The sequence below is a fragment of the Pseudoalteromonas sp. MM17-2 genome (genome assembly GCF_022347945.1).
Taxonomy (GTDB): Bacteria; Pseudomonadota; Gammaproteobacteria; order Enterobacterales; family Alteromonadaceae; genus Pseudoalteromonas; species Pseudoalteromonas ruthenica.
Window position 1 is genome coordinate 56,149 of the sequence record NZ_JAKRFV010000002.1, and the last position, 115,343, is coordinate 171,491.

114 protein-coding genes (1 of these 114 running past the window's edge) are annotated in these 115,343 nt (G+C 47.4%); 70 read left to right on the forward strand and 44 right to left on the reverse strand.

All coding sequences use genetic code 11. The annotated features are described in order from the left end of the window. Positions 1–182: 182 nt before the first annotated feature. From MHM93_RS01875 to MHM93_RS01890, 4 genes are all read left to right on the forward strand, one after another. Positions 183–2,450, forward strand: coding sequence for a TonB-dependent receptor (locus tag MHM93_RS01875; RefSeq protein ID WP_239447779.1), 2,268 nt, complete (start codon positions 183–185; stop codon positions 2,448–2,450). A 123-nt stretch (positions 2,451–2,573) separates the two neighbouring features. Next, positions 2,574–2,870 carry a hypothetical protein gene (locus MHM93_RS01880; protein ID WP_022945298.1) on the forward strand — a complete coding sequence of 99 codons (297 nt, stop codon included), beginning with the start codon at positions 2,574–2,576 and terminating at the stop codon, positions 2,868–2,870. Between the two features lie 98 nt (positions 2,871–2,968). After that, positions 2,969–3,625, forward strand: coding sequence for an HAD family phosphatase (locus MHM93_RS01885; RefSeq protein WP_239447781.1), 657 nt, complete (start codon positions 2,969–2,971; stop codon positions 3,623–3,625). Between the two features lie 42 nt (positions 3,626–3,667). Continuing rightward, the gene (locus MHM93_RS01890) at positions 3,668–4,492 is read left to right on the forward strand and encodes a DNA ligase (protein ID WP_239447783.1); all 825 of its coding nucleotides are present in this window, start codon (positions 3,668–3,670) and stop codon (positions 4,490–4,492) included. A 29-nt stretch (positions 4,493–4,521) separates the two neighbouring features. Here MHM93_RS01890 and MHM93_RS01895 read toward each other — a convergent pair whose 3' ends face one another. From MHM93_RS01895 to MHM93_RS01910, 4 genes are all read right to left on the reverse strand, one after another. Beyond that, positions 4,522–4,989, reverse strand: coding sequence for a methylglyoxal synthase (locus MHM93_RS01895; protein ID WP_045978231.1), 468 nt, complete (start codon positions 4,987–4,989; stop codon positions 4,522–4,524). 31 nt (positions 4,990–5,020) lie between these two features. Beyond that, the gene (locus MHM93_RS01900) at positions 5,021–5,653 is read right to left on the reverse strand and encodes a LysE family translocator (RefSeq protein ID WP_239447785.1); all 633 of its coding nucleotides are present in this window, start codon (positions 5,651–5,653) and stop codon (positions 5,021–5,023) included. A gap of 98 nt (positions 5,654–5,751) precedes the next feature. Then, on the reverse strand, positions 5,752–5,994 hold the full coding sequence (locus MHM93_RS01905; RefSeq protein WP_239447787.1) for a hypothetical protein: 243 nt from the start codon (positions 5,992–5,994) through the stop codon (positions 5,752–5,754). A 9-nt stretch (positions 5,995–6,003) separates the two neighbouring features. After that, complete coding sequence (locus MHM93_RS01910) at positions 6,004–7,188, reverse strand: multidrug effflux MFS transporter (protein WP_239447789.1); 1,185 nt, start codon at positions 7,186–7,188, stop codon at positions 6,004–6,006. A 149-nt stretch (positions 7,189–7,337) separates the two neighbouring features. On the opposite strand from MHM93_RS01910, the gene MHM93_RS01915 reads away from it, so the two are divergent. Beyond that, a complete protein-coding gene (locus MHM93_RS01915; protein ID WP_138508762.1) occupies positions 7,338–7,811 on the forward strand; it encodes a hotdog fold domain-containing protein in 474 nt (157 codons plus the stop codon). Positions 7,812–7,813: 2 nt separating this feature from the next. Here MHM93_RS01915 and MHM93_RS01920 read toward each other — a convergent pair whose 3' ends face one another. The 5 genes from MHM93_RS01920 to MHM93_RS01940 all read right to left on the reverse strand — a co-directional run bounded on the left by MHM93_RS01920 (position 7,814) and on the right by MHM93_RS01940 (position 13,714). Beyond that, positions 7,814–8,239, reverse strand: a complete 426-nt coding sequence (locus MHM93_RS01920; RefSeq protein WP_022945290.1) for a polymer-forming cytoskeletal protein — start codon at positions 8,237–8,239, stop codon at positions 7,814–7,816. Continuing rightward, positions 8,208–9,311, reverse strand: a complete 1,104-nt coding sequence (locus tag MHM93_RS01925) for a M23 family metallopeptidase (RefSeq protein WP_045978227.1) — start codon at positions 9,309–9,311, stop codon at positions 8,208–8,210. The genes MHM93_RS01920 and MHM93_RS01925 overlap by 32 nt, the downstream gene beginning before the upstream one ends. A 157-nt stretch (positions 9,312–9,468) precedes the next feature. Further along, the gene (gene fahA, locus MHM93_RS01930) at positions 9,469–10,776 is read right to left on the reverse strand and encodes a fumarylacetoacetase (protein WP_239447791.1); all 1,308 of its coding nucleotides are present in this window, start codon (positions 10,774–10,776) and stop codon (positions 9,469–9,471) included. Between the two features lie 129 nt (positions 10,777–10,905). Then, positions 10,906–11,952 (reverse strand): 4-hydroxyphenylpyruvate dioxygenase, encoded by a 1,047-nt coding sequence (hppD, locus tag MHM93_RS01935; protein ID WP_130147455.1) that lies wholly within the window; start codon positions 11,950–11,952, stop codon positions 10,906–10,908. 295 nt (positions 11,953–12,247) lie between these two features. Further along, on the reverse strand, positions 12,248–13,714 hold the full coding sequence (locus MHM93_RS01940; protein WP_239447792.1) for a peptide MFS transporter: 1,467 nt from the start codon (positions 13,712–13,714) through the stop codon (positions 12,248–12,250). A gap of 530 nt (positions 13,715–14,244) precedes the next feature. On the opposite strand from MHM93_RS01940, the gene tyrR reads away from it, so the two are divergent. After that, positions 14,245–15,801, forward strand: coding sequence for a transcriptional regulator TyrR (tyrR, locus tag MHM93_RS01945; protein WP_022945285.1), 1,557 nt, complete (start codon positions 14,245–14,247; stop codon positions 15,799–15,801). Between the two features lie 18 nt (positions 15,802–15,819). Here the strand turns inward: tyrR and MHM93_RS01950 are convergent, their stop codons facing one another. Then, positions 15,820–16,305 carry a hypothetical protein gene (locus tag MHM93_RS01950; protein ID WP_239447793.1) on the reverse strand — a complete coding sequence of 162 codons (486 nt, stop codon included), beginning with the start codon at positions 16,303–16,305 and terminating at the stop codon, positions 15,820–15,822. Between the two features lie 145 nt (positions 16,306–16,450). On the opposite strand from MHM93_RS01950, the gene MHM93_RS01955 reads away from it, so the two are divergent. Continuing rightward, positions 16,451–16,984: a thioesterase family protein gene (locus tag MHM93_RS01955; RefSeq protein WP_053910272.1), complete on the forward strand. Its 534-nt coding sequence runs from the start codon at positions 16,451–16,453 to the stop codon at positions 16,982–16,984. A 45-nt stretch (positions 16,985–17,029) separates the two neighbouring features. On the opposite strand, the gene MHM93_RS01960 is transcribed toward MHM93_RS01955, so the two are convergent. Then, positions 17,030–17,683 (reverse strand): OmpW family outer membrane protein, encoded by a 654-nt coding sequence (locus tag MHM93_RS01960; protein ID WP_239447795.1) that lies wholly within the window; start codon positions 17,681–17,683, stop codon positions 17,030–17,032. A 246-nt stretch (positions 17,684–17,929) separates the two neighbouring features. On the opposite strand from MHM93_RS01960, the gene dapE reads away from it, so the two are divergent. Next, positions 17,930–19,099, forward strand: a complete 1,170-nt coding sequence (gene dapE / locus MHM93_RS01965) for a succinyl-diaminopimelate desuccinylase (protein WP_239447797.1) — start codon at positions 17,930–17,932, stop codon at positions 19,097–19,099. Positions 19,100–19,155: 56 nt separating this feature from the next. Here the strand turns inward: dapE and MHM93_RS01970 are convergent, their stop codons facing one another. After that, on the reverse strand, positions 19,156–20,898 hold the full coding sequence (locus tag MHM93_RS01970) for a lysophospholipid acyltransferase family protein (protein ID WP_239447798.1): 1,743 nt from the start codon (positions 20,896–20,898) through the stop codon (positions 19,156–19,158). A gap of 136 nt (positions 20,899–21,034) precedes the next feature. Between MHM93_RS01970 and MHM93_RS01975 the strand changes: the two genes are divergently transcribed. Continuing rightward, complete coding sequence (locus tag MHM93_RS01975) at positions 21,035–21,958, forward strand: glyoxylate/hydroxypyruvate reductase A (protein WP_239447799.1); 924 nt, start codon at positions 21,035–21,037, stop codon at positions 21,956–21,958. Between the two features lie 319 nt (positions 21,959–22,277). On the opposite strand, the gene smrA is transcribed toward MHM93_RS01975, so the two are convergent. The 3 genes from smrA to MHM93_RS01990 all read right to left on the reverse strand — a co-directional run bounded on the left by smrA (position 22,278) and on the right by MHM93_RS01990 (position 23,750). Further along, a complete protein-coding gene (gene smrA / locus MHM93_RS01980) occupies positions 22,278–22,871 on the reverse strand; it encodes a DNA endonuclease SmrA (protein ID WP_053910275.1) in 594 nt (197 codons plus the stop codon). 113 nt (positions 22,872–22,984) lie between these two features. Then, entirely contained in the window at positions 22,985–23,209 is a 225-nt protein-coding gene (locus MHM93_RS01985; protein ID WP_231658063.1) for a hypothetical protein, read from the reverse strand. Between the two features lie 115 nt (positions 23,210–23,324). Beyond that, positions 23,325–23,750, reverse strand: coding sequence for a hypothetical protein (locus tag MHM93_RS01990; protein WP_239447800.1), 426 nt, complete (start codon positions 23,748–23,750; stop codon positions 23,325–23,327). A 165-nt stretch (positions 23,751–23,915) separates the two neighbouring features. On the opposite strand from MHM93_RS01990, the gene MHM93_RS01995 reads away from it, so the two are divergent. Then, the gene (locus MHM93_RS01995) at positions 23,916–24,299 is read left to right on the forward strand and encodes a response regulator (RefSeq protein ID WP_022945274.1); all 384 of its coding nucleotides are present in this window, start codon (positions 23,916–23,918) and stop codon (positions 24,297–24,299) included. A 65-nt stretch (positions 24,300–24,364) separates the two neighbouring features. Here MHM93_RS01995 and rpsT read toward each other — a convergent pair whose 3' ends face one another. Continuing rightward, entirely contained in the window at positions 24,365–24,625 is a 261-nt protein-coding gene (gene rpsT / locus MHM93_RS02000) for a 30S ribosomal protein S20 (protein WP_022945273.1), read from the reverse strand. Positions 24,626–24,950: 325 nt separating this feature from the next. Between rpsT and murJ the strand changes: the two genes are divergently transcribed. From murJ to MHM93_RS19350, 13 genes are all read left to right on the forward strand, one after another. Beyond that, on the forward strand, positions 24,951–26,531 hold the full coding sequence (murJ, locus tag MHM93_RS02005; protein ID WP_343224140.1) for a murein biosynthesis integral membrane protein MurJ: 1,581 nt from the start codon (positions 24,951–24,953) through the stop codon (positions 26,529–26,531). Between the two features lie 61 nt (positions 26,532–26,592). After that, a complete protein-coding gene (gene ribF, locus MHM93_RS02010; RefSeq protein WP_045978216.1) occupies positions 26,593–27,546 on the forward strand; it encodes a bifunctional riboflavin kinase/FAD synthetase in 954 nt (317 codons plus the stop codon). A 21-nt stretch (positions 27,547–27,567) separates the two neighbouring features. Continuing rightward, positions 27,568–30,390 carry an isoleucine--tRNA ligase gene (gene ileS, locus MHM93_RS02015; RefSeq protein WP_239447801.1) on the forward strand — a complete coding sequence of 941 codons (2,823 nt, stop codon included), beginning with the start codon at positions 27,568–27,570 and terminating at the stop codon, positions 30,388–30,390. Positions 30,391–30,410: 20 nt separating this feature from the next. Further along, positions 30,411–30,908 carry a signal peptidase II gene (lspA, locus tag MHM93_RS02020; RefSeq protein ID WP_239447802.1) on the forward strand — a complete coding sequence of 166 codons (498 nt, stop codon included), beginning with the start codon at positions 30,411–30,413 and terminating at the stop codon, positions 30,906–30,908. Then, the gene (gene fkpB / locus MHM93_RS02025; RefSeq protein WP_045978213.1) at positions 30,901–31,344 is read left to right on the forward strand and encodes an FKBP-type peptidyl-prolyl cis-trans isomerase; all 444 of its coding nucleotides are present in this window, start codon (positions 30,901–30,903) and stop codon (positions 31,342–31,344) included. Before lspA ends, fkpB begins: the two co-directional genes overlap by 8 nt. Next, entirely contained in the window at positions 31,341–32,270 is a 930-nt protein-coding gene (gene ispH, locus MHM93_RS02030; protein ID WP_138588775.1) for a 4-hydroxy-3-methylbut-2-enyl diphosphate reductase, read from the forward strand. Before fkpB ends, ispH begins: the two co-directional genes overlap by 4 nt. 14 nt (positions 32,271–32,284) lie before the next feature. After that, positions 32,285–33,322, forward strand: a complete 1,038-nt coding sequence (locus MHM93_RS19425) for a histidine kinase (protein WP_239447803.1) — start codon at positions 32,285–32,287, stop codon at positions 33,320–33,322. Continuing rightward, complete coding sequence (locus MHM93_RS02040; protein WP_239447804.1) at positions 33,300–34,013, forward strand: LytTR family DNA-binding domain-containing protein; 714 nt, start codon at positions 33,300–33,302, stop codon at positions 34,011–34,013. The genes MHM93_RS19425 and MHM93_RS02040 overlap by 23 nt, the downstream gene beginning before the upstream one ends. 119 nt (positions 34,014–34,132) lie before the next feature. After that, entirely contained in the window at positions 34,133–34,693 is a 561-nt protein-coding gene (gene pilV, locus MHM93_RS02045) for a type IV pilus modification protein PilV (RefSeq protein WP_138508779.1), read from the forward strand. Positions 34,694–34,705: 12 nt separating this feature from the next. Continuing rightward, positions 34,706–35,695, forward strand: coding sequence for a PilW family protein (locus MHM93_RS02050; protein WP_138508780.1), 990 nt, complete (start codon positions 34,706–34,708; stop codon positions 35,693–35,695). After that, on the forward strand, positions 35,683–36,165 hold the full coding sequence (locus tag MHM93_RS02055) for a pilus assembly protein PilX (RefSeq protein ID WP_138508781.1): 483 nt from the start codon (positions 35,683–35,685) through the stop codon (positions 36,163–36,165). The genes MHM93_RS02050 and MHM93_RS02055 overlap by 13 nt, the downstream gene beginning before the upstream one ends. 17 nt (positions 36,166–36,182) lie before the next feature. Continuing rightward, positions 36,183–39,197: a PilC/PilY family type IV pilus protein gene (locus MHM93_RS02060; protein WP_239447805.1), complete on the forward strand. Its 3,015-nt coding sequence runs from the start codon at positions 36,183–36,185 to the stop codon at positions 39,195–39,197. Further along, positions 39,197–39,664, forward strand: a complete 468-nt coding sequence (locus tag MHM93_RS19350) for a type IV pilin protein (RefSeq protein WP_275444082.1) — start codon at positions 39,197–39,199, stop codon at positions 39,662–39,664. Before MHM93_RS02060 ends, MHM93_RS19350 begins: the two co-directional genes overlap by 1 nt. Positions 39,665–39,673: 9 nt before the next feature. Here the strand turns inward: MHM93_RS19350 and MHM93_RS02075 are convergent, their stop codons facing one another. Continuing rightward, positions 39,674–40,198: a GspH/FimT family pseudopilin gene (locus tag MHM93_RS02075; protein WP_239447807.1), complete on the reverse strand. Its 525-nt coding sequence runs from the start codon at positions 40,196–40,198 to the stop codon at positions 39,674–39,676. 64 nt (positions 40,199–40,262) lie between these two features. After that, a complete protein-coding gene (locus MHM93_RS02080; protein WP_138508785.1) occupies positions 40,263–40,790 on the reverse strand; it encodes a GspH/FimT family pseudopilin in 528 nt (175 codons plus the stop codon). Between the two features lie 130 nt (positions 40,791–40,920). Here MHM93_RS02080 and MHM93_RS02085 point away from each other — a divergent pair, with 130 nt between their 5' ends. Then, positions 40,921–41,259: a P-II family nitrogen regulator gene (locus tag MHM93_RS02085; protein ID WP_022945250.1), complete on the forward strand. Its 339-nt coding sequence runs from the start codon at positions 40,921–40,923 to the stop codon at positions 41,257–41,259. Between the two features lie 74 nt (positions 41,260–41,333). On the opposite strand, the gene MHM93_RS02090 is transcribed toward MHM93_RS02085, so the two are convergent. Further along, positions 41,334–42,092 carry an outer membrane protein assembly factor BamD gene (locus MHM93_RS02090; protein WP_045978199.1) on the reverse strand — a complete coding sequence of 253 codons (759 nt, stop codon included), beginning with the start codon at positions 42,090–42,092 and terminating at the stop codon, positions 41,334–41,336. Between the two features lie 123 nt (positions 42,093–42,215). Between MHM93_RS02090 and rluD the strand changes: the two genes are divergently transcribed. The 6 genes from rluD (at position 42,216) to MHM93_RS02120 (ending at position 50,012) form a co-directional block, all read left to right on the forward strand. Then, positions 42,216–43,193, forward strand: coding sequence for a 23S rRNA pseudouridine(1911/1915/1917) synthase RluD (gene rluD, locus MHM93_RS02095; protein ID WP_053910294.1), 978 nt, complete (start codon positions 42,216–42,218; stop codon positions 43,191–43,193). Further along, on the forward strand, positions 43,183–43,923 hold the full coding sequence (gene pgeF, locus MHM93_RS02100; RefSeq protein WP_239447809.1) for a peptidoglycan editing factor PgeF: 741 nt from the start codon (positions 43,183–43,185) through the stop codon (positions 43,921–43,923). The genes rluD and pgeF overlap by 11 nt, the downstream gene beginning before the upstream one ends. A gap of 86 nt (positions 43,924–44,009) precedes the next feature. Then, positions 44,010–46,586: an ATP-dependent chaperone ClpB gene (gene clpB / locus MHM93_RS02105; protein ID WP_045978196.1), complete on the forward strand. Its 2,577-nt coding sequence runs from the start codon at positions 44,010–44,012 to the stop codon at positions 46,584–46,586. Positions 46,587–46,702: 116 nt separating this feature from the next. After that, complete coding sequence (locus MHM93_RS02110) at positions 46,703–47,644, forward strand: NADP-dependent oxidoreductase (protein ID WP_239447811.1); 942 nt, start codon at positions 46,703–46,705, stop codon at positions 47,642–47,644. 60 nt (positions 47,645–47,704) lie between these two features. After that, entirely contained in the window at positions 47,705–49,294 is a 1,590-nt protein-coding gene (gene gshA / locus MHM93_RS02115) for a glutamate--cysteine ligase (protein WP_239447813.1), read from the forward strand. Positions 49,295–49,403: 109 nt separating this feature from the next. Further along, positions 49,404–50,012 (forward strand): transglycosylase SLT domain-containing protein, encoded by a 609-nt coding sequence (locus tag MHM93_RS02120; protein WP_239447815.1) that lies wholly within the window; start codon positions 49,404–49,406, stop codon positions 50,010–50,012. On the opposite strand, the gene MHM93_RS02125 is transcribed toward MHM93_RS02120, so the two are convergent. The 6 genes from MHM93_RS02125 to ccsA all read right to left on the reverse strand — a co-directional run bounded on the left by MHM93_RS02125 (position 50,001) and on the right by ccsA (position 55,415). After that, entirely contained in the window at positions 50,001–50,414 is a 414-nt protein-coding gene (locus tag MHM93_RS02125; RefSeq protein WP_239447817.1) for a GFA family protein, read from the reverse strand. The two genes, MHM93_RS02120 and MHM93_RS02125, sit on opposite strands and share 12 nt — an antisense overlap. 59 nt (positions 50,415–50,473) lie before the next feature. Continuing rightward, on the reverse strand, positions 50,474–51,298 hold the full coding sequence (locus MHM93_RS02130; protein ID WP_239447819.1) for an alpha/beta hydrolase-fold protein: 825 nt from the start codon (positions 51,296–51,298) through the stop codon (positions 50,474–50,476). Positions 51,299–51,323: 25 nt separating this feature from the next. Continuing rightward, positions 51,324–52,361, reverse strand: coding sequence for an acyltransferase (locus MHM93_RS02135; RefSeq protein WP_239447821.1), 1,038 nt, complete (start codon positions 52,359–52,361; stop codon positions 51,324–51,326). 124 nt (positions 52,362–52,485) lie between these two features. Continuing rightward, positions 52,486–52,935, reverse strand: a complete 450-nt coding sequence (locus tag MHM93_RS02140; RefSeq protein WP_239447823.1) for a GyrI-like domain-containing protein — start codon at positions 52,933–52,935, stop codon at positions 52,486–52,488. 299 nt (positions 52,936–53,234) lie between these two features. Beyond that, complete coding sequence (locus MHM93_RS02145) at positions 53,235–54,518, reverse strand: HlyC/CorC family transporter (RefSeq protein WP_082079246.1); 1,284 nt, start codon at positions 54,516–54,518, stop codon at positions 53,235–53,237. Between the two features lie 90 nt (positions 54,519–54,608). After that, positions 54,609–55,415 carry a cytochrome c biogenesis protein CcsA gene (gene ccsA, locus MHM93_RS02150; protein ID WP_022945759.1) on the reverse strand — a complete coding sequence of 269 codons (807 nt, stop codon included), beginning with the start codon at positions 55,413–55,415 and terminating at the stop codon, positions 54,609–54,611. Positions 55,416–55,582: 167 nt separating this feature from the next. Here ccsA and ffh point away from each other — a divergent pair, with 167 nt between their 5' ends. The 8 genes from ffh (at position 55,583) to tyrA (ending at position 61,588) form a co-directional block, all read left to right on the forward strand. Beyond that, positions 55,583–56,965, forward strand: a complete 1,383-nt coding sequence (ffh, locus tag MHM93_RS02155; RefSeq protein ID WP_022945758.1) for a signal recognition particle protein — start codon at positions 55,583–55,585, stop codon at positions 56,963–56,965. A 113-nt stretch (positions 56,966–57,078) separates the two neighbouring features. Next, a complete protein-coding gene (locus MHM93_RS02160) occupies positions 57,079–57,603 on the forward strand; it encodes a DUF3750 domain-containing protein (RefSeq protein WP_053910303.1) in 525 nt (174 codons plus the stop codon). Further along, positions 57,593–58,096 (forward strand): GNAT family protein, encoded by a 504-nt coding sequence (locus MHM93_RS02165; protein WP_239447825.1) that lies wholly within the window; start codon positions 57,593–57,595, stop codon positions 58,094–58,096. The genes MHM93_RS02160 and MHM93_RS02165 overlap by 11 nt, the downstream gene beginning before the upstream one ends. A gap of 177 nt (positions 58,097–58,273) precedes the next feature. Next, positions 58,274–58,522 carry a 30S ribosomal protein S16 gene (gene rpsP / locus MHM93_RS02170; RefSeq protein WP_022945755.1) on the forward strand — a complete coding sequence of 83 codons (249 nt, stop codon included), beginning with the start codon at positions 58,274–58,276 and terminating at the stop codon, positions 58,520–58,522. Positions 58,523–58,539: 17 nt separating this feature from the next. Next, positions 58,540–59,076 carry a ribosome maturation factor RimM gene (gene rimM / locus MHM93_RS02175; protein WP_022945754.1) on the forward strand — a complete coding sequence of 179 codons (537 nt, stop codon included), beginning with the start codon at positions 58,540–58,542 and terminating at the stop codon, positions 59,074–59,076. After that, on the forward strand, positions 59,076–59,828 hold the full coding sequence (gene trmD / locus MHM93_RS02180; RefSeq protein ID WP_022945753.1) for a tRNA (guanosine(37)-N1)-methyltransferase TrmD: 753 nt from the start codon (positions 59,076–59,078) through the stop codon (positions 59,826–59,828). The genes rimM and trmD overlap by 1 nt, the downstream gene beginning before the upstream one ends. 44 nt (positions 59,829–59,872) lie before the next feature. Then, positions 59,873–60,232 carry a 50S ribosomal protein L19 gene (gene rplS, locus MHM93_RS02185; RefSeq protein WP_022945752.1) on the forward strand — a complete coding sequence of 120 codons (360 nt, stop codon included), beginning with the start codon at positions 59,873–59,875 and terminating at the stop codon, positions 60,230–60,232. A 216-nt stretch (positions 60,233–60,448) separates the two neighbouring features. Beyond that, positions 60,449–61,588, forward strand: coding sequence for a bifunctional chorismate mutase/prephenate dehydrogenase (gene tyrA, locus MHM93_RS02190; RefSeq protein WP_235419727.1), 1,140 nt, complete (start codon positions 60,449–60,451; stop codon positions 61,586–61,588). A 69-nt stretch (positions 61,589–61,657) separates the two neighbouring features. On the opposite strand, the gene MHM93_RS02195 is transcribed toward tyrA, so the two are convergent. Continuing rightward, a complete protein-coding gene (locus MHM93_RS02195; RefSeq protein ID WP_239447827.1) occupies positions 61,658–62,815 on the reverse strand; it encodes a chorismate mutase in 1,158 nt (385 codons plus the stop codon). Between the two features lie 435 nt (positions 62,816–63,250). Between MHM93_RS02195 and MHM93_RS02200 the strand changes: the two genes are divergently transcribed. Further along, positions 63,251–66,250: an EAL domain-containing protein gene (locus MHM93_RS02200; RefSeq protein WP_239447828.1), complete on the forward strand. Its 3,000-nt coding sequence runs from the start codon at positions 63,251–63,253 to the stop codon at positions 66,248–66,250. Then, positions 66,247–66,672 (forward strand): GNAT family N-acetyltransferase, encoded by a 426-nt coding sequence (locus MHM93_RS02205; protein WP_053910307.1) that lies wholly within the window; start codon positions 66,247–66,249, stop codon positions 66,670–66,672. The genes MHM93_RS02200 and MHM93_RS02205 overlap by 4 nt, the downstream gene beginning before the upstream one ends. Here the strand turns inward: MHM93_RS02205 and smrB are convergent. Next, a complete protein-coding gene (gene smrB / locus MHM93_RS02210) occupies positions 66,669–67,232 on the reverse strand; it encodes an endonuclease SmrB (protein WP_026111224.1) in 564 nt (187 codons plus the stop codon). The two genes, MHM93_RS02205 and smrB, sit on opposite strands and share 4 nt — an antisense overlap. 88 nt (positions 67,233–67,320) lie before the next feature. Between smrB and prmB the strand changes: the two genes are divergently transcribed. From prmB to MHM93_RS02240, 6 genes are all read left to right on the forward strand, one after another. Next, positions 67,321–68,256, forward strand: coding sequence for a 50S ribosomal protein L3 N(5)-glutamine methyltransferase (prmB, locus tag MHM93_RS02215; RefSeq protein WP_022945747.1), 936 nt, complete (start codon positions 67,321–67,323; stop codon positions 68,254–68,256). Between the two features lie 42 nt (positions 68,257–68,298). Further along, positions 68,299–69,396: a chorismate synthase gene (gene aroC, locus MHM93_RS02220; protein WP_022945746.1), complete on the forward strand. Its 1,098-nt coding sequence runs from the start codon at positions 68,299–68,301 to the stop codon at positions 69,394–69,396. A gap of 88 nt (positions 69,397–69,484) precedes the next feature. Then, positions 69,485–70,039, forward strand: a complete 555-nt coding sequence (locus MHM93_RS02225) for an elongation factor P hydroxylase (RefSeq protein ID WP_239447829.1) — start codon at positions 69,485–69,487, stop codon at positions 70,037–70,039. Further along, on the forward strand, positions 70,029–71,156 hold the full coding sequence (locus MHM93_RS02230) for an ATP-NAD kinase family protein (RefSeq protein ID WP_239447831.1): 1,128 nt from the start codon (positions 70,029–70,031) through the stop codon (positions 71,154–71,156). Before MHM93_RS02225 ends, MHM93_RS02230 begins: the two co-directional genes overlap by 11 nt. A 2-nt stretch (positions 71,157–71,158) precedes the next feature. After that, the gene (locus tag MHM93_RS02235) at positions 71,159–71,437 is read left to right on the forward strand and encodes a YfcL family protein (RefSeq protein WP_022945743.1); all 279 of its coding nucleotides are present in this window, start codon (positions 71,159–71,161) and stop codon (positions 71,435–71,437) included. A 143-nt stretch (positions 71,438–71,580) separates the two neighbouring features. Then, positions 71,581–73,137: an AbgT family transporter gene (locus MHM93_RS02240; protein WP_045978180.1), complete on the forward strand. Its 1,557-nt coding sequence runs from the start codon at positions 71,581–71,583 to the stop codon at positions 73,135–73,137. Between the two features lie 55 nt (positions 73,138–73,192). Here MHM93_RS02240 and MHM93_RS02245 read toward each other — a convergent pair whose 3' ends face one another. Both MHM93_RS02245 and smpB read right to left on the reverse strand, forming a co-directional pair. Beyond that, complete coding sequence (locus tag MHM93_RS02245) at positions 73,193–75,793, reverse strand: TonB-dependent receptor (RefSeq protein ID WP_239447833.1); 2,601 nt, start codon at positions 75,791–75,793, stop codon at positions 73,193–73,195. 400 nt (positions 75,794–76,193) lie between these two features. Continuing rightward, positions 76,194–76,676, reverse strand: a complete 483-nt coding sequence (gene smpB / locus MHM93_RS02250; protein ID WP_022945740.1) for an SsrA-binding protein SmpB — start codon at positions 76,674–76,676, stop codon at positions 76,194–76,196. A gap of 147 nt (positions 76,677–76,823) precedes the next feature. Between smpB and MHM93_RS02255 the strand changes: the two genes are divergently transcribed. From MHM93_RS02255 to MHM93_RS02265, 3 genes are read left to right on the forward strand one after another with little or no spacing between them, the layout of a single operon-like run. Then, entirely contained in the window at positions 76,824–77,267 is a 444-nt protein-coding gene (locus tag MHM93_RS02255; RefSeq protein ID WP_239447835.1) for a type II toxin-antitoxin system RatA family toxin, read from the forward strand. Continuing rightward, a complete protein-coding gene (locus MHM93_RS02260) occupies positions 77,264–77,584 on the forward strand; it encodes an RnfH family protein (protein ID WP_022945738.1) in 321 nt (106 codons plus the stop codon). The genes MHM93_RS02255 and MHM93_RS02260 overlap by 4 nt, the downstream gene beginning before the upstream one ends. Continuing rightward, positions 77,565–78,125: a YdcF family protein gene (locus MHM93_RS02265; RefSeq protein ID WP_239447837.1), complete on the forward strand. Its 561-nt coding sequence runs from the start codon at positions 77,565–77,567 to the stop codon at positions 78,123–78,125. Before MHM93_RS02260 ends, MHM93_RS02265 begins: the two co-directional genes overlap by 20 nt. Before the next feature lie 77 nt (positions 78,126–78,202). On the opposite strand, the gene bamE is transcribed toward MHM93_RS02265, so the two are convergent. Beyond that, on the reverse strand, positions 78,203–78,565 hold the full coding sequence (bamE, locus tag MHM93_RS02270; RefSeq protein ID WP_022945736.1) for an outer membrane protein assembly factor BamE: 363 nt from the start codon (positions 78,563–78,565) through the stop codon (positions 78,203–78,205). Between the two features lie 69 nt (positions 78,566–78,634). Here bamE and MHM93_RS02275 point away from each other — a divergent pair, with 69 nt between their 5' ends. Further along, on the forward strand, positions 78,635–78,982 hold the full coding sequence (locus tag MHM93_RS02275; protein WP_022945735.1) for a GIY-YIG nuclease family protein: 348 nt from the start codon (positions 78,635–78,637) through the stop codon (positions 78,980–78,982). Here the strand turns inward: MHM93_RS02275 and MHM93_RS02280 are convergent. From MHM93_RS02280 to ilvC, 4 genes are all read right to left on the reverse strand, one after another. Further along, the gene (locus MHM93_RS02280; protein WP_239447839.1) at positions 78,951–79,826 is read right to left on the reverse strand and encodes a M28 family peptidase; all 876 of its coding nucleotides are present in this window, start codon (positions 79,824–79,826) and stop codon (positions 78,951–78,953) included. The genes MHM93_RS02275 and MHM93_RS02280 overlap by 32 nt on opposite strands. Then, positions 79,823–80,992, reverse strand: a complete 1,170-nt coding sequence (locus MHM93_RS02285; protein WP_026111222.1) for a tetratricopeptide repeat protein — start codon at positions 80,990–80,992, stop codon at positions 79,823–79,825. Before MHM93_RS02285 ends, MHM93_RS02280 begins: the two co-directional genes overlap by 4 nt. A gap of 104 nt (positions 80,993–81,096) precedes the next feature. Then, complete coding sequence (locus tag MHM93_RS02290) at positions 81,097–83,010, reverse strand: methyl-accepting chemotaxis protein (protein ID WP_239447841.1); 1,914 nt, start codon at positions 83,008–83,010, stop codon at positions 81,097–81,099. Between the two features lie 103 nt (positions 83,011–83,113). Beyond that, positions 83,114–84,586 (reverse strand): ketol-acid reductoisomerase, encoded by a 1,473-nt coding sequence (ilvC, locus tag MHM93_RS02295; RefSeq protein ID WP_239447842.1) that lies wholly within the window; start codon positions 84,584–84,586, stop codon positions 83,114–83,116. 132 nt (positions 84,587–84,718) lie between these two features. Here ilvC and ilvY point away from each other — a divergent pair, with 132 nt between their 5' ends. The 5 genes from ilvY (at position 84,719) to MHM93_RS02320 (ending at position 88,920) form a co-directional block, all read left to right on the forward strand. Continuing rightward, positions 84,719–85,603 carry an HTH-type transcriptional activator IlvY gene (gene ilvY / locus MHM93_RS02300; RefSeq protein ID WP_239409178.1) on the forward strand — a complete coding sequence of 295 codons (885 nt, stop codon included), beginning with the start codon at positions 84,719–84,721 and terminating at the stop codon, positions 85,601–85,603. Between the two features lie 131 nt (positions 85,604–85,734). Continuing rightward, entirely contained in the window at positions 85,735–86,568 is an 834-nt protein-coding gene (locus MHM93_RS02305; protein ID WP_239447843.1) for a MipA/OmpV family protein, read from the forward strand. A gap of 1 nt (position 86,569) precedes the next feature. Then, on the forward strand, positions 86,570–86,950 hold the full coding sequence (locus MHM93_RS02310; RefSeq protein ID WP_022945729.1) for a DUF3019 domain-containing protein: 381 nt from the start codon (positions 86,570–86,572) through the stop codon (positions 86,948–86,950). A gap of 15 nt (positions 86,951–86,965) precedes the next feature. Continuing rightward, positions 86,966–87,658 (forward strand): response regulator, encoded by a 693-nt coding sequence (locus tag MHM93_RS02315; RefSeq protein ID WP_022945728.1) that lies wholly within the window; start codon positions 86,966–86,968, stop codon positions 87,656–87,658. Positions 87,659–87,663: 5 nt separating this feature from the next. Further along, complete coding sequence (locus MHM93_RS02320) at positions 87,664–88,920, forward strand: ATP-binding protein (protein ID WP_239447845.1); 1,257 nt, start codon at positions 87,664–87,666, stop codon at positions 88,918–88,920. Between the two features lie 66 nt (positions 88,921–88,986). Here the strand turns inward: MHM93_RS02320 and MHM93_RS02325 are convergent, their stop codons facing one another. Next, positions 88,987–90,159: an acyltransferase family protein gene (locus MHM93_RS02325; protein ID WP_239447846.1), complete on the reverse strand. Its 1,173-nt coding sequence runs from the start codon at positions 90,157–90,159 to the stop codon at positions 88,987–88,989. A gap of 183 nt (positions 90,160–90,342) precedes the next feature. On the opposite strand from MHM93_RS02325, the gene MHM93_RS02330 reads away from it, so the two are divergent. The 6 genes from MHM93_RS02330 to MHM93_RS02355 all read left to right on the forward strand — a co-directional run bounded on the left by MHM93_RS02330 (position 90,343) and on the right by MHM93_RS02355 (position 97,913). After that, positions 90,343–90,573 (forward strand): helix-turn-helix transcriptional regulator, encoded by a 231-nt coding sequence (locus MHM93_RS02330; RefSeq protein WP_045978285.1) that lies wholly within the window; start codon positions 90,343–90,345, stop codon positions 90,571–90,573. A 16-nt stretch (positions 90,574–90,589) separates the two neighbouring features. Next, entirely contained in the window at positions 90,590–91,204 is a 615-nt protein-coding gene (locus tag MHM93_RS02335; RefSeq protein WP_239447847.1) for a hypothetical protein, read from the forward strand. A 338-nt stretch (positions 91,205–91,542) separates the two neighbouring features. Continuing rightward, on the forward strand, positions 91,543–93,300 hold the full coding sequence (locus MHM93_RS02340) for a DUF4856 domain-containing protein (protein WP_239447848.1): 1,758 nt from the start codon (positions 91,543–91,545) through the stop codon (positions 93,298–93,300). Positions 93,301–93,426: 126 nt separating this feature from the next. After that, positions 93,427–94,707, forward strand: coding sequence for an imelysin family protein (locus tag MHM93_RS02345; RefSeq protein ID WP_239447849.1), 1,281 nt, complete (start codon positions 93,427–93,429; stop codon positions 94,705–94,707). Between the two features lie 8 nt (positions 94,708–94,715). Further along, a complete protein-coding gene (locus MHM93_RS02350; protein ID WP_239447850.1) occupies positions 94,716–96,920 on the forward strand; it encodes a TonB-dependent receptor in 2,205 nt (734 codons plus the stop codon). 12 nt (positions 96,921–96,932) lie between these two features. After that, the gene (locus tag MHM93_RS02355; RefSeq protein WP_239385317.1) at positions 96,933–97,913 is read left to right on the forward strand and encodes a sterol desaturase family protein; all 981 of its coding nucleotides are present in this window, start codon (positions 96,933–96,935) and stop codon (positions 97,911–97,913) included. Between the two features lie 76 nt (positions 97,914–97,989). Here MHM93_RS02355 and MHM93_RS02360 read toward each other — a convergent pair whose 3' ends face one another. Together MHM93_RS02360 and MHM93_RS02365 are read right to left on the reverse strand one after the other, a co-directional pair. Continuing rightward, positions 97,990–98,256, reverse strand: coding sequence for a hypothetical protein (locus MHM93_RS02360; protein ID WP_022945719.1), 267 nt, complete (start codon positions 98,254–98,256; stop codon positions 97,990–97,992). A gap of 270 nt (positions 98,257–98,526) precedes the next feature. Next, positions 98,527–100,101: a cation:proton antiporter family protein gene (locus tag MHM93_RS02365; protein ID WP_239447851.1), complete on the reverse strand. Its 1,575-nt coding sequence runs from the start codon at positions 100,099–100,101 to the stop codon at positions 98,527–98,529. A gap of 195 nt (positions 100,102–100,296) precedes the next feature. Here MHM93_RS02365 and MHM93_RS02370 point away from each other — a divergent pair, with 195 nt between their 5' ends. From MHM93_RS02370 to MHM93_RS02380, 3 genes are all read left to right on the forward strand, one after another. Next, on the forward strand, positions 100,297–101,040 hold the full coding sequence (locus MHM93_RS02370) for a sporulation protein (RefSeq protein WP_053910327.1): 744 nt from the start codon (positions 100,297–100,299) through the stop codon (positions 101,038–101,040). A 61-nt stretch (positions 101,041–101,101) separates the two neighbouring features. Continuing rightward, a complete protein-coding gene (locus MHM93_RS02375) occupies positions 101,102–101,551 on the forward strand; it encodes a GNAT family N-acetyltransferase (protein WP_275444083.1) in 450 nt (149 codons plus the stop codon). 134 nt (positions 101,552–101,685) lie between these two features. After that, positions 101,686–102,660 carry a diguanylate cyclase gene (locus MHM93_RS02380; protein WP_239447852.1) on the forward strand — a complete coding sequence of 325 codons (975 nt, stop codon included), beginning with the start codon at positions 101,686–101,688 and terminating at the stop codon, positions 102,658–102,660. A 26-nt stretch (positions 102,661–102,686) separates the two neighbouring features. Here the strand turns inward: MHM93_RS02380 and MHM93_RS02385 are convergent, their stop codons facing one another. From MHM93_RS02385 to MHM93_RS02410, 6 genes are all read right to left on the reverse strand, one after another. Next, a complete protein-coding gene (locus MHM93_RS02385; RefSeq protein WP_138588722.1) occupies positions 102,687–104,036 on the reverse strand; it encodes a sodium-dependent transporter in 1,350 nt (449 codons plus the stop codon). Between the two features lie 210 nt (positions 104,037–104,246). After that, on the reverse strand, positions 104,247–105,515 hold the full coding sequence (locus tag MHM93_RS02390; RefSeq protein ID WP_239447853.1) for an ATP-binding protein: 1,269 nt from the start codon (positions 105,513–105,515) through the stop codon (positions 104,247–104,249). A gap of 19 nt (positions 105,516–105,534) precedes the next feature. Next, positions 105,535–106,242, reverse strand: coding sequence for a response regulator transcription factor (locus MHM93_RS02395; protein WP_239447854.1), 708 nt, complete (start codon positions 106,240–106,242; stop codon positions 105,535–105,537). Further along, positions 106,243–106,638 carry a DUF3019 domain-containing protein gene (locus MHM93_RS02400; protein WP_239447855.1) on the reverse strand — a complete coding sequence of 132 codons (396 nt, stop codon included), beginning with the start codon at positions 106,636–106,638 and terminating at the stop codon, positions 106,243–106,245. Further along, positions 106,628–107,458: a MipA/OmpV family protein gene (locus MHM93_RS02405; protein WP_239447856.1), complete on the reverse strand. Its 831-nt coding sequence runs from the start codon at positions 107,456–107,458 to the stop codon at positions 106,628–106,630. The genes MHM93_RS02400 and MHM93_RS02405 overlap by 11 nt, the downstream gene beginning before the upstream one ends. A 101-nt stretch (positions 107,459–107,559) precedes the next feature. After that, positions 107,560–108,414 (reverse strand): hypothetical protein, encoded by an 855-nt coding sequence (locus MHM93_RS02410; RefSeq protein WP_239447858.1) that lies wholly within the window; start codon positions 108,412–108,414, stop codon positions 107,560–107,562. Positions 108,415–108,525: 111 nt separating this feature from the next. Between MHM93_RS02410 and MHM93_RS02415 the strand changes: the two genes are divergently transcribed. Beyond that, complete coding sequence (locus tag MHM93_RS02415) at positions 108,526–109,680, forward strand: serine hydrolase domain-containing protein (RefSeq protein ID WP_239447860.1); 1,155 nt, start codon at positions 108,526–108,528, stop codon at positions 109,678–109,680. Positions 109,681–109,740: 60 nt separating this feature from the next. Here MHM93_RS02415 and yhbY read toward each other — a convergent pair whose 3' ends face one another. Next, on the reverse strand, positions 109,741–110,037 hold the full coding sequence (gene yhbY / locus MHM93_RS02420; protein ID WP_239447862.1) for a ribosome assembly RNA-binding protein YhbY: 297 nt from the start codon (positions 110,035–110,037) through the stop codon (positions 109,741–109,743). 89 nt (positions 110,038–110,126) lie between these two features. On the opposite strand from yhbY, the gene rlmE reads away from it, so the two are divergent. The 5 genes from rlmE to tpiA all read left to right on the forward strand — a co-directional run. Further along, positions 110,127–110,756 carry a 23S rRNA (uridine(2552)-2'-O)-methyltransferase RlmE gene (gene rlmE / locus MHM93_RS02425; RefSeq protein ID WP_053910333.1) on the forward strand — a complete coding sequence of 210 codons (630 nt, stop codon included), beginning with the start codon at positions 110,127–110,129 and terminating at the stop codon, positions 110,754–110,756. Between the two features lie 64 nt (positions 110,757–110,820). Beyond that, positions 110,821–112,755: an ATP-dependent zinc metalloprotease FtsH gene (ftsH, locus tag MHM93_RS02430; protein ID WP_022945705.1), complete on the forward strand. Its 1,935-nt coding sequence runs from the start codon at positions 110,821–110,823 to the stop codon at positions 112,753–112,755. Between the two features lie 96 nt (positions 112,756–112,851). Continuing rightward, positions 112,852–113,700 (forward strand): dihydropteroate synthase, encoded by an 849-nt coding sequence (gene folP / locus MHM93_RS02435; protein WP_239447864.1) that lies wholly within the window; start codon positions 112,852–112,854, stop codon positions 113,698–113,700. An 8-nt stretch (positions 113,701–113,708) separates the two neighbouring features. After that, positions 113,709–115,052: a phosphoglucosamine mutase gene (glmM, locus tag MHM93_RS02440; RefSeq protein ID WP_053910335.1), complete on the forward strand. Its 1,344-nt coding sequence runs from the start codon at positions 113,709–113,711 to the stop codon at positions 115,050–115,052. Positions 115,053–115,132: 80 nt separating this feature from the next. Further along, positions 115,133–115,343, forward strand: partial view of a triose-phosphate isomerase gene (gene tpiA, locus MHM93_RS02445; protein ID WP_053910336.1) — the 5' end (the start) only. It continues 533 nt past the right edge of the window; 211 of the gene's 744 nt are visible here — the first part of the coding sequence; its start codon is at positions 115,133–115,135; its stop codon lies beyond the right edge, outside the window.

Sequence of the window (115,343 nt, forward strand, 5' to 3'; positions counted from 1 at the left end):
AACTAATTTCAGATTTCAGTGCTATAATTCTCGCCCGTAATGTTCAGCCTTATTTTTGCTCTTACACTCTCAAATTTAAGGTCCGCGCTCGAGGATGCGCGCAAAATTGAACATTGTGCCAGGTGAAACGGCGCTACATATCTACCGTTGAACAAAAGAGTGTACAAAAGGCTAAAACCAACATGAAAGCAATGAAACGTACCACGCTTGCAACATTAATTAACGCAGCGTTGTTCTCAGCCGCTGCCGGCTCTTCATTCTCTTCAATCGCTGCTGAACAACAAGGTCCTGCAGCAAAAGACAATTCTCTCGAAGTTATTCAAATTACCGCACGTAAGCGTGTAGAAAACGCTCAGGAAGTGCCTGTTGCGGTATCTGCACTGCAAGGTGATGGCTTAGAAGCCTATAGCTCTGCGGGCATGGACATTCGTTTTATGAATGCGAAAATCCCAAGTCTATCTATTGAATCTTCGTTTGGTCGTTCATTTCCACGCTTTTATGTTCGTGGTCTAGGTAATACAGACTTCGATTTGAATGCCTCACAACCGGTTTCGCTTGTTGTTGATGAAGTTGTTCAAGAAAACGCCATTTTAAAAGGCTTCCCGGTATTTGACGTTGCCCGCGTTGAAGTACTTCGCGGTCCACAAGGTACATTGTTTGGCCGTAACACCCCTGCAGGTTTGGTGAAGTTCGATACGGTTAAACCGAGTCAAGAATTTGAAGGCTATGGCTCAGTCTCATACGGTAGCCGTGGTGCCGTAGACTTTGAAGGCGCTGTCGGTGGTGGGTTAACCGACCGCCTGTCAACACGTGTCTCTTTGCTATGGCAAGAAAAAGACGACTACATTGATAACCGCGCGCCAGGTTTTGAACAAGAAGATGTACTTGGCGGCTACAGTGAAAAAGCAGCGCGTGTACAATTCTTGTACGAAGGTGACGACTTCACGGGGTTATTCAACTACCACTTACGCGACCTTGATGGTACGCCTATCGCCTTTCGCGCCAATGCTATTAAAGCCGGTAGCAACGATTTAGTTGACAACTTTGAGCATGACGTGGTTTACCACGATGCTGCATCGCGCGCGACGCAACAGGTTGAGTCGCAAGGTGCAAGCCTTAAGCTTGAGTGGGACGTTAATGATTTTTACACCCTGACTTCTATTTCTGCATGGGAAAGCGCAGAAATTTATTCGCGCGCCGACATTGACGGTGGTTACGGTGCTGCGTTCTTACCGGAAATGGGCCCGGGTGTTATTCCATTCCCATCTGAAAGTGCCGATGGCATCCCAGATCAAGACCAATACACGCAAGAGCTTCGTCTATCGAGTAACTTTGCCGGTGACTTCAATTACCAAGTGGGTGTTTTCTACTTTGATGAAGCATTAACCATTGAAAACTTTAGCTATGACACCTATGGTGCGCAGCCTGGTATATTGAATGGCTACGTGATTCAACAGCAAGATACCGAAGCATGGGCGGTATTCGGCTCAGCGGATTACACCTTGACTGATGATTTGAAAGTCACAGTGGGTCTGCGTTACTCAGATGATGAGAAAGAATTCTCAGCAAATCGTACCCAAAGCCCTGTTGGCGGCGGTGCATTGATCCTTACTGAGAACCCAAGTGATGACCATGTGAGCTGGGATATCTCAACCAATTATAAAGTGAGCGATGACATCAATTGGTACGCTCGGGTAGCCAACAGCTTCCGCGCTCCAAGTATCCAAGGTCGTATCTTATTTGGTAACGAAGTGACGATTGCAGAGTCTGAAACCGTAACCTCTTTCGAAACCGGTATTAAGTCGGATATTCTTGATGGCCGTGGTCGTGTCAATGCGGCGGTATTCTATTACACCATGGATGACCAGCAGCTTACTGCGGTTGGCGGTGGGGCTAACTTTAACCGTTTAGTGAATGCCGATGAAACCACAGGCTATGGCTTCGAAGTTGATACCCAGTGGGTGTTAACCGACAACCTTAATGCGACCTTTAACCTCAGTTACAACAACACTGAACTGAAAGATGACACCTTAGCGGTTGATGTCTGTGCACAGTGTATCGTTACCAACCCTGTTAACAACAGTGGCCAGGCAATTCTTGACGGTAACAGCCTACCGCATGCGCCTGAGTGGATCTCTAACCTAACGCTTAGCTATATGAGACCTATGGGCGAGGGTGATTTCTTCACTTACGCCGATGTTTCTTATCGTAGTGAAATCAATTACTTCCTATACGAGTCAGTTGAGTTTGAAGGCAAACCGCTAACGGAAGTAGGCCTACGTGCTGGTTATACTTGGTACCAGGGTGATAACGAGTATGAAGTATCAGCTTTCGTACGCAACATGTTTGATGAGCAGCAAGCTATCGGTGCTATCGACTTCAACAACAACACCGCAATGGTGAATGAAGAGCGCTACATCGGTGCTGAATTTAAAGTGAGCTTCTTCTAAGCGAGAATCACTTTAAGCTTTATTGAAACCCGCCAATTGGCGGGTTTTTTCGTTTATATTGGTGTCTTGAGCTGGTAAAGTTTGCGCTAAGCCCTAAGGGGAGTGTTTATAGAGAGAGTAACTATGTCTGGATTTTGGAACTACCGCGTTATTTTGGCTGAGGAAGCCGGAAAAGAGCCGCTTTATCAGATTCATGAAGTGGAATATACCAGCAATGGTAAAGTGACCAATTGGTCAGAGACCGGCGCTGCGCCCTTCGGACACGACATAGAAGAGCTAAAAGCGGATGCGGAGCGCTTAAAAAGTGCCTTTGCGAAACCGGCTTTGAAAGTCGTTCGTCAAGCCAGAGGTTATGAACTGGTAGAAATAGAAAGTGGCGAACCGGCTTCAGCAGAGCCACCTGCAGGAGTACAGCAATAAGCATCTAGCGGCCCATTCTACTCGCCCTTGCTGATACATTTCATAGCGGTCGGGGCGGTAACATGATAGCTGATGAAGTAACATAAGAGAGTACCCACATGATCACCACCGTATTATTTGATTTCGACGGCACTTTGGTTGATTCCGAATCGCTGCACTTTCAGTGTTGGAATGACATTTTAGTACCTTATGGTATTGCCTATGATGAGGTGGAGTTCTGCCAGCGTTACAGCGGTCGTCCAACCTTGGCATCCGCGAAAGAGGTGGTCACACAGCATAATTTGGCTATCAGTGCAGAGGCATTGGCGCAGCAAAAAAATGACCAATTTGCCAAAGTGGCCGCCACCTCTTTACCACGGCTAATGCCCTATGCGCTGGAAATCTTGCAACATTGTCGTGAGGATGGCTTCAAGATAGGGCTTGTGACCGGCAGTACGCGTGATGAGGTGATGCCAATATTGCACGGTTACGAATTGGCAGAGTACTTTGCCTGTGTGGTCACCAAGGACGATGTTAGTGAGCCAAAACCCGCGCCGCAGCCCTACCTTTTAGGCCTGTATTTATTAGGTGCGAATGCGCAGCAAAGCCTCGCCATTGAAGACACCCATACCGGCTCTATGTCGGCTAAAAGTGCTGGTCTGCGCGTTGCGGTGGTGCCCAATACACACACTCTTACCCAAGATTTTAGCCACGCAGATGGGCGCTTTGCAAACCTGGCGGATTTATATCAACAGTTGCTACAAATCCGTAAATAGCCACTACACTAAAGAGTAAGCGAACAACATAAGGATATGGTCATGCGCTTACTTTTCACTTTCATCCTTTTAGCCAGCCCCGTATTGTGGGCGACGACACCGCCGTTGGAGTTGGCGAAACAGCTCACTGACAAACACCAAGTAGAGCGCTACCTTGCGTCGGAAAAGTACGACGGGATCCGTGCGACTTGGATTAACGGCGAGTTGCGCAGTCGTGGTGGTTTATTTATCAATACACCCGCTAATTTTACCGCAAACTGGCCATCGATGCGCCTTGATGGTGAGCTTTGGGCGGGACGAGGGCGCTTCAATCATGTCAGTAACACCGTATTAGACAATCAACCCAATGCCCAGCATTGGCAGGACATTCGCTTTATGGTGTTTGATGCACCGAGCGATAAACCTTTTTTCAAGCGCTACAGTGACTACACACATGCGATAGCTCAGTGCGACTGCGATAACTTAGAGGCGATTAAACAACACCGCTTTAGCACCCGTGCACAATTATCGCAGTGGTTTAATGAGTTAGTTAGCCAAGGCGCGGAAGGGGTGATATTGCACCGCCGTGATGCGCGTTTTAATCCCGGGCGCAGTGATAATGTTTTAAAACTGAAACCCTACATGGATAGCGAAGCTAGAGTTATTGGTTATCAGCAGGGACGGGGTAAGTATCAAGGTATGCTCGGTGCCCTGATAGTCGTTGATGAGCGCGGTAAGCAGTTCAAAATTGGCACTGGGTTTAGCGACGCCGAGCGGGCAAATCCTCCCGCTATTGGCAGCACTATTACGTTTAAATACCATGGCTATACAAAAAATGGCGTGCCACGTTTTGCCAGCTATTTGAGACAAAGAAAACCGCTTAATTAACGCGCTCTATCAGCGCCGTGGGCAGTGATTTACTCGTTGTCGAGGCTTCTGTCAGCGAGGTAATTGTCATAATCTGGTAAGCTACGTGGCATAATGCTTTGCATGTATGTGCTTGCTAGCAACATATCGGCTGTGGCTTCATTACAAGCCACGGGGATATTCCAAACCGCAGCTAAGCGCAGTAGCGCTTTAACATCGGGATCATGGGGCTGAGATGAAAGCGGATCCCAAAAAAATATGAGCATATGGATGTGATGCTCAGCGATTTTTGCTCCAAGCTGCTGATCGCCACCCATAGGCCCACTTAGCAGTTTAGTAACACCTAACCCCGTTTCTTTTTCTATGCGCAGCCCCGTGGTTCCTGTGCCGTACAGATTATGCACTTCGAGTACGCTTTTATGACGCTGACACCAATCTACCAATGCTTGCTTTTTGCCATCGTGAGCCACTAAAGCAATGGTTTTAATTGGCGGAAGGGGTTGTTGTTTTTGTTTCACTGCAGGGCCTCAATAAATCGTATTTATAATTTTATAACAGCAGGTTGATAGCCAATGCAATGAAAATTAAGCCAGTCAAACGGTCTATCCAGCACTGTGCACTCGGGTGAGTCTTAAAGTACTGGGCAATTTTATCGCCGAAATAAATATAGGTGCAGTCAATAGGCAGCGCCAGTACGGGATAAAGTAGTCCAAAGATAGCCAGTTGAGCAGTGGTCGAAGTAGCCAATGAAGGGTCAACAAACTGCGGAATAAAGGCGATAAAAAACAGAGCCACTTTGGGGTTTAGCACTTCCGTCATCATTGCTTGAAAAAGTGGGCTTTGCTTTTTGACACTGACATGCGGTTTATCCTCTTGCCCTATGGCCGTTGCTTGCCAGCTTTGCCACAGCGTCATGATCCCTAAATAGGCTAAATAACATGCCCCTAAATACTGCACGGCTGTATAGGCTGTCGCTGATGCTTTCAGTAATGCAGATAAGCCAATAACTGCAAAAAGGGTATGAATAACACCACCGAGTGCGAAGCCAATAGCACATTGAATCCCTGCCTGGCGACCGTTGGCAAAGGTTTGCGCCATTAGAAATGCATTAGAGGGGCCGGGGCCCACGGCAATAAGGAAACTGGCACCAAGAAATGAAAGTAATAGTTCAGGGTTGAGCATGATGGTGTGCTTAAAGCTAAAGTGGTAAATCTATCAGCTTAGCTATGAAGAATAAAGCGGGCATGAAGCCCGTTTTATATAGTGTTTGCTGTCACTGCTTATAAGCTAACCGTAACAGTAGTAGAACATACCGTAGAGTCTTGCTCACATACTTGATAGCCAAAGCTGCCCCGCACTTTACCTAAACTATCGGTGTTAGCGGTGGTAGTGAGCAAGTCACCATTGCGATAAATATCCACACTGGCCGTTGCTACGCCGCCGTAGCTCAAGTGTATATTTTGACCAATAGCCCTGTAGATGTGCTCATTTTTTTTAAGTGTGACCAGCTTTCTTTGTGACAAGCTGAGCACTTATTTGTGCAACAAACGTCCCCGTTTACTTAATAGCACTAACCAAAATGGTAATAACGCGGCGATGTGCAATGCAATAGCAACGGGGGCTGCTAGTTGTAATTGTTGACTTAAAAGCACGAGTACGCCAGCGCCACTCATTTGCATAACGCCAACAAGCGCCGAAGCAGTACCGGCTTGTTTGGCAAAAGGCGCGAGTGCTGCGCCAGCTGCACTGCCCAAAATCAGTGCATACCCCATTGCACATACAAACATGGGGAACATTAACGCAGCGATAGCGCTAGAGTGACGCAACAACACCAAGCTCCCGGCACTGACTAATAGTAAAGATAGTCCCCACAGTAAGGCTTTACGGCTAGATCGCTTTATAAATTGAGGAGCGATAAAGCAGGCGAGGACACTCAAGGCACCGTTAACGGTGAACCAAAAGGTGAAGGTGCCAATATCATGGCCTAGGTGCTGCATGATCCACCCTGGGGCTACGGTCACGAACATCAAGATGGAACTCATAGTGATCATCGCTATGGCCGCATTGAAAGTAAAAATGGGCGAGCGGATAATGGGCACAAAGCGTCGTAAGTCGAGGAGGTGACCTTGATAGTGACTATCCGCAGGGCGTGTCTCGCGATACAGCATAAGGGTGGCGGTGATACCAATCACAGCCCATAGCGCCATAAATACAAAATTGCTCTGCCAAGAAAACTGTACGGTGAGCCAGGCCCCTAAAATTGGGGCCAGTGCTGGGATAAAACACACAATGCCATTTAAATAGGTCAGCATTTGTCCACTACGGGCAGGTCCAAAAACATCGCGCACAATGGCAAAGGCAGCTACAAATGTCGCGCATGCCCCCAAGCCTTGAAATGCTCTTGCGACTAACAGCCATTCGAAGCTCGGTGCCCAGGCCCCGGCCAGTGCCGATACCCCATATAACACGGCCCCTCCGATGGCGACAGGGCGTCGACCTATCTTGTCGGCAAGCGGGCCGGCGGCTAGTTGACCTAAGCCAACGGTGAGCATAAACACGGCAACGCTTTGTTGTAATTGTGCTTGAGACACAGCCATTTGCTCGGCCATAACCACAAAAGCGGGTAAATAAATATCAATAGCGAGTGGACAAAATACCACTAGCAGCATCAATACGAGCAGTAGGGTTTTACTTTGCTTGGAAGATGAATGACGCACAGACTCAGTAATACTCTAATAATACAAGCCAACATTGTAAGAGTAACACTATTAGATACCAGCATTTTCGTGTTATTTGTTTGTTATGAATTGATTTTCGCGGCGATTCTAGGTTTACTGGTAGGATGAGTTAGATAGAGAACCTTATCATGTCCACGCCTCCTTTACTTAAAACCTATAAAAAACTGACCAACTGGCCATTTGGGCACTGGTTATTCTCCAAAGCCGTATGCTTTAAAGCGCCTTACTTTGGCTCAATAAAGCCTTTTATCACTCTGTTAGAGCCAGGTAAGTGTGTCGCCCAAGTAAAAAACCGCCGTGCTGTGCATAACCATATCGGCACTATTCATGCGATTGCGCAATGTAATGCTGCTGAGCTTGTCGCTGGGGTGATGACCGATGCCACGGTGCCACATAAAACCCACCGCTGGATCCCCAAAGGGATGACGGTGGAGTATCTGAACAAGGTGGACACCGATATGACAGCAACGGCGCACATCCCACTGCCACATCAATGGCAAGATAAGGAGGACTTGCTGGTTCCTGTCGAGGTGACTAATACGCGAGGGGAAATTGTATTCCGCGCGACGATAAACATGTATATCACCGCGCGAAAAGGGTAAAACTACTCGTTGACTTGGCTGTCAGCAACATCATTGTTGCTGACCACGCTAAAGCTGTCTTTTTTGTTTAACTGCTTTATTTGTCCTTCCATGGTCGCACCGGCGGCAATGCTTAGGGTGTCGTGAAAGACATCGCCCTGTACTTGCGCGGAGCTTTCAATCGCCACTTTACTGGCACTAATTGAGCCACTTACTCGGCCTTTTATAGTCACATCAGTGGCTTCAACACTGCCTTCAACTTGACCTTGGCTGCCAATAATTAAGGTATCAGCTTTAATGTCGCCGTCAATACGGCCATCGAGCTGAACTTCGCCTTGGCTGGAGAGGGTGCCTGTTAAGCGAACATCTGCCGCTATCAATGATGGGGTAGCTGTATTTTTACTCAAAGCGGGCCTACTATTCTGTGTATCTTTGTTCTTTGAAAACATCGGTTAATGCCTTGGTGATTTTTACCGGATTAATATGTTTGTTGTTATGCAGCACTTCATAATGTAAGTGAGTCGCTGTGCTACGACCGGTACTTCCCATAAGCGCGATGACTTGTCCTTTCGTTACGGTGTCACCACGTTTTACTTTAATTTCATTGAGGTGGCCAAAGCGGGTGCTAAAGCCATTTGCATGCTCTATTTCGATGAATCGACCATACCCGCCATTGCGCCCTGCACGAACGACAGTGCCCTCAGCAGGTGCAAAAATCTCGGTGTTGCGCCAGGCTGCTAAATCCACGCCTTTGTGCATAGCACGGCGGCCATTCATGGGATCCTTACGCAAGCCAAAACTGCTGGAGATATAATAGTCGGCAGCGGGAAGTACATGTGGAACTTGCGCGAGCATGGTTTCCAATTGGTTAAGTGTGAGCAGACGGTCGACTACATCCATTGACGTGTCGGTTTGTTGATCATCAAGGATCAGCTCCAGTGGTCCACCTTGAGCAATGGCTTGTTCACTCTTTTCGAGGAGCTCGTCCATCACCGTTTGTGGTAACCCAGCTCGAGCAATCGCTTCAGACAGTGCCTGTTCGCGCTTGGCAATCACTTGGTCTAGGAGCGTAAAGGTGTTGTCGTGGCCTTGCGTTAGGCGAGCCACACGAGTATCTATATTGCTGTCACTGACATCTATGGCCTCAAAGGGTAAACCTTGCTCTGGCATTAATGAAGCCGGTAAGGTTGCCAGCACGCTTTGTGTTAGTTGTTGGCGCTGCTCTAAATGCCCCAACTTGACGATTAACTCATCTTGCGCCAACCGTGCTTGTTGCAATTCGTGTTTTAGCTGTTCATTTTCGGCCAGTACATCGCCGCTGGTGTGTTGTAATTGCGTTTGTTGCCAGAAGTTATAGGCACCAAAGCTCGCCAAGGCACCAATGCATGTCAACACCCCAAGGGCAAACATGCACTGTTTGGTCGTGCTCATTTCAACAACTTTGACTTCGCCGTGTTGACGGATCAAGAGCTGCTTAGCTGGGAATAACTTAGTAACTAAGTATGATGGTGTTAACTTCATAGCGACAAATTACTGACAAAAACGCAGCTAAGATATCAAGGTGAGATTAAAAAGCCAGCAAAAAATTGTAACTGAACGGAAAAAAAGTGCGACTTATCGCACCCTGAACAGGGGATAAATCGCACTTTTTTATGGCGTATTGCCATATCAAAGAATGTTATTTAGCAGGGAGCACGGTGCCACGGCATTCGCCAAAACCGATACGAGCATAGCCCTCTTTTTCGCACCAGCCACGCATGATCACGGTGTCGCCATCTTCAAGGAATTTCCGCTGTTCGCCATTGCCTAAATCAATGGCCTCTTTGCCGCCACGAGATAGCTCTAACAGTGAGCCCGCCTCTTCGTGCTCAGGACCAGACTGAGTACCTGAACCTAGCATATCGCCTGGCTGGAAGTTACAGCCGTTAACGGTGTGGTGGGCCACCATTTGTGCCACGGTCCAGTACGAGTGTTTAAAACTTGACTGTGATAAGCGGTACGGCGCTTTGCCTTCGCTGCGCATTTTTTCGGTTTCAACAGCGACATCCATTTGAATATCAAGCGCACCGAGCTCGCGGTTTTTGCTGGATTCAAGGTAATCGAGCGGCTGAGGGTCATTTTCGTCACGTGTCCAAGCGAGACGATAAGGTGCTAGCGCTTCGTTGGTAACAATCCACGGCGATACGGTAGAAGCAAAGTTTTTCGCTAGGAATGGCCCAAGCGGCTGATATTCCCATGCTTGCAAATCACGTGCAGACCAGTCATTGAAAAGACAAAAACCAAACACATGGTCATCAGCGTCATCTAAGGCAATAGTGTCGCCCAGCTCATTGCCTTTACCAAGATAAATGCCAAGCTCTAATTCATAGTCCAAGCGCTTACAGGGACCAAACGATGGCCTATCGGCATCAGGTGCTTTGGTTTGACCTTTAGGGCGCGGGAAGCTTTGTCCACTTACGCCAATGCTAGAAGCGCGACCATGATAGCCAATGGGCACCCATTTATAGTTTGGTAGCAAAGGGTTATCCGGACGGAATAAACTGCCTACAGCTGTAGCGTGATAAATCGAGGTATAAAAATCAGTGTAGTCGCCGATGTGACAAGGCAGGTCATACTCGACGTCACTTTGTGCGATTAACGCATCTTGCAGCTGGTTTTGTAACTCGCTATCAGTGCGTAAGGCGCGCGATAAAGCCAGACGCAATGCTGACCAATGCGCTTGGCCCATGGCCATAAATGCGTTTAGATTTTTTCCTGCTGCGGCTTCAACAGCCTGCTGTGCCTGCTCATCAAACAGCTCTAGGCGTGCAACTGTGGCTAGGTCAAGGACTTGATCGCCAATGGCGACACCGCCGCGAAAGACTTCGTTGCTGCCTTTGCGACGAAAGGTGGCAAATGGCAAGTTTTGGATAGGGAAATCGGTATTGGCGTTGGCTGAGCTGACCCAACTGGTTAAATTCTTATCGTGCGTTTCATTGAGTTGCATAAGAGATTCCTTTTGCTGATTCTAAATTGGTTATTGAGCCGTTCACACAAAAAACAAGGGCTCGAAACGTGAAAAAGCAGTACCCGCCATAAATGGCGAGCCTGCTTTTAACGCTAGATAAAAAGGGAGTTATAGAACGCCACGGCGCTCTTGATCGCGTTCGATAGACTCGAACAGCGCTTGGAAGTTACCTTCACCAAAGCCACCATCATCAACACGCTGGATCATTTCAATGAAGATAGGGCCAAATAAGTTCTTGGTGAAAATTTGTAGTAAGTAGCAGTTTTCTTTTTGGCTATCGACCAAAATTTGATGCTGCTTGATTTTCTCGCGGTCCTCTTTGACCCAAGGTACCCGGTCAAAAATAGTGTCGTAGTAATGCTCAACAATGTCCAAGGTGGCGATATTGCTCTTATCTAGCTTATCCAAAGAGCCGACTAGGTCATCAGTTAAGAAAGCCAAGTGCTGCACGCCTGGACCATTGTACTCGTCTAAGTACTCATCGATTTGGTTGTTGTTGTCATCTTTACCTTCATTGATTGGAATAGAGAAGGTGCCGCAAGGTGATTTCAATGCATATGACAGCAGTGCAGTTTTTTGGCCTTTAATATCGAAATAACGTACTTCGGTAAAACCAAACACATCTTTATAGAAGTTAGCCCATGTTTCCATGGTGCCTTTGTAAACATTGTTGGTTAGGTGGTCGATACGTGTGAAGCCTTTGCCTTCAACCACATTCGGTTGGGCTAAATCTTCAAAGTCGGTGTCATAAATTGAGCCGTTGTCGCCAAATTTGTCGATAAAGTAAATTAAGCTATCGCCAATACCGAAAATAGCAGGGTAAGGCATATCTTTATTGGTTGCGTCTGTGGCTGGTTTTGCACCACGCTCAACTGCCACTTCAAAGGCTTTATTCGCATCCTTTACGCGCCAACCCATAGAGCAAATGGCAGGACCATGGCTTTTGGCAAACTCAGCAGAAAAACCACCGCGCTCATTGTTTAAAAGGAAGTGAATGTCGTTTTGGTTGTAATAAACAATGTCTTTACCTTTAAACTTCTTCAACTTTGAGAAGCCAAACTCACTAAAGATAGTGTCCATATAATCCGCATCTGGGGTTGCGTATTCTGTAAACTCGATGCCCATTAGGCCGAGAGGGTTATTTACTTCGCTCATGTTGTTACTCCACTTGCATAGGTAATAGGTGGCTGTGATTGCGGTGAGACCGCACTAATAATGGTTATAAATTGCAACAGCCAACCTCTGATCATTTGATGGCATCATCGGAGAAAAAGTGCCAAAGAGAAAGCCTAGGCAGGGAATTAACCAGGAGTAGTAATGTAAATATAAGTGGACGTTTTTAGGTAACTGTAAGCTTTTCGTTAAATTTGTTCTCTAAATAGATTCAGCCATCAAAAAAGTTGCACAAAAAAGGCGCCATTTGGCGCCTTAGTGAAGAGGGGATTAACGGTTACTGCTTCTCACCAGTGATTTCCAACTCTTCTTCTAGCAGTTGCTCTTTATCATGCTGGCCCTCGGCGCCGTGCATCCAGTCAACCAGCTTATCGGCCATTAGCCACAAGCAAATACCTGCGATAAAGGCCATAATGGCAACACCGCCAAAGGTGCTAAGTGGTCCACCTTCGCCAACTAGTTTACCGATTTCGGCGGCTACGTAGTTACCCAAGCCCGAGAATAAGAACCACATACCCATTAGTAGCGAAGTAAATTTAAGTGGTGCTAGCTTCGAGACCATAGATAAACCGATCGGCGATAAGCACAGCTCACCCATGGTGTGGAAGATATACGCCATCACTAACCAAATTACATGGGCTTTCATATTCGCATCATCGCCAATTTGTAAAGCCGCTCCGACCATAGAAATGAACCCTAGGCCAAGGAAGAACATGCCTAAGGCAAACTTACGTGGTGAATCCGGTTCTTTATCACCCATACGAATCCACAGGCTGGCAAAAATAGGCGCTAAGATAATGATGAAAATAGGGTTAACAGCTTGCAACCAACTGGCCGGCATTTCCCAACCAAAAAACACCAAGTCGGTTTTGTATTTCGCAAAGAGGTTCATTGACCCCGCTGCTTGCTCAAATCCAGCCCAGAAGATGATAGTGAAAAAGCTCATAATGAGGATCACTTTAACGCGGTCGCGCTCTTCACTGGTTAGCGGCTTTTTGTTTACGCCTTGGTCGTCCTCAGACTGCTTAGCAGATGGTACAGTACCAATGCTACCTAAGTATTTTTTGGCTAATAGTAACTGCAACACCACACCCAGTAGCATACCGACGCCGGCAGTGAGGAAGCCGTATTGATAGTCAAACTTTTCACCGATAGAACCAACGACGAAGTAACCTAAAATAGAGCCTAAGTTGATCCCCATATAGAAGATGGTAAAGGCGCCATCGCGGCGTTTATCACCTTCGCTATATAGGTCTCCCACCATGGTAGAGATATTAGGTTTGAAGAAGCCGTTACCTAGAATTAGTAGCGCTAAGCCTAGGTACATCATCTCTTTCTCAAAGCCTGACACCATGGCATGAGGCGTGCCTAAAGCAAATTGGCCAAGGGCCATGGTGAGGCCACCGAAAATGATGGCTTTTCGCTGACCAGATACATTGTCGGCAAACCAGCCACCGAGTACCGGTGTTACATAAACAAGCAGCGCATAGATACCCAAAATGCTGAGTGCATTTGATTGCAGCGCTTTGTGATATTCGTCTTGGGCGTTGGCACTTAAAGGGTCAATGCCAAAGTAAGCCATATCCCAACCCATGGCTGCGGCGGTGGCGATAGTGGAAAGGTAAAGCACGAAGATACCGCGCATACCGTAATAGCTCATGCGCTCCCACATTTCTGTGAAAAATAGCAAAAAGAGCCCTTTAGGATGACCGAAAAGATCACCTGTTTTAGGTGCTGAACTCATGAAAATTTACTTCCTAAATAAATCAGTATCAAAGGCTGTGAGCCTTGAATACTACTACTGCAATTTACAGTACTGCCGTACTGTCACTTATTTAGGCCTTATTATTATTGTTATGATGTTCAAGCATTACTTCGGCGATGCCAAGTAATGGTGTGCCATAACCTCAACTGGAGTCTGAGGGGCACGTTTTATGTGAACGGGTGGCCCGCTATCACCATGGTAAAAAAGCGAGGTTATGCATAGAATTGCACGCGCTGCGCTGCTTTATCCTGATGACAAGCGCGCGACAGTATACATAGAGCCATGCATCAGGGGAAGTACTGACGCTTAACCGCCAATGAACCCAGAGCTCTACCATGCTGGCTTTTTAGCCTTATATCGTGCAATCCAGACGATAACTTCTTGGCGTGGGGGTATAAAATAGAATCGATTATTTGTTCAATTTTCTTTACGTTTTGCTATCCATCTTAGCCTTTTATAGCGTATGATTGCGCCCAGCATTTGATTGGTAACACGTGATTGAGGGATCCATGCGCCTTGAAATATATTGCCAAGACCGAATCGGTATCGCCCAAGAGATACTGAATATCCTGGTGAGCTACCAAGTTGACCTAAAAGGCATCGAAGTAGATGCTAAGCATTGTCGTATGTATGTCAGCTTCCCCCCCATCGAGTTTGAGCAATTCCAAAAAATTATGCCTTCTATCCGCCTAATTGACGGTGTTGAAGACGTTCGAACAACCGCGTTTATGCCCTCCGAGCGTGAGCATAACGAGCTTAATACGCTGCTCAGTGCGCTCCCCGATGGCGTTATCTCCATTGATAACAAAGGTTGGGTGCGGTTGTGTAATGCTGCGGCATGTCGCGACTTACAATTGAGCGAGCAAGACGTGGTTGGCGCCAATATCAATAACCTCCTTAAAGGCTTTAACTTTACCCGTTGGTTAGAGGGGTCAGAGGTATTAGGACAAACCACCCGTGTGGAAGTGGCCGGAGAAGATTTCATTGCCGATATTCTGCCTATCTCTGTGCCTCAAGGTGAAGAGCAAGACGCCTTGGCGGGGGCGGTTATCAATATCAAATCACAAAGTCGTCTAGGTCAACAAGTCAGTGCATTTCGCCGCTATGGCCAAGAAAGTTTCGCCACCATACATAATTATTCAACGGCGATGCGCCGCACTGTACGCGAGGCGCGCAAAATGGCGCAGCTTGATGCGCCGATATTGATAACCGGTGAAACGGGCACAGGTAAAGAGCTTATGGCCAGAGCCTGCCACTATGCCTCTAATCGTTCGGTTAAACCCTTTATTGCGTTGTCATGCGCCTCATTGCCTGATGATGTTGCTGAATCAGAGTTATTTGGTTATGCCGGGTATGAAGACAACGCCGCCCCCAAACGCGGGGTATTAGAGCAAGCCGATGGCGGCACGGTATTTTTAGATGAGGTTGGCGAGATGTCGACCCAGCTGCAGACCAAGCTGCTGCGCTTCTTACAGGACGGTACCTTCCGTAAAGTCGGCGATGAGAACGAAGTAAAGGTCAATGTGCGCATTATCGCGGCGACGCAAAAAGATCTTCCAGCCATGGTGCAAGAGGGAGGCTTTCGCGAGGATCTCTATTATCGTATCAATGTACTGACGCTGGAAATATCACCACTGCGTGACAGAAAAGCAGATATTGGGCCCCTGGCCGAGCACTTTGTGCAAAAGTATGCGCAGCAAAACGGCGCGACAGTACCTAGCTTAAGTAAAGAGTGTATTGAGTATTTGGAGCAGTATCCATGGCCGGGCAATGTGCGGCAATTAGAAAATGCCATTTACCGCGCGGTATCTTTGCTCGATGATAGCGAACTGACGGTGGAGCACTTGCAACTTCCGAGCTTCACCAATGATCTTGGCTACCTAGAGTCTGATTTTGAAGGCAGCCTAGATCAGGCGGTAAAACGCTTTGAAGCTACGTTATTGCGTAAACTTTACCCTGCATACCCAAGCTCTAGACAGCTTGCGAAGCGTTTGGGCCTGAGTCACACCGCTGTAGCGAATAAGCTGCGTGAATACGGGATAAACCGAAAAACGGTCAAAGTTTAATAATGGCGCCGTCAGGCGCTATTTTTTTGTGCCCATGTTCTTAGTGACCCCACTGACGGTGATTGACTCAACGCCATCAGCTGCGAAGTTTACTTTTATAGCGGCATTATTGCTGGTGAAAAAGTAACTGCGATCATCAATATGTAACTCGTAATTGCCTTTAACCTGTTGCTCAAATTGTCCTTTCTCTAGGCGAATTACATGTTCGCCGAGTTGCCAGTAAAAGCTGTCAAACCAGCCAGAGTGGAACTCTTGCAGCCATACTTGGCTGTCATCTTTACTAAGCACTAAGGCCAAAGAATATGACTCGGGGAGGGTGTCCATATCATAACTTTTGTTGCCGATACGCAACGTACCTTGCTCACTGTCCCATGCGAAACCGAAGGTGAAAGGCGTTTGTTGCCCGGCGCTGTTCGCAGTTGTGCCCTTGCCGACGTAATTAAAATCAGCAAAGCAAGGCATACTCATTGCCAATGTGGCCAGAGCAAATAAAGTTGGTTTCATATTAACCCCTTTGTGAGCGAGAAGTTTTAACCATAAATGACCTAGCGTCGCTGCGCAACTAACGCACTAAGGTGCTCGACGACTCAAGCAATGCTATGATGGTGGTCTTACCTGTTTCTTAACACGCTACCACAAGGAGAGCGCGGTGAACTTATACTTCCGTTTATTATGGTTGTTTTTCAAAATCAAAGGTAATAAAACACAACAGCCGCTGTTGGATACGGTCGATATTGACTTTCGGGCCTGGCCGCTGGATTGCGACATTAATTTACATTTAACGAATTCTCGTTATTTGGCGTTAATGGATATCGCTCGTACATGGATGACTGCGCGTTTGGGGCTATTGCGTGCGGTGATGAAGCGCCGTTGGTTCCCTGTGGTTAATGCGACAGCAATCACCTATATTCGCGATGTAAAACCATGGCAAAAATTCACGGTTTCGACCCGATTGGTAGGCTGGGATCACAAGTATTTTTATATCGAGCAAAAATTCACCTCACACCGAGGCCTGCATGCCATTGCTTATGTACGGGGCGTGTTTCGCTCGCGAAAAGGGGTCGTCGATATCGAAGAGATTTTGGCGCTGGCTGATTTTAAAGACGAGGCACCCATTTTGCCGCCGGAAATCATGCACTGGAAAGCCATGTTGGAGCAAAAAAAAGCGACTAACAAGAATTAGCCGCTTTAGTTGCTTACATTAGCAAGTGGTAACCGTGAATCGGTATTAGAAGGTGTAACGCACACCTAGCATCGCCACAACTGGGTCAATTTTGACATCAACGGTCAGCGCTTTCTGGCCGTTTGCATATACACTGGCATCGCTATCAATGTCCATGTAGCTCACCATACCGTGTAAACCCCAGTGCTTGTCGAATGCATAGTTAAAGCCAACTTGAGCGGCCAAACCAACTGAATCGTCAAGCTTGAGTTCAACATCATCGGTGCCTAACGTGGTTTTTAAGTCTTGGCTTGCTTGCTCATCAAAAAACACCGTGTAGTTTACGCCGGCACCCACAAAGGCACGGAACTGATCACCTGCTTGACCAAAGTGGTATTGGCCTAACAGCGTGGGTGGAAGGTGCTTAATGTTACCAATCTTCGCACCTTCAAGGCCAAGGCGACCATTAACATCATGGCTAAATGGCGTGGCGGCGATAAGTTCAACGGTCCAATTGTCATTGAGTGCATAATCGAACGTGAGACCAAGCTGAGTATCACCGTCGGCGTTAAGCCCTAAGGTTGGGGCTTCGTTAATTTTAGACACTTCACTATCAGGATTTACGTTGATAGCGCCAACGTTAACACTTAGGTTAGCGTGAGCGTAAGAAGAGGTGCCAAGGAAAAGGCCAATTAGAGCTGCGCTGAGTGTTTTTTTCATCATCATATTCCTGTTCGATACATCGGAAAAGCTTTGCTGTTGGCGCCATTATCACTACTTAAGAAAAATAAAAACTGTTCTAGATCAAGCTTTGCCTCAGGTACGCTGCAGAGCGATTAAAAACCTTGATTTAGATTAAACTTTTATCCATCTCATGCACACAATGGAGAGTTCATAAGCTGACATTAAGATGTCATATGAGCAGGTTGTAATAGCCTTACCAACAGCTGCAACAGGGCAGGCGTTATGCAATTGAACACATCGCAACAACAACGCGTTAATCAAGATAATGTCGTTTCATACTTACAACAGCTTATTCGGTTTCGCTCCATTACCCCTGAGCAAGGTGGGGCTATTGATTGGTTACAACAACAGCTGCAACAGCGAGGCTTTAATTGTCATGTATTCACCTGTCATGGTGTCACGAACCTTGTTGCCGATTGCTACTTTGGTCCAGGCGCCAAGTTTGCCTTTTGTGGCCATATCGATGTTGTACCTGCTGACGCATCGCGGTGGCATGTTGACCCCTTTGCTGCTGAGATAATCAATGGCGAAATTATTGGCCGAGGAGCCGCTGATATGAAAGGCGGCGTCGCAGCCATGTTGGAAGCGACTGATAGGGTGCTCATGCAACGCCCCACACAGGGGCACTTTTATTGGTTGATCACCTCTGATGAGGAAGGTGAGGCACTTTATGGCAGTGCGGAAATAGCTAACTACCTCGCCGCCCAAGGTAAACATCTTGATGTCTGCCTAGTGGGTGAGCCCACAGCGGATAAACGCGTTGGCGATACCATCAAAAATGGCCGCCGTGGTGCACTTTCAGCACGTATTGAAGTTCTTGGTAAAGCCGGGCATGTGGCTTACCCCGAGCACAGTGTGAATGCCGCACATTTGGCTGCTCAGATGAGCATGGCTTTGCAACAAATAGATTGGCACAAAGATATTGAAGGGTCGAAAACAACGTTACAAATAACTGGCCTCACAGTCCCTAACAGTTTAGATAATTTGGTGCCAGCCAGCTGCTTTATAGAGTTTAATGTGCGCTATAGTCATGGTTATCGTAGTGAAGACGTTAAACGCTTAATCACCGCTGCCTTGGCGCCTTGGCAGCAACATGCGACAATTAGTTGGCAGCGTCCCTGTGAGCCTTATTACACGGCAGGTGGGGGAGCGTACGACCTGCTCGCAGCGTTGGAAGAAGCGATTTACCAAAGCACCCAGAGTTACCCGCAACTGAGTACCAGTGGCGGCACCTCTGATGGGCGCTTTTTTGCCAGTAATGACACCCAAGTGGTCGAATGCGGTGTACGTAACCACACCATACATCAAGACAATGAGCGTGTGGCTGTGAGTGATTTAGCTAAGATCACCGAAATTTACGAGCGCACATTGGCGCATTTTTTCACTAAATAACTCAAGTGAGTCATGAAAAAGCCGGCATACGCCGGCTTTTTTTGGTTGGGAGTTGGTTAATCAATATTGCAGGTGCGCTTAATGAGGGTTTCGTTGTTAAGGTAACGGCGCGCCTTTTTTTCTTTTAGCTTTGCCATATCTACCAGCACTAGGCCATCAATACAGTTGTTGAAGTCGGGGTCCACACTGAAGCTTAAAAATGAGACGCCCTGAGGCTGGCAAAGTTCAGTGTATTGTTTGAAGAGCGTGGGGACTTGTGCTCCCATGTTGGCAAGCACGTGTTTTAACTCTGCAAAGTCAGCTTTTGCATCACTGCCATTAAACAAACGTTGGCACTGCTCTTTTACACATTCGCTGTATTTAAACTCATGTTTAGCCGTTGCCAACGGCTGTTGCTGAGCGTAGTAATGCTGATAATAATAAACTAACAGCTCTTTGGCATTTTGAGGCAGTGCATTGGATAAACTGACTGCCCCAAATAAATAGCGATATTGCGGGTAGCGACTAATAAACGCTCCAATACCAAACCATAAGTAATCGAGGCTTTTGCGGCCCCAGTACTTGGGTTGCACAAAGCTTCTGCCAAGTTCGATGCCAGCGCCGAAGTAAGGCGCCATATCGTCTTGGTAGTTAAACAAACTGTCCGTGTATAGCCCTTGGCGTCCGTGTTTGACAATAATATCATCGGCACATGCAAGGCGGTAAGCGCCCACGAGCTCTAGCTGTTTAGGATCCCATAGAATGAGGTGGTGGTAGTCCATGTCATATTTATCGATATCACGGCGGCGACCACTGCCTTCGCCGACAGCGCGAAAGGCAATTTCACGAAGGCGTCCGAGCTCACGAAATAGCGGTGAACTGCCTTGGTAATTATATAAGTAGATTTGCATGCCATCTTGGGTTTCTCCCAGGCGCTCGCATTCACCGAGCGCCCCTACTAAGGCTTGACGGCACTCGGCGTGGGCAATGGGAGCTTGGGTTTTTAACAGTTCAGGCTTTTTAGTTCCCAATCTATACAGCTGCTTACGAATAAGCCGGCTGATCTCTTTGTCATTAAGGTTATCAATAAGGTAAGACTTCGGCGGAATGGCAGTGCCTATTTCGAACTCCAGCGACTTTTGCCGTTGCTTAAACATTTCTTGTACTAATAACAAGGTGGCTAGCGGCTTGTAAATCATCGACGTGCCGTAAAACAGCGGACTGTTCTTAGCTTTTACTAAAATCGGTAAGATAGCCGCATTGGCCTTTTTGGCTATACGCAGGTAGCCATTGTTCCACTTGCAGTCTTTAACGCCTGTTGGGCGTAGCCGCGACACTTCGCCAGCAGGGAAAATTAACAAGGCTCCTTCAGCTTTAAGGTGCTGATGAATGGCATTGAGTTCTTGCTTGCGGCTGTTGCCAGACATGTTATCAACCGGCAGTAGTAATGAGTGCATTGGCGTTACACTCATCAACAAACGGTTGGCAACAACACGGATATCTGGGCGTACGCGAGCTAGCACGCTTATCAGTGCCAAGCCATCCAATGAGCCAATTGGGTGATTCGCGATAATCACGAGGCGGCCTTCGCTTGGGATATTATCCAACTGTGATGAGCTAAAGCGAGCACTGAAGTCCAGCTCTTCGAGCACTTGCTCAATAAACTCTAATCCTTGTAGGTGAGGATAGGTATCGGCAAAAGCAACAAACTCTTGTTCGTGTAATAAATAGCCCAGCCCTTTCTTTACCAGGCCTTTTACTTTTGGTGAGTTGGCAAGACTCGGTAAGTTATCTTCAACCACTTTATCAATACTGATCATATTACCACCCTTTGGTAATGAGATTAGCCACAGGGTAAGAATTAACCATGACATCAAAGTGTAAAATAGATGACAGTTTCAAGACGACATCGGGTTGTGGGATACTGAGGCAAACTATCGCTGTGATGGAGATAATATGAGTTTATTAGTGGCAATTGCGAACAGAAATACAGATAAGCTGCAGAGCATGCTTAAACAGCAACTGGGTGAGCAGCAAGTACAAGTGTGGCCTGATATTGAGGATGCTGCAGCGATTGATATGGTGCTTGGTTGGCAGGTACCGGCTGAGGTGTTTAGTGCTTTGCCAAATCTAAAAGCGGTGTCTTCTTTTGGTGCCGGTGTCGACGGCCTTAACCTGGATGCCATTGCAGATCATGTGCCGGTCACGCGTATTGTTGATAATGAGCTGGCAGCAGATATGGCTGAATACGTATTAACTCAAGTGCTGCTGCATAAATCTCATATGCCTCGTTACTGGCGCCAACAAAGTAGCAAACAATGGCGAGCGAAGCGGGTGCGCGCACACAATCGCGTCGGCCTGCTCGGGTATGGTCAGCTTGGTAGTGCTATTGCGCAGCGTTTAGCGGCTAATGGCTTTACTATCAAAGCGTGGTCGAACTCAGAAAAACCTGACACAGCGACGGTGACACACTTTTGCGGTGATAGCGGCCTAAACGAGATGCTTTCGCATGTCGATTATTTGGTTTGTATACTGCCTTTGACTGCAAAGACCCGCAATATAATTGATGCTGAGCTGTTGGCAAAACTGCCTGCGCATGCGGTATTAATTAATGTTGGCAGAGGAGAGCATGTATGTGAAAGTGCATTACAAACCGCACTCTCAAAACACACTTTAGGCGGTGCCACCCTTGATGTGTTTCGCCAAGAACCCTTGCCAGAGGAGAGCCCTTTATGGCACCAAGAAAACCTCATTTTGACCCCGCATTGCAGTGCGCTTAGCCGCATTGAAACGGTTGTTGAGCAAGTGGTCGACAACTATCAACGCTTGCAGTCTGGGCAAACATTAAAGCACCTTATTAGCCGCGAACGAGCTTATTAAGTTGTTTTAATAGGAACTAAACACTGTGTAAGTAAACAGCTTGTTAAGTTTTAGTCAGTTGCTATAGTAAACAAGCTACATGCTTGATGTATAAAAAAAATAACAAGTTAGGCTATTTTATTAGCCGCAACCTTTATAGGAAGCGCTATGAAACATAATCAAGGCGGAGCTAAGCTCAGCTATGTGTTGTTTTGGGTTGCTTTGCTAGGACTCGCAGCTTGGTTCAACCAAGCCAATGCCATGCCGCTGTAAAGCTCCTATTTGTAACTGACATTCGACGGACAAAATGCCGAAGCCTAGGGTTTCGGCATTTTTATTTTCAGCGTTTAGCGTGGCGTTCGCGGTTTTCCAATTTCTTATCTGCACTTTTCTTTAATAGCACGTAGGTTGCGCCTAGGCCGCCATGGGGCTTCAACGCACTGTGGCAGGCAAGTACACAGGACAATTGTTTGAGCCAATGATTGACGTAGCTTTTGAGCAGCCCTTTTTGGGATTGATTACGCTCCCCAGTGCCGTGACGCACTAACAATACGCGAATGTTACGCTGGTGGCAGTCGCTCACCGTTTCATACAGTGCCTGGCGTGCCTGAAGCAGTGATTGACCGTGCAAGTCGAGTGTGGCGTCAACGCCGTATTTTCCTAAGCGAAGGTTTTTGTACACGCCGTCTTGTACACCATCTTTTTTGTAGGCGATAAAATCGAGTGGGTCAATCAAATCAATGTATTCGGTGCTGAGGATGTTGTCATCTAACTCTGCATCTAACTGCGCCGCCAAACGTTTGTGTTGTTGCGCGAGGGTGGGCGTGGTGTGCGGTTCGAAGTAGCTTACCTTATCGTTTTGCTTGAGCGGCGTTACATCCTCCATTAGCTCTGCGAAAAGATCCGAGTCTGGGCTTTTATGAGACGCTGTCATGATGACCTCGCTTACATGGTTACTACTAACTTTATACTAGCCCAATATACGGTGTCAGTACTATGATGATCACTCTCGATAGTACTGACTGCGTATTTTTAAACCAATTCAAGCTAAACCGATGGGCCACTGATGCGCTGTGTGTACACCTTAAATAAATAAAACGTATTAATTAAAACCAGGGAGATGTTAGTCAGTCCATTGGGGGTTACTAATTGTTGCGCATGCACAAAAAATAACAGACCAATCGCTACACTTGCGCCAATGCGCAGTAAGCGTCCATGACTAATAAAAAATGCGCCAATAGCCAGTGCTCCAAGCAAAATCTGAATTCCCAAGTTGACGTCCAAGGTGTATCGCTCCACAACGTGATGGTTAAAAAAGGAGCGCTATTATGCGAACGTGAAGGCCCTTAAGCAAGCGAAAAAATATATCTTTTTCGGATAAGTTTTTCTAACTTGAAAAAAGATGCACTAAGACTGCAAAAAAACCTTCTTGTTTGATGATTTCATAGCGATGACAAGTATCTGCTTGCGTGCGATCTCGGCATAAGTACATGGCCTTGTTGGCGTCTATGGATTGCAGGTAAAGCTCTGAATCTACGAGTGTTGGGCCACCAAGTAGGGTGGGCACATAAATGCTACTGGCCACTAACCCCAGCTTTTGATAAGTGATCAACTGAGGTTTTGGCATCAGCATAAATATTGCCAGCAGCGCTAATAACGTAAATAAAATAATTTGGCCTAACTTACCCTTTGGTTTGGTGCGCTGAGGAGCTCCTTGGCGCGACGGCTTATCCTGCTGTGCTTGGTGCTGCGAGGCGTTATCTGCCGAAGAGGGCGGCCGCTTAATTCTTTTTGGCGTCGCTGCTTGCTTCAAGAGTGAATGCTTTTTAGTTTTTTTTACCATAACGCTCTACACACAGGTTTACTTGGCCTAAACTATATAGGACTCTATAATATAAACGTTTTTTTAGTATAGCGTGGCTAGGGCTGGAAGTTAACTTAAACACCAGTGGCTAAGGCGCAAATTAGGGAAGGTCCAATGGATGAGGATATAGCGATTTTAATCGTGGATGATGTGGGTACGGTGCGTAGCTTTTTACATCAAACGTTAATGCATTTAGGCATTGAAAATGTAGATGAGGCGGCAAACGCTGCGCAATGCATGTCTGCGTGCGCGAACAAAGAGTACGATATTATCTTTCTCGACATCGAATTGCCTGACGGCGATGGCAAAGACATGATTGCAGACATAAATAGTCAGCTCCCCGAGGCCAATGTGGTTATGGTCAGCGCTCACTCAACAATTGATAATGTTAAGGACGCAATTGATAAAGGCGCTAAGGGGTTTGTGGTTAAGCCGTTTTCGCCAAAGAAAATAGCAGCCATGCTGAAAAAGTTTTACCCCAACATGGAATTTGTTTGATTTCTTGAATTATAGGCATAAAAAAACCGGCTAATGCCGGTTTTTTGCGTTATCAAAAAACTAAATTATAGTGCTTTGATTTTCGCTGCAAGACGGCTCTTATGGCGAGCAGCCTTGTTTTTATGGATTAGACCCTTAGTCGCGTAACGGTCTAGGATAGGTGTTGCTTGTGCGAAAGCAGCTTGTGCCGCTTCTTTGTCGCCAGCTTCAATAGCAGCAGATACTTTTTTGAAGTATGTACGCATCATTGAACGACGGCTTGCGTTGTGCTGACGGCGTTTTTCGCTCGTTACAGCGCGTTTCTTTGCAGACTTGATGTTAGCCAAGGTTTGCTCCTAACAATCTTAAATAAAGCTTATATTTAAAGGCCGTGGACTATGCCCTCTTTTTTCCAATTTGTCAATCAAATTAACAAAAGACAAAGCAAACTGCGGGAGTAACGAATCGCCAATGGCTACCGGGAGACACATATATACAGTGCAAAGTCGGGTTAACGCACTATATACCCAAATAAATGATTGGTCTGTTATTGCAGTTTAGGCCTCTGACCTCGGCGGATTATAGCAAAGCTATTAGGCAACCACCAGCGCTGTATTCGCTGCCTATTTGTTGGCATAATGCCGCCATTATCGTTTGCCTCAGTGAGGATATGTGGCTAACAGTTTATTTCGTTCTGGCATGATAGTCAGCGCCATGACCATGATATCGCGCGTACTGGGCTTAGTGCGTGACGCCGTTGTGGCAAACCTTTTAGGAGCTAATGCGGCTGCCGACGTATTCTTATTTGCTAATCGCATTCCCAATTTTTTACGCCGTTTATTTGCAGAAGGGGCCTTTGCCCAAGCTTTTGTGCCAGTGCTCAGTGAAATCAAGGAGCAGCAAGGTGATGATGCCGTGCGCTTATTTGTGGCGCGGGCGGCAGGCACCTTAGGCACTATCTTGTTGGTGGTGACCATTGTTGGCGTGATAGGTTCGCCCATAATCGCCGCACTGTTTGGTGCTGGGTGGTTTGTTGATTGGTACCAAGGCACAGGTGAGGGCGATAAATTTATTTTAGCTTCGGCGCTGTTGAAGTGGACCTTCCCGTATTTATTTTTTGTTTCGCTGGCCGCGCTCAGTGGCGCCATATTGAATGTGTATAACCGCTTCGCGGTGGCGGCCTTCACCCCGGTGCTGTTGAACGTCGCCATTATCAGCAGCGCTATATACTTGCATCAGTATGTCAGCATTGGAGCTTACGCTTTAGCTATAGGTGTGTTCATTGGTGGGGCGGTGCAATTAGCCTTTCAGTTACCGTTTCTATACCGCGCCAAAATGCTAGTGAAACCACGATGGGGGTGGCAAGACCCTGGCGTGGTCAAAGTGCGAAAACTGATGATCCCAGCGTTATTTGGTGTATCGGTGTCACAAATCAACCTCTTTCTCGATACCGTGATTGCCTCTTTTTTGGTGACTGGCTCCATCGCCTGGTTGTACTACGCGGACAGGCTCATTGAATTTCCTTTGGGTTTGTTCGGCATTGGCATTGCCACGGTGATTTTACCGACCTTATCTAAACTCCACGCCGGTGATAAGGGGTCTGATTTTCAGCACACCTTAGATTGGGGAGTGCGTTTTGTGATCTTTCTAGGGTTGCCTGCCATGCTAGGACTGATGGTAATAAGCCCGTTGATTATTACCGTGTTATTTGACCACGGTGCGTTCGCAAGCGCTGAGGTGGATCATGTTCGCGCAGTGTCTTTGGGGGTGGCGGCCTATGCCGTTGGTCTGGTCAGCTTTATGCTGATTAAAGTATTAGCGCCGGGCTTTTACGCTCGTCAGGATACCCGCACTCCGGTGCGCATCGGCATTATCGCCATGGTTTTGAATATGGTATTTAACTTATTGTTAGCCCCGTTTATTGGGTATTTGGGCCTCGCGTTGGCCACCGCACTCTCTGCTACTTGTAACGCCCTATTGTTATATCGACAGCTGGCTAAAGAGCAGGTTTATCATTTTTCAAAAACCAGTGTCATCTTTACTGGCAAATGTTTATTTGCTACTGCCTGTATGGGGGCGGCGGTGTATGCTTTACAAAGCCAGTTTATGTGGCAGCAATGGCCTTTTTATGAGCAGATCGCTTTGTTGGCAGGGCTGATTTTTGTGGCGATGAGTTGTTACTTTGGCGTGCTATTCATTATGGGCGTGCGCCCAAGTATGATAAAAAACGTGGCAACTACTGAATCACATTAAAAAAAAGATTATAATCGAGCACTTTCGTCAGTCGTAGTGCGTAAAACAAGGCCTTTTAGAAATGGAGCTGATACGCGGGATCCACAATATTCGAAGCCAACATCATGGCTGTGTACTCACCATAGGCAATTTTGATGGTGTGCACCTGGGTCATCGAGAGGTGATAAAAGGTTTATTGCGTGATGCTAGCGCACTGAACTTACCCAGCACCGTGATGTTATTTGAGCCGCAGCCGCAAGAGTTCTTTTTAAAAGAACGGGCTCCGGCACGCTTGACTCGACTACGTGATAAGCTTGCCTTACTCGCTAAACTGGGCGTGGAGCGGGTGGTCTGCGTGAGCTTTAATGGCCGCTTTGCCAGCCAAAGTGCAGCTGAATTTGTTAGCGAAGTATTGCTTAAAAAGCTAGGCGTCAAAGCACTCACTGTGGGCGACGACTTCCGCTTTGGCAAAGGCCGCAGTGGAGACTTCTCGTTGCTCAAAGCCATGGGTGAAACAGCCGGTATGGCGGTGAAAAGCACCGAGAGCTTCAAAAAGGCCAATGCGCGAGTCAGCAGTACAGCTATTCGAGAAGCGCTCAGAGCCGGTGACTTAGAGCTGGCTAAAGCGATGCTGGGTCACGATTACGCCATTAGCGGACGCGTGATTCACGGTTGGAAAAAAGGCCGAGAGCTTGGTTTTCCAACGGCCAACGTGGCTCTGAAGCGGCAAGTTTGTCCGCTCAGCGGTGTCTTTGCGGTGCAAGCCAAAGTGGGTACGCACACTTATAACGGCGTCGCGAATGTGGGCAATAAGCCCACCTTTAACGGTACCCGAGCCTTGTTGGAAGTACACTTGTTTGACTTTCAGCAAAGCATCTATGGGCAATTTATCGAAGTGCAGCTTAAAGCTAAGCTGCGCGATGAACACAAATTCAATGGTCTTGATGCCTTGGTGGCGCAAATTAATCAAGATATTATCGAGGCCAAACAGTTTTTTACTTTATCGACTACCGCAGATGTCAGCGGCGGTCTGTAGCCGGAACGGAAAGTAGGATTAATGAGCGACTATAAACATACCTTAAATTTACCGGAAACTGAGTTTCCCATGCGCGGCAACCTGGCCAAACGCGAACCAACCATGCTTAAGCAATGGTACGAGCAAGACTTGTACGGCAAAATTCGTGCAGCAAAAAAAGGTAAGCCGTCTTTCATTTTGCATGATGGCCCTCCTTATGCGAACGGTAACATTCACTTAGGTCACTCTGTTAATAAAATCCTTAAAGACATTATTATCAAGTCTAAGACGCTTTCAGATTATGATGCGCCTTATATTCCTGGCTGGGATTGTCACGGTCTACCGATCGAGCTGATGGTAGAAAAGAAAGTCGGTAAGCCAGGCAAAAAAGTGTCGGTGGCGGAATTTCGCCAAAAATGTCGTGAGTATGCGGCGAAACAGGTAGACGGCCAAAAAACTGACTTCAAACGCTTAGGTGTGTTAGGGGATTGGGATAAGCCTTACCTAACAATGAGCTATGATTTCGAAGCCAATGCCATTCGTACCCTAGGCCGCATTATCGATAAAGGTCATCTGCATAAAGGGGCGAAACCAGTGCACTGGTGTACCGACTGTGGTTCAGCGTTGGCGGAAGCCGAAGTAGAGTACCAAGATAAACAGTCACCGGCTATCGATGTGAAATTCACCTTCGTCGATCAACAGGCCATTGTTAGCGCCTTTGATTTGGCTGAAGGCCATCAAGGAAATGGTCCAGTAGCCACAGCGATTTGGACGACAACGCCATGGACTCTACCGGCAAACCGCGCCGTTGCCGTGCATGAGAATTTGGAATATGCCTTAGTGCAGGTCGAAGATGAAGGCCAGCAGCAGCGTTTTGTGCTGGGTTCAGAGTTGGTCAAAGACTGCATGGACCGTTTCGGCTTTAAACACTATCACACTTTGGGTTATGTCAAAGGTGAAGCGCTTGATAAACTGAGCGTTGCGCATCCGTTCCTTGATATCAATGTACCTGTTATTTTGGCTGATCACGTAACCACCGACTCAGGTACGGGCATTGTTCATACCGCGCCCGGCCATGGTCAAGAAGACTATGTCGCAGGCCAAGCGTACGGCTTAGAAGTGGCCAATCCAGTGGGTGCAAACGGCGTTTACTTGCCAGACACCCCTATTTTTGCCGGTCAGCACGTATTTAAAGCCAACCCTAATGTGATTGAGCTGTTGCAAGAGAAAGGCGCGTTGTTGCATCACCATGCCCTTGAGCATAGCTACCCGCATTGCTGGCGCCACAAAACCCCGATTATTTTCCGCGCCACACCGCAGTGGTTTATTTCAATGGACAAAGCCGGTCTGCGTAAAGACTCTATTGCCGAAATTAAAAAGACCCAATGGTTACCAGGATGGGGTGAAAGCCGCATTGAAAATATGGTTGAGGGGCGCCCGGATTGGTGTATTTCGCGTCAGCGTACTTGGGGCGTACCTATTGCCTTGTTCGTAGATAAAGACACCGGTGATTTGCACCCTAACAGCGCAGAATTGATTGAACAAGCTGCGCAGCTAGTGGAAAAAGACGGTATCCAGGCGTGGTACGACTTAGAGCCGCAGACCTTATTAGGTGATGATGCTGAGCAGTATGTGAAGGTACAAGATACTTTAGATGTGTGGTTTGATTCTGGCGTAACCCATGCCTGCGTGATTGATGCACGTGACGAATTGACGCGTCCTGCCGATCTTTACCTTGAGGGGTCAGATCAACACCGTGGTTGGTTCATGTCATCACTGATGACCAGTGTGGCAATTCATGGTCACGCGCCATATCGCCAAGTAATGACTCACGGCTTCACGGTGGATGAAAAAGGCCGCAAGATGTCAAAGTCTTTGGGCAATGTTATTTCACCGCAAGACGTGATGAATAAAATGGGCGCGGATATTTTGCGTCTATGGGTGGCTTCGAGTGACTTCACCGCAGAGATGACCGTGTCTGATGAGATCTTTAAGCGCTCGGCGGACCGTTATCGTCGTATCCGAAATACCAGCCGCTACTTGTTAGCCAACCTTAATGGTTTTAACCCTGAGACTGACCTTGTTGAGGTGGCAGAGATGGTTGAACTAGACCGCTGGATTGTTTCTCGCGCTGCCAGTCTACAAGAAGAGCTCATTAAGGCTTATGACGAGTATCAGTTGCTATTAGTAACGCAAAAACTGATGAACTTCTGCACCGGAGAGCTCGGCTCATTCTACTTGGATGTCATTAAAGACCGTCAGTACACGGCAAAGGCCGATTCTCATGCGCGTCGTTCGTGTCAGAGTGCGCTGTACCATATTGCCGAGGCTATGACTCGCTGGATGGCGCCAATTCTGAGCTTTACTGCGCAGGAAATTTGGCAGGCACTGCCCGGTGAGCGCGAAGAGTTTGTCTTTACCGGACAGTGGTATAACGGCCTTCAGGCAGTATCAGGTAAGTTCACTGATGAGCAGTGGCAACACGTATTAGAAGTGCGTGATGCAGTGAACCGAGTACTGGAGAATGCTCGTAAAGAAGACATTATCGGTGCCACCTTGCAAGCCGAGGTAACGCTTTATGCCGACGATACGCTAAAAGCAACACTGGATGCCCTGGGTGAAGAGCTGCGCTTTGTGTTGTTAACATCAAAGGTAACGGTGCAAGCGCTGAGTACTAAACCGGCAGAGATTGCGGATTCAGAGCGGTCAGGGCTTGGCGTACAAGTGGTGGCGACCTCGGCGAGCAAATGTGAGCGCTGTTGGCATTATTGCGATGATGTAGGCACCCACGATAAGTATGACGATCTGTGTGGGCGTTGCGTAACTAACGTTGAGGGCGATGGCGAAACACGCCAGTTTGCCTAAGCAGTAAGTAAGGAGCGAAGGTGTTAGCAAAGCGAAGTGGGCTTATATGGCTGACGCTTTCAGCGCTGGTTTTGGTGCTCGATTGGGGCACTAAAACTTGGGTTGTCAGCGCTATGTCGTTACGGGAAAGCATTGATGTTTTGCCGTTTTTTAATATTACTTATGTACATAATTATGGTGCCGCATTTAGTTTTCTCAGTGATGCCGGCGGCTGGCAACGGTGGTTCTTAAGTGCCATTGCCGTGACTATCTCGGTGCTGCTGGTATGGTGGTTAAAGCGCTTGCCAGCGACCAATAAGCTGCTCGGCAGTGCTTATGCATTGGTGCTCGCGGGAGCACTCGGTAACCTTTACGACCGACTACACTATGGGTATGTTATCGACTTTATCCATGTCTATTATCAGGACTGGCATTATCCCGCGTTTAACATTGCCGATTGCGCCATTTGTATTGGTGCTGCGCTGTTATTATTCGATGCCTTTAAATCCAGCAGTAAAGAGGAGCAGACCCATGAGTAACATGGTGATCGGTGCTAATTCCGAGGTTGTTTTTCATTTCTCTATCAAGCTCAGCGATGGCTCTGCAGCGGATTCTACTAAAGTGCACGATAAGCCGGCTAAGCTGACTATGGGCGATGGCAGCCTAACGGAAAACTTTGAAAAATGTTTGCTAGGGCTGTCGGCTGGTGATGAGAAAAGCTTTGAGCTTGAGCCAGAGGATGCCTTTGGTCAGCCTAACCCTGACAATATTTATCATGTTGATAGAAGCAAATTCGGCAGTGATGCACCGGCTCAAGTCGGCGCCATCATTGCGTTTACTCAGCCCGATGGTACTGAACTTCCTGGTGTTGTTCGCGAAGTGGTTGGCGAGTCGGTCACTATTGACTTTAACCACCCGTTAGCCGGGCAAAAGTTAACCTTTGAAGTGGAAATTTTGGAGGTCACAAACCCATGAAAATAGTGCTTGCTAACCCGCGTGGGTTTTGTGCTGGCGTCGACCGGGCTATCAGTATTGTTGAGCGGGCTTTGGATATTTTTGAGGCGCCTATTTATGTGCGTCATGAAGTCGTGCATAACAAATATGTGGTTAATGGTTTAAAAAACCGAGGTGCCGTGTTTGTTGAAGAGCTGCATCAAGTGCCCGACGACAGTATCGTCATTTTTAGTGCTCACGGCGTCTCCCAAGCTGTGCGCCAAGAGGCCAAGCGTCGCGAGTTAAAAGTATTCGATGCCACCTGTCCGTTGGTCACTAAAGTGCATATGGAAGTGACGCGAGCATCACGCAAAGCGATTGAGTGTATTCTCATTGGTCACCATGGCCACCCTGAGGTAGAAGGCACCATGGGGCAATACGATAATCCCGAAGGCGGGATTTATCTGGTCGAAACTCCAGAGGACGTCGCTCAGCTTGAGGTGAAAAACCCAAGCAACTTGTTCTATTGTAGTCAAACCACGTTATCGGTAGACGATACTGCTGATGTGATTGATGCGCTGCGGGCTAAATTCCCAGATATAGACGGCCCGCGAAAAGACGATATTTGTTATGCCACGCAAAATCGTCAGGATGCAGTGCGAGACTTAGCTGATAAGGTTGACGTTTTATTAGTTGTCGGTGCTAAAAACAGTTCAAACTCTAATCGGTTGCGCGAACTTGCCAGTAAGATGGGCACTAAAGCCTATCTTATCGATGATGCCAGCAGCATTGATGCCAGCTGGCTTGAGGGCATTGATTCTGTGGGCGTGACAGCAGGCGCATCAGCACCTGAGGTGTTAGTACAAGAAGTGATTGCTCACTTGCAGTGTGCAGGCGGTGAACAAGTCACGGAAAACCCCGGGCGTGAGGAAGACATCGTGTTTGCTGTACCGGCCGAGCTACGATAATAAGGGTTATTCCAGTGAAGCAGCAAACTGAAGAAACTCACGCTTTACTGGAAGCCTTATGCCAAGACCGAGGTATTCTCGCGGCTTTGATTGTTGCTCAGTGCCTTGCCCTTATTATTAGTTTGAGCCTGCCCCACACGGAAAATTTTTGGTTGGGGCTGGCGCAAATCAGCTGTTTCATCATACTTATCACCTCTGCCAGTTTAAGCATACTGTACCTTTCACTTCCACACTCAAAAAAATTAGCCAGTAAATACTCTTCTTTACTGGTGTTGTTGGTCGTAATATCTGCGACTGCTATAGCGAGTTGGATTGTTATTGAGCACAGCCTCTTTGATGTAAATGAGTCATTATGGTTCATGCTATCGAACTGTATAATCGCTGCTATAGTGGTTGTTTTGTATACCCAGTTCATGGCTATTCACAGCGAGCAAGCTAAAGCTGAAAACTTACTTATCAACGCCAAGCTTGATGCTCTTCAAGCTAGAATAAGGCCTCACTTTTTATTTAATACACTAAATAGTATTGCTGAGCTTACTCACCAGAGCCCTGAAGCTGCTGAAGAGGCAACCATGGCTTTAGCTAGCTTATCAAAAGCAGCTATGCGAGTAGGGCAAGATAGTTCTTTGATGGCTGAGGTGGACTTAGCTAAACAGTATATTAGCCTTGAAAAGTGGCGCTTTGGTGAACGTTTAAACGTGCAATGGCAAATACCAACGCGAATAGAAGATATTGATTTACCATGTCTAACGCTACAGCCTCTTCTCGAAAATGCGGTTTATTACAGTTTAGGAAGTAGTCATAATGAATCGTTGATCGTAGTCAAAGCGGTCAGTACAAATAGATCTATCACCGTTATTGTTGAAAACAGTATCGCGGAAGGTGTTGAAAACAGTAACAGCAATGGAATCGGTATTAACAATATTACTGATCGGCTACGGCTGAAATTCGGTGAACGAGCGCTCCTAAACCACCATAAACGAAATGGTGTATATAGAGTCAAACTGGTTATTCCTAAGGATGAATATCGTGCTCAAAGTACTCATAGCTGATGATGAACCCCTTGCACGCTCTCGATTACGTCGCCTTCTTGAGACTAAATGTGCAATGGATATAGCCATTTTAGCTGAGGCTGAGCAGGGTGATGAGGTGCTAGCCCTAGTGCACAAATATCATCCGGATATTGTCTTTTTAGATATTGAAATGCCAAAAATGAATGGTATCGAAGCTGCTGAGGTAATATCAGCCATGCCTACGCCGCCGGCGGTTATATTTACAACCGCCTACAGTGAATATGCAATAGCCGCTGTGAATCTGCAAGCTGTTGGGTATCTAGTAAAGCCGGTGGAGCTGGATCTCTTAAACAACGTTCTTGCTAAAGTAAGTAAAGTAAATCGGGCGCAGAAAAGCACACAATCATTGACAACCGTGAGCTATCAGCTAGGGAATAAGTTAGTGCGTGTTGGCGTTGATGACATAAGTTATTTCTATGCCGACGGTAAATATACAGCCTTGGTTACCAAGGAAAAGGTAGAAGGTCTTATAGATAGGCCGTTAAAAGAATTAGAAAGAAGCTTACAAGATAAGTTTATTCGTATTCACAGACACGCACTTGTAAACCTTGACGAAATTGTCGGAATTGAGTTCAAAGAAGATAACTACTGTGCAATATTACGCAGTACCGACAAACACTTACCCATCTCACGGCGAGCGTTAAAAGCCGTAAGAGCACACATCGCTTAAACTGGCTGACACGTTACAGACCATTTATTCCTTAAATTTAACCGCTTATTACCGTTGTTATTGTCTCGTAGTGCTAAGTTAGTAAACTGTTACTAATGATATAAGTAACGGATAGGCAAATGTCAGATACCTCACCTTCTTCTCAACACGGCTTTACGCTTATTGAAGCGTTAATTGCGTTTATTGTGTTAAGTGTTGGCCTGTTAGGCGCTGTAGCACTTCAAGCCAAAGCAAAACAAGCTAGCTTTGATTCGATGCAGCGAGCCGCAGCGTTGGCGCTAGGCAATGATATTATTCAACGCATACGAGCTAATGATGTAAATAACGCTGATGCTCTCTACAACTTCAACTTCAATAGCACAGAGACTATAGACGCTTCTGCAAACTGTCAGAATAACGTTTGCACACCCGATCAGTTGGCTGCTTTCGATCGCGCTCAATGGCAACGGGCGATTCGGGCAAGGGAAAACAGCGGCACTTTAGATAATGCCGTGGTTTGTATCAGTCCTACTCGGGTTGACGGCGCTGTTACCAGCGAGGTGCAACTAACCGTTGTTGTTACATGGGAAGGTCGCCAGGCTCTAAACGGCGGGCAAACTGGTGGTGTAGACTGTGGCGACAATAATGCAGAGCGCCGAGCACTGGTGTTAAACAGTTCAGTACATCTAAGAGCACCTTAAGGAGGATTACCAATGGAATCAAAAACTAAACAGTTAGGTATTACGCTCGTAGAAATGATGGTGTCTTTATTGGTAGGGGCGGTTATCCTTGCAGGTGTCATGTTTACCTATGTGGGAATGAAAACCACCACTAATGACACTATGGCTATTGGAGAGCTGCAAGAAACAGGGCGTCTCGCTCTTGATATTATCTCCAGTGATATTCAACAAGCAGGTTTTTGGGGAACTTTTTATGAAAAAAGTATAACTCCAAGTAATACTCAAACCTTGCCTCCACCTCCTGCTGAGTGTGTCGGTGGGCCGAATAATGGTTCATTTCCTGATGGCTCTAACGCCCCTTTCTTATTTATATTTGCACTAACCTCAACAGGTGCTGGTCACTTTGGCTGTTTGGCCACGCCAAATGACAATTCCGATATTATCCAAATCAAACGCTTGGAGGGCAATAATACGTTGCCTGCTGCCATGCAGCCGAATAGATATTACTTCGTAGCGGCACATAATGAGGCGCAATTTACGACCAGTGCCTTAGGCGTGCTGCCTAAACCCAATGCGACAATTTGGCCTTATGCGCACAATATCTACTATGTTGACGAGCAAACCTTTGTCGTTAACGGAAATAACCTGACAGTGCCAGTTCTGATGCGTAGGCGTTTGACTACAGCGGGTATGCGAGCTGAAACAGTGATGGAGGGGGTAGAAAACATCTACTTAAACTTTGGCCTAGATACCAATGGCGATCAGCGTGTAGACAGTTATAGAAATGCCAACCAGATGCAGTTAGCTGATTGGGCTCAACAAGGGGTCCAAGTGTTAACCATTCAACTCAATGTACTTGTACGAGCTTTGCAACCTGACCCCGGTGCCAACATTGTGAACCAAAGTTATCAGCTGGGTGGAGCAAATGGGCGAACGTTAAACTTTGATGATAATTTCCGCCGTGCAGTATTTACTTCAACGATACAGCTTAGAAATGTAGGAGCAAATTTATGGTCCATATAGCTAAACAACAAGGGGTTGTGCTTGTAGCAGCATTGGTTATGTTGCTGGCTGTCACCGGTATTGCAGTTACCTTGATGAGTAGCTCTAGCATCGACATCAAAATGACCAATGCGGCACAAGAGCGAGAGCGTGCTGACCATCAGTTGATGGGTGAAGTAGAGGCAGCGATAGCAAGCGAAGTAAATAGAGGAACTAACAGCCGTTTTTTATGGACTTTAGCGCAATTTGCGCAAAGCAATGATGTTGTGCAGCTGAACGTGGCGGGAAATGCCAGTGCATCAACATTGACAAATATGAACCCGGGGCCGGCGACGCTTAACTGTCCCAGAAGGTTCGATTACACCGAGGGTGTGGTGTGCAACATAATGCAATTAGACACCACGCTAGATTATGGTGGTAAGAGTTCTCATAACGTAGCCCTTTCAAGCGGTATAGCTCAAGAGCTACTTGATGTAAATAAGACCCAGTAGATGAGAGGGCAAGGATCATGAAAGCATTTAAATACAGTGGTATTGCAGCAGCGTTAATGGCTGTAAGCCAAAGCGCTCAGGCTGAAGATATCAAACTCTACGTTAACAGTAATGTGAAAACAGAGGAAAAGCCGAGAGTTATTGTTGTGTTCGATACTTCGGGAAGTATGGGACGAGATGCGCAAACCGGGAATAGTTGTAGTAACTGTACGAGCCGTATGGATGTTGCCAAAACCGCTATTTCAGATTTGGTGGAGAAGAATAAAACAGATATCGATTTTGGCTTAATGCGTTTAAGAGGAAGTAACGGTGGTTATGTGCTCGCAGGGCTGGGTTCAAGCGCCTCTAAAATAAAAGACGAAATAGATGACTTAAAAGCTGGTGGCAATACACCTATCGAAGAAACCTTGTATGAAGCCTATCGCTACTTAACAGGCGGTGAGGTTGATCAAGCACGTTGGACAAATGATCGTGATACCTCAGTAGAGTTAGGCGACGACTATGTTTCACCATTCTCTAAATATAAAGACGCTCGCTGTGATAATTCCATTAACATGATCCTAATGACCGATGGTGACCCAACCAGTGATAATGATAGAGACGGTGTCATAGAGGATCTACATGAAGGGATATTCGGGTATGAGGCCAATGAGCTGCACAACAGTTCATTGCATATACTCGCGAAGTCCATGTATGGGCTTGGCTCAGATAATGCTGATGAAAATATCAATATCGATTTGTACAGTGCTACCTCTACTGTACAAGATTTTGCCCGAACCTATACCATAGGTTTTGGTAACGGGATGTCTGATAAGGGTAAAGAATTACTAGAGCAGACAGCTAAACTAGGTGGTGGGCAATATATACACGCCGAAACCGGTGATAAGCTTAGTGAGGCGCTAGAAAATACAATAAACAAAATTCGAGAGGTAAACGATACCTTTACCTCACCAGCTATCGCCAGTAATAACTTCGACAGAACGCGCAGTCGTGACTCTTTGTACTACGCAATGTTTTATCCTGACGAAGGAACACGTTGGTCAGGTAACCTTAAAAAGCTAAAAGTAAACGGCGATGATGTTTTAGACTCTAATAAAATCAGTGCACTAGATGATACGACGGGCACCCTCAAGAAAAATGCCCGAACTTATTGGTTACCCGATGGCGAAGAAAATGATGGAGCTGTAGTGCATCGCGGCGGAGTCAATGGGGCGCTTGTTAGAGCAAGCAGCCGAACAGTTTATACTGACACCGGTGGAGGACTAACATCTTTTGATTTTCAAGAGATGCGCGACGCGCTAGGTGGTAAGTCTGAGGGCAGAAAAGCACTAAGAAACCTTTTTGGCGCTTCCAGCAATCCAGAGGTCAAAAATCTGGTCAAGTGGTCTCTTGGCGAGGATGCATTTGATGATGACAGTGACGGAGATGTGACCGAGAAACGCGACGCTATCATGGGTGACCCACTTCACTCTAAGCCTGTAGCGATAGACTATGGCGGTGATGTACGTATTTTAGTAGGTACTAATGCTGGTTATGTTCATATGTTTAAAGACGATGAGCAAGCTAACACCGTGAGCGAGAGCTGGGCGTTTATCCCCTCAGAACTATTCGACATCATCAAGCCGTTAAAAAACAATGATACTGGTAAGCTGTATGGAATGGATGGGCCAATATCTGTCCACTTTGATGATAAAAACGGTAACGGTGTCGTTGAAGATGGCGACAAAGTTTGGGCATTTTTTGGCATGCGCCGAGGTGGCAGTAGCTACTATGCGCTGGATCTATCGAATAAGGATAAACCAAAGTTGCTTTGGACCATTTCATCAGGAGATAGCGACTTTGCCGAAATGGGGCAGTCGTGGTCGCGAATGGAAGTGGTATATGTGAATCATAATCAATACAAAGGACGGCCACTGTTGGCATTTGGTGCGGGTTATGACACTAATAAAGACAATGTTACCCGTACTCCTGACTCGAAAGGAGTAGGCATTTTCCTCGTTGATGCTGAATCAGGAGAACTTGTTTGGAAGAAAACGTCGAAGAATGGTTTCACTGGTAGTCACAGTATCGCCTCAAATATTTCGTACTTAGACTCCGATTATGATGGCTATGTCGATCGCTTTTATGCCTCAGATACAGGTGGTGACGTGTGGCGTTTTGACTTGCCAGGTGATGACCCATCAAGCAGTGAAACACCGTGGACACACTTTAAACTCGCATCTTTAGGTGGTGCGACCGCAGGGAGTGACCGTCGTTTCTTCTACAAACCTATGGTAGCACGAACTTACTTCAGCAAAGTAGTTTCAACTGAGATAGTAGAAGATGGTAAAACAACCACAAGTTATACAAGACAATCAACGCCTTATGATGCGATTTTGTTGGGCAGTGGCAACCGCCCAGAGCCATTGGCGACATCGGTCAGTGACATGCTGTTTATGATCCGCGATGAGAATGTGATTACGCAGTCTTTTAAAGAGAACATTCCGGCGCCTGTGACGTTTGGCGATTTAATGAACGTTAATGATGATAAGTTCGCTGCTAAGCTCGATGATGTAGAGGGTTTTATGGAGCTTGAATACGAGCTCGGCAATAGCTTTGACGGTTGGTACTATAGTCTCGGTGTCGGTGAGAAGTCTTTGGCCGCGCCAACAGTTGTGGGTGGGGTTGCTTATTTCAGTAGCTTTATTCCTGGCTCAGAAGATAGTACGGAAAACCAATGTTCTTTAGGTGGTGGTGAAGGCGGTATTTATGCATTTCACTTACACTATGGCACGAAAGTGTATAACAATCTGAAAATCCCTGCAGGAGACTCAATTCCTGATACGCCAACAGTGGTGTGGATGGAAAATGATAAAGGCGGCTCCGAGGCAAGAATCGTGACTAAGAATAACGTTATAGAGCCGAAAAAAGTCCAAGGCCCAGCCCCTGTTGTTAATGGCGATGACATTGAACTCTATACTTCGCCAGCGGGTATTAGCTTGAAAACTCAACAAACTTATATTTATCGTCTCGAAGATAATAGGGATAATTAATGAATAAAGTTACTAAGGACACTGTCGTGGATAAAAATTCAACGCTTTTACATCGAGGGCTCGGTTTTACACTTATTGAAGTTATGATTGTAGTAGCAATCGTCGGGATCTTGGCTGCGGTGGCATACCCAAGCTACGTCGAGCATGTGCGTAAGGCTGCAAGAACAGAAGCGATGACTTCAGTGTTGGAGACGGCTAACAGGTTAGAGCAGTTTTATGTAGACAACCGCGTTTATACCAACAATTTGGCGGGTATCGGTGTCAATGCACTCACCGAGTCTGACTACTATACACTTGCAGTACAAATCAGAGACGGTGCCCAAGCGTTTACTGTTACAGCTACACCAAATTCGGGGCCAGCGCTGCAAGACTCGGAGTGTGGCGGCTTTACCGTTACTGATACGGGAAGAAAAGGTGTTACCGCCTCTACAGCTCCGGCAGTGGTAGATGAGTGCTGGGGTAACTAACCGGTTCACTCAACACTTATCATAGTCTCTTAAGCGGGTCCGGCCTATTTGTGATACCGTGATCCGCTTATCTTGTATTTCATCCTGCTCATGACAGTATTTAAAACTGCCGCTACCCAAGACATAGACCATGCCATCCGGTTGAAAGGTTAAAGAGCGTCTTTGGTAACTTAGTCGACCATCATTGTGACCCTCAAGTACCCGCAAGAGAGTATCTTCGTTATCAATATCACCGATATTACTTTTATCGATAAATACAGCTATATCGCCGTCCCAGTGACTCGCGCATTTAAAGCCGTTATAAGGGCATAGCGTCACGTAGCGATTACTTTTAATAGCGTATATTCGCGCGTAGTTTAAGGTGGTTTTTAATTCGTGAAGGGTGTTATCTCTTCGATTGTTGGCAATAATTGTACCTAATGAGGTTAAAGCGAGGGCGGAGATAATACTTACGATTCCCACAACAGTCATCAATTCTAAAAGGGTCGTCCCTTTTTGAAAATTGCTCAGGGGCAACGAGTAAAAGAGTGTCATTAGCTTCATCCTTGAAGCTCCATCTATCCATCAGTAATTAATAATGATAGATCACTTCTGAGGATTAGCTACAACCAGTCGTGGTTGCTCCTCTATAGAGAGTCGTACCGGATTGAGTCAAGGTTAATGAACGTTCTGAATCATTTCCAGTATTTGGGCAATAAGCGAAATCTCCATTTTGATTCAAGCCAACTCTTCCTGTGGCATCAAAGCTAATTGGACTATTGCCAGAATATACCAGAGTATCGTTTGCTGGAACCGTTTCCATTTCTCTAAGTAGAGTATCATTACCACCGAACTGGCCGTTGTTGTCATCATCTACAAAGATTGCAACGGTATTGCTCTGCCAATCGTTGGTACAGTTAGCGCCATTAAGCGGACAGACTACGACTGTCGCATCTGTTGAGGTTGCCTTGGCTCTGGCAAACATGAGTTGTCGTTTTAACTCGAAGAGGTGGTTTTCGGCTCGGTCTCTAGCGAGCATATCTGTTGAGTTGCTAAACGCTATCGATGCTACGATAGCAACAATAGCGACTGTTACCATCAGTTCCAATAAGGTAAAGCCTGCTTGCCGGTGAGTATTGTTGCTCATGGCTGTAATCCTTTTTGTGTATTTATATTAATTTTAACACTATTAACGCATTAGTCACCCCTTGGGTGTTTGCTTCAACACTCACAATTGACTAAAATCGGCGCATCTGTCATCGCGAATATAAAAAGTCATGAAAAAAATAGAAGCCATCATCAAGCCATTTAAGTTAGACGACGTCCGTGAAGCCCTTTCAGAAGTTGGTATCACCGGTATGACGGTCTGTGAGGTTAAGGGATTTGGTCGCCAAAAAGGCCATACTGAGCTTTATCGCGGTGCCGAGTACATGGTCGACTTTTTACCAAAAGTGAAGCTCGATATCGTGCTAGCCGATGAAGATGTCGAGCGTGCTATCGAAGTTATAGTGAAAACCGCACAAACCGGCAAAATAGGCGATGGTAAAATTTTCGTGACGGAAGTCGAGCGAGTGGTACGTATCCGTACGCAAGAGGAAGACGAAGAAGCGATTTAAAAGCATGTGATTTAACTTATAAATATAAAAAAACCGATGCCTTCACAGCATCGGTTTTTTTATATGTGCGTTACTTAGCGTTCGCGCTTATTTGCCTCAAGGGTTTGTTGGGCATGTTCAGCCATATCTGGTAAGCCAAGTTTTTCGTAGCTTTTCACCATCATTTCTAACGCAGGCTCAAGGTAACTGCTTTGCGAGAAATGCTCAACAACGTACTTACCGCGATTTGCTGCGGCCAGGTAGGCTTCACGCTCGTAATAATACTGTGCCACTTTCAACTCGTTGCGAGCCATGCGGTTGAGTAGCCAAGCAAGACGACGCTTTGCCTCGGGTGCATATTTGCTGTCAGGGTAGTTGTTGACTAGAGTTGATAAGTCTTTATAGGCCACTCGAGTGCGTTTTGCGTCTCTATCGGCTCGATCTACACCAAAGTATTCTTGGAAGGCATTCTTATCAGCCTTAATATTGACCAAGCCACGCATGTAGTACATGTAGTCTAAGTCTTTGTGGTTCGGGTTTAAGCGAATAAAGCGGTCAATAGTGGCCAAAGCTTGCTCTGTATTGCCAGTTTGGTAATGCGCATAGACTAAGTCCATTTGCACTTGTTTAGAGAAAGGGCCAAACGGATAGCGAGAATCAATGGCGGTAAGTAGCTCGATTGCCCGGGCATATAAGCCTGAATCTAAGGTTTCGCGTGCATCTTCATACAAAGCTTGTGCGGATTTGTTGGGTACGCGCTCAATTTCTTGTTGTTCTGGCGCGGATGAACATGCGCTAAGTAAGGAGGCCGTAAATACGACTGCAAGTGCCCGTTTACTTATTTTATTTATCATTAATTAGGTACCTTCGTTGTCTTCGGCTAGGCCAAGTAGGTAAAACCGAGTAAACTATGCGAATTATGCGATTCTAACCCAGTCGAGCAGAGCTTGCACTGGTAAATTAGGTAAAACTTGCTTATGGCAGAACAAATTTCCCTCAGTGCAGAGGTCCCCGTGGAACTAGGCGGTAAACGTCTAGACCAAATTTTGGCGCAATTGTTCCCGGACTATTCGCGCTCACGAATAAAAACGTGGATTCTCGATGACATGGTGCAGGTTGATGGCCTCACCTTAAACACCCCCAAAGAAAAGCTGTTGGGCGGTGAACACGTAGAGATCAACGCGCAAATTGAAGCGCCGCGAGAATATGAAGCACAAGATATTGCTTTAGATATCGTCTACGAAGATGACGATATTTTGGTGATCAATAAACCTGCGGGCTTAGTGGTCCATCCTGGTGCCGGCAACCCAGATGGCACAGTGTTAAACGCGTTATTGCATCATTGTCCAGAGATTGAAAATATCCCTCGTGCGGGTATCGTCCATCGTCTTGATAAAGACACCACAGGGTTGATGGTGGTTGCGAAAACCTTGCCAGCACAAACGCATTTGGTTGCGGCATTGCAAAAACGTGAAAATTTCACCCGTGAGTATGAAGCTATCTGTTATGGCACTATGACCGCAGGCGGTATGGTCGATGCGCCCATCGGTCGTCATGCCACTAAACGTACGCATATGGCCGTCAATGAATTTGGCAAGCCAGCGGTGACGCACTACCGAGTCGCTGAAAAGTTCCGTGCTCATACACGCTTACGGCTGCGCCTAGAGTCGGGTCGTACCCACCAAATCCGTGTGCATATGGCGCATATCAGTCACCCACTTGTTGGTGATCCCTTTTACGGCGGACGCCCACGTCCTCCTAAGCATGCCAGTGAAGAGTTTATGGCGACCTTACGAGGCTTCAAACGCCAGGCTTTGCATGCCATTAAGTTGCAGTTAGCACACCCGATCACCGGTGAGCAAATGCGTTGGCAGGCTCCAGTCCCTGAGGACATGGTGGCGCTGACCGAAGCGCTGCGCCAAGACACCGAAGCCAACGGCTACGATGACCTCTAAAACACCATTTTATACCCCAACCTGGGGTGCTGATGAGTCCCTGGTAGGGGTGCTGCAAAGCACCCGCCAAGGCGGGCATAGTCAGGGCGTGTATCGCAGCCTCAATGTGGGGCTGCATGTGGGCGACCAAGAGTCAGCGGTGCTCGCCAATCGCGCTGTGCTCAATAGCCAACTGCCGCGTCCTGCCTGTTATGTAAACCAAGTACATGGCACCCATATTCATTGTGTTACTCAGTACAGTGAACAGCTTAGAATCGAAGCGGATGGCCTGTTCACACGCTTGCCAAAGCAGCCTTTGGCTATTATGACAGCTGATTGCTTGGCGCTTTTATTAGCCAGCCAAGATGGCGCTGAAGTGGCCGCGTTGCATTGTGGTTGGCGCTCCCTTGCCGGAGGCATCATCGAGCGGGCGTTACCCTTATTTAACACCCCCGCAAAAGATATTCATGCTTGGCTTGGGCCTGCTATAGGGCCCTCAGCCTTCGAGGTCGGGAATGAGGTTAAAAGCCAATTTTGCGCTCACAGCGGCGACTATCAGCAGGGCTTTACAGCCCACGGCGACAAATTTCTTGCCAACTTGCCACTATTAGCCGAGCTTGCGCTTAATCGAGCTGGTGTGAGTAATGTCACTAAAGCTCAGGCCTGCACTTATACCCTTGCCGATACCTACTTTTCTTATCGACGCGATGGCCAAACTGGTCGTATGGCCAGTGTGATCTGGCGCAAATAATCACCAAAATTTTAACCGTATAACTTGATCAAACGCGCGCTAGCACCCATTAAATAGGTAATTAAAGTTTTAGTGGAAACAAACAGATGCGTTTAGATAGATTTACCAGTAAATTTCAGCAAGCGCTCTCCGATGCTCAATCATTAGCACTCGGTCGCGATCATCAATTTATTGAACCCGTACACCTAATGTACGCACTATTGCAGCAAACAGGCTCGAGTGTGCGTGCTCTTTTTGCGCAAGCAGGCGTCAGCGCCGATGAGCTCAACACCAAGCTTTCTCAAGAAATTGAGAAGTTGTTTAAAGTGGAGGGCGTCGGTGGCGACGTGCAATTGTCCAATAACATGGTGTCATTGCTGAACTTATGCGACAAATATGCGCAAAAGCGTAAAGACAAATATATTTCCAGCGAGCTGTTCGTGCTGGCTGCCTGTGAAGATAAAGGGCCTTTAGGAGAGATTTTTAAAGCTCTAAATATCACCACAGGTAAGGTGGAAAAAGCCATAGACGCGCTGCGCGGCGGGCAAAAAGTGGATGACCCCAACGCTGAAGACACTCGTCAGGCGCTTGAGAAATTCACTATCGATCTTACCGAGCGGGCCGAGCAAGGCAAGCTTGATCCCGTTATTGGTCGTGACGAGGAAATCCGTCGCACCGTGCAAGTGTTACAACGGCGCACTAAAAATAACCCGGTGTTAATTGGTGAACCGGGCGTTGGTAAAACGGCGATAGTTGAGGGCTTAGCGCAGCGTATCGTAAACGGTGAGGTTCCTGAGGGTCTTAAGAATAAGCGCGTGTTATCGCTCGATTTGGGCGCTTTAGTAGCCGGAGCTAAATACCGTGGCGAATTTGAGGAGCGTCTTAAGTCGGTCCTCAACGAGCTGGCTAAAGAAGAGGGGCAAGTGATCCTCTTTATCGATGAAATTCATACTATGGTCGGCGCGGGTAAAACCGACGGCGCCATGGATGCTGGGAACATGCTCAAACCGGCGCTAGCGCGAGGTGAATTGCATTGTGTTGGGGCGACAACCTTAGATGAGTATCGTCAATACATTGAAAAGGATGCGGCTTTAGAGCGTCGCTTCCAAAAGGTATTAGTAAATGAGCCGAGCGTTGAAGACACTATTGCCATTTTGCGAGGGTTAAAAGAGCGCTATGAGTTGCACCATTCTGTGGAAATCACCGATCCGGCGATCGTGGCAGCGGCGAATTTATCGCACCGTTATATTAGCGACCGGCAATTGCCCGATAAAGCCATCGACTTAATAGACGAGGCGGGCTCTTCCATTCGTTTACAAATTGACTCTAAGCCAGAGCAGTTGGACCGCCTTGAGCGGCGTATCATTCAGTTGAAACTTGAAGACAATGCCTTAGCTAAAGAAAAGGACGAGGCCAGCCAAAAGCGCCGTGAGGAAATGCAGGAGCTGATCCAAGAGCTGGAAAGTGAATATGCTGAGTTGGACGAAGTATGGAATGCGGAAAAGGCCTCGCTGCAAGGCACTCAAGTGATTAAAGCGGAGCTCGAGCAAGCGCGTTTGGACTTAGAGGTCGCACGTCGAGCTAGTGATCTACAGCGAATGTCAGAACTGCAGTACGGCCGAATTCCCGAGCTGGAGCGCAAATTAGACCTTGCCTCGCAAGTTGAAATGCAAGATATGAACTTGCTGCGTAATAAAGTGGGTGAAGACGAGATTGCCGAGATCCTCTCACGCTGGACCGGCATTCCAGTGGCGAAAATGCTTCAAGGCGAGCGTGAGAAGCTGCTACAGATGGAAGACGAGCTGCACCAGCGCGTTATCGGCCAAGACGAAGCGGTCACCGCTGTTGCCAATGCCATCCGTCGCTCTCGTGCAGGGTTAGCTGATCCCAATCGACCCATAGGCTCATTCTTATTCTTGGGCCCTACAGGGGTGGGTAAAACCGAGCTTACCAAAGCATTGGCGCAACTGATGTTTGACACCGAAGATGCCATGGTTCGTATCGATATGTCAGAGTTTATGGAGAAACATTCAGTGGCGCGTTTGGTCGGTGCGCCTCCGGGCTATGTCGGCTATGAAGAGGGCGGCTACCTCACCGAGGCTGTGCGCCGTCGTCCTTACTCGGTGGTACTGCTTGACGAAGTGGAGAAGGCGCACCCAGACGTATTCAATATCTTGCTACAGGTATTGGATGATGGTCGTCTCACTGACGGGCAAGGGCGCACCGTGGACTTTAAAAACACGGTGATCATTATGACTTCTAACTTGGGCTCGGATGTGATCCAAGAGCAAGCTGGGAATAATGATTACGCCACATTGAAAGACAAAGTGATGATGGTGCTGGCACAGCAATTTAGGCCAGAGTTTATAAACCGTATTGATGAAACCGTGGTATTCCATCCACTAGCCGGAGAGCACATCAAGCAGATTGCTGATATTCAGTTGGCGAAGTTGCACGAACGGCTCACTGAAAAAGGCTACCTATTGGAAATCACCGATGCGGCATTAGCTAAGCTGGCCGAGGGCGGGTTTGATCCGGTCTATGGTGCTCGACCTTTAAAACGGGCTATCCAGCAGGCCATTGAAAATCCGCTGGCACAGAAGCTGTTGGCTGGTGAGTTGGCTGATGGCAACTTGATTTCCATCGATGCTGACGAGCAAGGCTTTTTATTTAGCTGTAAATAAAGGTCAGTTATAACTCATACGAAAGGCGGCAATAATTTGTCGCCTTTTTTATTGTGTCCATGCAATGGTAATGTCAATATAGGTTTAGGAGCAATCATTCAACAATAGTGTTAGCTATGGAACACGGATACCAAGCCATGGTCATTCATGCTTTCGGTGAGCCTGGGGTGCTAAAACCAGTGACCCTATCGCGGCCAAAGCCCAGTGAGCATGAGTTACTTATCAAGGTGCTGAGCACCGCTATTAACCCCATTGATGTAAAAACCCGCGCCGGTATCGGCTTTGCGGCAGAGCAGAACAGACATCACCTGCCTATGAGCTTAGGCTATGATCTGTTTGGCGAGGTGGTTGCCTGTGGTGAGGCGGTAAAAACGCTAAAAAAGGGTAACAAGGTAATGGGTATGGTTGGCTTTGCCACCCAGCCAGGGACCTATGCACAGTATTGTTTGGCCCGTGAAAACGAACTCATTAAAGTCGATGCGGTGAATGAAGATGTGGTGCTATCCGGTCTGTGTTTGGCAGGGTTAACGGCCTTCCAAGCGCTCTCGGCGCTCGCCTGTCCAAAAAGTCAGCCCATTTACATTAATGGTGCTAATGGCACAGTCGGCTCGTTAGCTGCACAAATGGCCGCGCGAATGGGGTATCAGGTTGTTGCTATTAGCCGCAGTGAGCTGCCAAAAAGTGTCGCTTCTTGCGCTCAGCATATGAATTATGACCAGTTTGTGGCTGAGCAACGTAAGGGTTATTTGCTCGATGTTGTGGGCCTGGAGGTCGGGAAGCGTTGTTTACAAGGATTAAGTGCACACAGTCGTGTAGTCACTATTCCGACATTGTCACAAAAAGAGATTATTGCTGCAGCCAATGAGCAAGGAGTGACTGCATGCGCCGTGCTGGTGGTTAAAAACAATGCCCAGCTTAAACGTATTTATCAGTGGTATCGCCAAGGTCACTTAGAGCTGGAACACTGCACTATGCCGCTCTCGGCAGCGGGCATGGCGCATCAGCGTTTAGAGCAAAATAGCAGCAAAGAGAAAGTTATTTTACTGCCTTGGACTTGAGTATTTGGCAGCGCACCCCATAACAACAGAATTAAGCCGCTTGGCTAGAGGTAGTATTTTTTGACTTGTACACAATTAAATCAGCGTCTTAGCGAATTGTCGTCCGCTGAAAATCAAGCCGCAATTGTCGGCATTGTTCGGGGTATTGAGCGCGAGGCGCTGCGTACCAATCGCAGCGGCGGGTTATCGACAAAGCCCCACCCAGTGGCGATTGGTTGTGCCTTAACCAACTCGATGATCACCACCGATTTTTCTGAAGCTTTACTTGAATTCATTACCCCAGTAAGCACCGATCCTGAGGAAACATTGGCTCAGTTGCGTGACCTACAAAAGTTCACTCTTGCGCAACTCGAAGATGAATTATTGTGGCCAGTGAGTATGCCGTGTTATATCCAAAGCCAAGATGAAATCCCGTTGGCGCAATTCGGCTCATCCAATGTCGGTCGTATGAAAACGCTATACCGAGAGGGGTTAAAAAACCGCTACGGCAGTATGATGCAGGCCATAGCCGGGGTGCATTTCAATATCTCTTACCCACAAACGTTTTGGCAAACCTTGCAGGGTTTAGCTGGGCAAAGTGGTGACTTACAGTCTTTTATTTCCGACAATTACTTAGGTCTAATTCGTAACTTTAAACGCGAATTGTGGTTAATTAGCTATTTATTTGGTGCTTCACCGGCATTGTGCGGCTCCTTTTTAGAAGGGCAAGAAACCTCACTACCGTTTAAAAAGCTTGGTAAAGGTAGCCTATACCTTGAGCATGGTACCGCTCTGCGTTTGGGTGATTTGGGTTACACTAATAGCGCCCAATCGAGCTTGCGGGTAATGTATAACTCATTGGAAGAATATGTTGCCGGCTTAAAGAGCGCGATCAACTCACCTTCTGAGTTGTACCAGCATCTTGATGATTATCATGCACCAAAACCGCAGCAATTAAATAAAAATATTCTGCAAATTGAAAACGAGTTTTACTCGCCTATTCGCCCGAAACGCAATGCTCGCTCTGGCGAGAAGCCAACGCAGGCGTTATTGCGCGGCGGCATTGAATACATCGAAATTCGCGCCTTGGATGTGAACCCTTTTGCGGATACCGGCATCGATTTAACGCAAATTCGTTTCTTGGACGTGTTTTTGACTTACTGCTTATTAAAGGCATCGCCGCACATGGATTGGCAGGAGCAAGGCCAGACACAAGAGAACCTCGATCGGGTGGTCAATCAAGGTCGCGATCCGCAATTGCAGTTGCAACGCGGTGACGAGTCTGTCTCTTTGCAGCAATGGGCCGAGGATATTTTTACTGATCTTGCAAAAGTCGCTGAATATATGGACCAAGCGCATGGCAGCGATGATTATCAGCATACCATTGCTGAGCTACAGAGCTGGGTGAGCGATCCTAGTAAGACCATATCAGGGCGCTACCTACAACAGTTACTCAGTGATGATGTTGACAATGGTCAGTTTGCCTTGCAATTGGCACAACGTTACAGCGACGCTCATAGTCAGTGGCAGTACCAATGCTTTGACGACGCACATTTAGCTGAGCAAGCCGAACTGTCGGTTAAGGCACAACAGCAGGTGGAGCAGGAAGATACTGTGAGCTTTGAAGCCTTTTTAGATGAATACTTTGCGGTGGAAAAGGTAGAAGCATAAAAAAAGCGCGGCTAAGGTAGCCGCGCAAATTATTCTACAGGGATGAAACAATGCTAAACTGCTGCATTCATAAGTTCAGACTAAGGCTTGCGGATTAAGTTCAAAATAAATGAAAAAAAATTTATCGCTTATTTTTACCCTGTTTTTATTTGCTGGGTGTGCGACCGCGCCACCCAAGCAACCCGATGATATCTGCAAGATTTTTGAAGAGAAAGAAGATTGGTATTTTGATGCCAAGGACGCGCAAGAGCGCTGGGGCTCGCCTAAACATGTGTTAATGGCGATGATGTATCAAGAAAGCTCCTTTCGTCATGATGCTGCCCCGCCCATGGAATATTTCTTATGGATCATCCCCACAGGTCGTGCCAGTGACGCTTATGGTTACTCACAGGCAAAGACCATGACCTGGGAAGATTACACACGCGAAACCGATAACGACGGCGCTGATCGTGACGATTTTGACGATGCAATCGATTTTATGGCGTGGTTTGTGTGGAAAACACATCAGATTAACGGCATTTCGAAGTGGGATGCGTATGCTCAATACCTTAACTATCACGAAGGGTGGGGCGGTTATAAACGCGGCACCTATCGCAGTAAGGCTTGGTTAATGCGCGCCGCGAATAAAGTGAAACGTCGTGCCAGTCGTTATGCGGTTCAGCTTAAGCGCTGCGAAGAGGAGTTAGATAAGAACTGGTTTGAGCGCTTATTCTTCTGATTGCTGCAACTTAGGTGCACCACTGAAGCGCTGGCTATCTTCAAAGCCCTGCTCCCAGCGCGCTTTATCGGCGTAAAAAATATGTGCTGTGACACTGATATTAGGGTCATCGTCGAGCGAGCCTGCAGGAACAACGAGTAAGTCTCCTTGTTGTTGATACATGGGTAATGCCGAGCCACACCGACTACAAAAGCTTTTGCAGTGAGCGCTGTGTGGGAGTTGGTAATGTCTTACCAACGGCTCACCTGATAACCAAGTGAGAGTGGCCGAGTTTGAGAACAAGTTTGCTCCGTGCGCCGAGCCACTGTCTTTGCGACAGTGACCGCAGTGACATAAATAGAAATGACTGAACTCACCTTTTATTTCGAAGCGTACCTGTGCGCATAAGCAGCTGCCTTGCATAAGTCTTCTCCTTTGCTTTCATTACTACAAGTTTAGCCAGTGCCACTGTCGTTGCTCATTTATTGCTGCGCATAAATCCAGTCCAATCCTTGGATCAAGGTGCTCGGAAACGCTGTCGCGTGTTTAGCCCCTTCAATAATGCGAAACTTAATCGTCGTATTTTTTCCGCATTCAGCGGTCATTTTCTCTATTAGTTTTTGCGCCCCAGCCACCATATGCTGCTTTTCTCCATACTTTGGCTGTTCCAAGCTACCCACCGATACATAGACCTTGGTTGGTGAACGAGGTTTCATCACAGATGAGTGTAAAATATCGTTATTGGCAAACCATACCGATGGGCTACCGATTATGTAATTGCTGAACATATCAGGGTGATTGAACAGGATATAGGTGCCAAACAACCCCCCTAATGAGTTTCCCACAAAGGTGCGTTGTGAGGGGAGGGTTCGGTAGTTCTGCTCAATATAGGCGAAGACGGTCTCGCGGATAAACTTAGCATGACCATCAGCATGGCCAGTTTGAAACTTCCAGTTTGTGGCTTGCACCGGAGTGTAGTCTCTTATTCGACTAGATGGGCCTTTTGAGCCTCGTGAATAGGATATCCCCACAATGATAGCCTCTTTCATTGTGCCGCTGTTCATCGGAAAGCGTGTAGCACCTGAAGCAATCTGAAAGCTATACCAGGCATCCATCAGGTAAATGACGGGATACTTTTTATCTTTATTTATCGCATAAGAGCGAGGCAGTTTTATAAATACAGGGTATACCCGTTTGCTTGCAGGCTCTGTTAATTCGATAACTGCACTTCTTGGTATTTCAAAGGGCTCGTTTGCGAGTCCTGTAGCGCATGTAACGATAAGAATAAAATACAGTAAATAACTCAAGGTCGTCTCCATAATAGACAATAGTTTAACTGGCGCACACAGGCGTATCCTGTGCTTTGGCTGCTGTAAGGTGACGAATACGCTTGGCGATAGGTTGCTCGAAGTATCGGTATGACAAGTAGGCCACCATTATGCTTAGTGCTAAGGCGACAATGAGTTTGAGCTCAACAGTCAACGCTAACTTATTTACCTGCATAATAATGGGCATATGCAGCAGGTATAGCGAATAGGAGATTTTGCCGATGAAATCACCAAGGCGATTGGCGAGTACAATATTGTTATCAGGGACGAGAAATACGACGCAAAAGAATACTGTGCTCATAACTAGTAACACTTCATAGCTTAGCCACATTCGTCTTTCATCGCCGCTGGTTAGCGGAGTGAATTGTGGATACATAAGCGGTATTAACAGAAGAACCAGTACAAAGCGGTGTTTCCGCATGTAGTTAGGCACTTTTAGGGTTGGGTACAGTAAGCCCAAAATCACACCCACAAAAAACAAAGGTAAGGTGCGCAATATGCTAAAGAGGTTATAGGGTATTCCATAAATATCGCCATAAATCCTCGGAAAGTTGGTAAAAAACAGCGCAATCATTACCGCCACAATAGCGAGATAAATATAGCCTGTTCTGTTTTTAGCCAGCATCCAAAAAGCAATAAAAACCAAATAAAAGTGTATTTCAGGTGGAATAGTCCAAAGTACGCTCTCGCCGTGAACAAATAGCAAGTGGCCGAGTAAGGCGTTGACATCAGGTATGTTATATAGGCTGTCATTCCCGCTCTTAGCGAGTATGAACGAGGCGAACACCACAGCTAGGTACAAGGGCAGCACTCTTGCTGCTCGGGCCAATAAATAGCGCGTGAGGTTAGTGCGATTGAACTCTTTACCTAAATAAAGGTATGCCATCAAAAAGCCGCTTAGTAAAAAGAATAGCATCACCCCATAGGCACCGGAGCCACCTCCTAGTGCGCCATCAAACCAGAGGGTTATATCACTGAAATGTGTAAAGAAAACAATAAGTGCAGCGAGCCCTCGCAAGGCGTTCAGCTTTCTAATTTCCAACCTAGACTCCTAATCTGAGCATTATTATTATTCGCCGTAGGGCGTGAAGAGTTAGCGCTGCAGTTGAAATTATTAACTAGCATTATTGCAGCGAGTTATTGCTAGGCTTACCGGCTGGTTATGCTCATTTTACTGCAATATAAATATCTACTTCATTATCATTTTTATAGTACTCAAAATCTGTTGTATAGGCCCGTTGACAGGGGCAATTAGGTGAATTGAAATAGTGCCAAACTTCGCGCCAAAGTTTTATAACTGCTTGTGGCATTTCACCATCTGATGAAAAAATGAGGTACTTACCTGAACGAACTTCGACATGTATCAATTCTGATATCATGTTTGGTGATAATGTGTCCGAGCACACGATTACATCAAAAGCCCCAGTAAAATCAGATTCATAGTTTGTGTATAAACCAAATATTCTTGATTGAGCGGTTAGGTGTGGAGCTGCATTTGTGTTGAACTTAACCCAAAGGTTGCCAATCTTTGCTCGAGTAGGGGTGGTTTCGTCTTCATTCGTCATGCGAGTCAAAAAACCTGTCACTGCAAAGCCATCTAATTCATGTATCTTCATATCGCTTCCTTGCTATTTAACTATGTACTGCCTGTATACCCGGCCTAGTGCATATTATTTATCCATAAAGTCATGAAGTTAGCAAAGGCAGAGGATAATGTCTAAGTATATGTTGGGCGCTGAAAGCGAGCATGACTCCTTAAGGGGCGTTTCTCGGACTTATTTTTTAGCGACCACAAATGCAGTCAGATTAAAAATCGATTTGGTTTGTGGGTCTTTTTATCGCTTTGCGGACTTTTAGGTTGGTTGCACATGGACAGAGGCTGCTACCAGGAAAGGTAGCAGCCCTAAATGGATTGCTAGTCTTTAGACTTCTTGCGACGCTGCTGTGGGAGCACACGTACCAGCTTAATCATGTTTTCTTTTACTTCCATGACCTCAATCGGGTAGCCCTCAATTTTAAGCCCTAAATTGGCGTCGGGAATATCTTCTAAATATTCGACAATCAGGCCGCTAAGAGTTTTTGGCCCATCTTGGGGAAGATGCCAACCCATTTCTTTATTGAGGTCACGAATATTGGCACCGCCATCAACTAGCACTGAGCCATCGTCCTGCTCACTGACTTCCTCGCTTGGTGGTCGGGTTTGTGTGGTGGTGAAGTCGCCAACCACTTCTTCGAGAATATCTTCAAGTGTGACTAGGCCTTGAATATCACCATATTCGTCAACAACCAAGCCAATACGCTCTTTGACCTGCTGAAACTTGTGTAACTGGGTATTCAAAGAGGTGCCTTCGGGAATAAAGTAAATCTCCCTTACTGCGCGAAGCAGCGACGACTTATTAAACTGCTCTTTGGTGAGTAGACGAAGTGCGTCTCGAGCATGAATAAAGCCCACGGCATCATCGATTTGGTCACGGTATAAAAGCACCCGGGTGTGCTGCAAGTTGGTGAGCTGCTTACTGATCACCTTCCAGTCATCATTAACATCAATGGCGTTAATTTCATTACGCGGGATCATAATGTCCTCCACGGTGACCTGCTCAAGGTCTAAAATCGACGTCAGCATGCTTTTGTGCTTGGCCGGCAACATGGCCCCGGCTTCACTTACCACGGTTTTCAGCTCTTCTTTAGAAAGGCTGTGCTCTTCCATTTGCTCTGGGCTAAAGCCAAGCAGACGCAACAAACCGTTAGTGATCCAGTTTAGGGCAATCACAAAAGGCAAAGTTAAGCGCAGCAAATTTTTAAGAATCAGCGAGCTTGGAAAGGCGATTTTCTCTGGGTACAAGGCGGCAATGGTTTTCGGAGTCACCTCTGCAAAGACCAATAAAATAAAGGTCAACCCAAAAGTGGCCACCGCTAAGCCGACAACATCGCCAAACAGGCGAATACCAATAATCGTGGCCACTGAGGAGGCCGCAATATTAACAAGGTTATTGCCAATAAGGATCAAGCCTATAAGGCGATCAGGGCGCTTGAGTAGGCTGCTGACTCGCGTGGCTCCGGCGTGTTTTTGTTTTTCTAGGTGGCGTAGTCGAAATTTATTTATCGACAACATCCCAGTTTCGGAGCTAGAGAAGTATGCGGAGAGTACGATCAGTATTGCTAGAATGATAAACAACGTACTCGTCGATATGTCGTCCAAAGAAGGATCCTTCTATTAAAAATCAAGGTATATTAAGCGGCACTCGCCGCGCGTAGTCAAGTGAACTTGCCCTGAAGATAAAGTAATTGCTTAAAAACGCTGCAATATTACTTCTTGGACAAAGCGACTGCCAAAATAGGCAAGAGTGAGTAGGCCGGCACCGACCATAATAGTGATCACAGAGGATTTGCCGCGCCAACCTCGCAGCTTGCGGCCAATAACAACGGCTAAGAACACCCCCCAAGCGATAATGGAAAGCACCGTTTTATGCGCGTTTTCAATAGCCAGCATGGAATCTAGGAATACAAACCCAGAGAGCAGGGCGAGGCTCAACAAAGCTGTGCCAACAAACACTAATTGGTAAAGTTGCCGTTCGACCACCATCAGCGGTGGCAGGTGGCTGTATACAATGGCTAGGTCTTTGCGTTTAAGGCGTTTGTCGATGAAATAAAACTGCACCGCATACAAGGTAGCAATCACCAGCACGCAATAAGCCAGCAGTGAAATAGAGATATGTGTCACTAACCCAATTTCCAGGCGAATACTTTGCACGATGATATCGTGCGGCATAAATAGGCTAGCGAATAATAAAATAGTGGCAAACCCATACACGACAGGTAGCAATAAGGTGGCTGGAAAGCGCAGTGACACGGCGGTGACTGATAATACGATAACCCAGCAGGTCAGCAGCGATACATTAATAAAAGATAGGTCTTGGCCTTGGGTGGTGAATACCGCATTTACGAGCAACACCATGTGCGTCAAAATCGCAAGTGTACTGAGGATCACCGTGGTTTTTTGCGATGGGCCTTTGGCATCAAACAAGCGAGACAATACGTGCGCGGTGGCAGCACCGTAAAAAGCACAACTCAACAGTGTCAAAATTGTAATCAGCATGATGACCTTTTTTGCTCGTAGTTATTATTCCATCAAGAAGCCATTGTATTTAAAGCGAACACGCTTGCCTAGATCTAATTGCCTTTGCTTTGCACTTGGTGCTGGGATTTGCCCCCCGCTTTCAGTTATAATCGGCGAAAATGTAAGTAGCAACGGAATCGTTAGCGATGTTTGAAAATCTGCAGGAACGATTAGGGAAGACCCTAAAAACCATCAGTGGCCGTGGCCGCCTCACTGAAGACAATATTAAAGAGACGCTGCGTGAAGTGCGTATGGCTTTGCTTGAAGCTGACGTCGCTTTGCCCGTTGTTCGTGATTTCGTCAAGCAAGTCAAAGAGCGTGCCGTCGGCACAGAGGTGACTAAAAGCCTGACTCCTGGCCAAGTGTTTGTCAAAATAGTCCGTGAAGAGCTTGAAAAAGCCATGGGCGAGGCTAACGAAGAACTTAACCTCAATGCCCAGCCGCCCGCAGTCATTATGATGGCTGGCTTACAAGGGGCGGGTAAAACCACCAGTGTTGGCAAGTTGGCGAAGTTCCTAAAAGAGCGCAAGAAAAAGTCGGTATTGGTGGTGAGTGCCGATATTTACCGACCAGCGGCAATTAAACAGCTTGAAACCCTAGCATCTGAAGTAGATGTCGAGTTTTTCCCCAGCGACACCTCGCAAGACCCAGTTGATATCGCCAATGGCGCCATTGCTCACGCCAAGAAAAAGTTTATTGATGTGGTGTTAGTGGATACCGCCGGTCGTCTTCACGTTGATGAAGACATGATGAGCGAGATTAAAGCACTGCACAGTGCTATTAACCCAATTGAAACGCTGTTCGTGGTTGACTCCATGACTGGTCAGGATGCGGCGAATACCGCGAAAGCTTTTGATGAAGCACTGCCACTTAGTGGTGTGATCTTAACTAAGACCGATGGTGATGCCCGTGGTGGTGCCGCGCTATCGATTCGCCATATTACCGGTAAACCCATTAAGTTTATCGGTGTTGGTGAGCGTAGCGATGCTCTAGAGCCGTTCCACCCCGATCGTGTTGCGTCGCGTATTCTCGGTATGGGCGACGTTTTGTCTCTTATCGAAGAAGTGGAAATGAAGGTCGATAAAGACAAAGCTGCAAAAGTGGCGGATAAGGTCTTTAAAGGCAGCGGCTTTACATTAGAGGACTTTGCCGACCAACTGCGACAAATGAAAAACATGGGTGGCATGATGTCCATGCTTGATAAGTTGCCAGGCATGAGTAACTTACCTGAAGGAGTCAAAGGGCAAGTTAACGACAAAACATTTGTGCAAATGGAAGCCATTATCAACTCCATGACACCGAAAGAGCGCGCGCGTCCGGAAATTATTAAAGGCTCACGCAAAAAGCGTATTGCTGCGGGCTCTGGCACACAAGTACAAGACATCAACAAGCTGCTGAAGCAATTTACACAGATGCAGAAAATGATGAAAAAGATGAAAGGCAAAGGCGGCATGATGAAAATGATGCGCGGCATGAAAGGGATGATGCCACCAGGAATGATGGGTGGCCCCGGCGGCCCTAAGTTCTGAGCCAATGCGTTATATAAAAAAAGCGTGACAACCGTCGCGCTTTTTTTTGCGTTGCAAAGCGCGTTAAGCGGTGAAATAGTAGGTTCTATATCAATGTAACAAGCGAGGTTGATATGAGAGCGCTCATTATTACCATGCTCTTTTGGGTATTGGTTGGCTGTACAAGCACGGATTGGCGTACTGCCAGTCGTGAAAGTGCGGGTATTGCGCAGCCGGTGAGTGAGCCGGGGGCGGTGATTGAGTTTTATGCTGCTGATGCATTCAGCTGGCGTGGTTGGTTTGCCGTGCATACTTGGCTTGCAATAAAAGAGCAGGGGGCACAGCAGTATACAGTGTATGAAGTGGTTGGCTGGGGCGTGGACCAAGGTCGACCGGCTTTGCGCAGCTATAAAACATCCACGCCTGATCGTTACTGGTACGGTGCTAAGCCTGATAAGTTTCATGTGGTCAGCGGCGCCAAAGCAGCGGAGCTTATTCCTAAAATCCAAGCTGCTGCGAAGCAGTATCCATGGGAAAACGAATACACGCTCTTTCCAGGGCCGAACAGCAATACCTTTCCCGCATGGATAGGCAGGCAAGTTCCCGAACTTGAACTGGCGATGCCTTTTAGTGCTATTGGCAGCGGTTATGGCGATTAGCTTACGTCGTTTTGCCCAAGGCGATGAGCACGCGTTAATGTCTTTGCTTAATAATGCTCAGGTACAACGTTTCTTATCGCCCAAAATCCCTTATCCTTACACTGAGGCGGATGCCAGTTGGTGGGTTCGAGAGGGCGCTCAAAGCGAGCACATCTACGCCATTGAGCACGATAATGAGTTGATTGGCTGTATCAGTGCCACAGTGGGGCAGTTCGAGTACGCTAAATCAGCGGAGGTAGGTTATTGGCTGGGTCAGCCTTATTGGCACCAAGGCTTTGCGAGTGAGGCGCTGCAACAGCTATTAAGCAAGCTCGCTCATGGAACTGATTTGCTGCGCCTGCATGCAGTCGTATTTGCAGGGAATAAAGGTTCTCAGGCGCTGTTAGCGCGCTGTGGCTTTGTTCTCGAAGGACGACTAAGGCAAGCGATAGTGAAGCAGGGCCAGCGTTTTGATGGCCTTATTTATGGGTTATTACTTGACGACATACGCTGAACAAACCGGCCGTTAGCGACAGCTCAAAAGCCAAGATCATCATTTAACCCACACAAACCACGTATTTAATGCAGTTCTTACTTGCATTGTGGCAAAAAATTCGTACAATTCCCGAGCTTCCCTGTATGGGGAAGTTTCACTTATTAATGAAAACAGTCAATCTATTTAGAGGACGGTATGGTAACTATTCGTTTGCAACGTGGTGGCGCTAAGAAGCGTCCTTTCTATCAAATTGTGGTTGCGGATAGCCGTTTCTCGCGTGACGGTCGTTTCATCGAGAAAGTAGGTTTCTTTAACCCTATTGCTGCTGGTCAGGAAGAAAAACTTCGTCTAGACCTTGCCCGTGTTGATCACTGGGTAGGCCAAGGCGCGGCTCTTTCAGATCGCGTAGCAAAGCTAGTTAAAGACGCTCGTAAAGCGGCTTAATAGGCGTAAGTGTAACCATGAGTCAACAAGAGCAAGCCTCAACAATCGTCGTTGGCAAACTCGGAGCCCCGTATGGGATCAAGGGTTGGCTTAAGGTACATTCATTTACTGATGATCCCCAAGGGATCTTCGATTTCAGCCCATGGTTGATAGGGCAACAAGGTAAATGGCAAACCTTTGAAGTGAGTGACTGGCGTCGCCACAACAAAGGCTTTATCGCCAAGTTTGCGCAAATTAATGACCGTGACCAAGCAATGGCTATGACCAATGCGGAAATCTCGGTTGAAGTGGCGCAATTACCAGAGCTTCCCGAAGGGGAGTTTTATTGGCGAGATCTCATCGGCATGGCCGTGGTAACCACAAAAGGTTATGACTTAGGTCAAGTTGATGACTTGATGGAGACAGGCTCGAATGATGTGCTGGTTGTGAAAGCAAACAGTAAAGATGCATTCGGCAAAGGCGAGCGTTTAATCCCATTTTTGACCGATTCGGTCATTATCAATGTGGACCATGACGAGCGTCAGATTACTGTGGACTGGGACCCAGGCTTTTAATGGCACAAACACCGTTTTGGATGGGGGTAATAAGCCTCTTTCCAGAGATGTTTTCGGCAATTACTGAGCAGGGCGTAACAGGCCGCGCAGTGAAACGTGGTTTAATCGACTTTCACTGCTGGAACCCGCGCGATTATGCAACGGATAAGCATCGTACTGTGGACGACCGCCCTTATGGTGGAGGTCCAGGCATGTTGATGATGGTTGAACCATTGAAGCAGGCCATACTCGATGCGAAAGCTGCGGCAGGCGAGGGCGCTAAGGTAATTTACATGTCCCCACAAGGGCGAAAACTAGATCAGCAAGGCGCACAAGAGCTCGCTCAGTGCGATAAACTGATTTTAGTAGCTGGTCGTTATGAAGGTATAGATGAACGGCTCATCGAATCCTATATCGATGAAGAATGGTCGATTGGGGATTTTATCCTCAGCGGCGGTGAACTACCGGCCATGACATTAATTGACGCTGTTGCGCGATTAGTGCCAGGGGTGTTAGGTCATAACCAATCGGCTGAGCAAGATTCATTTTCGGATGGCTTGCTCGATTGTCCGCACTATACCCGGCCAGAGATATTGGATGGCAAAGCGGTTCCACCGATTCTACTCAGTGGTAACCACCAAGCAATCGCAAAATGGCGGCAAAAGCAGTCATTAGGGAGAACTTGGCAAAGACGTCCAGACTTGTTGCAAAACCTAGCTCTGACTGAGGAGCAAGCGCAGTTACTTGCTGAATATCAGCAAGAAAACTCATAGCTTGTGGCTAGAAGACAGTTACACCTAGGAAAGTGAGAAATAAAATGGCAAAAGTAAACCAAAATATTATTAAAGAGCTTGAAGCTGAACAGCTTAAGCAAGACGTACCAAGCTTCGGCGCTGGTGACACAGTTGTTGTACAGGTACGTGTAAAAGAGGGTAACAAAGAGCGTCTACAGGCCTTTGAAGGTGTTGTAATCGCTAAGCGTAACCGTGGCCTACACTCTGCATTCACCGTGCGTAAAATTTCAAGCGGTGAAGGCGTTGAGCGTGTATTCCAAACGCACAGCCCACTTGTAGATAGCATCACAGTTAAGCGTCGCGGTGCAGTACGTCGCGCGAAACTTTACTACTTGCGTGAGCGTTCTGGTAAGTCTGCACGTATTAAAGAAAAACTTAATTAATACGCGCGTTTTACTAAGACGTGATAAAGCGGGCCAGCTAGTAATAGCTGGCCCGCTTTGGTTTTTACAGGCGGCGCCTTATGCTCCCTCTCGCTGCAGGTGATTCCTCGCATATTATTCAACACCTTGTTACCTCTTGCCCCTTTTCCTGACTTACTAATATTGCTACTATCGATGTATTAATTAGTTTACCAAGTGTAATTTTAAGTTTACATTATGACCTCAGAGCAGCAGCTAGCCCAACTTCGCAATCAAATCGATGCCTGTGATACCGAACTCGTTCGCCTCCTTGCCAAGCGTAACCAAATCACCGAGCAGGTAGGTAAAATAAAGCAACAAAGCGGTGCTCCTTTGCATGCCCCCGAACGCGAGGCGGCGTTGATCGCGGCTCGACGTAAAGAGGCTGAAGAAGCGGCGGTTAACCCTGACTTGGTCGAAGATATTTTGCGGCGCATGATGCGAGAGGCCTATCAAAACCAACAAAGTGAGTTGGCTTGTGTTTGTAAGTCGCTCAATCCGGTGGCGATTGTCGGTGGCCGTGGAGCGATGGGGCAACTATTTGCTAAGCAACTTACCCGTAGTGGTGTTGAGGTGCGTATTATTGACCGCCAAGAACAGCAAAGTGGCGAAGCTGCAAAGCTACTCAAAGGCGCTAAATGTGTGCTTATTAGCGTACCTATCAACGCCGTAGAGGAGGTTGTCGCCAACCTTCCTGCTTTGGACGACGATGCCTTGCTAGTTGATATCACGTCTGTGAAAGAAAAGCCCTTAGCGGCGCTGACCAACAAACACAGTGGTCCGGTATTGGGCTTGCACCCGATGTTTGGACCAGATATTAGCCATTGGGTTAAACAAACGGTGGTGGTGTGCAAAGACGTAGAGAGTGAAGCGGGTGAGGCGTTGTTGGCTCAGCTTAAAGTGTGGGGGTGTCAACTTGTCACTATGAGCGCACGCAAACACGACGAAGCCATGCAAATAATCCAGGTTATGCGTCACTTAACCACCTTCGTATATGGCCAGTTTCTAGCTAAACAAGAACATAGCTTAGCAGAAATTCGCGATTGCTCGTCCCCTATCTATCAGCTGGAATTAATGATGGTGGGCCGTTTGTTTGCACAAAGCCCGGAGCTGTATAGCGACATCATGCTTGCGCAGTTTGAGCGCGTAGAGCCGCTCTTGGAGGCGTATAAAAATACCTATGAACATACTTTAAGCATGCTGCGTGATAAAGACAAAGAGGCGTTAATGACTGCATTCTCTGATGCAAAAGTGTTCTTTAGTGATGCCAGCGATCAGTTCTTAAGCCAAAGCCGAGCTTTGTTAAATAAAGCTAATGATGCCAAGGTGTTAGGTTAGTATTTGCTTTATCAAAGATGTGTTCCGTATGCAGAAAGGCATTGATGGCGCCTTTCTGCACAGACAGGATTACATTTTTGGCGTAACCGCTTTAAGCGACTCACTTTGGTAGCAGCCTAAAACGCGGATAAACTCAGTGAAGGGTTTAAGCTCTTCTAAGGCTTGATTAACATTAGGGTCGTCGATGTTCGCTTCTAAGTCGATATAAAACACTTCTTCCCAAGGGTTGCCTGGCACCGGGCGAGACTCTAGTTTCACTAAGTTAATTTCACGCTGTTTGAAAATCATCAGAGCATCAGCTAAGGCGCCCACTTGCTGCGAGGTTGACATAATTAGCGATGTTTTTGTGGGGATTTGCATTGATACCTGAAGCGGTTTGCGGGCAACCACAATGAAGCGGCTGTGGTTTTCACTTTGATTAGCAATCGCCGTTTGCAGCACCTCTAACCCTAAATGCTTGCCGGCCTGCGCCGAGCCAATTGCCGCGCTGTGCTCGCATTCAAGCGCTGCCTTCATTGCACTGGTGGTGGAGTCGCAATGCTCGAGCTGAACCTGATCTAACCCTTGAATAAACCGGCTGCACTGAGCGAATGGCTGAGGGTGACCAAAGAGCTTATTAATATCACCCAGCTCGGTTCCTGGTTTGGCTAATACACAGTGCTCAACGCTGTGGGTTACTTCACCGACAATCGACACTTGGGCATGTTGCAAGAGGTCAAACACCTCATTAATACTGCCAGAGCTGGTATTTTCAATAGGCAGTACGCCAAAGTCTGCTTGGCCTTTTTCCACTGCGCCGGTGATTTCATCAAATTGTGAACAACCAAGTTCTACCAGCTTGCCTGGGCGGCGGCTGAAATACTTATGTACGGCCAGTTGCGAGTACGAGCCTTGCCCTCCTAAGTAAGTGACTCGGTTGGTCGTCCCTAAGGCTTCGGGGTTGAGGTTTTGTTGCAACATGGCCTGTTGGTGCAACACCGAGTCCTCTAAAATACGCTGGAACACATTGTTGATATAATAAGCGTCTAACCCTAAGGATTTGCCATAACTTATCAAGTTCTCCAGCAGTGCCTGTTCCCGGGCTTCATCACGTATGGGTTTATTGTTGTTAATTTTATACTCCACAACGGAGTGTGCGATACGGCGGCGTTTAGCCAGCAAAATCAAAAGCTCGGAGTCTATTTCGTTAATATCCCGGCGCAATGCATGCAGCGTTTCGTTAGTCATTATTAGGTTTCCTCATTCCCAAAACGAAAAAAGCCTCCCAGTGGGGAGGCTTTAGCATAAGGTGAATCTCACGTACTCGCTATCGGCCTCCCTAACAAGGGCGGAAGATAAAAAAGCGAAAAAATACGAAAGAGATACTGTTCATACTTTCAATCTACTGGTTCCACTCTATGCAAGTCAACAGCTAAATCGGGCTAATTTGATATTTCTCAATTTAATGTCTTAGCGCCGGTAAACTAGGTGAGTAGAAAACGTTATTGTGTTACAAATACTGTGCGAACTAGCAACGCGGTGTTATAGCTCATACCTTTGTATGGGCTGCAATATCGTGCAATCAATTATTCCACGAAAAAGGTTTATATAAGTGCCTGAGGCCTGTTATATTTGCTAGCTGGCTAAAAGTACATTAATCCAGAGACTTAAAAAGGATAGGCAGTGGTCTACAGGCGTCCGCCATCTCGGTTTGGCATTCATTCCCTCAGCATCAAGCTCTCGGCATTGATCTCTGCTATTTGTTTGATTGCCGGTATTTTTGCGGCGGTGCTGATGCTCAAGTCAGAGCAAAAGCAGTTGATGTTTGAAGAGCATGAACAGTTAAACCAATATAGTGCACGTTTTATCGGTCAGTTTGGCCGTTTTATTGATACCAAAACCAACATTGCTGAGCAGGCCAACGAGGTCGTTAAACGCGCTTTATTCACTCACACCAACGCCAATGCTTCCTTTGAGTCACCTCAATTTATAATTACCGATGAACTAACACTGCGCAGCATGTCTGATGATGGCCTTTCTGCTGCCATCATCCCGAAAAAAAATTATTCACCATCCTACGAGCAACTGTTTGCAAAATCAGAGCAGCTTTGGCAGGTCATTTCACCCACGTTGATTCAAGAGTATTTTAATTTCTATTTGCTGACCGAGGATGACTTTGTTCGAGTGGCGCCGCCGAACTGGGCATTGGATGTGCCAGCGGATTATCGCGCCGTGAACTCATTGAATTTCGATCGCGTTAATGAGCAAAATAACCCCACCCGTCAGGCAGTGTGGACGCCGGTGTACTACGACCCTATCTGGGGCAAATGGATTGTCAGTATTGTCACGCCTATTTATAAGCAGGATCAGCACGTCGCGCTAACAGGTGCGGATTTAGAACTGGATAAATTACTCGAATACTTACCAATAGATGACCCACATCAGCAGATGTTTGTTGTTGATGCACAGGGACAGTTATTGGCTCACCCGCGCTTAGACAATGCCACCTACCAACGCTATGGCCGCCAAGGTAAACCGCTACGCATGTCTGACTTTATTAACCCTAAACTGGTTGAATTAGTCAGTGGGGCGCTGCGCTTAAAACTGCCAACGGTGACAGAGCAATTCAGTTACGAGGGAGAGAATTACCTCACCACGATTCGCAAAGTTGAAGGGCTGGATTGGTACGTAGGCATTTACCGTAAGCAATCCAGTGCTTTAGAAGCGCTTGAGGCATTGCAAATTAAGTTCTTAGGGCTGTTTATTCTCTACGCCATTCTCGTTGCTCTGCTATTACACCAAGCTTTGTATCAGCTCGTGCTCCGGCGCATTTATTTGCTTGTGAATGCGGTATCCAGCTTTGGCAAAGGCAAAATGGACACCGATTTCCCGCCAGAGAGTAAAGATGAAATAGGTGTTCTCAATGGCTCATTTAAAGACATGAGTGTCGAGCTGAGTAACACCATAACCGGGCTTAATCAGCGTATTAAAGAAAAAGAAGTGGCCGAGCAGGCTGCCAACCGGCTCTCTAAAGCGGTCGCTTACTCTGGTACTGGGGTGTTGATCACCAACTATCAACTGCAAATTGAATATGTGAACCCGAAAATGCTGGAGATGACCGGGTACAGCGAAGAGCACTTTATTGAGGCCAAATTACTCAGTGTTATTGCCCGGGAAATGGCGATTCTCAACGAAGACATTGAGTTTGATTTACGCTCACGTAATTATTGGCGTGGTGACACCATGCTGCAGCACATTGATGGTCGAGCCATATGGGTATCGCTCAGTATTTCTCCCATCCGTGATGAGGAAGGGGATGTCGATAGCTACGTAGTTTCTGCGCAAGACATTTCCTTTGTAAAAGAGAGTCAGCGCAAAATGGAGCAGCTGGCTTATTTTGATACCCTTACAGGTTTGGCCAACCGTACTTTCTTTCGCATGCAGCTACGTAAGTCGATGGCGCTCGCGGATAGAGGGCATTATGCTTTTGCCTTGTTTTACTTCGACCTTGATGAATTTAAACGCATTAATGACACTTTAGGTCATGATGTCGGTGACCAATTGCTGGTAGAGGTAGCTCGGCGCCTCAAAAACCGCCTTCGTACCGAAGACACCATTGCCCGTTTAGGCGGTGATGAATTTGCGGTATTACTCAGTGGTATTGAAAGTCATGAACGTGCAAAAGAAGTAGCTAATACCATTCAGCGCACTCTTAATCAGCCTATTCAGCTTGGCAATAACGAGGTGATTGTGAGTGCCAGTATTGGTATTACCATGGCGCCCGATGACAGTAGCGAAGAAGATCAATTGCTTAAGCACGCTGATTTGGCAATGTACGAAGCCAAGGCGAAAGGCAAAAATACCTATCATTTCTACTCCAAAGAGCTCAATGCCGCTGCAAACGAGCGCTTATACATAGAAAATGAGCTACGCCAAGGGATCCGTGATAGTCAATTTCATCTTCATTATCAACCACAGGTTGATAGCCGTGATGGCCGTATCCTTGGTTTTGAGGCATTGGTGCGCTGGACTCACCCTGTGCAAGGCCCCATTTCACCATTTAAGTTTATTCCCATCGCTGAAGCCACAGGACTCATTGTTGAGCTTGGCGAGTGGGTGATGCGCGAGGCGTGCGCATTCTCGGCGCGTCGAGCTAAAGCTGGTCTTGAAGCCAATGTATCAGTGAACTTATCAGCGCGGCAGTTCCAAGACGCCAACCTCATTGCCACTATGAGTAAAACCTTGCGTGAATCTGGCATTGCCCCTGACAAGCTCCACCTTGAGCTCACTGAATCTATGTTAATGGGAGACGTCGATACCGCTATTTCGCAGTTGCTTGAAATGAAGCGTTTGGGCGTGTCTATTTCCATTGATGACTTTGGCACCGGCTACTCGTCGCTAAGCTATTTAAAACGTTTCCCGGTTGATGTGCTGAAAGTGGATCGCTCTTTTGTGCAAGATATCCCTGAAGACTCTAATGACATGGAGATCACCGCTGCTATTATTGCTATGGCACAAAAATTAAACCTCAATGTTGTTGCCGAAGGGGTTGAGACGAAAGAGCAAATGGAGTTTTTGAAAGCCAATAACTGTTTTATTGTGCAGGGCTATTACTTTAGTCGTCCGCTGGAAGAGGGAGCGGTCAATGCGTTGCCTGAACACCTCGAAGTGGAAGCCCCATGAGTTCAGTGCATATAGATACAGACAAAGCAAAGCTGCAGTTTGACGTGATCCACGGGTTTATAAGCCGCACTTACTGGGCTAAAGATATTCCTGCTGCGGTGATGCGTCGTGCCATCGATAACTCCTTGTGCTTTGGCGCCTATAACCAACGGGGCGAGCAAGTAGCCTTTGCCCGCGTGACCACGGATTACGCCACATTCGCTTATCTGGCTGATGTGTTTGTATTGCAGCATTATCAAGGACAGGGGATAGGCAAAGCGCTTATTGCTAAGGTGGTCGCCCACCCTGAGCTGCAAGGGTTGCGGCGTTTTATGCTCGCCACCTTCGATGCGCACGATTTATATCGTCAGTTTGGCTTTAACGCCATTGATGATCCAAGCATTTTGATGCAACGTCATAATGCCGATATATACCAAGCCTAAAGAAGTGGGCTGACATCCACGGGCAAGTCAATAAGAATTAATAACGCCCCTTTACCGCCATATTCTAATGGCGCTTGGTGCATGGCAATCACATCAGGATGCTGCACCAGATATTGCGGCACTTTGTGCTTTAACACCCGCTCACCAATACCATGCACTACACACGCACAGGCCACATGCTGTTTTTTGCAGGCGCTGATCAGCGCTGCTAATTCCTGCTTGACCGTTTCTTTGTTGAGGCCGTGCAAGTCGAGGATCAGTTCCGGGTTGTAATCGCCACGACGCAATTGCTTTGCCAGATAGCGGTCTTCTCCTGCTTTGACATAGCTGATGGTGCTGTGTGTGTCTATGTCGGGAATATACTCGTCTGAAAAGTAGAATTCGGTATTACTTTGGCGCTCCACTTGTTGGCGCTGAGCGATCGGCTTTTTCTGTTGCCCAGTCAAACGCACGGTGTCATTTTTGACCCGCTTGGTGGCGCCAATGCTTTGGCGAAATAAATCGATGTCCTGTTGCGACAATGGCTGTGCGTCAGGTGCTGTTGGTTGCTGTTTTTTCATGGTCGAGAGTTTAGCCAAAAAAAGCATAAAAACCTAGCGTTAAACACGCTACAATGGCGCTATTAAGGGATAACGAGCGTTTACAAACATGAGCGACATTTTGCTAACCGACGCCCAGCGCGAAGATGCTGAGCACACCTTAGAAACTATCAATGATTGGCTGCGTTGGGCCACAAGTCAGTTTAGTGGTCATGGCTTATTCTTTGGCCATGGTACTGATAATGCTTGGGATGAAGCCGTAGCTCTGGTATTACCGGCACTGCATTTACCTATGGATGCGCCGAACACGCTTCTTAGTAGCCGTTTAACCACAGCTGAAAAGCTGCATTTGAGTGTACTGATTGCAAAACGTATTAATGAGCGCACACCCGTGGCGTATCTAACCAATCAAGCATATTTCGCTGGCATGCCATTTTATGTAGATGAGCGGGTATTAGTGCCGCGCTCACCGTTTGCAGAGCTCATCTCGCAGCAGTTTTCACCTTGGGTGCAAGAGCCCGAAAATGTAATGCGTATACTCGATATGTGTACTGGCTCAGGCTGTATCGCCATAGCCTTGGCGCAGGCATTTGAAAATGCGCTGGTGGATGCTGTGGACATCTCCCCTGATGCACTGGCCGTGGCAGATATCAATATCCAGGATTATCAGCTGCAAGATAGAGTATTACCGATTTTATCCGATGTATTTAGCGGCGTAGGCCAAGAAAAGTACGACTTGATCATTGCTAACCCGCCTTATGTTGATGCTGAGGATATGGGCGATTTACCTCAAGAGTTTCACCATGAACCGGAGTTAGGGCTGGCTTCGGGTGAAGATGGCTTGGATGTGACCCGCCAGTTGCTTGCTAACGCAGCACAGCATCTAACAGATAACGGTTTATTATTTGTTGAGGTGGGCAACTCTATGGTACACATGGAAGCGCTATACCCCGAGGTACCCTTCACATGGCTTGAGTTTGAGCAGGGTGGTTTAGGGGTATTTATGATTTCAAAAGCCGATTTAGATGCCCACTTTGGCAGCTAGATTAGCTACTAGGTAACGCCATTTTTGGAATGAGGAAAGAACATGGCAGGTAACAGTATAGGGCAGCTATTTAAGCTCTCTACCTTTGGCGAAAGCCACGGGCCAGCGCTAGGGGGGGTGGTCGATGGCTGCCCACCAGGGCTGGAGCTTAATGAGGCTGACTTACAACACGACTTAGACCGGCGCAAACCGGGGCAAAGCCGCTACACTACGGCGCGCCGAGAGGCGGATGAGGTGAAAATTCTCTCTGGGGTGTTTGAAGGCAAAACGACCGGTACCAGTATTGGCCTGGTGATTGAAAACACCGATCAGCGCTCCAAAGACTACAGCAAAATTAAAGATGTGTTTCGCCCAGGCCATGGTGATTACAGCTATTGGCATAAATATGGTGTGCGTGATTACCGTGGTGGGGGGCGCTCTTCAGCCAGAGAAACCGCTATTCGCGTCGCTGCGGGGGCAATAGCGAAAAAGTACCTGAAACAATTTCACGGTATCGAGGTGCAAGGGTGCTTGTCGCAGCTAGGGCCTATTAAAGCGCAGCAATATGATTGGAATGAAGTGCATAACAATGCTTTTTTCTTCCCTGATGCCAGTCAAATTGATGCCCTTGATGAGTATATGCGAGATTTAAAAAAGCAGGGCGACTCCATCGGCGCGAAGGTCACGGTCGTGGCTAAAAGTGTGCCGGTAGGTTTGGGCGAGCCTGTGTTTGACCGTCTTGATGCAGAACTGGCGCACTCATTGATGAGCATCAACGCGGTTAAAGGGGTGGAGATTGGCGATGGCTTTGCCGTGGTCGAGCAAAAAGGCTCTCAAGGTCGCGATGAGCTCACCCCGCAAGGCTTTACCTCCAATCATGCTGGCGGTGTGTTAGCGGGCATCTCTACCGGCCAAGATATCGTTGCCAGCATCGCCCTCAAGCCCACGTCAAGCATTACCGTGGTGGGGCAGAGTATTAACACTCGCAATGAAGCGGTAGAAATGATCACTAAAGGCCGTCATGACCCTTGCGTAGGTATTCGTGCGGTGCCTATTGCTGAGGCGATGATGGCCATTACCCTGATGGACCACCTATTACGGCAACGGGCACAAAACCCCCATGTGGCCCATGAGTTTGGGCCTATCCCAGGGCAAAAATAAATAAAGTGACGCAGCCAATAGGGCTGCGTTTTTACTTTACCTCGCAAAATCCGTACAATCCTGCGGTGTTTTTGTTTTCAATTTTGTTATGCACCACGTTGATGAATTAATCGCGCTATTTGAGCGCACGTTTTATGCGGATTACACCACTCGCTTGGTGCGCGGTGAGGACGAGCCCATTTACTTGCCCGCAGACGAACATTGCGGTTATCACCGTATTGTCTTTGCCCATGGATTTTTCGCAAGTGCTCTGCATGAGATTGCTCATTGGCTTGTCGCCGGTGCTGAGCGTAGAACTCGTGAAGACTACGGTTACTGGTACTGCCCTGATGGGCGCAGTAAAGAGCAACAACAGGCATTTGAGCAGGTGGAAGTGCATCCACAAGCAATTGAATGGGCGTTGTCTTTGGCGGCGGGTTTTCCCTTTAATGTGTCAGCGGATAATCTCGGTGGTGAGCAAACCTGCCGATTTCGTTTTCAGCAACGGGTGTATGACAAGCTAGTCAGGCTTATTGAGCAGGGCTTTAATGCTCGCACTGAGCGCCTATTGCAAGCCTTGAGTCAGCATTATCAGCAACCCTACCCACTGACGCCAGAGCGGGTGCATTGGCGGGGTGTACAGGAGCAACGCAATGCGCTTTAAACTAGGTTTAATTGTTAACCCCTTGGCTGGACTTGGGGGGGCCGTTGCGCTTAAAGGCAGTGACGGTGCGCAAACGGCAGCCAAAGCCATCGCCCTTGGCGCCGAGCCGAAAGCGAACCTACGTACCCGTGCGGCCCTAGAGCAGCTCCTCGCTTATCGCGAGCAACTGTGTATTTACACTGTCAATGATTCCATGGGCGAACAAGTCGCCAAAGAACTCGGCTTTGATGTTGAAGTGGTGTATCACAGTGAGCGCTCAACCACGGCTCAAGACACTGAACTGGCGGCAAAAGCGCTGCAGGCTATAGGTGTGGATTTATTATTGTTTGCCGGAGGCGATGGCACCGCCAGAAATATCTGTCATGCCATTGATGATACGCTGCCGGCGCTGGGCATTCCTGCGGGCTGTAAAATTCACTCAGGCGTGTATGCCATTACCCCAAAAGCGGCGGGTAGGGTGGTTGAAATGCTGGTTAAAGGCGAGCTGGTGACCCTCAGCGAAAGTGATGTTATGGACATTGATGAGCAGGCTTTTCGCCAAGGTGCAGTGCGCGCAAAACGCTACGGCGAGCTGCGCGTTCCCAGCGAGTTACGCTATGTGCAAGCAGTGAAAAATGCCGGCGGTAAAGAAGTTGATGAGTTAGTACTTGCTGACATCGCAGCCTTTGTGGTCAGTGAGATGGATGAACAATACCAGTACATTATGGGTTCAGGCTCAACGGTTGCAGCAGTCATGGAAGAAATGGGCCTAGAGAACACCTTGCTAGGGGTGGATTTAGTTCAAGATCAAGCGTTGATAGGGCAGGACATGACCGCGCAGCAGTTGCTCAGTGCTGTCGAGCAGGCGCCAACCAAACTGGTTATTACCCTTATTGGTGGCCAAGGACATTTATTCGGTCGAGGCAACCAGCAACTGAGCCCAGCGCTTATTCGCGCTATAGGAAAAGACAATATCATCGTTGTTGCTACGAAAAGCAAACTGCAAGCGCTGCAAGGGCGGCCATTGGTTTGCGATACCGGCGACAGCGAACTAGACGACGAATTATCCGGTTATATACAAATAACCACAGGCTTTAATGACCATGTGCTCTATGCCGTGGGCCACTTTGAGGAGTAGTAATGCCTTACACACAGTATGTCGATGCGGCGCAGCAGTTTTTTGATGATTTGGTTGATAATGCCGATGACGATCAGCTCTTCGCGGGCGGTTATCTGCGCGGCCACTTTGATTTGGCTGTCGGTTATGCGCAAGTAGAGAACTTGCCGTTAACCCCAGATGAGCTCAACCAACAGGTGGAAGAAAGCTTGGTAAAGGCCTATCAAAATGGTGAGCTGGATGACACCGACCGAGATCATGTGGTGGTGATTTGGGAGCAAGTTAAGGCGCTTGCCAACTAGCCCCATTGCGTTACACGAATACCTAAAAACACCAGCTAGCTGGTGTTTTTGTCTATATAGCCTTTATGGGCATTTTGCAGTAGTCTGCACAGTGGAAATTGCGTGGCGGATGTTCACGCACTCGCTTTAGCTAAGGAGTGATAATGAATAATAATAACGGTGGCCAGCAAGGAGCTGCACCAACTGGCGCTATCGCGCGCTTTTTAAATACTATTGAGCATGTGGGGAACAAGTTGCCCGATCCGGCAATGATTTTCTTGTTCTCTATGTTACTGATCTGGGTGCTTTCCTGGGTATTCTCAGGCGTTACCTTTGATGTCATTGACCCGCGCACCAATGCGCCTATTGTGGTTAATAACCTACTCACCGGCGATGCGTTAGCGGGCTTTCTCGCCTCGATGGTGAAGACCTTCACCGGCTTTGCGCCACTAGGTGTGGTGCTGGTGGCGATGCTTGGTGTTGGCGTTGCTGAGCACAGTGGCTATATCAATACCGGCATTAAGCTGATGCTTAAACGCACTCCGCAAGCCTTACTTACACCAATGATTATTTTGGTCGGTATTGTGTCGCATACCGCGACAGACGCCGGCTATGTATTAGTGATCCCACTTGCCGGGGTTATTTTCTACGCCATGGGGCGTCATCCATTGGCGGGTATCGCAGCGGCATTTGCCGGTGTGAGCGGTGGCTTTAGTGCTAACTTTATTCCCTCAGGTATCGACCCGCTATTACAAAGCTTTACCCAAAGTGCGGCGCAAATCATTAACCCGACAATGGAAATCAACCCGCTTAACAATTACTACTTTACCTCAATGTCGAGTATCTTCATTGTCTTGGTGGGGTGGTACATCACCGACAAGATTATTGAGCCACGGTTAAAGAACTCTCCGGTTGATGGTAACACCGATGAATTGCCGGCTTTTGAAACGGCGACCTCGAAAGAAAAGAAAGCCTTCTTTATTGCCACTGCAGTGATGCTAGCTGGCTTGGCGCTGTTAGCGTATGTAGCTAGTTTAGGTGACTCACCACTGCGCGCTGAAAATGGCAAGCTGGCTGATTTTAGCGCACCAATCATGCAATCCATCGTACCGCTTATTTTCTTATTGTTCTGGATCCCAGGGGCGGTGTATGGCTTTGTTGCCGGTACTTTCCAATCCTCAAAAGACATGGTGATGGCGATGACCAAAGCCATGGAAGGGATGGCGTATTATGTGGTGATGGCGTTCTTCTGTGCGCTATTTATTGCCGCATTCGCACAGTCTAATCTGGGTGCATTGCTGGCGATTGAGGGCGCAGCAGTCTTGAAAGCCTTGTCCTTGCCAAGTGGCGTGACTATTGTCGGTATTATCTTTTTAACTGGCTTTGTAAACTTGTTTGTCGGCTCAAGCTCGGCGAAATGGGCACTACTTGGGCCTATCTTTGTACCAATGTTAATGCAGCTTAATATCTCTCCTGATTTAACTCAGGCTGCTTATCGTGTTGGTGATTCAAGCTCAAACATTATTACGCCATTGATGCCTTACTTCCCGCTGGTGGTGGTGTATTGCCAAAAGTATGTGAAAAATACCGGTATAGGTACGCTGATAGCGATGATGTTGCCTTACTCTATCGCCTTTTTGATTGGCTGGAGCATCTTCTTGTTAGCCTATTGGGGCTTAGATATTCCATTGGGTATTCAATCTTCGTATACCTATGGTTAAGGGTTGAGCCCAGCAAAAAGGCCGCGATATTCGCGGCCTTTTTTGTGTGATTGGCTTAGTTAAAACGCCACGTTAAGTTGGTGTATACGTAACGTCCACGGGGGTTATGGATAGACGATACATAACCGTAAAGGTCAGAATCACCATCGCCAATGGCAAATGGCGGCTCGTCGTCGAAGAGGTTATTCACACCCACAGATACGCGTACTGCATCATTGATGTGATAAGCACCTTGAATATCGACGAGGGTTTGCGAGGCAACATCACGAGAAGTCTCGGTGTCGAAATCCAGGTTACCATCGAAGTCGATATCCGGCGTGTCCTCGAATGAACCGATATAGCTGATATTCATATTGACGTTGAAGTCGTTGAACTCCCAGTTCGTGCTAAACAAGCCACGGTGTTTGGGATACTCGTACTCGCCAATATATTCACGGTCATCTTTGTTGAACTCATGCATGTAAGACCATTCAAGGTTGAACTTCAATAGCCCCATGTCGGCAAGATCCATGCTGTAGTTGGTTGATAAATCAACCCCTGACGCTTCTTGTGACGAGACGTTCTCAAAGGTGCTATTGACGGTTTGAATAACGCCTAGCGCCTCGCCATTGGCCGGTGGCAAGCGTACACACACGGTGCTGTTTTGATCGTTACAGTGCGTGTTGTAAATCATACCGAAGTCTTGCTCGTCGATCTTGTTGTCCTGTTCAATGCTCCACACATCAACAGAGATACCTAAATCGGTGGTGGGTGCCCAAATAGCACCAACGTTCCAAGACTCAGACTCTTCAGCTTCTAAGTCTGGGTTACCAGCAAACTCGATATTGTAATCAAGTAGATCGCAATCTTGTCCGGTGGCTTGACAGCGATAGGTATCGACGAAGAATTGGCTTTCTTCTGATGGGCCTAGGCCGATCTGCGCCAAAGACGGCGCGCGGAAGCCTTGTGCCCATGAACCACGCAGGGAAAACTCATCACTAGGCGCCCATTTCAAGGCAACCTTAGGGTTAGTGGTAGAGCCAAAATCACTGTAGTCATCGTGACGACCGGCTAATTGCAACTCTAAGTCATCGCGCAGAGGAATGGAGAACTCCACATAAGCCGCCCACTGGTCACGCTCTGCAGCGGCAGAGACGGACTCAGTACCAAAGATAAGGCCGCGCTGGAACTGATCGTCAGGCACATCGCTGACATCTTCTTCACGGTACTCAAGACCTGCAGCCATCATCACCATGGCATCGTTAAATTCGAACGCTTCACCACTGATACTGGCATCAAAAGAGGTCATATGCGACTCACCACGGCGCACTAAGCTGGTGGTAATGCGGTCAATCACCGCCGGATCGTTTTGGACACCGCCGAAGGGATTATAGTTACCGGCATCAATCTCCTGCTGTAGGAAGTCAACACGGACCCAACCCATAGAGCGATCGCCTGTTTGCTCTGACTTTGAGCGGCCTTTTTGCGCGGCCACTTCCCAGTCCCAGTCGTTGATCACACCGCGCAAGCCAGCTACAAAGCGCAGTGTATCAGACTCGATATCCCAACGACGAGGACCCGCATCAACAGTACGATAACGACCAATTTCAATGTCTTGTCCGAACGGATTGTTAGGGTGGGAGCCCGGAACGGTAAGGCCTGCGTCTTCATCAAGTGGTGTTGGTGCACCACCGGCTTCAGAGGTGTTGTGCTGCGCTGCAATTTCTAAAAACGCAGTGATATCGTTATCGAAATTGTAATCAAACTGAGCAATGGCGCCTACGCGCTCTGCAGGAGGCGTGATAAAACCGTACGGACCATAGTCAAACAAACAGCTGCCACTGGCGGTGGCACTCTCGGGTGGACAGTTCGGGTCGATAGTCTTTTCACCATTGACGTAAAAGTAGCCTGGGAAACCACGTGATGAACGAAAATCCATGCCACCATAAGGCGCTTGGTTTGCGGTACCCAGTTTACCCATTTCTGCAGACTCTAAACCGGTATTCTTAAAGTAGTCCAGAATCACCGACGCACTGCCTTTATCACTGGTTGTGCCCCATACTAAACTCGCAGTGGTTTCATCATAATCGGGGCCGGTCGTTTCTCCGTAGCCAAGGTTGATTTCAATCCCTTCAATGTCTTTTTTCAAGATTACGTTCACTACCCCAGCAACAGCGTCTGAGCCATAAATGGCCGAGGCGCCGTCCTTAAGGATATCGATACGTTCAATGGCTGATACTGGAATCGAGTTGATATCGACAAAAGAATTGGTGATGCTCTCGGCGAAGGCGCTGATGGCGACTCGGCGGCCATTAATAAGCACCAAAGTGGCATCCGGTCCCAGCCCCCGTAAGCTAACAGCGGCGCCGCCGTTTGCGGTTGAGTCTTGGTTGTTGCCGCGAGTAGAGAAGGTGCCGTTACCGGCTACAGGCATACGTTCTAGCAATTGTTGCAAGTTGTCGTAGCCCATATTGGCAATGTCTTCTTTACCAATGCTTTGTACTGGCGACGGCCCTTCCATATCGGTGCGCTTGATACGCGAGCCAGTGACTTCTATTCGTTCTACACCTTCACCACTGGTTTCGTTAGCGCTGGCAACAGAGGGGAGGGATAACGCAGCAGAGCCTAAAGCGAGGCTTAGGGCAGTGCGCACAGTGCACGGAGTAAACTTTCTCATCCTGAAATCCTTGTTGTTATGTTTCCTAAAGGGAAACTTTTAGTTGTCTTAAATACATTTGCTAGAGACACCTAAGCCAATCGGCGTGGGCAAACGGCTGCATACTCAGTCAATGCGTGAGGAGTCGCCAAGAGAATCCTTTTAGCTTCCCGACTTACGGGTATGGAGTATGTCTACACGTCGTTGATTAACAATCAGTTAGGGTGACTGTCGTGAATCAAGCAAACAACATAGGATTAACATTCTTTACAAGAATTTGGCAATGACCTATTAGGGGTAATTTGTAATAAAATTTGTTATTGACCAGTGATTTAGCTGAATGCCAACTGAAGGTGATAAGTAAGGTGTTGAATTTAAGAGGGATTTCTAGGGTAATAAAAAAGCGAGCTAGAGCTCGCTTTTATCTGACTTTATGTTTCATTGTGCGCTCTTTTTCTCGAGCCCAATCTTTATCTTTGGTATCAGCACGTTTATCGTGCATTTTCTTACCTTTGGCGAGGTGGAACTCCAGTTTCACCCAGCATTTTTTCCAATACATAGCGGTGGCAACAAGCGAGTACCCTTCGCGTTCGGTTGCGCCAATAAGACGGTCAATTTCACGCTTATTCAATAGCAGCTTGCGATAGCGCATCGGATCACACACTGTGTGTGTCGAAGCACTGTTAAGGGGCTGAATTTGACTCCCCAATAAAAACGCTTCACCGTTTTTAATATGAATATACGTTTCCGAGATATTGACCTTACCGGCACGGATACTCTTTACTTCCCAGCCTTGTAGTTCAACGCCAGCTTCGAATTTATCGTGTAAAAAATACTCATGGCGCGCTTTTTTATTTAGCGCGATGGTATTTGAGGTCGATTTTGCGGTTTTTTTCTTTGCCATAACGTCGCCATTATACTGATTGTCTGTGTATTTACATCATTTTTTTGCTTAGCGCTCAATGAATAAAGTGAGTTTTCTGGTTTTGCACAGGGTACTTGGGGCGCTTACGAAAGCTTGCTAGAATTGCGGCTATTGTGAGGAGAGGTTATGCCCCAGATAGAAAAGTCAGCGCTGGTCATGTACAGCAGCCAAGAAATGTTCGACTTAGTGAATGATGTCGACGCGTACCCGCAGTTTTTGCCCCATTGTAGCGACTCGAAAGTCTTTGCTCAGGGAAACAATACCATGCGTGCCGGTCTGGAAATTTCCAAGGCCGGTTTAAAAAAGTGGTTTACCACAGAAAACAAGCTCGATGAGCAAGCATATACCATTGCCTTACAGCTGGTGGATGGCCCTTTTAAGCACTTACATGGTCATTGGCATTTTAAGCCTCTTGATGAGCATGCTTGCAAGGTCAGCCTGAAATTGGAGTTTGAGTTCGCGAGCAAGCTAGTGGAAATGGCTTTTGGCCGTATTTTCAATGATGTAGCTAAAAATATGGTAAAAGCGTTTACCCAACGAGCCAAGGTCGTTTATGGGGAGCGGGCATGATTGAAGTCGAAGTGGTGTTTGCACTGCCGGACAAAGCCACCACCCTACGGGTGGAGATCCCTAAGGGCAGTACCGCAGAAGAAGCGGTGCTGAAGTCAGGCATCGTTGATAAGTGCCCTGAAATTGACATGGCGAACTTAACCTTAGGGGTGTGGAACCGCACCTGCAAGCTTGATACTGAGCTCAAACAAGGTGACCGGGTAGAAATCTATCGTCCACTTATTGCTGACCCCAAAGAGGCTCGCCGTCGTCGTGCGGAGAAAGCCAAAGAAGAGGGGCGCGCCAATAAAGTGACCGGTGGTAAAGTCAAGGAGTAGCGCGCAAAGCGCTGATGGCGGACTTTCTTACGCCGTGGTGGTTGTGCTCGGAGCACCTAATGACCGCTTCGGGCAACTGAGTGATATCGCTCGAGCCCGGGGAGAGTATGCGGCTAAGCTCTATCATCGTTTAAGTAGCCAAGGTCAGACGCATGTGCTGTGCACGGGCGGCTTTGGTGAGCACTTTAATCAATCACCCTGGCCTCATAGCGCACTTCAACAGCAGCATTTAATAACCCAGGGCGTCGAGCGCGAGGCACTGCTTGCGCCAACGATGAGCCGCTTTACCTTTGAGGATGCATTGCTTAGTCAGCCAGTGCTGGCAAGCCATGCAAAGGCTTGCTTACACATCGTTACTTCTGGTTTTCACCTAGCGCGAGTCGCGAGCATTTTTGACGCTTTATATAGCCAGTACAGGCGAACTTATCATGGTTGCATAACGCCTGTGAGTGCGCGCCAATATCAGGCATTGTTGGTTCATGAACGACAGGTTATGGCTCGGGAGCTGCGTAACATTGCCGCTTGGCGAGCAGGGAATTAAAAAACGCGGCATGAAAGCCGCGTTTTTACAACGTAAGAGTCCAAGTTGTGAGCCTATTACGTATCACCTATGAGCGTTTATTGCTCCAAAGGAGTGTTAAATTGTTCTGGTTGCTCGTAGTCGTCAGAGATAACTCGGGCGAGTTTTTGGTCTTCAAACTCAAGCGTAAGCTGCTTGCGTTGTTCGTTTTTACGGCCCAAGTTAAATACATATAGATAGTGCCAAGTGTCGTCGTCGAACGCATCTTCGGCAACTGGTTTACCCAACACGAACAATACTTGCTCGCGGGTCATATTAACGCGAAGCTGATCCACGTCAGATTGCTCTAAAAAGTTCCCTTGGGGAATGTTAATGCGGTAGACCCAACTAGAGCATGCGCTTAGAATACTGCATGACAAAACTACGGCTACGGCCAGCGAATACGGTTTTAACCACTGCATGTTCGTTTATCAGTCCTTATTAATTATTGTTAGCATGATACCTATTGTGCACTGAAGGTAAAGCGTCAAATGCTACATCAGACCGCCGCGAAGGCAAATAGTTTTATAGAAAGTGAAAGTCATCAGTGGTGGTGGTTATATATCGTACAGACACGTCATAACCATTGGTACACAGGCGTGAGTAACGACGTTGTAAAGCGCTTTGAGGCTCATCAGCAGGGTAAAGGGGCTAAGAATTTACGTGGCAAAGGACCGTTATCACTCATTTTTGCGACTCCAGTTGGCTCACGCAGTGACGCCTGTAAGCTGGAATGGCAAGTAAAAAAAATGCGTCGCGCAACGAAAGCCCACTTTATCGCCACTACCGATAATTATGCGGCGGCTATTATGGATGCGCTACAGCCTGACACTGCTTAGTGAGTAGAGCGCGACTAAACTGCGCTAGCATGGGCAATGTAGCTTGATAACGCGCTTTGTTGATATGCTCGAAGGTATCTTCAAGGCTGTGGTAATGCTTATCTTCTGCTGCGGTTATAAATATTGCCGCAATCCCTTGGCGCAAAAAGGCATAGTGATCACTGGCCCGGCGCCAATCGGTGATGTTTTTCCCCAAGCGGCGATTAATGCTTCTTCCCGAGCGCACTACACTGAGTTTTACTGGGCTGTTGATTAAGCTATGCTTTGCCGCTGCACACATTTTATGTGGCGCGTATACGAACAATCTGCTGCGAGCGTTGGTTAAATTCAGCATGTCGAGGTTTAAGTTTGTATACAGGCGCTGCGCAGGCTGAGTTTCGACAAAATGCTTGGCCCCATGCAGGCCTTGCTCTTCGCCATCAAAGGCGACAAAAATAATTTGCTCTTTCATGGCTTGCAGTTGCTGCGCTAAGTACAGCAGGGCAGCGACTCCTGAGGCATTATCATTGGCTCCTGGGTAGTAGCGCTGACCATGGCGGCCGAGATGATCATAATGCGCACTGATCACTAAACAGCGGGTCTGGCATTCGCTGGTAAAGATGTTAATGCCTTGCGTGTTGGCAAAAAAACCACTTGTAAAAGAGAAGCCAGCGCGCTCAGTGCGATAACCTAGCTCGGTGAGACGCTGAACAATATACTGTTGAGCGAGCTTACTCGGCGCTGAGCCTGTTTTTCGTCCCGCCAATGCCGGGCTAGACAAATAGGTGATATCATCTTGCCAGTTTGTCGCTGAAGCGCCAGAGCTCAGCGACAACATCAAAATAAGCCATCCGTATTTGCTCATCGATTACTGGCAACTAAATTCAGTGCTGCCAGCTTACCGCGATAGCGTTCTTTATCATACTTAAACTGCGCGCGCTGATGTGCCATTGTGAGGTGCTTGCGTGCGGCTTTGATATCGCCCATAAGGTAATAGGTACGCGCCAGTCCAAAGTAGCTCTCATGCATGCGTCCGTCTAACTCACGGGCCTTGCGGAAATGCGCTAAAGCTTGGCTATATTGTTTCTTTACAATGTCTTCATTGCCAAGGGCCACTTGGTAATAAGGGTTAGTTTTGCGTTTATTTGCCAACGCGGTTTCAATTTCTTGAGCCTGTTGCTGACGCCCAGTAAGTTGATACAAAATGGCTAAATTACCCGCTGCTGTATTATTGTTCGCGTCGGCTAATAAGGCATAGTCATACGCTTGCTCGGCGCGCTGATAATCCTCGATCACCCGAAATAAGATACCGAGATTACCCCACCCGCCAGAGTAGCTTGGGTCCATCTGTGTAGCCGCCAGGAAATAACTGAACGCCTCGTTACGCTTGTTATTCACCAACGCCGCCGCCCCTTTATTGTTATAAAACATGGCTGCTACACGCTCTTTGCTGATGGTTGTGGTTTTGAAGTTGTCACCGGAGATATCTGGCGCAAAGTCAACCAGCATAGCGCCTTGGTTGTCATAAAGGTTAATGACATCGCTGCGGCGCACTTTCGGCATGCGTAATTTTAAATTGATATGGCCGGTGAGCAGGTTGTAGCCTTTGTCGAGGGCCCAATATTCGGGGATATGTACGCGTTGAAATTCACCTTCTAAGCCTAAATGCTCGGCCATACTGAAGGCCAAAATAGACAAGGATAAGCAATTAGCGTTGAGCTGGTTATAGGTTTGCTGAGCAGTCAGTGTAGCACCACTTTGATAACGCAAACTCTTATCGCCATTATTGAGTAGGAACATAATTAAGCGCTTGGTTGCACTTAAGTCACCAAAACGCGAAGCGAAGGCTTGATTGAGTTGTGCTTTCATATCGCTGTTGAGGTTGAAAATATCGTCCATGCTTTCAACAGGCAAGGCTTGAAGCTCGGGATGGTAGGTCAAATTCACCGGCGGCGGTGGCAGGTGTGATTGCTCAGTACTGCTACAGCCTGCCAACAACAATATAAAGGCCAGCAAAGATAAGCACCGCATTGTTACCTCCTACCGAAAACCTCGGTCTACAATCAACAACATATTGGTTAATTATAGACCGAGAGGCAAGCATTAGGGCGCTAAATTGTTACAAATGATGAGTGTTAGCGCTTATCAAAGCTTGCCACTAACGCATCAAGCTGCTCTGCACATTCGTGCAAGGTCGTGACTGTGGCTTTGACATCGGCGCTTTGCATGGCGATAGCGTCACTGGCACTGCTGATCATTTCAACTTGTCGGCTTACATCACTCATTACCGAGCTTTGCTCTTCCGTCGCGGTGGCAATAATCGTGGTAATGTCGTTAATTTGTTCGCTAGCTTTGGCGTTATCATTTAGCAGGGTGCTGCTTTGCTCCATAATTTCAACACTGCGCAGCGCGCCTGAACGGGCTTGCTCCATACGCGCCACCATATTGTTGGCCGAATCGTTAAGGCTATCGATAGTGCGTTGAATCTGTGCCGTGGAGCTAGACGTTCTACTTGCTAGCGCGCGGACTTCATCAGCGACAACGGCAAAGCCTCGGCCGTGTTCACCAGCGCGGGCAGACTCAATCGCTGCGTTTAGCGCCAGTAAGTTAGTTTGCTCGGATATTCCCGTTATGGCACTGACCACATCGGATATTTCTGAGGTTTTGGCGACTAACTCTTGCAACTCTTCGCTCATTTGCTCTACACCTTGGGCGAGACTGTTTATTTGCGCCAGTGCATCGGCTACTTGAGTGCGATTAAACTCATTATGCTGTTGCCCTTCCGCAGTGAGCGAGGCTGCACTAGCGGCGTTGTTGGCTATCTCTGCAACCGTGGCTTCCATTTGGTTTGCAGCCGTTGCTACACTAATTGTTTGCTGCTTTTGTTCCTCTAGCGAACTGGCTTGAGCACCGGCTTGCTGGCGCAACTCGCTAGCGCTGTGGCCGACCTGTTGGCTTTGCTGTGCGACCGCTTTAATCGCATTGTCTATTTTCGATAAAAACTCATTAAATCCGCTGGTGAGCTCGCGCAGCTCGGGTTGACGCAGGGTATCAAAACGATGATCTAAGCGTGCTTGCCCTTGCCCAAGCTCAATAAAGCGTCGAGCAATGTCTTTAATGGGGGCAGTAATATTCGTTGCTAATACAAACCCAGCCACACACATCAACGCTGCAACGACGATGGAAATCATAACAATCTGCCACATTAGCGCATTGACACTGGCAAAGACTTCATCCGCAGGGACTTGAGCAATAACGTACAAATCGGTATTAGTGATCGGGCTGGCGGCAACAAAGTAGTCACTTTGGTGCAGGTTGAGTTCAGTGATCGCAAACTCATTGCCCAGTAGCGCTGTGCTTACCGGTTGTTGATAAATATCTTCTAGTGTGGCTTTGGCGACCAGTGCTGCGTCAGGGTGCAGCTGCACTAAGCCTTGGCTGTTAACTACATAAACAAAGCCGGACTTTTCGATTGTGAAGCGCTCAAGCATCTGCTGCATGTCATCAATACTTTTCGCCAGGCCAGACAGTCCAAGTCCGCCCACTTGCTGGTAATTGACGAACATTTTCACATCGCCTGGGGCTTCTTGATAAATGCTAATAGAGCGGGGCTGTGCACTGTCTTTAAAAGCGAAAAACCAACCGTCTTGCTCAGCAGTGAGGACGCGTAAAAAGCCGTCTTGATTCCAGTATTCGCCGCTATTGCGGTTAGCCCAAGAGGCAGTGGCTAAATCATATTGTTGTGCGACTTGCTGCAACTGCTGAATTAGCAGGGCGTCATCGGCGCGTCCTTGGGTTTGCGCCCAACGCGCCACCATAGCGCTGCTAGCTAGCTGTTCACTGGCATTGAGCAGGGTGTTAATCTCGTTACTGATATGGTTATTGATGGCTTCAACTTTAGCGGGTAACTCGGAGTGGAGCATGCGCTCGGCAATAGCCTGTTTAGCACTATACAGTGAAATGGAGCCAATAATGGCCGCCACTACGATGGCAATAAACGAGGCCAGTAGCGTGACTTTTTGGCGAATTGTGAGTTGAGCTAGCTTCATACAACTTTAGGGCAACAATAAGTAGGTTAAGATAATTCTACCCGCTGCAATAAAAAAAGCCCAGTGCAAAGCAGCTGGGCTTGGCTTCTAACAAGCGAACGGGTTATACAATTTTCTTCATGGCCGACATATAGCCTCGCAGTACGCCACCAATTTGCTCGACCGGGTGAGCGCGCAGTGCATCATTGACTTGGATCAGCGCTTGATTATCAACGCCTAAATCTTGGCTATCTAGGCCTCGACCGATGACGTCGGTGTCAATATTCGCCATAAAGGGTTGCAGTAATGGCAAGCAAGCATGGTTGTATAGGTAGCAGCCATACTCTGCCGTATCAGAGATAGTGCGGTTCATTTCGTAGAGCTTCTTCCGTGCGATGGTGTTGGCTATCAATGGTGTTTCATGCAGTGACTCATAATACGCAGACTCTGCTTTGATACCCGCTGCAGTCATCGTTTCGAACGCCAGCTCAACGCCGGCTTTCACCATGGCGACCATTAAGATCCCGTTGTCGAAGAACTCTTGTTCAGCTATTTCCACGTCACTATTTTGTTGTTTTTCAAAGGCGGATTGCGCTGTTTGCTCACGCCAATTAAGTAATTTAGTGTCGTCTTCGGCCCAATCGGCCATCATGCCTTTGGAAAATTCGCCGCTGATAATGTCATCCATGTGCTTATTATAAAGCGGGCGCATAATCGTTTTTAGCTCTTCGCTTAGAGCAAAGGCTTTCAGCTTGGCAGGGTTACTTAAGCGGTCGAGCATGTTGGTAACGCCACCATGTTTGAGGGCTTCGGTGATCACTTCCCAGCCATATTGGATGAGCTTGGATGCGTAACCAGCGTCAATGCCTTTTTCGACCATTTTATCAAAGCACAATAGTGAACCGGTTTGTAACATGCCACACAAAATAGTTTGCTCGCCCATTAAGTCGGATTTTACCTCGGCGACAAAAGAAGAAAGCAGCACCCCAGCGCGATCGCCTCCGGTGCCTGCCGCATAGGCCTTCGCTTGTGTTAAACCTTTGCCTTCAGGGTCATTTTCTGGGTGCACAGCAATGAGTGTCGGTACACCAAAACCACGTTTGTATTCCTCTCGTACCTCAGAGCCTGGGCATTTCGGCGCCACCATGATCACGGTGATGTCATCGCGAATTTGTTGACCTTCCTCAACGATATTAAAGCCATGAGAATAGGCCAAAGTTGCGCCTTGTTTCATCAGTGGCATGACCTTTTCCACGACGCTGCTATGTTGCTTATCTGGCGTTAGGTTAAGCACTAAATCAGCGTCTGGGATCAGTTCCTCGTAAGTCCCGACGATAAAGCCGTTTTCACTGGCATTTAAAAATGATTGACGCTGTTGTTCAATAGCAGAATCACGCAGTGCATAGCTTACGTTCAAACCTGAGTCCCGGAGATTAAGGCCTTGGTTGAGTCCCTGCGCACCACAACCGACAATCACGAGCTTCTTCCCCACTAATGCATCGACACCGTCGCTGAACTCACTGCTGTCCATAAATTCGCATTGACCTAATTGAGCCAATTGCTCTCGCAGAGACAGGGTATTGAAATAGTTTGCCATGGTTAAATCCTTGAATAAAAAATTGCTGCACTTTGAAAAGTCATTGCTAGAGAATGTAGGTCACTTTTTATATTGCGTAAAATGATATATTTGTATTACTGTGTTTCATAATATGAAATGCTGGAAAGTGTTATGCATCATAAACAGTTGGAATATTTTTTAGCCTTGGCGGAGACCTTGCATTTTGGCCGTGCTAGTGAACGCTGCTATATCAGTGCACCAACGCTGAGTCGTAATATAAAGCAGTTAGAGCAGCTGTTAGGTGCCAAGTTGTTTATCAGAGACAATCGTCAAGTGGCGCTGAGCGATGCCGGTGAGCATTTCATCACCTACGCGAAAAATACGTTGATGCAGTGGCAACAGCTAAAGGCTAGTTTACATGGTGCGAAGGAGCTTCAAGGAGCGCTGAGTATTTATTGCTCGGTCAGTGCCGCGTATAGTTTTTTACACCCGTTATTAAGTGCTGTGCGCGAACGTTATTGCGGCGTCGAAGTAAAGCTGCATACCGGAGACCCTGCCTATGCGCTAGAACGTGTGTTGGATCACCATGAAGATGTGGCTATCGCCGCTAAACCGGCGAAGTTACCCGCGCAAATTGCTTTTCGCCGCCTAGGGTGGTCGCAATTAGTATTTATTGCTCCTAAAACACCGTGCGATATCAGTCGTCAAGTGGCTAACTCACCTTCCATTCCTTGGCAGCAACTGCCTTTTATTATTCCTGAGCAAGGGGAGAACCGTACCCGACTAATCAGCTGGTGGCGAAAGCGGCGTATACAACCGCCTATTTATGCGCAAGTCAGCGGTCACGAGGCATTGGTTTCTATGGTATCCTTGGGGTTGGGTGTTGCTCTAATTCCTCAGGTGGTGTTAGAAAATAGTCCATTTGCACAGAGCGTGCAGATCTTAAATGTGGACGATGCGCCACCGCCCTTTGAAATAGGTTTAGTCGCGCAACAGCGCCGTTTAAGTGAATCAGTACTAGGTGCATGTTGGCAATTGGCAGCGCAACTGAAATAATGCCTAAGTGCATTCACTATCGGTTCTATAAGCGTGATCAAAAGGACGCAATTTGTGAATGATTGTAATTATTGCTGATCTGTTAAAAGGGTGTTGCTAGCATGTCGAGACGTTTAATTTAGGGGTGATCTATGCTTGGCACGCACAGTCGACTATTGGCTATGTTTCTGATCGCTGCGGTGTTTAGCGCGCCGTCGGCACGAGGTGAGGAAGTCGCGCTAAATCAGTGGCATGTCGGCGTTAACATCGGCTACGGCAGCATGACCAATCCACTTCATGGTGGTGATAATCTGCCATTAATACTTATCCCCGATATCGCATATTATGGCGAGTCTTGGTACTTTGACAATGCGCAACTAGGCTACACCTTTGTTGAACACTCCGAACATGTGCTTAGTATCGTCACTGAATTTAACTCTGAAACCCGTTTTTTTGTTGATTGGCACCCGAGCCGCGTCTTCGCTTTACAAGGGAATTCTTTCGCTAGTACGGAGATGGATGGCCCACGGGTCGTTGATATTCACGATGTACGAAAGCGTCAGTGGGCATTAGATGTAGGCTTGGAGTACCATTACTTTTCCAGCGCCGGGCAAGTCACCGTTAATGCACTGGCGGATACCACCAGTGTCTATAATGGTTGGCGCGCGGATATTAGTTGGCGTAACAGTTATCGTATGCAGCGGTGGATCGTCGAACCGACGGTGGGTATCAAGTACGCTAATGCAGAAATGAATACCTACTTTTATGGCCTACAACAGCAAGAGGTGACCGGGCTAGATGCGTTGAGCCTAGGCAGCACTTTACAGCCCTATGCCAACATTGATGTCAGCTTTATATTGAACAAGCGCAATGCGCTGCGCTTTCATGTGGGTTATATTGACTACCATAGCTTAGCCAATGATAGTCCCTTGTTTGAGGAGTCGAGCGCAGTAACGGCCTTTATTGGCCTCAAGCACGTATTTTAATATGATCAGCGCCGTTTTTGCAGCGACTTTAGTTAATGCCATGCAACTTAGCAGTACGCTTACGCTAAGTGATACGGCGTTGGTGATTGCTCCGCAATACTGTGTGGTTGCCGAAAAGGGGCAGGCATGCGAAACGGCCATGCATATCCGCTGGCAACTACCGCAAGCGATGCCCGTTTGCTTGCGCGAGAACGAGCGAACCTTGCAATGCTGGCAAGACCAACGGCAAGGGCAGTGGCAGTATAAAGCCAAGGTTCAGTTACCGGCCATATACTCCCTTACCCATGCACAAACCGGCGAATTAGTCGTAGATACCCAACTGGAACTGCAAACGATGCAAAGCTCGCGTCGGCGCTTACGTTCGGTGTGGAGTTTTTTTTAATTCAGGAGTTGGCACATGGCGAACATACTCTTAGTTGAGGACGATTTGGCTCTACAAGAGCTAACCCGAGACTATCTGCAACAGAATAATTTACATGTCGCAGTGCTGTCTCGCGGTGACGAGGTGATGGACTACCTTAGTAAACACAAAGTGGATTTAATGATTTTAGATGTCATGCTGCCAGGCAAGGATGGCTTCACTGTGTGCCGCGAAGTACGTGATAAGTACGCGCTACCCATTTTAATGTTGACTGCCAAAGGCGAAGATTTTGACCAGGTTATCGGTCTTGAGCTAGGTGCAGATGACTATGTGATAAAACCTGCAGAGCCTCGGGTGCTGCTGGCGCGTATTACCGCATTGTTAAGACGCACCCAAGAGCAAGATAAAAGCGTGCAAAGTGTCACTTTTGGCGAGCTGAAAATTGATAAAAATAGCCGTATTGTGACGTTGAAAGGGCAGGAAGTATCGCTGACCTCTCATGAGTTCGAGCTATTGTGGTTACTGGCAAGCAATGCTGGTGATGTACTGAGCCGCGAATATGTACACGAACAAATGATTGGCCGTCAGTACGATGGTTTAGATAGAACGGTTGATGTACGAATTTCACGATTACGCAAAAAACTAGGTGATAATAGTGATAAACCCTATAGAATAAAAACGGTATGGGGTCAGGGTTACCTGTTTGTAAGCGATGCGTGGAGTGAATAACTAATTTGGGCAAACTGTTCGTCAGCCTTTATCTATATATCATCGTATCCTTAGTGTTGGTGACCGGCGTAATCGAGCGCCTGTGGCCCGTTGATGAACAATCGACTCCGTTAGCGTTGGAGTTAGGCCATAACTTCAAAGCGCTGGCACAAAGCCCATTAGGGCGTCAATATATCCAAAGTCACTATCCTATGCGCACCATCGACAGTGGTGCCATTGCCTTGCCTGTTGAGCTACAAATACGGATCGATAACAAAGAAGCTGTGCATGTGTATGACGCCAATGAGCATCTTATTTGGTATGTTCCTGTAGGCGACTTACAGCTTTTACAAGTGGGCCCCGTACGCTTGGAAAAGCCTGAAAAAGAAGGCTTCTTTTGGCCGTACCTGTTAGTGCTCTTGGTTGTTGGTGCGCCGGTGGGGCTGTGGAGCTTCATGTTGTGGCGGGATTTTAATAAGCTCAGCGAAGCCTGTGCCGAAGTGGATGGCCGCCGCGAGTTTCAGGTCAGTGACATTGGCCGCTCGTTTTTATTGCCCATTACCGATGCGCTGCAAGTGATGCAGCGACGTATTCACAGCTTGCTAGACGCACAACGTGAACTGACTTCCTCCGTATCCCATGAGTTTCGCACCCCTCTAGCGCGTCTTAAATTTGCCTTGGCAATGGTTGAGCAGGGCGCCGATGAAAAACAGCGCAAGTATGTGCAGTCGATGACCGGTGATGTTACCGAGCTGGAAAATTTAGTCAGTGAAATGCTGCATTACGCGCGCTTGGACGCGCAAAGTCCGAGTTTAGAATCTCATTTAGTGGATTTGAACGAGCTGATGGAATCGCTGGTAGACAAGCTCAATTTTGACAGCGCAATTGCAATCTCAGTAATTTATGAGCAGCCTAATTTGTATCGTTGCGATCCACACTTTATCAGCCGTGCATTTCAAAATATTTTAGGCAACGCCATTAAACATGCCCACAGTCGTATAGAAGTGCGCCTCCAAGCCAGCGAGGAGCAATGTATCATCAGTGTCGAAGATGATGGCGAGGGGATCCCTGATAGTAAACGAGCAGATATATTTAAACCATTCATTCGTTTGGATAAAAGCCGTGACAAACGCACTGGGGGCTACGGCCTTGGTTTAGCTATATGTGGCAAAATCGTTCATTGGCACCAAGGAGAGATCAGTGTCGACGACAGTCCTCTCGGTGGGGCACGCTTTACCATCACATTACCGTTTATCAAAGGCAAAACCCTTGGCTTAGACTAGCCAAATACAGACACTGCCTTACTCGCCTTGCGGCATTAGCACAACAAGAACGACGGCAGATACCTCCTAGCGCGGTGAATCCATCACCTTGCTTTGCATAGGCGTTGCCTTGGTGCCATTTAACAATACCCCTAGCACGGTATATCTCACGCCGAAATGGTAGCTGATAAAACCTATCAACAACGTGGTACTAAGTGAAATAGTGAACTTGGCGAAGGCTGGAAGTAGGGTATTGCTGAGCGGTATTTGCACGCACATTAATACTGGAATATGCATAAGATAAATCCAATAGGAGGCGTCGGAGATGTAGCGGCTAAATTCATTGTATTGGTTCAGCCAGCGATAGCCCGCTAAATATGCCACAGCGGTGCAGCTTAATATGGCGAGGGTTTGTACTACAACTAACCACAGGTTGATATGCGCTACGCGAGTTTCACCGGTATTTACGGCAATCCTGACTTGCTCAAGGCTCGGTGCTTCAGGTAATAGGTAAAAATACGCGCCCACGGTTAAACATGCAATGAGCACGAGCGGCTTAAAATAACGCAGCGCTGCTAATACGGTATTGTGGTGGTGGTATAAACTTGCACCTAGCATAAACAAAAGCCCATAGGTGCAATAAGCCCAAAGTTGCGGCTGTAAGGTGTGGGGAGCAGGGAAGGGCACGACTAAGTGAGCCATCCCAGCACTTATTACAACGGGTAACGCAACCACTATAAATACCGGCTTAACAACCACCTCAAGCAACTTGCTTATTAACCGCTGATTTTTATTCAGCAACCAAAACAGTGCACAGAATTGCATCAAGTACCATAAAAACCATAGATGCATAGTGTTGATCTGCGGCTCTTTCACAGCCATTAGCAGATTTACTAACGGCGGGGGATGATCATTGAACTCTACTCCCCATACCATTAATTGAAATAGCACCAGCAGCGTCAGTGGTAAAAAAATAACAAAGGGTAGCAGCACACGCTTGCAGCGGTTGCGAATAAAATGACCGTTACCGCGTTTAGTCACTAAAATAGCGGCACAGAACCCAGCGATAACAAAAAACAGTGGCATGCGAAATAGGTGTGTCCACAAGGCGAGATAGTCAAACAGCACATGTTTGTTGGTGTCGACACTCAGCCACATATTGTGAAAGTAAGGGCCATAGGCCAAGGCGGCGTGGAATACGACGCCAAGTAATAACGCTAAGCCCCGTAGATTATCAATATAATGAAAACGCTGCTGCATTCGACATTCCTAACACTTCCCTGTTCCTTTAATGCTAACACTGAGTGGGTGTGTATGACCACTGCTGAACCACGCTTCTGCCATTGAAAATGAACCACCCTCGAACAGCTCAAATCTAAATATTTTATGTTTATCGTAAAATATATTTTGACAAACATTGTTTTTGGTCGTAATTTAATCAGTATGAAAATACGCATAAACCTTGATGTTGAGTTAGCAAAGAAAAAGATGTCACTCACTGAATTGTCGCAAAGAATAGGCATTTCGATGACCAACTTATCTTTACTCAAAAATGGCAAAGTAAAGGCGATTCGCTTTAGCACCTTGGCTGCGATCTGTGATGTATTGCACTGTCAGCCCGGTGATATTTTGGTCTACGAGCGTGATGCTGATTACTTAGATAATGATAAATAAAATCTCAGGAGCAGATATGTTAAACCGTGATCTCGTTATCCCGGCTATCGCTACGGTATTGCTAGCGATTCTATTTCCACTATATTGGAGTAACCTATATGGCCACGCGTTTGATGGCTTTGACACCGCATTTCAACAAGACCTTTATAGTCTGTCTTGGTCCGATGCCTTGTTTATGGTGATTGGTGCGCTTGAGATCTATATTTATTGGACCCTGGCGAGAGTATTAAAAAATCATTTGAGTTTGCGCTTGGCGCGGACAATGCTCATCATCTTGGCGTGTATTGTCGCTATATTTCACGCCACCATACTTTTTGATCTGTTCTTTGCGATAACAGGCCAAGAGATGCAGCCTGATACGTTTTCAAATAGTGCGGTTGTTGCCCTATTTATTGCCGGTGGTTGCTTGTTACTGTACAGCGTTTTCGCTATTGCCTTGGCGCTTATCTTGCTGGTTGAGACAGCTCGTGATCAAGTGTTGCTAAAAGTCTTCGCAATCATGCTACTCATTATTGCTACTTTGCAGCTGACGATGGTGTTTGCCTACGTGAATCTGCTGCTATTCCCAATGGCACTTATTGTGCTAACGCTATTTTTCAGTAAAAAACCAAACACGCTGGAGGTGGTGTAATAGCACATCACTGACATACATACCACGGCTCGGCGCCTTTGGCGCTGAGCCAGCATTTCGGCTTATGTCTTTAGCCAGTCCATCCTAATTGTCGTCCGGTTGTTATCCTTTATATACGATTGCTCGTGCGCGCAGCGCTTATTCGCGTCTCAATTAAGTATGCTCACATCGGTGATGTGAACAGTGTGAGCCCTCAGCGGGTTTCTTACGTACCTGTTTAATTTATTTTAATTTGTGATTTTAAAAAAACTTACAAATACCATTGATTGTTATTTGAGTATCCCTATAATGACAGCAATTAAAATGAGAATGATTCACATCTTTAGTGGGATAACAACATGACATTGCGTAAATCTTTAGTTGCTAGTGCCGTGCTAGCTGCCACCCTAGGTTTAACTGGCTGCGGTGGTTCATCAGATTCATCAGATAACACCACCCCAGAACAACCAACAAATACAGCTCCTACCGACATCAGCTTGTCTAACACGTCGGTAAATGACGATTTGGTGGGCGCTGAAGTAGGCGCGTTGAGTGCCACTGATGACGCTGATTCTGGTTTTACCTATACGCTGAGCGCTGATGAAGCGCGTTTTGAAATTGTTGACGGCAATACCCTCAAGCTTAAAGATGGTATTGCTCTGAACTACGAGCAGCAAACTGAGGTTAGCGTAAGCGTCACAGTGACCGATGCGGGTGGTTTAAGCTTTGCAAAAGAATTAACCGTAACGGTTGCCGATGTGGCTCCTGAAGCAGGTGTTAACCTTTATGAGTTCGATTCTAAACTAGGAAGCGGTTCCTCGGTGAGCTACACCGGACAGATCGCTCGCCATGCCTTAAGCGCAGAAATCAAAAACTACATTGGCCAACTCACTGGTGACTTTGTAACCACTAACAGCTTGACCGGCGATGCAGTAAAAGCGCAGTTGATGGCATTGTGGGGTGACTATGAAGCCATCAAAGACGGCAGCCTTAACTTCGCTGATGGTATTGAGACAGAGCAAAACTCTTTTGCTCAAATCTCTTCATCAGGTAAAGAGCTTAGCGGCAAAGTCGCTGGTGCAGACGCAGCGAAAATGCATAAAGACTGGCTTGCAGCCGGCAGCTTTGTGGGATGGAGCGAATTTGGTGCTCAGGCCGCAACACCTGAAGGGTTAGTGTTTCATTATTTCGGCCTGCTAGCGGCAAACATTGATAAATACAATGCAGGCGAGCTGTTGGTTGACCCAGCGGGCAACCAAATCACGAAGTTGTACATTACCGAAGCCGGTCTTGACCTCAATCAGCTTATTCAAAAGCATACCCTAGGCGCATTGATGTTCTCTCAAGGCACTGATGACTACCTTGATGAGGGTCTGACCACCGACAATATCGTGGCGCAAAAAGACGGTGGTTTATACACCACGCTTGAGCACCAGTTTGATGAAGGGTTTGGTTATTTCGGTGCAGCGCGCAACTACCTAGAGTACAGCGACGATGAAATCGCCGGTAAGGGCGGCCGTGATGGTTTTGCTAATGGTTACAATGATTACGACAGCAATGGTCAGATTGACCTAGCTGCCGAATATAACTGGGGTAACTCAACGAATGCCGCTAAGCGTGACCGTGGCGCGACAGTGACCACGGATTTCACTGCAGCAGCGATGAACGCCTTTATCGGTGGACGTAAAATCATCAACGATAATGTCGGCAGCGAGCTTAGCGACGCGCAAATGGATGAGTTATTGGCGCACCGTGATATCGCCGTTGCCAATTGGGAAAAGGCGGTTGCGGCTACGGTTGTGCACTACATCAACGATACGTTGGCTGATCTAGATGAAATTAGCGATGGTGACTACAGCGCAGACAACTTTGCCGATTTAGCTAAGCACTTTGGTGAGATGAAAGGCTTTGCGTTGAACTTCCAGTTCAGCCCATTCTCTCCTTTTAATGACGATGCCAATGCTGGTAAGTTCGCCGAGTTACACGCGCTATTTGGTGACGCACCAGTCACAGGCGACGCCGATGCCATTGCCGCATACAAGGCTGACCTAGAAACAGCGCGTGACTTGATGCAACAAGTATACGGCTTCAACGCTGAGAATGTTGCCAACTGGTAAGGCTCAGTTGCATGGCCTAAGGCCAGCATAAAGATCATAAAAGGTTAGCTTTTAGGCCTCGGCTTAATGCTAGCCTTTTTGTCGTTTAAATCCCCTAGTGGGAAACCTAGCAAGTGGGAAGGTAGAATGAAAAAAGCAATCCTCAAGCAGGGCGCTCTGGCCCTCGCTGTGGCATTCGCTCTAGGCGGTTGTGGTGAGAGCACCTCAAGCTCGCAAGGCGCCGGTTTTAATGACAGTGGCAGCGGTGAGCCAACCTCACCGACCGAGCCGACCAGCTTTGATGAAGCGGCGCTGGTGGCAAGTTTAGTTGATAACGTGATCACCCCGGCGTTTACTTTATTTCATCAGCAAGCACAAGCGCAGCAAAGTGCGATTGCCAGTTATTGTGAGCTGGAAAAAGCCAGCGTACAAAGTAGCTCGGAGCAAGCGCAAATGGCCATGCTTGAAGCCCAAGATGCATGGTTAGATGCCATGGGCGCTTGGCAGCAGGTGGAAATGATGCAAATGGGACCGCTTTTGACCAACAACGGCGAGCTGCGTAACCGCATTTATTCGTGGCCTGCTATTAGCCGCTGTGGCATTGACCAAGATGTGGTGTACCACCAAGACGGCGTCATTAATAACGACCCTGAGCGACCATACGATATCAGTGCCCGTACCGCCACACGGCGGGGTCTTTTTGCGTTGCAACATGTGCTCTTTAATGAGCAGTATGATCACCATTGTAGCGTTGCCAATGATGCCTTAGCGGATTGGAATAGCCGCACGGTGCTGGCGCGTAAAGTGGCGCGCTGTGAATATGCTGTCACCGCAGCGATGGATGTGCACAACTCCAGCACTGAACTATTGGAAAAATGGCAGGGCGACAATGGCTTTGCTGCTGAGCTCAAATCAGCGGGGCAAAGCGGGTCGCAGTTTGAATCTGCCCATAGCGCCCTGAATCACATCTCCGATGCAATGTTTTATTTAACCGAAGTGGTCAAAGATAAAAAGTTGGCAGAGCCCATAGGCATTTTACCTAACTCCTGTGGTACTTCTGCATGCCCACAGGATGTAGAGAGCTTCGATGCTAAAAGTTCATTGGCGAATATCAAGGCCAACTTGCTCGCCTTTGAAGCCTTAGTCGTGGGTCAACGTCAGGGTGAGCCCGCGTTAGTGGGTTTCGACGATTACCTTGATGATGAGCAAGCAAGCGCCACTAAGGAGCGTATGCTACAAGGGATCAGTGACACTAAAGCGGCGATTGCAGCAATTGAAAGTGATTTGGCCACTGCATTACTTGATAACGAAGAGCAGGTACGTGAAGTGCACACCCAGGTTAAAGCCATTACCGATGAGTTGAAAAACGACTTTATCAATGAGCTGGCACTTGAGTTGCCGACCACTTCGGCGGGTGATAACGATTAAGGATCATGATGAAACACAGTAAACTTGCCTTAGCCGTGAGTATTGCGGCATTTGGATTGAATGCTTTTGCTGCGGATAAAGAGCTCGAGCATATACAAATTATTAGCCACCACGACAAATTGCGCACCGAAGCAGGCTCGGCCACCTTAATAGGTGAAGCGCAGCTTGAAGAGTTTGAATTTGACGATATTCACCGCGTGCTATCACAGGTACCTGGGGTCAACATACGCGAAGAAGACGGCTACGGCTTGCGCCCGAACATCGGCTTTCGTGGGGTGACGCCAGAGCGTAGTAAGAAGATCACCATTTTAGAAGACGGGGTGTTGATTGGTCCGGCTCCTTATTCTGCGCCCGCCGCTTACTACTTCCCGTTAACCACGCGGATGACGGCGGTGGAGGTCTTTAAAGGGCCAGCGGCGATAAAATACGGCCCACAAACCGTGGCCGGAACACTGAATATGGTCAGCCGCCAAGTGCCAGATTATCGTATTGGTGGCGTCGATTTATCTGTCGGTGGAGATGGCTACAAAAAAGCCCATGCTTATTATGGCGACCGCCAAGGCAACCTTGGCTTTTTAGTCGAAGGGGTGCACTTACAAAGTGATGGCTTTAAAGAGCTCGATGGCGGCGGTGATACCGGCTTCGATAAAGACGATTTACTGGTCAAAGTGGATTATCAGCTGGAAGGCCAGCGTTTCGACCAGCGTTTTGAGGTCAAGCTTTCTTACGCCGATGAGCTCTCCGATGAGACCTATTTAGGCCTCACCGACGCCGATTACAAGGCTAACCCTTATCGCCGTTATGCCGCATCCCAGCCGGCACAAATGGATACTAAGCATACGCAAGTGATGTTTACCTATCAGCTAAGCGCTGAAGATGTAAACCTAACGACGCGGGTTTACCGTAACGATTATGAGCGCGCCTGGTTAAAGCTAAATAGCCTGTCTAACAGCAGTGCTAGCTTATCTGATATTTTGGCAAACCCTGAGCAGTTCGCTGGTCAATATCAGGTGTTAAGTGGCCAGCGCGATTCTGTGCTCGCTGGTGAAACCAATTACTTTTTAAATATGGGCACCAATGACCGTGAGTACTACTCACAAGGCATTCAGCTCGATGGTGATTGGCAAGTACCGCTGTTTGGCTTGCAGCACACAGTCTCGTTTGGGGTTCGTTTCCACCAAGATGAGATTGAGCGTAATCACTATGAAGACACCTATGCCATGGTTGACGGCATTAATACTGCCATCGCCGAGACCCGTCGGTTCACCACCGAGAACACAGAAAGCACCGATGCCTGGTCGGTGTATATAGAAGATCAGGTGACCATAGATAAGCTAACCTTAGGTGTTGGCGTGCGCGGCGAGTTGATGGACATGACCTATCAAAATGATAAGTCGGGTTTTGCTGATGATTGGCAACAAAAAACCACCCGTGTATGGTTGCCAGGGATCAGCGGCTTTTATCAGTTAGATGATAACAGCGGCTTGCTGTTTGGTGTTCACCAAGGCTTTGTTCCTGCTAGTCCGTCAGCGCCAGTGCGTGATGGCGAAGACGAGTTTGAAAAAAGCGTGAACTATGAATTTGGTGGTCGTTATAACGACGGCATCACCCAATTTGAAATGGTCGGCTTCTTCAATGATTACGCTAACCTGATTGAAAGCTGTGGCCAGTCAAATTGCGGCAGCCAAGGTCAGCTTGATCAAGAATTCAGCGGTGGCGAGGTGGATGTGTGGGGAGTCGAGTCGCAAATAGCTCAAACCTATCCGTTAAATCTGCAACTCGATATTCCTATGAGTTTGACTTATACCTATACGCAAAGCGAGTTCAAACAAGCGTTGTTCTCTGAGTTTGTGCAGTGGGGTTACATTCGCCCTGGCGATAGACTGCCTTACTTGCCAACGCACCAAGCGACGCTCAGTATCGGGTTGGCACATAAAGATTGGGCGGTTGATATGCTCATTAAGTATGTCAGCGATATGCCAGAAACGGCAGGCGTCGGTTACGAGGGCTTTGATGTCGCCTTAGCGGGTCAAGAAGTGCCGGCAACCACCGTGGTTGATATCGCGGCTCATTATGAGCTTGGCCAATATGGCCGCGTGTATGCCAAGGTAGATAACCTGTTTGACCAAGACAACATCGTCAGCCGTCGTCCTTATGGGGCGCGACCGGGTAAACCACGGACGCTGTCGCTTGGTTATAAATACCAGTTCTAAGAGGGTCGGGCCATGCTAGAGACTATTTGGCAAAGCATCGCGCAAACGCCGGATTATCTATTTGACGCCAATAAGCGTATTTTTATTGGTTACAGCATCATGGCCCTTATCTTAGCTGCGCTTGCTTATGGCTTGCGTAAGAGCAAGAAATCAACACGTGGCTTTTTTCGCTATGTGTTCGCAAAAAAAATCTGGTGGGCACCCAGTGCCCGCCAAGACTATCAATTATGGATATACAACCGTGTGCTTAAGGCGCTGTTGTTTACGCCTATTATTTTGACCATGGTGCCAGTGGCGCTGGCGACAACGGAGTTATTAGAGGGCGCGTTTGGTTTGCGGGCGCCGATGCCGTTGAGTGAAACCAGCGTGGTCATCATTTTTACCGTATTGCTGTTTTTAGCCGATGACTTTTCACGGTTTTTACTGCATTACGCACTACACAAGGTGCCTTTTTTGTGGCATTACCACAAGGTACACCACTCTGCTAAAGTGCTGACCCCTTTCACCATTTATCGCTCTCACCCGCTAGAGAGTTACCTTTATGCCTGCCGTATGGCGCTCTCACAAGGGATGGTGGTCGGTGTATGCTACTACCTATTCGGGACTAAGTTATCCATGGTGGACATTCTCGGTGCTAACATTTTCGTGTTCGCTTTTAATGCCATGGGGTCAAACTTGCGGCATTCGCATGTGTGGCTGAGTTGGGGGCGCCATGTTGAAAAATGGTTGATTAGTCCCGCGCAACATCAGATTCATCACAGCGACAATCCGCAGCATTTCGACACTAACCTAGGGTCGGCCTTAGCCATATGGGACCGGTTATTTGGTACCCTCATTCGCGCCGATGAAGTGGGCAAGGTAACTATAGGGGTCGGTCAATACGATGCCGGGCATGATTCTATCTGGGCTATTTACACCAAGCCGGTGCGCGATTCTTTCGCAAGCCTAAAACCTAAGCGCAAAGCGGGTGCGATGAAAAAACCAGTGGCATAAAAAGTAAGTTAGAGGAATAGGCTGGCGACGGGCATTGCCAGCCTATTAAATGAGGGAGTAGGCCCTCAGAAAGTAGTTAGTGGTAGGCGCTGCGCTTGGCAAAACCTAACTGATGTAGATGATTGATCAAGGCCGGGTCGTCTAAGCGCTCTGGGGTGCTGTCACCGCGCAGGGCATGATCTTTTGGCACTTGATAGACATCGAGCATTTTTTGGAATAGTACGTAACGTAAAAATTCCGGAGTCACACCTGAGTCTTGAATATCGTCGAGCTGCGACTGCAATTCACGCATTTGCTGCTTATCAAGTTTGCTGTGCGTTGCTTGCTTATTGTCGATGGTCATAATCAACCTCCTACACACATCGGCAATTGCATATTAACGAATGTAATCTGGTTGCCTTTGCTAAATTCTGTGTTAAAAATAGTGACTTACATCACTGTATAGACCTAGTTTACTCCTTTTTTTACGGTTATTACCAACAACCGTGTAAAGCTTTGTAAATAGCGCCACACCTGTATTCGGAACGTTCCAAGCTTGGTGACAAGGTACAAAATTGATAAGTAAGTGATAACTAAATAAAACGCGTTATCACTTACCTAAAAGCGGGATTATTTAAGAAAGTGAAATTTTCTCTTTGACATGCTCAGCGAAACCACTACCGGCCTCAAGGTAGAAGTTGTAAGTAGAGTTTACGCCCAATTCCTCGAGCTCTTTTTGCTGATCTGGGTAATTTGCAATGGCGGTCACTTGCCCCTCATACCCTGAAGCTTGTAACTGTTCTAAGGCGAAGATATTTTGATTGTGTTTGGGCATGGCTAACATCACCATTTCCACCTTCGCATGGTTTAAGCGTTGCCAAAAATCAGGATCGGTGGCATCGGCAGTGACCACTCGACGCCCACGCTTGACATGACGAGCCACCACCTCGGGTTTAATATCGATCCCCGCCACCGCTTGTGGGAAGCTCTGGGCTATAGTCTCATAGGCACCGGTGCCTATGCGGCCCATGCCAAAAATAGCGATGCGGGTATTATGTAGATTCACAGGTAGCTCTTCTGGCAGTCGCGAGTCACTTTCAAAAGGCAGTAGCCAACGCTCTATTTTTACATAGATATCATTGGCTCTGGCATTTAACGGTGAAGCGATCACGAAGGTAATGGCGACCGCCGTGGCAACCACAGCCAGCCATTGTGACGACAGCCAACCACTGCTTGCGGCTAGCGCACAGACAATAAGGCCAAACTCGCTGTAGTTGGCAAGCGTAAAAGCACTCAATAGGGAAGTACGCGCACGTAGGCGCACAGCATTAGTCAACACATAATAAAGCGCGACTTTAAAGACCAGCACAGAGACCACCAAGATAGCTGCAACCAATGCACTGGCGGTAAGCTCGGCATTAAGACCTATGGTTAAGAAAAAACCAACCAGAAGAATATCTTTAAAGCTCAGTAATGACTTAGCGAGTTCCCCCGCTTTTTTGTGGCTGGCAAACATCATTCCTAAGATCAAGGCCCCTAAATCGCCTTTTATGCCTGCAAATTCAAAAGCTTGATAACCGGCGACAAGTGCGAAAAAGAAGCCAAACAGGGGCAGTAGTTCGCCGTGCTTGGAGCGGTTTAATATCCAAAACATGACTGGGCGCATCAGTGGTAACAATACCATCAGGGCAATCGCCCAGTAATTGGGTAATTTGCCAGTACTGGCTACTAAAAATAGCACCGCGAAGATGTCTTGCATGACCAAGATGCCGATGGATATTTTACCGTGGAGGCTCGACATCTCACCGCGATCTTCAAGCACTTTAACGGCAAAAACGGTACTGGAGAAACTAAACGCAAAGCCAAGCAATAATGCGGTTTGCCAGTTCAGGTCGATAAAGAGGGGCAGGGCGAACACCCCGAGCAGTAGCAAAAAGCCACAAAACAATGCGGTACTAATAATAATGTGGGCACTGGCGGGGAGCCACACTTGCACTTTCATCAGGCTCGATACTTTGAGCTTCAAGCCTATGCTAAACAACAATAGGGTGATCCCCAACGCGGCGATTTGATCCAATAATGCAGTGGTTTTATAGCCAGCCATATGTAAGACAAATCCGGCTACCAAAAAGCCAACCATGGGGGGAAGTTTTACTTGATAGGCGGCAAAACCACAAACAAAGGCAACGGCAAAAAAGATCAGTTCCATAAAAGTGCTATCTTAGTGCAGGTGTAATCAGTGTAACTAATTGTAGAAGTTATTGAAAATACTATGTATGCCAGGGCCCATTTCCTCTCGCTTTAATCGTGATTGAAGTTTTTTTATGGTTTGCATAAGTTTTCACTGACAAGGGTGCGCAATTGTGGTTAAGATGCAATAAAGGATTCATTAACAGGAGAAGTGATGTTTAAAAAAATCCTGGCCTCTGTAGGAATTGGTGCCGCCAAAGTCGATACGGTACTACAAACTGAGCATTTACACCCCGGGCAAAAGTTTCATGCCGAAATCATTATAAAAGGGGGTGAAGTAGAACAAGATATTTCTGGTTTGGAATTGGCCTTGATGACCCGCGTAAAAGTAGAGTCAGATGATGGCGATTACTTTACTAATCATATTATTGAAAAGTGGCGTGTGGGCGAGAAGCTGACCTTACAACCTGGTGAAGAAAAACGTATTCCGTTTGAAGCACGATTGCATTCTGAAACTCCGATCACCGAATTTATCGCCGGTTACAACCAAACCCATGTATGGATTCAAACAGGTTTAAATATCGATTTGGCCATTGACGCCAGCGATCGCGATCCGTTGCATATTTACCCTAACGAAGCTGTTAAAGCCTGTATGCAGGCAATGGATAGGCTGGGCTTTAGGTTAATGAAAGCCGATGTTGAAAAAGGCTATTTGCGCGCACCGAGCTTCCATTCTACCTCTGGGTGCTATCAAGAACTTGAGTATCGACCGCAAAGCGGCGGCATGTTTGGTATTCAAGAGGTGGAGTTATCGTTTGTCCCCGAAGCACATAAAACGCATGTTTTAATTGAGCTAGATCGCGCGTTTCGCTCCGACGGGTACATTGATTTGACCATCGAGCACGATCATGTGAATTTATCGCAGATCTGCGACCAATTAGAGCGCTTAATTCACTAAGTTAGCAGAACAAGAAAGCGTTAAGCCCAGCATCGCTGGGCTTTTTTAATGGGATATGAGTATGACGATACACTGGCTATGTAAAGGCTTTGATGAGCTGACAACCACCGAATTATTTACTTTGATGCGTGCTCGTGTTGATGTCTTTGTCGTCGAGCAGAACTGCCCCTACCCAGAGCTAGACGATGGCGATATTGATGCCAAGAGCAAACATATTTTAGGGTATCAGAATAATCAGTTGTGTGCTTATGCGCGTTGTATCAACAAGTCAGGAAGTGTGGCTATCGGACGCGTACTCGTGTTGCCCCATGCGCGAGGACAAGGGGTAGCCCAGCGCTTAATGGAGCATGCTCTAGGCGTGTGTGAGCAGTTTTTTAGTGAACGTCCGGTGATGTTAAGTGCACAGACCTATTTACTTGGCTTTTATCAGCAATTGGGGTTTGTAACCCGAGGGTCGCCTTATCTGGAAGATGGCATTGAGCACCAGGATATGTATTTGTATAAGCGCTAACATCCCGCCACTTTTAGGTTACCCGCGCGAAAGTTGCTTAATGGCTCATATCTCCTACCTTTAGGGAATAAAAGTAACTAGCAGACAAGCCACCGGCTGGGCATTACAACGCCAGTGACTCAATGGAGGGCGACTTGAGTGCAACAGACACCCCGATGGAACCGGATACTGAAGAGGTCGAAGAACACCTAAGAGAAGCTATCGACGATAGTACTGTCTTAATTGTCGAAGACAGTGATGCCGACTTTGATTTACTGCGAGAGGTGTTATCCCCTTATTTCAATGTTAAGCGCTGCCGTGATGGTGAAGCTGCGCTGCGACTTATTATGGACATTGCCCCGCATATCGTGATCACCGAATTTAGTTTGCAAGGCATGGACGGTATTGTTTTATGTCAGCGAATTCGAGAGCACAGCCGTTTTGATGATATTCCGGTATTAATGGTCAGCAGTGAGGAGCATGCCCAGCGCGAAGTTGATTTTTGGGATGCTGGGTGCAGTGACTTTGTGCGTAAGCCCTACAGCTTAACGACCTTGTACAAGCGAGTAATGCACCATTTAAAATACAAGAAAATGCTCGATGAATACAAAGAAGCGGCCATGGTTGATTCACTCACAAAAGTGTTTAATCGCCGCTACCTTGAGTCCACCATGCTGCAGTTATCCAGTCGCCATGAAACACCGGAAATATCGGCCTTGCTGATTGATGTGGACTGGTTCAAAAAGTACAACGACAGCTACGGCCACCTCGCCGGGGATGCGGCGTTGGTACAGATCGCTGAAGTACTCACGCGCAGCTTAATGCGCTCGACAGACTTTGTAACCCGCTTAGGAGGGGAGGAGTTCGCGGTTATTTTGCCGCATACCGATGCAAGCGGAGCACAACTTATCGCACAGCGGGTACTCACCGGTGTCAGGGCGTTAGCCTTACCTCATAAACACTCGGACTATCACCGTGTTAGTGTCTCTGTTGGCGGCATCACCTGTGGGTTTGCACCTGAGGACTGGCGCAGCATGATTAAACAAGCAGATGAAAACCTATACCAAGCAAAAGCACAAGGACGAAATAAAGCGATATGCACTGTTGAGCAGGGGAGTCAGCCGCAGTAACTTATTGCGGCTGACCAACTAGGATTTTAGCGCAGCGAGTTGATGAACACCAAGGAAATACAAATGGGGCAAACGAACTTGATATACCAAGGCCAGATTTTCCAGAACCAGCTATTCGCTGCCTCAGGGCAACCAGACTGAATTTCTTTGAGCAGCGAGGCTCGATGCCAAATCCATCCCACAAAAACACAACACATAAGTCCAAGTAGGGGCTGTCCGAAGCGTGTTGTTAGCGCAATCACGAAGCCAAATAGTTGCTCGAAGTTGAAAATGATGGTGAAGCTCACTAAACAAATCAGTACGCCGATCACCCAGGTTGCTGGGCGGCGGTTAAGACCAAACTTCTCAACGGTATAAGACACAGGTGCTTCAAGCATGGAAATAGACGAGGTTAGCGCGGCGATACTCATCAAGGCGAAAAAGGCAAAACCCACATACAGCCCCGCACTTCCCATGGAATCAAAAAGTGCCGGTAACACTTGAAAAACCAGCGTGTCTTCAGAAAGTAACTTGCCAGAGGCATCAAATATTTCAACACCTTGGGCTTGTGCTACGTACATCGCCGGGATTATCAAAAGGCCAGCGACAAAGGCAATAAACACGTCAATTAAGGTAACCGATGCACCTAGGGTAACGAGGTTTTCGCTTTTAGAGATATACGAGCCATAAATGATCATCACACTGGTGCCCAACGACAGCGAGAAGAATGCTTGGCCTAAAGCACTGACCAGCAGCGCCGGTTCAAATAGCGCAGAAAAGTCAGGCAGCAAGTAGTTCTTTAATCCTTGTGTCGCGCCGTCTTGGCTCATTACGTAGGCGATCAGAGCGAATAAAATCGCTAGTAACGCTGGCATCAATCGTTTTGACCACTTTTCAATGCCATTTTCAACGCCCTTACTAATGATCATCACGGTCAGAAGAATAAAGCCGCCTGCAAAGAGTAAGTTGCGTGACAGTGACTGGTTAGTCAGCCAATTGGCAGCCTCGCTCTGCCCGGCTAGTTGCGCTACTGGCTCAGCAGTGAAGCTGATCATCCAACCCGCCACTATGGCGTAAAAGCTTAAAATTAACCCCGCACAAATGATGCCGCCAAAGCCAACAATAAAGGCTAAGGGATGTTGCCAGCGATGGTTCGACACTTTCTTAAGCGATGCCACCGCATTGGCCTGACCATAGCGACCAACGACCAATTCCGCCATCAGTGCGGGATAGGCTAAGCAAAACGCCAATACTAAATAAGCCAATACAAAAGCAGCCCCGCCATTGGAGGCTGTTTGGGTGGGGAAGCCCCAAATATTACCGAGTCCGACCGCTGAGCCAGCAGCGGCCATTATAAAACCAAAACGGGAGCTAAACTCCCCACGCGACGCACTCATATTATTATATTTCTCTGTAGGTGAACGGCGCTCCCAATCTACTGTAATTTCCATGAAATAAAAAGCTCACGGGGGCATTTATTGCCCGTATAGCAGGGTAAAGCGCGCTGTACATAGAAAAAAGGTCGCCTATCATAAAGGGCCGTAATCTCGCTGTTTGAGCTTATTTGCGACCAAGTGTGATTCAGTGTAGGGAATGTAAATTGAAGGTTACAGAGGTAATTTAAGGGTGAATTTTGCCCCGCCTAAAGAATTTGATTCACTCACTACTAAGTAGCCGTGATGCCAGACCATGACTTTTTGACATATGGCCAAGCCTAATCCATAACCCTGCGCAGAGCGGTGTTTGGCACTTTGATAGAAAGGTTTTAATATTGCCGCACGTTCTGCCTGAGGGATCCCGGGGCCATCATCTTCAACCGTAATCGCTAGAAAGTGACCGTCAATATCTGCACAGACGGTTACTGATTGGCGTGCATAGCGAAGAGCATTACCCAAAATATTAATCAATGCTCGCGCTAGCCAGTGCAGGTCGGCGTTTATTTTTAATGTATTTGAGCAGCGTACCTCAATATGTTGCCCATTGGCCTTCGCTTGCACTTGTAATTGCTCGCAAATATCGTGCAAGTAGAGCGACGCGCTTGTTTGGCTATAGGTTAATTGTTGAGTTTGCTGTTGCAGAGCCGCATAGCTCAGGTAGCTATTGAGCATCGACTCCATGGTGTCTAAATCTTTTTCCATACGCTGGAGGTAGCGCTGTTGCGCGCCTTTCTCGTCGCTTTCAATTGCCGCATCCAAGCCAAAGCGCAGGCAGGCAATGGGTGTACGAATGTCATGAGAGAGGCTCGACGCCATCAGTTTATTTTCATCCAGTAGCGCATTAATTTGCTCCGCCATGGCATTAAAGCGTCGCTCTAATTGTGTGGTATAGCTCCAGCGGCTGGCGCTAATACGTTTTTCTAAATGACCGTCAGCAAACTGTTGGGTTACATTAGAGAGCACGCTAATACGGCGGGTGAGGGGGATAAGAGGGAGCCACATACACAAACTGACCCCGGTGTAGAATAACACCGTGAGTAGCAAGTCATGATCCGCCGCTTTGGGTTTGGGTAGGCGCATGGTGAGGTGCTTCCCATGTAAGCTGTCGGCAGCGCGCACTAAATAAAGGCCTTGGTTATCCGCAAGTACTAGTCCGGAATTACTATACAGCTGGGTGATTAAAGAAGGGGGAAGGGCTAACGTGGCGTTATTCTCAAGACCGATATCGAGTTTGAAGTGTTGGTTTAGCGCATCCAATCCTTGCTGCTGATTTTTCGCCTCGTACTCACTAAGGTAAGAGACCATCCCTGCAAGCACTTTTCGTTGTTGTGTGAAGTCATCCTGTTGCGTTGGGCCACTAGCGAAGCTGTCGATAAGCCAACTTAGCAACACCACAGAAATTAACGCTGTGCACAACAAAGATAAGTACAGTTTTTTCATATAAGCGCACGATTAGGAGCTAACTCCACGCATCCTTTACTAACAAGTACCCTTTGCCCCATATGGTTTTAATGCGCTGCGGCTTGTTGCCATTGTCATTAAAGTGTTTGCGCAGCGCCGAGACCACCACATCAATACTGCGGTCAAGGCCATCGTATTCTCGTCCCTTAACGGCACGAAACACGGAATCTCTGTCTACCACTTCACCGGCATGCTGGGCAAGGTAACAGAGCAAGGCAAATTCGGCATTCGACAGTGCCACCTCGTTATTGTTAAAACTGACGCGTCGCGCTTCAGTATCGATACTGAGACCGCCCACTTGAATGCTCTCGCGTTCTTTTTTGGGCGGTTGCTCGTCGCTGCCTGGGCGTAACGCCGCTTTAATGCGAGCGAGCAGAACTCGAGGGCGTACCGGCTTGGCGATATAGTCGCTAGCACCCACCTCGAGGCCGATGACTTCATCTAATTCATCATCGCGCGCAGTCAACATAATAATCGGCTGCTGATAAAATTGCCGTAAGCGTGTACAGACACTTATGCCATCCATTCCTGGAAGCATGACATCGAGTAACACCAAATCAGGGTGATGACTTTGTACATAGCCTTCTACTTCCTTGCCGTTACCACAGCAGCCAACCTGATAGCCATTTTGGCTTAGGAAGTCTTGCATCCACTCGCTAAGAGAGAGGTCGTCTTCAACAACAAGAATATGGGGTGATTGCTGCATCTAAAATAATCTCCAGCGACGTTTTTTCTGTCCATTGGTATAAACCCACTGCACTCGCACTTCGGTGTCAGCAATGGTCTCGCCTGATGCTCTTGGAAAGAGTTCGAAGCGCACGGCTTTAGGGCTGGCAAAATCGACGATAATATAGCCTTGACGTTGTCCTTGCCAGCAATGCAGAGGCTGCTGTTTGGTTTGTTCACGGATGCAATAAGCTGCGTCATTGGCCACTTGCCATTGCAACTCGATATCAGAATAACAGGTGCGGCCTTGACGCAGTGCTACACAGGTATTGGGCGTTGCCAATAAAGCCTGCGTTGGCACCGTGGTTTGCTGTGCTAAGGGTGCACTCGGGAACACGGTTGTGCCGATGAGGGCGAGGGCTAATCTAAAACACATAACGCACGCCTACCTTGGCTTTATGCTGATAAGATTGAGAAATGATAGGGCTGTCACTGATCTCACCCGAGAAATAGGTTGATAACCAGCCTGCAAGGAATACCCAATTCTGTGATAGTGGGTGCTCAGCATGGAGCTCTAGCATTACCGCATAGGCGATATCTGGCTTATAATACGGTCGAGTTTCGGTGCTTTCATGCTCATCGATACCAAAGTAATAATCGCTAAACTCACGACCATACACATTAAACCCTAGACCACCTCGAAACTCCCAGTTGCGATATTGCCGAATGCTCGATAGAAACGTGGTAAATACCCAGTCGTTGTGGGTATCAGTGACATCATGAAGTAACTCAAAAGATAATTGGCTGCTCTCAAAGCGCCGCGATAGTCTAATACCCATGTCAAAATCATAGTGACGTCGGTCGATACCCGCGAGGGCATCTATCACATCTCGGTCGTATAACTTTAAGCCTGTTTCATCAAAACCGGATTGCACATTGGTGCCAAGAATATCCAAGCCCCAATCATATTTATCGATGAGTGAATAGCCAATGACCATGCCACCACTGAGTTGGCTATTGTCCACGTCGAGATAAAACTTATCGTAGCTGAGCACTAAGTTAATATTGGGTTCAAGGCCATCATCGTAAGAGTCCAAACCGACAAGATACGAGTCCTCGACGTAGTAGCCCAGACCTACGCTCCAGTCCCAGTTAAAACCCTGTTGTGGTTCAAGGCTATTATCTGAGTAATAGCGGTTACTCGCAGAGACAGCAAAACTAACAAGTAAAATAATGAGGGAGGTTAAGACGCGCATAGTGGTAATGGTTTTTTATTTTCCAGTGTACCGATCCCTAGCGGCCAAGTCTGTAAGAAAATGTAGCATGGCAGCAAGCCGCCATGCGTGACCAAAGGGGACTAGTTTACGTTGATCTTCTCTAGCAAAATACCACTTAAATAGTAATGTAAATCAGGGACTAAAGCACTGACTTCAGCTTGCTCACAGGCTCCTGCTATTTTACTTAAGCCCGAACTTTTAGTGCGTATTATGTATTGAGGTGCTTGCGGTGCTGGCTGAGCCCCTCGTTTTTGCATCGCATCGGGTGCATTGTGAGTATTTACAAACTGTTGCACTTGCTCAAGGTTTTCTATGTGATCAGACATTACCAGCTTGTAGCGCAGGGGGTTACGTTGGAAACTGGCGGTGTCTATTGACGATTTAGCAAACCATACAACATCTTGAGAGCTTTGATGGGAAAGCTTCATGCTCACGGAGCCAAGAATATTGCTGCACTGTTTGGTGGTAAACTGCTGCGCCAAATCACTTTCGCCAAACACGGTGGCGTTAGCAAGTTGATATTCGATACTTTCGGTTTCACTGATATCTAGCTGGTTTATGCTTAATACATAATCGGCTTGCTTGCGGTCACTGATTACCGTTAGTTGCTTATCATTTAAAATAGCCACTAGGCGGTTGCGCAGGCGCTCGGTTAATGCCACCTGCTCACTTTCGATGACCACACTTTGGCCTCGTGTAATAGGGTGTGCGGGCAATTGCACTGATTTTACACGCGGCGCTTGGTGCGCGTATTGATACTCGAGTATGTAGGTGCGCTCACTTAGGCTTGGTTTAATTGGCATCCGTACTTTTTCAGGGACCGGTGCCAAGGTCGTTTCCATAGTGGTGCAACCACTGGCCAATAGCACTGACGCGCTAAAGGCAGTTACTAATAAATGCTTGTTCATAGTGCCATAACTCTCAATTACACTCATTCACTCATATCCCAGCAAGTTGAACCGCAGCATTGTACGTGAGTTTACTGTAAACTTCATGATATTATTCTGCGATTATGATTCAGCATTGCCATAACTATAATAATGAAAATGAAGTTCTTAGTTATTCTCTTTGTTGCTGCGTTTAGTGCATTTTCTTATGCTGAACAACAGCCACCGTACACCGAGGCAACCGATGCTAAACAATGGCACCGGTTTGTTGATAATTATGTGGCGAGCTTAGAACGTCAACTGGAGCAAAAAAAAGTGCCCGGGGCCGCGCTTTCTATTGTTCACCCTGACTTTCCTTCCATCGCCTTAGGATTTGGTAAAACAAAAATAAGAAAAGGCCGACAAGTGGACGTAAATACCCGTTTTCGACTTGCCTCGGTCTCGAAAACATTTACCGGTTCGTTAGCTGCTAAGCTGGCGGCGCAAGGTGTACTTAATCTAGATGCACCGGTGCAAAAATATTTACCCGCGTTTAATGATACCGTTTATAGGGACAATTTAAAAGTCGCGCATCTATTAAGTCACTCCAGCGGATTAGTGCCTAACGCCTATGATAACCTTATTGAGTCACGCATGGACTATCCGGATATCGTCTCAAAGTTATTGAAAGTTGAGCCATTATGCACACCAGGGCAGTGCTACGGGTATCAAAATGTGATGTTTGCTATGGTCGGTGATGTGATTCGTAATGCCAGCGGCTTAGAGTACGAAACATGGATGCAAGAGTTTATATTTAAACCGTTACGTATGCGCCATGCCAGTATTGGTTATGAGGGTATGGTGCGGGATGAAAACTTTGCTTACCCCCATGTGCGCGGGCGAAAACGTTGGCATACGGCGCGGTTAAAGAAAAATTACTACAAGGTCTCCCCAGCGGCAGGCGTCAATGCCAGCGCCGCAGATATGGTGCAGTGGCTCAAAGCACAGCTTGGCATGTACCCCAGTGTGCTGCCGCCTGAGGCGTTACAGGCACAAGTGCGTCCTTACACGGTGACCAAAAAGGAGCGCTATCGTCGCGTGTGGCGAAAACATGTAAATGAGGCACATTATGGCCTGGGTTGGCGTATCTATGATTATGATGATGAGACCATCTTTTATCACAGCGGTTGGGTGCAGGGCTATCGCACCGATATTGTGGTGATCCCCCGTTTAAATGTGGGTTTTAGTCTGCTGCTGAATGCCGAAACAGGTTTAATTAACGAGTTGACCACGCAATTTCTTGATCAGTTGCTGGCGATGTCACAACCGGCATAAAAGTGGGCGTTGAAACAAAAAAGGTCGGCATGAGCCGACCTTTTTTATAAGCGTTCGTGACTACCCGCGAGGCAGCTGAAGCTTACGCTCTTCGCTTTGGCGATAAATAGTTAAAATATGACCAATGCTTTGCACTTTGTAAGCACCCGTTTCACGGATGATGGCATCAAAAATAAGTGCTTTAGTTTCTCTATCACTGGTTGGCACTCTAACCTTAATGAGCTCATGGATGTCCAAAGCACTGTCGATTTCGGCAATCACCCCTTCGGTCAGGCCGTTAGCACCCAACAAAACCACAGGCTTAAGTGGGTGTGCGAGGCTTTTTAGGTATTGCTTCTGTTTATTCGATAGTTTCATAGATTTTCAAATTTTGCTGATTCGAGCTTGAATTATCGGTATTCTAACGCCATCTAGCAGATATTACTATTTTAGTTGCGTGTTAATTTATGGCGAATAAGAAGCACTCGGCGAGCTCCCAGCGATGGTTGAAAGAGCATTTCGACGACCATTATGTGCATGAAGCGCAAAAGCAAGGGTGGCGGTCGCGCGCGGTTTTCAAACTTGATGAAATCCAAAACAAAGACAAATTACTTAAACCCGGCATGGCAGTTGTCGATTTAGGCGCGGCCCCAGGAAGTTGGTCACAGTACTTGGCGCAGAAGGTGGGCGACAAGGGTCAGGTTATCGCCTGTGATATCCTGCCTATGGACTCTTTGGCTGGGGTCGACTTTTTACAAGGCGATTTTCGCGAAGAGGCTGTGCTAAATGCGTTGCTCGAGCGTATAGATGGGCAGAACGTCGATGTGGTGTTCTCGGATATGGCCCCGAATATGAGCGGTAATATGAGTACCGACCAAGCGGGAAGCATGTATCTGGTAGAGTTGGCACTGGATATGTGTCACCAAGTGCTAAAGAAAAACGGTGCCTTTGCGGTTAAAGTGTTCCAAGGTGAGGGCTTTGATCAGTTTGTCAAAGACGTTCGTGACAGCTTTCGCACTGTAAAAATACGTAAACCCGATGCGTCGCGCCCACGTTCCCGTGAGGTATATGTAGTAGCTACGGGCTACAAACTGTAGTACAGTTGTCGGGAAAAGTTGAATTTAATTAATTTGGATACAAGAGGTTAACACCTTGAGTGATATGGCAAAGAATTTAATACTATGGCTGGTTATTGCCGTTGTTTTGATGTCGGTTTTTCAAAGCTTTAACGGCTCCGACAATTTAGACAGGCAAACGAGTTACACACAATTCGTCAAGGATGTACGCAGCGGTTCGTTGCGCGAAGTCGTGATAGACCGTGGAACAGGCGCAATCACTGGAGTTAAAACCAGTGGTGAGCGTTTTCAAACAACCATGCCTATGTATGACGAAGACCTTATCAATGACTTACTCAAAAATGATGTCAACGTAAAAGGTGTTCAACCTGAAGAGCAGTCCTTACTGGCAAGCATTTTCATTTCCTGGTTCCCAATGTTACTGCTTATTGGCGTATGGATATTCTTCATGCGACAAATGCAAGGTGGTGGCGGCAAAGGCGCGATGTCCTTTGGCAAAAGTAAGGCTCGTTTAATGAGCGAAGATCAGGTGAAGACTACTTTCGCTGACGTTGCTGGTTGCGATGAAGCCAAAGAGGACGTTACCGAGCTAGTGGATTTCTTGCGCGACCCATCCAAGTTCCAAAAATTGGGCGGCAGTATTCCTAAGGGCGTACTCATGGTAGGCCCTCCTGGTACAGGTAAAACCTTGCTTGCTAAAGCTGTTGCTGGTGAAGCGAAAGTACCGTTTTTTACAATTTCAGGTTCTGACTTTGTTGAGATGTTCGTGGGCGTGGGTGCATCCCGGGTGCGCGACATGTTTGAGCAAGCGAAAAAAGCCGCTCCTTGCATCATCTTTATTGATGAGATTGACGCCGTAGGTCGCCAACGGGGTGCTGGTATGGGTGGTGGTCACGATGAACGTGAACAAACCTTGAACCAGATGCTGGTAGAAATGGATGGTTTCGAAGGTAACGAAGGTATTATCGTTATTGCTGCAACCAACCGTCCGGATGTACTGGACCCTGCATTACTTCGCCCAGGTCGCTTTGACCGTCAGGTGGTCGTTGGTTTACCAGATATTCGCGGTCGTGAGCAGATCCTAAAAGTGCACATGCGTAAAGTGCCATTGGCCGATAATGTTGAAGCCTCGGTTATCGCTCGAGGAACGCCTGGTTTCTCTGGTGCTGACTTAGCCAACCTTGTGAACGAAGCCGCACTATTCGCTGCTCGTGGTAACAAGCGTGTTGTGAGCATGGCTGAATTCGATGCCGCCAAAGATAAAATCATGATGGGCGCAGAGCGCAAATCAATGGTGATGTCTGAGGAAGAAAAAGAGATGACTGCGTATCACGAAGCCGGTCACGCTATTGTCGGGCGTATCGTGCCAGAGCACGACCCAGTGTACAAAGTGTCAATCATTCCACGTGGTCGTGCCTTAGGTGTCACCATGTACTTGCCAGAGCAAGACCGAGTGAGCCACTCGAAAGAGCACTTGGAATCAATGATTTCTAGCTTGTACGGCGGCCGTATTGCTGAAGCCATTATTTATGGCGATGAGAAAGTGACAACCGGTGCTAGTAACGACATTGAGCGGGCCACTGAAATTGCTCGTAAGATGGTGACGCAGTGGGGCTTAAGCGCGAAAATGGGCCCGCTACTGTACGCTGAAGAAGAAGGCGAAGTGTTTATGGGCCGAGGCTCATCACGCAGTGCCAGCATGTCTGATGACACAGCCAAACTGATTGATTCAGAAGTACGTGATATCTCAGATAGAAACTACGAGCGTGCAGAGCAAATCTTGCGTGATAACATTGATATCTTGCATGCCATGAAAGACGCATTGATGAAGTATGAGACCATTGATGCGCTGCAAATCGATGATTTGATGGAGCGTCGCGAGGTGCGTCCACCACGTGATGCCCACGATCAGAAGCCTCCAGCAGATGCCAAAGCTAAATCGCAAGGTGAGCTGGCCGATGAAGCAACGGCACAAGACGATAATAACGTCGATAAGCCGAACTCTGACGACAAAGAGTAAAAACCAATAGCCCCAACACAGTTTGGGGCTTTTCCTTTCCCCAAGTTAGCCATTGATTAACCGGTACTTGGAAGACCTTCATAGACAGAGTAAGTAATGACAAGGTTAACACTTCCTCGAGATCGTTATTTGGATCTCAGCACTCCCCAAGTCATGGGGATTTTAAATGTCACGCCGGACTCCTTCTCCGATGGCGGCCAACACAATACCCTAGACAACGCTGTCAACCGTGCCCTATCGATGTTAGAGCAAGGCGCCACTATTATTGATGTGGGCGGCGAGTCAACGCGCCCAGGCGCAGACGATGTCGCTGAACAAGAAGAGTTGCAGCGGGTGGTCCCCGTGATCAACGCCATTCGCGAGCGCAGTGATTGCGTCATCTCCATTGATACCAGTAAGGCCGGCGTGATGACAGCGGCGGTTCAGGCCGGTGCAGATATCATCAACGATGTGCGCGCGCTGCAAGAACCTGGGGCACTCAGCGCAGCAGCCAGCGCTCAGGTTCCTGTGTGCATTATGCACATGCGCGGGCAACCACGCTCAATGCAAAATGCCCCTGATTACAATGATGTCACCAAAGAGGTGGGCACGTTTTTACATGAGCGAGCGCGGCAATGTATCGAAGCTGGAATAAGTAAAACGAACATTATTATCGACCCCGGCTTTGGCTTTGGTAAATCACTGCAACATAACTATCAATTATTGAGTGAGCTTGAGCAACTACAGCAACTAGGATACCCAGTACTCACTGGCCTATCGCGGAAATCAATGTTCGGGAAATTATTAAATCGAGATGCAGATCAGCGTCTCAGCGCAAGCTTAGCGGGCGCATTAATCTGTATGCAAAAGGGCGCGCGCATTGTGCGCGTGCATGATGTGCAAGAAACAACGGATATTGTAAAGGTTTTCCAAGCCACCCAGGCCCCTTTGCAAGTACAAGATTAGGAGAAAACATGAGTACAACACGTAAATATTTTGGCACCGATGGCGTGCGAGGTCAGGTTGGTGAATACCCGATAACGCCAGAATTTGCTCTTAAACTAGGCTGGGCGGCTGGTAAAGTTCTCTCTAAAACGGGAACGAGGAAAGTTATTATCGGCAAAGACACCCGCATTTCCGGTTACTTACTTGAGACCTCTTTAGAGGCCGGGCTTATCGCAGCGGGCATTGATGTCGTCTTACTTGGTCCAATGCCAACACCAGCGGTTGCTTATTTAACGCAAACCTTTAGAGCGGAAGCGGGCATTGTCATCAGTGCTTCACACAACCCTTATCACGATAACGGTATTAAGTTTTTCTCCAGCGATGGCCTTAAACTAGCCGACGATATTGAACTTGAAATAGAAGCCATGCTCGACAGTGATATGACCTGTGTGCCTTCTGAAAAGCTCGGTAAAGCGCGACGTCTGGTAAGTGCAGATGGCCGCTATATTGAATTTTGTAAAGGCCAGTTCCCGCAAGGGCATTCTTTAGAAGGGCTTAAAATAGTCCTCGATTGTGCCAATGGCGCAACCTATCACATTGCGCCTGCTGTTATGCAAGAGCTGGGTGCAGAGGTGATCCCTTATGCTTGTCAGCCGAATGGCTTGAATATAAATGCTGAGTGTGGCGCCACCGATGTATCCGCACTGAAACGCAAAGTGCTTGAAGAGCAGGCCGATGTAGGGATTGCTTATGACGGTGACGGCGATCGGGTGATGATGGTCGACCACAAAGGACAAGTGTTTGATGGCGATGATATCGTTTACATCATTGCCAGCGCACTGCACCATCAAGGAGAGCTTGGTGGTGGCGTGGTAGGTACGGTGATGTCCAACATGGGTCTTGAAAATGCCCTTAAAGAGAAAGGAATAGACTTTGCTCGCTCGAAAGTGGGTGACCGTTATGTGATGGAACTATTAAAGCAAAAAGGGTGGAAAATCGGCGGTGAAAGTTCAGGCCACGTGCTGAACTTAGATTTAATCAGCACCGGTGACGGTATTATTTCCAGCTTGCAAGTACTTGCGGCTATGGTCACGACGAACAAAACATTGCGCGATTTAGGGCAAGGGTTTGTTAAATACCCGATGAATATGATTAACGTGCGCTATGCACCGGGTAGTGACCCAACACAAGCAGCCACTGTGCAACAGGTTGTCGCTGAGGTTGAACAGGAGCTCGCTGGTAAAGGGCGGGTACTGCTACGTAAATCGGGTACTGAGCCGGTGGTTCGTGTGATGGTTGAAGCTGAGCACGAAAAACAAGTACTGGATTTAAGTAGTAAAATAGCGCAAGTTGTTGAAAGTGTGAGCAGTTAAACAAGTTTGCATAAATAACTACTTGTAAGTTGAAATGACTCGGGGTACTATCTCGTCCGCTTTCAGACATGGAGTAAAACATGGCATCACGTAAGCCTTTAGTGGCTGGTAATTGGAAGTTAAATGGTTCTCAAACATTGCTCAATGAAATGGCTAATGTTTTAGAAGATATTAATAGCCAAGAAGTCGATGTGGCACTGTTTGTTCCCGCCTTATTAGCAGCAGAAGCTGTGAAATTAGGCTTGCAAACGGGCGTACAGACTGTGTCTGAATATGAAGCGGGCGCTTACA

Coding starts and splice junctions, on each gene's coding strand:
- MHM93_RS01875 (WP_239447779.1), top strand. CDS start 183: ATGAAAGCAATGAAACGTACCACGCTTGCAACATTAATTAACGCAGCG.
- MHM93_RS01880 (WP_022945298.1), top strand. CDS start 2,574: ATGTCTGGATTTTGGAACTACCGCGTTATTTTGGCTGAGGAAGCCGGA.
- MHM93_RS01885 (WP_239447781.1), top strand. CDS start 2,969: ATGATCACCACCGTATTATTTGATTTCGACGGCACTTTGGTTGATTCC.
- MHM93_RS01890 (WP_239447783.1), top strand. CDS start 3,668: ATGCGCTTACTTTTCACTTTCATCCTTTTAGCCAGCCCCGTATTGTGG.
- MHM93_RS01900 (WP_239447785.1), bottom strand. CDS start 5,653: ATGCTCAACCCTGAACTATTACTTTCATTTCTTGGTGCCAGTTTCCTT.
- MHM93_RS01915 (WP_138508762.1), top strand. CDS start 7,338: ATGTCCACGCCTCCTTTACTTAAAACCTATAAAAAACTGACCAACTGG.
- MHM93_RS01920 (WP_022945290.1), bottom strand. CDS start 8,239: ATGTTTTCAAAGAACAAAGATACACAGAATAGTAGGCCCGCTTTGAGT.
- MHM93_RS01925 (WP_045978227.1), bottom strand. CDS start 9,311: ATGAAGTTAACACCATCATACTTAGTTACTAAGTTATTCCCAGCTAAG.
- fahA (WP_239447791.1), bottom strand. CDS start 10,776: ATGCAACTCAATGAAACGCACGATAAGAATTTAACCAGTTGGGTCAGC.
- hppD (WP_130147455.1), bottom strand. CDS start 11,952: ATGAGCGAAGTAAATAACCCTCTCGGCCTAATGGGCATCGAGTTTACA.
- MHM93_RS01940 (WP_239447792.1), bottom strand. CDS start 13,714: ATGAGTTCAGCACCTAAAACAGGTGATCTTTTCGGTCATCCTAAAGGG.
- tyrR (WP_022945285.1), top strand. CDS start 14,245: ATGCGCCTTGAAATATATTGCCAAGACCGAATCGGTATCGCCCAAGAG.
- MHM93_RS01950 (WP_239447793.1), bottom strand. CDS start 16,305: ATGAAACCAACTTTATTTGCTCTGGCCACATTGGCAATGAGTATGCCT.
- MHM93_RS01960 (WP_239447795.1), bottom strand. CDS start 17,683: ATGAAAAAAACACTCAGCGCAGCTCTAATTGGCCTTTTCCTTGGCACC.
- dapE (WP_239447797.1), top strand. CDS start 17,930: ATGCAATTGAACACATCGCAACAACAACGCGTTAATCAAGATAATGTC.
- MHM93_RS01970 (WP_239447798.1), bottom strand. CDS start 20,898: ATGATCAGTATTGATAAAGTGGTTGAAGATAACTTACCGAGTCTTGCC.
- MHM93_RS01975 (WP_239447799.1), top strand. CDS start 21,035: ATGAGTTTATTAGTGGCAATTGCGAACAGAAATACAGATAAGCTGCAG.
- smrA (WP_053910275.1), bottom strand. CDS start 22,871: ATGACAGCGTCTCATAAAAGCCCAGACTCGGATCTTTTCGCAGAGCTA.
- MHM93_RS01995 (WP_022945274.1), top strand. CDS start 23,916: ATGGATGAGGATATAGCGATTTTAATCGTGGATGATGTGGGTACGGTG.
- ribF (WP_045978216.1), top strand. CDS start 26,593: ATGGAGCTGATACGCGGGATCCACAATATTCGAAGCCAACATCATGGC.
- ileS (WP_239447801.1), top strand. CDS start 27,568: ATGAGCGACTATAAACATACCTTAAATTTACCGGAAACTGAGTTTCCC.
- fkpB (WP_045978213.1), top strand. CDS start 30,901: ATGAGTAACATGGTGATCGGTGCTAATTCCGAGGTTGTTTTTCATTTC.
- ispH (WP_138588775.1), top strand. CDS start 31,341: ATGAAAATAGTGCTTGCTAACCCGCGTGGGTTTTGTGCTGGCGTCGAC.
- pilV (WP_138508779.1), top strand. CDS start 34,133: ATGTCAGATACCTCACCTTCTTCTCAACACGGCTTTACGCTTATTGAA.
- MHM93_RS02050 (WP_138508780.1), top strand. CDS start 34,706: ATGGAATCAAAAACTAAACAGTTAGGTATTACGCTCGTAGAAATGATG.
- MHM93_RS02055 (WP_138508781.1), top strand. CDS start 35,683: ATGGTCCATATAGCTAAACAACAAGGGGTTGTGCTTGTAGCAGCATTG.
- MHM93_RS02060 (WP_239447805.1), top strand. CDS start 36,183: ATGAAAGCATTTAAATACAGTGGTATTGCAGCAGCGTTAATGGCTGTA.
- MHM93_RS19350 (WP_275444082.1), top strand. CDS start 39,197: ATGAATAAAGTTACTAAGGACACTGTCGTGGATAAAAATTCAACGCTT.
- MHM93_RS02075 (WP_239447807.1), bottom strand. CDS start 40,198: ATGACACTCTTTTACTCGTTGCCCCTGAGCAATTTTCAAAAAGGGACG.
- MHM93_RS02080 (WP_138508785.1), bottom strand. CDS start 40,790: ATGAGCAACAATACTCACCGGCAAGCAGGCTTTACCTTATTGGAACTG.
- MHM93_RS02085 (WP_022945250.1), top strand. CDS start 40,921: ATGAAAAAAATAGAAGCCATCATCAAGCCATTTAAGTTAGACGACGTC.
- MHM93_RS02090 (WP_045978199.1), bottom strand. CDS start 42,092: ATGATAAATAAAATAAGTAAACGGGCACTTGCAGTCGTATTTACGGCC.
- rluD (WP_053910294.1), top strand. CDS start 42,216: ATGGCAGAACAAATTTCCCTCAGTGCAGAGGTCCCCGTGGAACTAGGC.
- pgeF (WP_239447809.1), top strand. CDS start 43,183: ATGACCTCTAAAACACCATTTTATACCCCAACCTGGGGTGCTGATGAG.
- clpB (WP_045978196.1), top strand. CDS start 44,010: ATGCGTTTAGATAGATTTACCAGTAAATTTCAGCAAGCGCTCTCCGAT.
- MHM93_RS02110 (WP_239447811.1), top strand. CDS start 46,703: ATGGAACACGGATACCAAGCCATGGTCATTCATGCTTTCGGTGAGCCT.
- MHM93_RS02120 (WP_239447815.1), top strand. CDS start 49,404: ATGAAAAAAAATTTATCGCTTATTTTTACCCTGTTTTTATTTGCTGGG.
- MHM93_RS02125 (WP_239447817.1), bottom strand. CDS start 50,414: ATGCAAGGCAGCTGCTTATGCGCACAGGTACGCTTCGAAATAAAAGGT.
- MHM93_RS02140 (WP_239447823.1), bottom strand. CDS start 52,935: ATGAAGATACATGAATTAGATGGCTTTGCAGTGACAGGTTTTTTGACT.
- ccsA (WP_022945759.1), bottom strand. CDS start 55,415: ATGCTGATTACAATTTTGACACTGTTGAGTTGTGCTTTTTACGGTGCT.
- ffh (WP_022945758.1), top strand. CDS start 55,583: ATGTTTGAAAATCTGCAGGAACGATTAGGGAAGACCCTAAAAACCATC.
- MHM93_RS02160 (WP_053910303.1), top strand. CDS start 57,079: ATGAGAGCGCTCATTATTACCATGCTCTTTTGGGTATTGGTTGGCTGT.
- MHM93_RS02165 (WP_239447825.1), top strand. CDS start 57,593: ATGGCGATTAGCTTACGTCGTTTTGCCCAAGGCGATGAGCACGCGTTA.
- rpsP (WP_022945755.1), top strand. CDS start 58,274: ATGGTAACTATTCGTTTGCAACGTGGTGGCGCTAAGAAGCGTCCTTTC.
- rimM (WP_022945754.1), top strand. CDS start 58,540: ATGAGTCAACAAGAGCAAGCCTCAACAATCGTCGTTGGCAAACTCGGA.
- trmD (WP_022945753.1), top strand. CDS start 59,076: ATGGCACAAACACCGTTTTGGATGGGGGTAATAAGCCTCTTTCCAGAG.
- rplS (WP_022945752.1), top strand. CDS start 59,873: ATGGCAAAAGTAAACCAAAATATTATTAAAGAGCTTGAAGCTGAACAG.
- tyrA (WP_235419727.1), top strand. CDS start 60,449: ATGACCTCAGAGCAGCAGCTAGCCCAACTTCGCAATCAAATCGATGCC.
- MHM93_RS02195 (WP_239447827.1), bottom strand. CDS start 62,815: ATGACTAACGAAACGCTGCATGCATTGCGCCGGGATATTAACGAAATA.
- MHM93_RS02205 (WP_053910307.1), top strand. CDS start 66,247: ATGAGTTCAGTGCATATAGATACAGACAAAGCAAAGCTGCAGTTTGAC.
- smrB (WP_026111224.1), bottom strand. CDS start 67,232: ATGAAAAAACAGCAACCAACAGCACCTGACGCACAGCCATTGTCGCAA.
- prmB (WP_022945747.1), top strand. CDS start 67,321: ATGAGCGACATTTTGCTAACCGACGCCCAGCGCGAAGATGCTGAGCAC.
- aroC (WP_022945746.1), top strand. CDS start 68,299: ATGGCAGGTAACAGTATAGGGCAGCTATTTAAGCTCTCTACCTTTGGC.
- MHM93_RS02225 (WP_239447829.1), top strand. CDS start 69,485: ATGCACCACGTTGATGAATTAATCGCGCTATTTGAGCGCACGTTTTAT.
- MHM93_RS02230 (WP_239447831.1), top strand. CDS start 70,029: ATGCGCTTTAAACTAGGTTTAATTGTTAACCCCTTGGCTGGACTTGGG.
- MHM93_RS02235 (WP_022945743.1), top strand. CDS start 71,159: ATGCCTTACACACAGTATGTCGATGCGGCGCAGCAGTTTTTTGATGAT.
- MHM93_RS02240 (WP_045978180.1), top strand. CDS start 71,581: ATGAATAATAATAACGGTGGCCAGCAAGGAGCTGCACCAACTGGCGCT.
- MHM93_RS02245 (WP_239447833.1), bottom strand. CDS start 75,793: ATGAGAAAGTTTACTCCGTGCACTGTGCGCACTGCCCTAAGCCTCGCT.
- smpB (WP_022945740.1), bottom strand. CDS start 76,676: ATGGCAAAGAAAAAAACCGCAAAATCGACCTCAAATACCATCGCGCTA.
- MHM93_RS02255 (WP_239447835.1), top strand. CDS start 76,824: ATGCCCCAGATAGAAAAGTCAGCGCTGGTCATGTACAGCAGCCAAGAA.
- MHM93_RS02260 (WP_022945738.1), top strand. CDS start 77,264: ATGATTGAAGTCGAAGTGGTGTTTGCACTGCCGGACAAAGCCACCACC.
- bamE (WP_022945736.1), bottom strand. CDS start 78,565: ATGCAGTGGTTAAAACCGTATTCGCTGGCCGTAGCCGTAGTTTTGTCA.
- MHM93_RS02275 (WP_022945735.1), top strand. CDS start 78,635: ATGCTACATCAGACCGCCGCGAAGGCAAATAGTTTTATAGAAAGTGAA.
- MHM93_RS02280 (WP_239447839.1), bottom strand. CDS start 79,826: ATGAGCAAATACGGATGGCTTATTTTGATGTTGTCGCTGAGCTCTGGC.
- MHM93_RS02285 (WP_026111222.1), bottom strand. CDS start 80,992: ATGCGGTGCTTATCTTTGCTGGCCTTTATATTGTTGTTGGCAGGCTGT.
- MHM93_RS02290 (WP_239447841.1), bottom strand. CDS start 83,010: ATGAAGCTAGCTCAACTCACAATTCGCCAAAAAGTCACGCTACTGGCC.
- ilvC (WP_239447842.1), bottom strand. CDS start 84,586: ATGGCAAACTATTTCAATACCCTGTCTCTGCGAGAGCAATTGGCTCAA.
- ilvY (WP_239409178.1), top strand. CDS start 84,719: ATGCATCATAAACAGTTGGAATATTTTTTAGCCTTGGCGGAGACCTTG.
- MHM93_RS02305 (WP_239447843.1), top strand. CDS start 85,735: ATGCTTGGCACGCACAGTCGACTATTGGCTATGTTTCTGATCGCTGCG.
- MHM93_RS02310 (WP_022945729.1), top strand. CDS start 86,570: ATGATCAGCGCCGTTTTTGCAGCGACTTTAGTTAATGCCATGCAACTT.
- MHM93_RS02315 (WP_022945728.1), top strand. CDS start 86,966: ATGGCGAACATACTCTTAGTTGAGGACGATTTGGCTCTACAAGAGCTA.
- MHM93_RS02325 (WP_239447846.1), bottom strand. CDS start 90,159: ATGCAGCAGCGTTTTCATTATATTGATAATCTACGGGGCTTAGCGTTA.
- MHM93_RS02330 (WP_045978285.1), top strand. CDS start 90,343: ATGAAAATACGCATAAACCTTGATGTTGAGTTAGCAAAGAAAAAGATG.
- MHM93_RS02335 (WP_239447847.1), top strand. CDS start 90,590: ATGTTAAACCGTGATCTCGTTATCCCGGCTATCGCTACGGTATTGCTA.
- MHM93_RS02340 (WP_239447848.1), top strand. CDS start 91,543: ATGACATTGCGTAAATCTTTAGTTGCTAGTGCCGTGCTAGCTGCCACC.
- MHM93_RS02345 (WP_239447849.1), top strand. CDS start 93,427: ATGAAAAAAGCAATCCTCAAGCAGGGCGCTCTGGCCCTCGCTGTGGCA.
- MHM93_RS02350 (WP_239447850.1), top strand. CDS start 94,716: ATGAAACACAGTAAACTTGCCTTAGCCGTGAGTATTGCGGCATTTGGA.
- MHM93_RS02355 (WP_239385317.1), top strand. CDS start 96,933: ATGCTAGAGACTATTTGGCAAAGCATCGCGCAAACGCCGGATTATCTA.
- MHM93_RS02360 (WP_022945719.1), bottom strand. CDS start 98,256: ATGACCATCGACAATAAGCAAGCAACGCACAGCAAACTTGATAAGCAG.
- MHM93_RS02365 (WP_239447851.1), bottom strand. CDS start 100,101: ATGGAACTGATCTTTTTTGCCGTTGCCTTTGTTTGTGGTTTTGCCGCC.
- MHM93_RS02370 (WP_053910327.1), top strand. CDS start 100,297: ATGTTTAAAAAAATCCTGGCCTCTGTAGGAATTGGTGCCGCCAAAGTC.
- MHM93_RS02375 (WP_275444083.1), top strand. CDS start 101,102: ATGACGATACACTGGCTATGTAAAGGCTTTGATGAGCTGACAACCACC.
- MHM93_RS02385 (WP_138588722.1), bottom strand. CDS start 104,036: ATGAGTGCGTCGCGTGGGGAGTTTAGCTCCCGTTTTGGTTTTATAATG.
- MHM93_RS02390 (WP_239447853.1), bottom strand. CDS start 105,515: ATGAAAAAACTGTACTTATCTTTGTTGTGCACAGCGTTAATTTCTGTG.
- MHM93_RS02395 (WP_239447854.1), bottom strand. CDS start 106,242: ATGCAGCAATCACCCCATATTCTTGTTGTTGAAGACGACCTCTCTCTT.
- MHM93_RS02400 (WP_239447855.1), bottom strand. CDS start 106,638: ATGTGTTTTAGATTAGCCCTCGCCCTCATCGGCACAACCGTGTTCCCG.
- MHM93_RS02405 (WP_239447856.1), bottom strand. CDS start 107,458: ATGCGCGTCTTAACCTCCCTCATTATTTTACTTGTTAGTTTTGCTGTC.
- MHM93_RS02410 (WP_239447858.1), bottom strand. CDS start 108,414: ATGAGTGTAATTGAGAGTTATGGCACTATGAACAAGCATTTATTAGTA.
- MHM93_RS02415 (WP_239447860.1), top strand. CDS start 108,526: ATGAAGTTCTTAGTTATTCTCTTTGTTGCTGCGTTTAGTGCATTTTCT.
- yhbY (WP_239447862.1), bottom strand. CDS start 110,037: ATGAAACTATCGAATAAACAGAAGCAATACCTAAAAAGCCTCGCACAC.
- rlmE (WP_053910333.1), top strand. CDS start 110,127: ATGGCGAATAAGAAGCACTCGGCGAGCTCCCAGCGATGGTTGAAAGAG.
- ftsH (WP_022945705.1), top strand. CDS start 110,821: ATGGCAAAGAATTTAATACTATGGCTGGTTATTGCCGTTGTTTTGATG.
- folP (WP_239447864.1), top strand. CDS start 112,852: ATGACAAGGTTAACACTTCCTCGAGATCGTTATTTGGATCTCAGCACT.
- glmM (WP_053910335.1), top strand. CDS start 113,709: ATGAGTACAACACGTAAATATTTTGGCACCGATGGCGTGCGAGGTCAG.